We start from the raw sequence: 115,096 nt of genomic DNA, 5'->3' as shown, positions 1-115,096 counted from the left end.
CCTCCGGCAACTGTTCGGTCAACCGTGAGCGGTAGGACGCTGCGCAGGCTTCGTTGACCAGCTGCACCATCTGGTGAACACCGGAGCTGATGACGATGTCGGCGCCTGGAACGCCGTCGCGGCAGTCCCGGCGGGTCAGGCGGTAGAGCTCGTTCGATCCCCATTGCTCGTAGCGCACCTGTAGCCCAGGCCGGGTGCGCAGAAAGCTTTCGACCACCGGACCGAAGATGGAAATATCCGTCGTGGAGCGCACCACCAGCACACGGTTGGTGGTCTCTGGTCCGAAAATCTCCACCAGCTCCTGTGCCGACACGGCCCGGCCAGAGGCAAGCATCATCACGACTGCAGCCAGGCACTTCAACATATAGGCGAGTCGCTTCATGTCCGCCCCTCCGGTACGGCTGCAAACACAAGGGCAGCGCGAAAACGCGCCCCACCGGTCTTTTCCAGGCGCAATTCGCCATCGTAGGAAAGGGCGACGGAATGCGCGATCGCAAGACCGAGGCCGGAACTGCTTTGCCGCGACAGCGCGCCCTTGTTGAAACGGGACCCCAGTTCGGCAAGAACCCCATCCACCGGTCCACCGCCCGCATCTTCCACCCAGATACTGGCCCGCCTGCCTTGCAGCGAAGCCCCGATCCTTACCGGCGAGCGGCCGTATTTGAGTGCGTTGTTCAGGAGGTTCTTCAAGGCTTCCTTCAGCGATTGCACATCCGCCAGCACTTCGACAGGGTCTTCGCCGATATCCAGGATCACGTCGAATTCCGGATTGAGAACAGCGTGATCGCCTTCCTCGAAAACGTCGAGGGCAATATCGCGCAAGTCCACCTTTTCCCGTCTGGCGCTGTCGCCGCGGTGGATCACCAGTGCCTGGCTCAGAAGCTGGTCGAGCAGACGGCCGAGGCTTGCCGTTCGGGTCTGTATCCTCTCGACGATCTTTTCCTTGCGGGAAAGTTCCGGTTCGTCGGTGAAGAGATCCGCCTGGGCCCTGAGGGCCGCGACAGGCGTCCTGAGCTGATGCGCGGTGTCGGAGATCAGATGCCGCATGGAATTCATCTGCCGGTCGAGCCGGGCCATGAAGCCGTTGAGGGCATTGATCATCACCGCCGTTTCCCGCGGCACCGAGGTGTCGAGCGGTGTCAGGTCATGGGGGTCCCGCGCGGAGAGACCGCCGGCGATCCGTTCCAGCGGCTGCAGCACCGAGCGGACGACGACGACCGACAACAGCACCATTGCCAGGCCGGATGCTGCAAGCACGTAGAGCGCCTTGCGGGTGATGTCATAGGCCATGTCGTTACGCGCCCGCAGGGTCTGGCCGACAACCACCTTGATCGTGCCGTTGAGCGTACGCTCGGCAAATCGGCGCGAGACCACGGCAAAACGGGCCGGCTCTCCAAAGAACGAACCGTCGAAAAACCCTTCCCGGAAATCGCGCCGGCCTGTCGGCAGGGTGATTTCATCATAGCCGGTCAGCGTCGCGCCCTCCGGGCCGATAATGCGATAGCCGATCCTGTCGTCGGGGGCGAGCGCCAGCAACTCGAACGCCGAAACCGGCAACTCGATGACGGGCCTGTCGTCCTGAACGGTGATCGACGAAGCAATGCCTGTCGCCGCGCCCAGGAGCAACCGGTCGTAGGCGCTTCTGGCCGCTTCCCGGCCATAGGCGAATGCCGCGATGGAAACGATCACCCCGCCGAAAATCAGCAGAAAGGCAATCCCGAAGGCAACACGTGCGGTGAGCGAGGTCGACGCCAGCCTGCGGATGAGATCAGTCATCGACTTCCAGCTTGTAACCAAGCCCTCTCTGGGTCTCGATCCTGACAGATCCGCCCGAGAGTTTCTTGCGCAGCCGCGCAACATAAAGCTCCAGCGCGTTCATGCTGACGTCGGTGTCCTGGAAACTGAACACCCCTTCGAACAGACGTTCCTTGCTGACGGTCTTGCCGCGGTTACGGACCAGGATCTCCAGCAGCGAGAATTCGCGCCGGGTCAGATTGATCGGGCTGTCACCCTGACGCACGACCCGCGCGGAAGCATTGAACGTGAGGCTGCCGAGCGTCAGTTCCTCAGCCTTGTCGCCCTGTTCTCGTCGATAGAGTGCGCGGATGCGGGCTTCCAGTTCGCGGTGATCGAACGGCTTGACAAGGTAATCATCCGCCCCGGAATTGAGCGAGGATACCCTGTCGTCGACGGAAAATTCCGCCGTCAGCATCAGCACCGGCGTGCGCTCGCCCCGAGACCTGATCTCTTTCAGCAGCTCGGTGCCCAGGCCATCCGGCAAATTGATATCAAGAACGATCACGTCGTAATGCTGAACGTTGACGCAGGCCCTCGCCTCTTCCAGCGACTTTGCCAGATCGCAGGCAATGCCTGACCGGTCCAGCCGGATCATGATCGCCTCCGCCATGTCAAACGTGTCTTCAACGAGCAAAAGGCGCAAAGATTCGTTCCTCCCGCCTCCAGTCTTGCCCCGCAATTTCGCTGCTTGCAAGCAATGTGCCCCCTGGTGACAGGTTGATGACAGGGTTTGGCGCTAGGCTCTCCTCACGTCCGTTGGGAGGACCCGCTTTAACGCGGCACAACGGATACCAGGGGCTCACCAAAAGCCTTGCACATGTGGAGGAAACACAACATGGCATTCAAAACGACCCGCCTTCTGCTGGCGGCCGCATTCCTTGGCGCATCCGCTTTCGGCGCAACAGCTGCCGATTTCACGCCGGAAAACCCGGAGTGCATCGCACCGGCCAACCCGGGTGGTGGCTGGGACTTCACCTGCCGCCAGGTCGGCAAGACCCTTCAGGACCTGAAGCTTCTCGACAAGACCATGCAGGTTGTGAACCTGGCTGGCGGCGGCGGCGGTGTGGCCTATGCTGAAGTCGTCAACAAGCGCGGCGACGACAACGACCTGATCGTTGCAGCTTCCTCGGCAACCGCAACCCGCCTTGCCCAGGGTGCCTTCCCGGGCAACACCATGGACCAGGTTCGCTGGGTGGCTTCCGTTGGCGCTGACTACGGCGTGATCGCCGTTGCGGCCGACAGCCCGATCAACACCCTGCCGGAACTTCTCGACCAGATGAAATCCGACCCGACGTCCGTGTCCGTTGCCGGCGGTTCCGCTGTTGGTGGCTGGGATCACCTGAAGGTTCTGATCGCTGCAAACGCTTACGGCATCGAAGACGTCCGCACCGTGAAATACATCGCTTTCGACGGTGGTGGTGAAGCCGTGACCCAGCTTCTGGCCGGTTCCGTCCAGGCTTTCACCGGTGACATTTCCGAAGCCAAGGGCTTTGTCGACAGTGGCGACATCAAGGTGATCGCTGTTCTGGCACCTGAGCGTCTGTCCGGCGAATTCGCCGACTTCCCGACGGCAAAGGAACAGGGTGTCGACGCGATCGGCGCAAACTGGCGCGGTTTCTACGCACCGGGCAACATGTCCGACGACGCCTATAACGCATGGGTGTCCAAGATCTCCGATCTGTACGCAAGTGAAGAATGGAAAGGCATCATGGCTGCAAACGGTCTGGCTCCGCTCGACCTGCAGGGTGCCGACTTCCAGGAATTCGTTGCCAACTCGGTTCAGCAGATCCAGAACATCTCCAAAGAAATCGGCATCATCAAATAAGAATGCCGTCAGTCCGACTGGAGGGGGCGCAGTCCATGTGCCCCCTTCTTTTTCAGGACGCGTCCGAACGCGGGCAATATCCGGTTTACCGCACGCAGCATTAAGACTGACAGCGTAACGCCGGAAGTATGTCTGCCTGATCATTGTCCGCCCGATTGGGCAAAGTGGATTGTCGGCGGACACAGTGGCACACTTCGGGTGCCAACAAACAACAGAACACATAAGGGGCGGCCGCCGGACTTGGGGAGGAGCCGCTATTAGGAAGGTATCCATGAGCGACCGCATCTTTGGCGCGGTCGGGCTACTTCTCGCGCTGGGATATGCCTGGGCCGCTCTTGTCATCGAAGAAAGCTTTCTGTCCGACGCCGTCGGCCCGAAGGCGTTCCCCCTGATCATCGCATCCGTGTTGGGTCTGTCGTCGCTGGCGATTTTCCTGAAACCCGACGTCGCGCCGGAATGGCCGTCGCTGCCGCGTCTGCTTGAAGTCGCCATGGCAGTGCTGGCGATGATCCTCTACGCGATACTTCTGCCGGAAGCCGGCTTCATCATCGCGACAGCCGTTGCCGCTGCCTATCTGACCTGGCGCCTCGGCTCTTCACCGATCGGCTCGCTTATCACCGGCTGCCTGACTTCGCTCGGCATCTATGCGGTCTTCCACCTCGTTCTTGGCCTCTCCCTGGCCAAGGGCCCGTTCGGCTTTTAACGGAGCATCGCCATGGAAACTCTCTCTTCACTGGCCGACGGCTTCGTCATCGCGCTGACCTGGCAGAACCTGCTGCTGGCCCTGCTCGGCTGCTTTCTCGGCACCATCATGGGCGCCCTGCCGGGCCTCGGCCCGTCCAATGGCGTCGCTATCCTCATCCCGCTTGCCTTCACGCTCGGTCTTGGCGCTACGCCGTCATTGATCCTGCTGACGTCGGTCTATTACGGCGCCATGTACGGCGGGCGTATCTCGTCGATCCTCTTGAACATTCCCGGTGACGAACCGGCGATGATGACCTGTCTCGACGGTTACCCGATGGCCCAGCAGGGCCGCGCAGGCGAGGCTCTCTCGCTGTCGGGCGTTGCCTCCTTCGTCGGTGCCTTCCTGGCCACCTGGGGCCTGATCCTGCTGGCACCGCAGCTGGTCAAGATCGCGCTTCTGTTCGGTCCGGCGGAATATTTCGCCCTGTTCACCCTGGCCTTCGCCACCCTAGGCGGCGTTGCCTCGACCAACCAGGCCAAGACCGCCTTCGCAGCCGCGCTCGGCATTGGCCTTGCCACCGTCGGCGTCGACACCCAGACAGGTGTGCCGCGCTTCACCTTCGGCGAAGTGCACCTCTACGACGGGATCGACTTTTTGGTTGCCATCGTCGGCCTGTTTGCTCTGTCCGAGGTCTTCCTGTTCCTGGAACACCGCCACGGCAATGCGGACGCCAACTCCAGCAAGGTTACCGTCGGCCGGCTGATGCCCAGCTTCTCGCTGCTGAAGTCCTGCACCCCGACCATGCTGCGCACCAGTCTGCTCGGCTTCATTGCCGGCGTTCTGCCTGGTGCCGGCGCGTCACTCGGCTCGTTCATCTCCTATACGTTCGAGAAGAAACTGGTCGACAAGGAAGGCACCTTCGGCAAGGGCGACCCGCGCGGTGTCGCCGCGCCTGAAGCCGGCAACAACGCCGCCGCGGGCGGTGCGCTGGTGCCGATGCTCGCGCTCGGCGTTCCCGGCTCCGGGACCACGGCCGTGCTGCTGGCGGTTCTGCTGGCGCTCAACATCACGCCGGGCCCGCTGCTGTTCACCCAGCAGCCGGATGTGGTCTGGGGTCTGATCGCGGCCCTGTTCATTGCCAACTTCATGCTGCTGGCCATGAACATCCCGATGATCGGTCTCTTCACCCGCGTCCTGTTGATCCCGCCGCGCATCCTCATGCCCATCGTGGCCATGGTCAGCTTCGTCGGCATCTACGGCATCTCCGGCTCCTCCTTCGACCTTCTGGTCATGGTCGGCTTCGGTGTGCTGGGCTGGGTGCTGCGCAAGCTGGACGTGCCGCTGGTCCCGATCATCCTTGGCACGCTGCTCGGCAACGCCATGGAAAACAACCTGCGCCGCGCGATCACCATCAGCAACGGCGACTGGTTCACCCTGATCGACAGCCCGCTGTCGCTGACCCTGTGGAGCATGGCCATCATCGGCTTCGTCCTGCCGATCATCTTCGGCAAGGTCCTGAAAGCCCGCATGCGTCACATGAAGAAGGACGAAGAGGGCTCGGTCATCGACTGATCGCTGCCAACACCGCAAGAAACGAAAACGCCCTCTCCTTCCGGATGAGGGCGTTTTTATTTGCGGACGTCTCACCGCCGCCATTCCCGATGGTCCGAAGCGAAGCTGCCACCCAGCGGGAAACCAGGTGCAAGGTGCCAGTCAAAAATGCTTCAGATTTGAGAAGACGAACTCAGCTAAACCACCAGCGCTCCGTAGCGCGCAGACCGTCGAGCGGCCAGTTTGCGGCGACTTTTTCCGGATGACTGACCTTGTCGCTGAGTGCCATCACATAGCTTGCGAACATGGGGATGATGGTGCCGCCATCGGTCCTGACGATGTTCTGCATCTCGCGATACATATCCGCGCGCTTTGCTTCGTCGAGTTCGGAGCGCGCTTCGCTCAGAAGCCGGTTGAAGCGCTCGTTGTCCCAATAGGTGTCGTTCCACGGCGCCCCGGCAGCGTAGGCGAGCGTGAAGGTCGCGTCCTCGGTCGGTCGTCCGGTCCAGTAGACCGCGCAGAACGGCTTCTTCATCCAGACATCGGACCAGTAACCGTCATTGGGCTCGCGCACCGGCTGAATGTTGATACCGGCCGCCTCTGCCTTGCTTGAATAGAGCGCTGCTGCATCGACAGCGCCGCCAAAAGCAGCGTCGGAGGCGGAGAGTTGCAGATCCAGCGAGCTGAGGCCCGCCTGTTTCAGATAATATTTCGCCTTGTCCGGATCATAACTGGTCTGCTCAAGATCGGCTGCGTAAAAGCGGTTGGCCGGGCTGATCGGGTGGTCGTTGCCAACCGAGCCATAGCCAAAGAGGATCTTGTCGACGAGTTCCTGCCGGTCGATGGCGTATTTCAAGGCCATGCGGACATTGTTGTCGTTGAAGGGCGCTGCCCGTGTGTCCATGGCGAACGTATAGTGCTGACCGCCGGTCGCCGAGACGATCTGGACACCCGGAGCGCGCTGGAACAGATGCACCGTTTTCAGATCCACCTGGTCCACGACGTCGACATTTCCGGTCATCAGTGCAGCCTGCCGCGCTGCCGGATCAACAATGGCCATCAGGACAACCGCATCGAAATGGGCACGGTCCGATTTCCAGTAATTCGGATTGCGCGTGAGCTCGGCGATGTAGCCGGGTTTGAAGTTGGTGACTTTGTACGGACCGCACCCATCACCGCTGGTGGGATCGATCTTGCCATCCGATGACTTCAGGATCGGCATATGGTAGTCGCTCACCACATAAGGGAAATCGGCGTTGCCTGCATCCAGCGTGAAAACGACGGTATCGCCGTCGCTGGCAATGTCGGTAACCGGTGCAAGGAAGGGCTTGGCAGCCGAACTGCTGTCCGCGCCGCGGTGATAGTTGATCGAGGCAACGACATCATCGGGTGTCACGGTACCGCCGCTGTGGAACTCGACACCGCTGCGGATCTTGAACGTCCAGACCTTTGCATCGGGAGATGAAGTCCAGCTTTCAGCCACTTCCCCGACGAGAGATCCGTCCGAGGCGATCTCCACCAGGTAGCCGTTGCGGGCAAAGGCGAAGACCTGCGAATAGGTGTTGTCCCAAACTGCCGGATCGTACGTGTCGTTGGTATTGCCCGAGGCAATCCCGAAGCGGATCGTTCCGCCTTTTTTGGGCTGGGCAACGGCCGGCCCGATACCAAGAGACGATACGAGAGCCGTGGCGCCGAGCGCAGCAGTTCCCCCGAGAACGCTTCGCCGCGAGACTGCCAGTCGGTTTTGCGGCGTAAAGGCCTCTCCCATTCCATGGTTCTCCTTGATGAGCGTGATAGGTTTCAGTTCAACTTGTTTGCCGGTACGGACGGCCAGTCGCGAAAACCGGAAATTCGGCAAATTCCGCCCGCCCGGCCCGGCGGTGTCACCATCGGGCCTTGCATGATTTTGTTTCGAGTGTCCGCTGCCTTGCGTCCGCAGCCTGGGCCGTGCCGGTGCCTAGCTGGCGTAGTTCGAGCCTTCGTCGTCCAGAATGGCTTTCAATTCGGCGAAGTGGTCGTGCCCAAGGCCGGGATAATTTTCAATTTCCTGCGCGGTCTTCTCGGCAATCTCAGGGCTGAGAATGCGCAGTGGTTTTCCGGTCTGCAGTGCCCGGATGTAGGTCTCTGCAGCACGTTCGAAATGATAAAGGCGGTCAAAGGCTTCCGCGACAGTGCTGGCGACGACCAGAACGCCGTGATTGCCCATGATCAGCACCTTGATCTTCGGGTCGCGAAGCAACGTCGCGCAGCGTTCGCCTTCTTCCTCGAAAGCAAGCCCGCCATAGTTCTCGTCAATTGCGAAGCGGCCATAAAAAGTCGCGGTGTTCTGGTCGATCGGCGGCAGAGTGCTGTCGGCAAGGCAGGCCAGAACCGTGGCATGGACCGAATGCACATGCATGACGCAGCGCGCATGTGGGCATTGCCGGTGGATGGCGCCATGCAATCCCCAGGCAGTCGGGTCCGGAGCGTTTGGGTGTTCCAGCGTTTGCGGGTCATTTGCATCAAGCAAAATCAGGTCGGATGCCCTGATCCGGCTGAAATGCCGCTGGCGGGGGTTTACCAGAAAAGCCGTGCCTTCGTCATTGACGGCGAGGCTGAAATGATTTGCGACAGCTTCGTGCATTCCAAGACGCTCGGTCCAGCGGAATGCTGCCGCCAGGTCGATCCGCTCCGCCCAGTGAGTGATGTTCGAATGTTCTGCAACACGCAGCATGCACTGTCTCCCTCGCTTTCTCTTCGACGCTAGGGAGCGCTTCCAACATTGACAAACAATATATTCGATGGCGTTGCATTAATAAAATTAATACACATTATGTCAGTTGATGAATGAGTGAGGTGCACGCATGAAGACGGTTGGATTGCCTCCGCTGGCCTGGTTGCGGGCATTCGAGGCAACTGCGCGCCATCTCAGCTTCACCCGTGCCTCGCAGGAATTGAACCTGACCCAGTCCGCGGTCAGCCAGCATGTACGCAGCCTCGAGACCTTGCTCGGCTGCAGTCTTTTTGTGCGCAAGACGCGTGCCCTGGAACTGACGCTCGAAGGGGAAACCTATCTGCCGAGCCTGCGTGAAGCCTTCGACCTGATCACAAGGAGCACGCAGCTTGTCACCGGCAGTGACCTGGGGCGCAACCTGACGCTTCAGTGCAATCTGGCCTTTTCCGTCTATTGGCTGGCCCCGCGCCTTCGCCGGCTTTACGAAGAATTTCCCTGGCTGACGCTCAATATCGTGACATCGATCTGGGACACCGAAAAGCGCGCGGCCGATGCCTCTCTGGAAATCCGCTTCGCCCGTCCGGAGGACATGCCGACCGCCGCCATTCGGCTTGCCGAGGAAAAATGCTATCCGGTCTGCTCACCCGGCCTGCCTGAAGAAGAGCGCTCACTGGAGAGCGGCAGGCTGTTCGACTGCGCGGGCATCACCGGCTCCTGGTCCGGTTGGATGAACTCGCAAGGCAGGTCCTTTGCAAGGGAAGCCGAAGTCAATCTGGCGTCGACCTATGTGATCGCGATTTCGGCAGCCTTGAACGGTGCGGGCCTCGTCCTCGCACATGACACGCTCGTCGGTGACCTCCTCCAAAGCGGTGACCTTGTTCGTCCCTTTGAACATCAGGCGCCCCTGAGTGAAGCCTACTTCGTCCGGACCCCGCCACCTTACGCGGAAACACCTGCCTCCAAGGTGTTTTTGGACTGGATCCAGAAAGAGCGGGCTTCTACGCGCTGATCTGCAATCCTGCCTGCCAGAGCAAGCAATGACGCGTGCACAAGAGCGCAATAGTCTGAGTTTTTGAATACGGCAAAGCGCCCAAGGCAATAGGTTATCCAGGGCCCGGATCTTACCGCGCAGCCACGCCGTGACCCACCCGGAATACCGGTGGAGGGGGCATCATACCTTCCCCCTGAGCCCTCAAAAAATGGCCAAAACCTTACCCCAAAACTCAAAACCGCCGCCTTCAAGTCAAGTGACATGCCGCACAAGTGCGACCTGCAGGACGCGTGATATCCAGCCTCTCAACGAGAACTCAAGTGATACCGAAAAAGAGGTGTAAATCTGATGCACGTTCAAATCAGAAAACCAAAGAACCCCATCCCCAGGAACTACTTTCCCCACAACCGTGTGGAACAAAAGCGCGACGGTGTCTGGGTGAGGTGCGGGGTCGTTATGCCTGTCGGCGCCGGCGACAGCTGGGAGACGATCGGCAAGTTCTGCGACGGCATCCCTGCCGAAGAAGTGGCCTATGCCAACTTCGAGACCTATGACCCCGCCGAGATCAACTGGTACCTGAGAGAATACGTCGGCTGCCACAAGCCTGGTCCTCGCGGCTTCAACTTCATGTTCGATGGCGCAAAGCCTGGACTTATCCTGGCTCCGTTCCGGGATGCGCTGATCGGCGATGTGGTGGAACGCGCGCACAGGCAGGAGGAGCGCCGTCAGCGCCGCACCATCCTCGACCGACGATGGGACAACCGCAATATCGACATTCCGGAGGGTGAAAAACTCGTCGTCCAGGCACGCGAAATGATTTACCGCCGCGTCCAGAACCACGTCCCGAACTCGCAGGATTTCGATCTGCAAAAGGAATTGACGGGATTTCTCGTGGGCGAGGCGATTGACGGTGGCGGCGGGCTCCTCACGCCGCACAAGGCGCTCTTGAAGACCTTGCTCAAGCCCCTCAAGGAACTCCATCCGGAAAACGAGCGGGTTCGTAAGCTGCGCAAGAAGTATTATGAAGGGTTCGCAAACGGCGTAGCGGCGGCGCTCTTTCCAGGGCACGACTACGCGCTTCACGACAAGGTCCCGGGAGAGAGGTTCTTCTACAATGCCGGTCTCGAACATGGTCGCCAGATGAGCGGTCTGCAGCGTTACCAGTTCGTGATGGGCCTGATGGAACGCGCACGCCGTTATGGTCTGCGGGGAGGCAACCCGATCTATCAGCAGAAAGCCAACTTCTCGAAGGGTTTTGGCGGACGCGCCGTTGCATTCTATCTCGCACGGGAATTGTCTTCCAGCCGTTTGCTGGAACGCAATATCCACGAGACACCGCTCAAGGAAGACATTGTGGATGCAGTAAAGGACACCCTCACGGACAAAGCCAAGGAAGCTGTCGGTATCCCGTCCTTCTAAGACGGGCTACTGCTGGCCTTAGGCGACTGCTCAGGACGTGCAGAAGGCGGCACCGATCAAAAAGCGAACACAGAAATATTCATCTTGTGCGTGTTGAGGGGTGCGCAGAGCCCCTCCCTCACTTCCTACGGAGACCCTGTCGGTTACTTCTCGGCCGCCAGGCTTTCCCAAACCTGCCACGCCTCGTCGAACGCCGGTGTTCCGCCTTCCGACTGGATATAGGCGCGGACATAGGCCTGACGGTCTGCAATATGTTTGGGAATGGTGAGGGTATATTCCGGGCCGCCCATGCCGCCTTCGACTGTCGTCAAGGTGTGCGGGGCGGGATCGGCCCCTTCGGTGTCGACCCCGCCGGCGACCGGCTGCGGCGCGGTGGTCCAAATGGCGATTTCATCGACCTCGCGCAGAGCCTGTTCCGGCAAAAGCAGAATGTGATCGGCACCTGTTTCGACCTTGCGTCCTTCGGGTACGCCAAACTGCAGGCCGTCGACAACTTCAGTCTTCATCTCAATCACTCTTTGCTGCTCGGCATTGCAGGACGCCAAAATAAACGGAACCAGAAAGGGAAATATTTTCAGCCACTTCACCATGATATCTTGGCGCCTGACATGTCGGAATGAGCTTCACCGACAAAGCTTCCCCAACCGGTCACCCTGTCGTCCCACGGCCGTGAGGTGTATTCGGACCCAAGCGCCGCAACGTTGTCCGCAGGCCAGTTCCTGGCATGCTGCGCATAGGCGGCAAAATTGATGCCGGGAAACGCAGCGGCGGTTCTTGGCAAGTCCGTTTTTGTCTTTTTGCCGACGAGATTGGCAACATACCTGATGTATTTCGCAACAGCGAAGATATTGAACTCGTCGCACGTCAGAAGCGTCGCGATCTGCGCGCCGTCGAGACCTTGCCTCCGTTTGTGTTCAAGCAACCCGGAGAACAGATCCGTACGCGCGACAGTGTCGTCACGCACCTGACCAAGGCCTACAGAGGTTGTGCGCCTTGAGACCGAGTGCGTCGCCGCTGTGTAGTCGAGCATGTCTTCGTTTTGAGATTGATCACGCTGTTCCGCCAAGACGATCGCTCCTATGACTTCCGGCGTCAGATCATAGGTTTTTGCAGCAGCGTTCATCACGGCTCCCCGGGACGGGCGACCGTTCAGGTAAATCGGCTCAAACAATGTGGAGATCGGCAAACTCGTAATGCGCGCGGCTTGCCGAAGACGTTCACTGGCGGAACTGGGAACAGTCAGACCATTCCAGAGCGGATTGGAGTAGCTGCGCGACACGGGACCGGATGCGCCAGGATCACCTTGCGGATTTGTCTTCTGCTCATAGAGGATGCGTGCCTGGTCAAACGCAGAAACGCGGTGATTGAAGATGTCACGTCCCGTTGCACCGCTGCCTGAGAAAGACGCGGATGCACTTGAGGGAATAGTCGCACTGGTGATGGGTTTCTTGGTGCTGATCGAAAGCAAGCCGTACTTGCGCATGCTGTCGGCCAGATCGTTTGCAAGCCCGAACACCTTTGCCGGATTGCCAAATTGCGCGTTGAGGATTGCTGCATCCCGGTCGAAAAAAAAGAAACCAGCCAGGTTGTTTTCGATACTGGAAACTGAAACTGGCCCGGCTTTCGCTGCCATCAGCATTACGGCGTCGTAAAGCGAAGGAGCACTTTGCTGATTGAAGTACCTTGTAAAAAAATCTCTCAGAACTTTCCCGGTCTGAAATTGCGTGATTGTTGCATCGAACCTCGTGTCACGTTCAAGAAGTTCCAGAGCTTTTGCCCGCTCCCCGTCGGTAACCCATCGGAAGACATCTCCCAGTTCCAGGAGTTTGATGACCTCATCGCCTACAACGGTCATGATTTTCTTCAACCCCTCTATTGCTCGGGCTGGTCAGGACAGAAATTGTTTTCCAATCCGAAAATTAAAATAAATCAACTAGTTAACAAACTTTCAGAATCCAACCCTAATTGATTGCCGACCCAGTTACAACTCTAAGGGGCGCAATCGCAATGAGCGGGGCCATGCCCGGCCGGTATTTGAACAACCTTGCTGGAGAGGTCGGAAAACGCCCCTCCCCGTTCAGATCTCCGTCCGCATCCGGTAGCCCGGGGCGAAGATCAGGCGGACATGGGTGATCGGCAGGGGGCCGGTCCAGGTGATGCGTTCCATCGCAAAGAGGGCTGCGCCCGTGGAAGCGTCCAGTTTGCGCGACAGGGTCTTGTCGGCATTGACGGCGAAGAAGGAAATGTCGCCGTGGCTGTAGGGCGCGTTATGCACCAGCCACTCGTTGGCGCTGACGTCCTCGAACGTCATGTCACGCGCCGCAGGAGCGGCTTCCAGGTTGATGTAGCGTTCCTCGAAGGCATAGGGCCGGTCATCGGCAAAGTGCAGCGTCTTTAAAAACAGAACATCCGCGCCGAGCGTCACCTGGAACGCGCCGTGCAACATGGGCGGCAGGGGCCGGAGATCCTTTTCCAGAAGGCTGTGCCGGTAGGTGCGGCCAAGCGCTTCGACTTCTTCACGCAGGATCGGAATGGTGAGCGTGGCGCGCTGAGGCGGGTTGAGCGCAACACGCGTTCCCGCCCGGCGCTTGCGCACCACAAGCCCGCTTTCGGCCAAGTCCCGGAGAGCACGGTTGACGGTGGTGCGGGCGCAGCCGAACTCTTCCGCAAGATCGGCCTCATGGGGGATCTGCTCCCCCGGCTGCCAGATCCGGTCATGGATCCGCCGAAGGAGTTCTTCGCGAATGCCCGTCCAGGAATTTGTGTCCGCAAGCGCCAAGTCGTCTACCCGTTCAAGTCGTTCTTCAAAGTCTGGCGCGCAACGAGGCCATGGTGGCCCGGTATTTCGCGCGGATGGCGTTGCCTTTTACATGGTTTCCGCCGGAAACAACATGCCGGCCGGCGGACCAGACCTCAGCGACCATCCGGTCGTCACCGGCAAAGATCCAGGCATCAAGAATTTCGTCGCCTTCCCGGCCTTCCAGGTCGATGGCGGTGCCATCCAGTGCGACGAGATCGGCGAGCGATCCTTCCAATATCCTGCCCGCCGCACGCCCCGCCGCCTGCGCGCCACCGGCCACGACGCTGTCGAAGAGGACCCGACCGGTGGACTTTTCCTTCGTTGCAACAGAAGCCCGGCAGGTATCCCGCAGGCGCTGGGAATATTCCAGCGTGCGCAGCTCTTCGGAGAGCGCGATGCGGATGTTGGAATCCGAGCCGACGCCGAAGCGGCCGCCCGCGGCCAGGTAGTCGACGCCGTCGAAGATCCCGTCGCCGAGGCTGGATTCGGTGATCGGACAAAGCCCCGCGACGGCCCCGGTCGCAGCAAGACCGGCGGTCTCCTGCGAGGTCATCTGCGTGCAGTGGATCAGGCACCAGTTTTCTGAAACCGCGTGGTTGGCAAGCAGCCATTCCACGGGGCGCTGCCCCGTGGCCGCCAGAACCTCTTCCACTTCCGGGATCTGCTCGGCAAGATGCATGTGCAGCGGGTTGCCGCCGGCAAGGGCAACGGCCTTCTTCAGACTGTCGGCATCCACCGCCCTAAGTGAATGCGGGGCAACGCCGATAACCGCATCATCCGGCAGGGACTTGAGCGCCTCAGACGCAAGCTCGTGAAGTTTCTGGAAACGGTCGAAGTCGTTGCCAAAGCGGATCTGTCCGGCAGCCAATGGGCGTCCGTCGCAGCCGCCGAACTGGTAATGAACCGGCAGATGCGTAAGGCCGATGCCGGTATCTGAAGCGGCCGCCATGATGCGGTCCGACATTTCCGCCAGGTTGGCGTAGGGCGCACCGCCCGGCTGATGATGCAGATAGTGGAACTCGCCAACGGCGGCATAACCCGCCTCCAGCATTTCCATCTGCACGAAGGCGGCAATCGCCTCCACATCTTCCGGCGTCAGGGTGTCCAGAAAGCGGAACATGATCTGGCGCCAGGTCCAGAAACTGTCGCGGCTTTCGCTACCGCGCCGCTCGCTCATGCCCGCCATGGCCCGCTGGAAGGCGTGGCTGTGCAGGTTGACCGGGGCCGGCAGAAGAATGCCGACGCGTTCGCCGATTGGCTGCGTATCTCTTTCAACCGAGGCGATCCGGCCGTCCGGACCGATCGAGACAGCGACATTTTCCGCCCAGCCGTCGGCCAGAAGCGCCTTTTCCGCAAAAACCGTCGCGCCAGAAACTGTCGACATGTCGTCTTTTCCTCCGTTGACACGTTAATATGTGCATGCATATTATCTTATATCGCAATCTAATCAAGCCGGAGATGGACGTGCTGAAACGCCTCCTCACAAACGCCAAGCTGGCAACGCTCACCGCAAACGGAGAGCCGTACGGCCTGATTGAGGACGGTGCGCTGGTGATCGAAGGTGGCCGGATCGCCTGGATCGGCAAGGCCGCAGACCTGCCGTCTCATTATGCGTCGCTCAGCGCGGATGATATCGGCGGACGGCTGGTGACCCCGGGGCTGATCGACTGTCATACCCATGTTGTTTTCGGCGGCGACCGGGCGCGTGAATTCGAAATGCGCCTTCAAGGTGCAACGTACGAAGAAGTTGCCCGGGCCGGTGGCGGCATCGTTTCCACGGTCAAGGCAACGCGCGCAGCCAGCGAAAAGCAGCTGCTGGAAGCTGCCCTGCCGCGTGTCGATGCCCTGATCGCCGAGGGCGTCACCGCCATCGAGATCAAGTCCGGCTATGGCCTCGACCGGGAAACGGAGCTGCGCATGCTGCGCACCGCCCGCAAGATCGGCAAGCTGCGCCCGATCACCGTCAAGACCAGCTTCCTGGGCGCCCATGCCATTCCGGCCGAATACAAGGACAAGGCCGACCTCTATCTGGAAAAGGTCTGCCTGCCGACGCTGGAAGCGGCTCATGCCGAGGGACTGGTGGATGCCGTGGACGGTTTTTGCGAAGGCATCGCCTTTTCGCCGGAACAGATCGGCAAGGTGTTCGACAAGGCCAAGCACATCGGCCTGCCGGTGAAGCTGCATGCAGAGCAACTGTCCAACCTGAACGGCGCGGCCCTGGCCGCTTCCTATGGCGCCCTTTCCGCCGACCATCTGGAATACCTGGATGAAGCCGGCGTCAAGGCGATGGCCGAAAGCGGGTCTGTTGCCGTGCTTTTGCCGGGCGCTTTCTACACCTTGCGCGAAACGCAGTTCCCGCCGCTTGATCTTTTGCGCAAGCACAATGTGCCCGTCGCGCTGGCAACGGACTGCAATCCGGGTTCATCCCCCCTCGCCTCGTTGCTCCTGACCATGAACATGGGCTGCACCTTGTTCCGCATGACACCGGAAGAAGCGCTGGCCGGCGTCACCCGCGAAGCGGCGAAGGCGCTTGGTCTGGACGATCAGGGCACGCTGGCACCCGGCAAACGGGCGGACCTGGCTGTCTGGAACGTCAGCCACCCGGCGGAGCTTTCCTACCGGATCGGCTTCAATTCCCTCTTCAAACGCATTTTCGGAGGCTCTGAATGAGCGCCCTTACCCTGACACCGGGCTCCGTGACCCTGGCGGATCTGGAACGCATCTACCGGGAAGAGCTGCCAGTGCGCATCGACCGCGCGGCGGAAGCTGCGATCAACCTTGCGTCCGAACGAGTTGCCAAGGCGGCCCGGGGCAGCGAGGCCGTTTACGGCGTCAACACCGGCTTCGGCAAGCTGGCCAGCGTCAAGATCGCCCCGGAAGACACTGCAACCCTGCAGCGGAACCTGATCCTTTCCCATTGTTGCGGCGTCGGCGAACCGCTCGACAAGACCACCACACGCCTGATGATGGTGCTGAAGCTGCTCTCGCTTGGCCGCGGTGCCTCCGGTGTTCGCTTCGAAGTGATGAAACTGATCGAGGATTGCCTGGAAAGAAACGTCACGCCGATGGTTCCCTCGCAAGGGTCTGTCGGTGCATCCGGCGATCTTGCGCCGCTGGCCCATATGACGGCTGTCCTGATCGGTGAAGGCGAAGCTGATTTCGGCGGCACGCGCATGCCCGGTGGTGAAGCCCTTGCCAAGGCGGGCCTGACCCCGGTCGTGCTTGGCCCCAAGGAAGGCCTTGGGCTGATCAATGGCACGCAGTTTTCGACCGCCTGTGCGCTCACCGGCCTGTTCGACGCCTGGCGTCTGGCCGAAGCGACCCTGATGACCGCCAGCCTTTCCACCGACGCCATCATGGGCTCGACCGCACCGCTCCTACCGGAAATCCATGAACTGCGCGGCCATCGCGGCCAGATCGAAGTGGCAAGGGCCATGCGCGCAATCATGGACGGCTCGGAAATCCGCGAAAGCCACCGCGAGGGCGACACCCGCGTGCAGGACCCCTACTGCATCCGCTGCCAGCCCCAGGTTGCCGGCGCCTGTGTCGATCTGCTCCGCATGGCGGCCCGCACGCTCGAGATCGAAGCCAATGCGGCAACCGACAATCCGCTGGTACTGATCGATGCCGACCGGATCGTTTCCGGTGGCAATTTCCATGCCGAACCGGTTGCCTTTGCTGCCGACCAGATTGCGCTGGCCATTGCCGAACTCGGTGCGATTTCCCAGCGCCGTGTCGCGCTCATGGTCGACCCGACGCTTTCCTTCGACCTGCCGCCGTTCCTCGCCAAGGATCCGGGTCTGAACTCGGGCATGATGATCGCGGAAGTGACGACCGCCGCCCTGATGAGCGAGAACAAGCATCTCGCCAATCCGTGCTCGACAGATTCCACGCCGACCAGTGCCAACCAGGAAGACCATGTTTCCATGGCCGCCCACGGTGCTCGTCGTCTTGCCCGCATGAACGCCAACCTCAGTCAGATCCTGGGTGTGGAACTTCTGTGTGCCGCCGAAGGCATCGAGCACCGCGCCCCGCTGAAGACCAGCGCTTCGCTGCAAACGGTGATGGGCACTCTTCGCGGTGTCGTCCCCTCCCTGGAAAAGGACCGCTACATGGCACCGGACCTGGAAACGGCAGCCGGCCTGATCCGCAGCCGCAAGCTGGTCTCGGCGATTTCCGCCGGCCACATGATCACGCTGGGAGATGCCCATGCAGCCGGTTGACGTCTTCCGCGGTGATGGCCCGGTCGTTCTTGGCGTGCCTCATGCAGGCACATTCGTTCCGGACGACATCAAGGCAAGGTTCAACGACACCGGCCTGAAGCTGGCCGACACCGACTGGCATGTGGACCGGCTTTATTCCGATCTGCTGCCCGGTGCGACCATGGTGAAGGCGAACTTCCATCGTTACGTGATCGACGCCAATCGCGATCCGGAAGGCGTCAGCCTTTATCCGGGCCAGAACACCACGACGCTTTGCCCGACCACCGATTTCGATGGACGCCCCATCTACCAATCCGGCATGGAACCGCAGACCGGTGAAATCGAGGCCCGGCGTCTTGCCTGGCATGCTCCCTATCACGCTGCCCTTCAGGCGGAAATGGAACGGGTCCGCGCCAAACACGGCGTCGCCATTCTCTACGATTGCCACTCGATCCGCTCCGTAGTGCCGTTCCTGTTCGAAGGCACGCTGCCCGATTTCAACACGGGCACCAACAACGGCACGACCTGCGCCAGCGCCATCGAGGCTGCCGTGGTCGCCTGCACCCAGGCAGCGGAAGGTTACACGTCGATCCTAAACGGCCGCTTCAAGGGTGGCTGGACGACACGGCATTACGGCCGACCGGCCGAAGGCTTTCACGCCATCCAGATGGAGCTCGCCCAGAAGACCCATCTTGCCACCGAAGACACGCCCTTTGCCTATGACGAGGCCAAGGCTGACCGGCTTCGGACCCATCTGAAAGACATCCTGAGCGCGCTGGAAAACCTCGCGCCATCCTTATTCCAGAACAACACCCAGGGAGCGAACAATGACTGATCGCCGCCACAACGCCCGCGACGTATTCCCGCCCACCGGCACCGAGCTCAACACCAAGTCCTGGCTGACCGAAGCCCCGCTGCGCATGCTGATGAACAACCTTCATCCGGATGTGGCTGAAAACCCGCATGAGCTGGTCGTCTATGGCGGCATCGGCCGCGCGGCACGCACCTGGGACGATTTCGACCGCATCGTCGCAAGCCTCAAGACCCTTGAGGAAGACGAGACGCTGCTGGTGCAGTCCGGCAAGCCGGTCGGTGTCTTCAAGACCCACAAGGATGCTCCGCGCGTTCTGATCGCCAATTCCAACCTGGTGCCAAACTGGGCCAACTGGGACCACTTCCACGAGCTGGATAAGAAGGGCCTGGCCATGTATGGCCAGATGACCGCCGGTTCCTGGATCTACATCGGTACGCAGGGCATCGTGCAGGGCACCTATGAGACCTTCATGGAAGCCGGACGCCAGCACTACGAAGGCAACCTGAAGGGCCGCTGGATCCTGACCGGTGGTCTCGGCGGCATGGGCGGTGCCCAGCCGCTTGCAGCCGTCATGGCCGGGGCCTGCTGCCTTGCCGTCGAATGTGACGAGAAGAGCGCCGACTTCCGCCTGCGCACACGCTACGTCGACGAAAAGACCCACTCCCTCGACGAGGCGCTGGCACTGATCGACCGCTGGACCAAGGCAGGCGAAGCCAAGTCCGTGGCGCTGATCGGCAACGCCGCCGATGTCTTCTCCGAACTGGTGAAGCGCGGCGTGAAGCCGGACATCGTCACCGACCAGACCTCCGCCCATGACCCGGTCAACGGTTACCTGCCGCAGGGCTGGACCGTCGCCGAATGGCGCGCCAAGGCCGAGACCGACCCGAAGGCGGTGGAAAAAGCCGCTCGCGCGTCCATGAAGGTGCATGTCGCTGCCATGGTCGACTTCTGGAACATGGGTGTGCCGACACTCGATTACGGCAACAACATCCGCCAGGTTGCCATGGAAGAAGGCCTGGAAAACGCCTTTGCCTTCCCGGGTTTCGTGCCGGCCTATATCCGCCCGCTGTTCTGCCGTGGCATCGGCCCGTTCCGCTGGTGCGCGCTTTCGGGCGATCCGGAAGACATCTACAAGACCGACGCCAAGGTGAAGGAACTGATCCCGGACGACCAGCACCTGCACAACTGGCTGGACATGGCGCGCGAGCGCATTTCCTTCCAGGGCCTGCCGGCCCGCATCTGCTGGGTGGGCCTTGGGCAGCGCCACCGCCTCGGCCTTGCCTTCAACGAAATGGTCCGCAACGGCGAACTGAAAGCGCCGATCGTGATCGGCCGCGACCACCTCGACAGTGGTTCGGTCGCATCGCCCAACCGCGAGACCGAAGCCATGAAGGACGGCTCCGATGCCGTGTCCGACTGGCCGCTTCTGAATGCCCTGCTCAACACCGCTTCCGGCGCGACCTGGGTGTCGCTCCACCATGGCGGCGGCGTCGGCATGGGCTTTTCCCAGCACTCGGGTATGGTCATCTGCTGCGACGGCACGGAAGATGCCGATCGGCGAATCGGTCGGGTGCTCTGGAACGATCCGGCAACGGGCGTGATGCGTCACGCGGATGCCGGCTACGAGATCGCGCTGGACTGCGCGAAAGAACAGGGGCTTAACCTGCCGGCTATTCTGGGTCGTCCCGCGTCCTGATGGACGCAGAAAGATGACCCAGCAACTATAATGCAATCAACTTTCTGCTTTCATGGTCCAACATGAAAGCAGGTTGATATCGGGGAAACAATCAAGCACGGCGGGACACTCCGATCCATTCCTTTGACTGAGGGGTAATACCATGAAAAGACGTGATTTTCTGAAAGCCGGCGCCACCGGCACAGCCGCTGTTGCGGCCTCCACCCTGGCCGCACCTGCCATTGCGCAGGATGTGCACCAGTGGCGCATGGTCACCGCATGGCCGAAGAACCTGCCGGGACCGGGCGTCGCTGCCCAGATGCTGGCGGACCGCATCACCGCATTGTCCGGTGGCCGCATCGAGGTGAAGCTCTTTGCCGCCGGCGAAATCGTCCCGGGCAACGGTGTGTTCGATGCCGTCGGCCAGGGCACTGCCGAGCTGTACCATGCTGTACCCGCCTACTGGGGTTCCAAGTCCAAGGGCATCCTGCTGTTCGGTTCGCAGCCTTTCGGTCTGACAGCTCCCGAACAAGCCGGCTGGATGATCCACGGCGGCGGCCAGGCTCTCTATGACGAGATCTATGCCCGCTTCAACCTGAAGCCGTTCCTGTGCGGCAACTCCGGACCGCAGTGGGCTGGCTGGTTCCGCAACGAGATCAACAGCGCCGACGACCTGAAAGGCCTGAAGTTCCGGTCCACCGGTCTTGCCTCCGAAATGTGTTCCAAGCTCGGCATGGCGGTTCAGGCCATGAGCGGCCCGGCCATGTTCCAGGCGCTTCAGTCCGGCGCACTTGATGCGGGCGAGTTCATCGGTCCGTGGACCGACAGCGCGCTCGGCTACTACCAGATCGCCAAGAACTACTACTGGCCGGGTGTCGGCGAGCCGTCTTCCGCTGAAGAATGTGCCGTCAACCTGGAAGCCTACAACGCTCTGCCGGACGACCTGAAGGAAGCCGTGCAGCGTGCCTGCGCCAGCCTCTACAACGACGTTCTGACGGAATACAACACCAAGCACGCCCAGGCACTGACCCAGCTGGTCAACGATCACGGTGTGATGGTGAAGAAGCTTCCGGACGACGTCATCGTCGCAATGGGCAATGCCGCCGGTGAGGTGATCGCCGAACTGCGTGCGGACGAAGACGAGCTGGTGAAACGCATCACCGAGAGCTTCCTCGCCTACCGCAAGCTGATGCGCGAGTACATGCCCTATGCCGACAACGGCCAGATGAACGCGCGTATGCTCGACTACAACTACGACTGATCGGGTTGACGTCTCACATCGGGGAAATCTGTTTTCCCCGATGTGGTGGCGTTTTATCGCCCTGTCTGTCGTTGTCCCATTGCGAGCCCCCGGGATCCATTTCGGTTCCTCTTCGCGTCAGAATTCGCTTCGGGGAAACGGCATGCCCTGCAGGGTCAAGTCTTATAAGGATATTGAGGTTTGGGCATCTGTTTTAAGCCGCTTGGGAAGATGGACGGCAGGGGACAAGTGGCGCCTCTATAGAAATGGAACGGCAATGCCCTCCACTTGTCATCCCCGCGCAGGCGGGGATCCAGTAGTCACCGGCGCCCATGCTTTTTACAGGGGCTGCGGCGTACTGGATCCCGGATCTGCGCTCCGCTCCGTCCGGGATGACAAGCGTCGGGATGCCCGATCTCAAGTTCAGGCAGGCAGAAAGCCTTGAGGGGCAAAAGAACCGGGAAGCTACTTTGATGGAAAAACTGGCGGACGCGCTGGAGCGTGTCAATTCGGTAATAGGCAACACGCTGTGCTGGGCGGCGCTTCTGATGTTGCTGCTGCAATTCACGATCGTGTTGCTTCGCTATGTCTTTGGCTACAGCTTCATCTTTCTCGATGAAGGCGTGCTGTATTTCCACGGGGCGATCTTCATGCTCGGCGCCGGGTACACCTTCCTCGTCAATGCCCATGTCCGTGTCGACATCTTCTATGCCAGAAACAGCGAGCGCGCGCAGGCATGGATCGATATCTTCGGCCATCTGTTCCTGCTGACACCGGCTCTCGTCGTGCTGATCTGGTTCTCCTGGCCGTCCGTGCGCGGCAGCTGGGCCATTCTGGAAGGGCCGATTTCCGTTGGCGGCATCCCTGCCTCCTTCCTCCTTAAATCCCTCATTCCCGCCTATTGCGTGCTGCTGCTGATCCAGGGTGTGGCCGCCTTCATCCGCGATGTTCAGAAGCTGAAAGGCGTCAGCGCATGAGCCTGCCTCTCGATCTCATCATGTTCGGCGCGCTGATCGCCTTCATTCTGCTCGGCTATCCCGTTGCCTTCACCATCGCGGGCGTCGCCACGGGCTTTGCCCTGCTCGGCTGGATGATGGGCGACTTCAACATTCAGCTCATGGGTGCCATGGGCCAGCGTTTCTTCGGCGTGCTCACCAACCCGGTCCTGACCGCAATCCCTCTATTCGTCCTGATGGGCGTCATTCTGGAAAAGAGCCGCATCGCAGAGGATCTGCTGGAAACAATGGGCCGGCTCTTCGGCCGCATGAGAGGTGGTCTCGGTGTTTCGGTGATGCTGGTCGGTGCCCTGCTCGCCGCGTCCACAGGCATTGTCGGGGCAACGGTGGTTGCCATGGGCCTGATCGCCCTGCCCACAATGCTGCGCAATGGCTATGACCCCAAACTTGCCTCCGGCATGGTCTGTACCGCCGGAACGCTCGGCCAGATCATCCCGCCGTCGACGCTGCTGATCATCCTGGCCGACGTCATGTCCAATGCCTTCCAGCAGGCGCAATACGCGCAGGGCAAGTTCACCATCGAGACGATCTCGGTCGGCCAGACCTTTGCAGCCGCCATGATCCCGGGTCTGCTGCTCGTCGCCGTCTACTGCGCCTACATTGTCGGCCGGGCTTACCTGTTCCCGAATGATGCGCCAGCGATGTCGGAACATGTCGACCAGCCGTCAGGCCGGGAGATCGCTGCCGCCATCGTGCCGCCGATCCTGTTGATCGTTGCAGTGCTCGGTTCCATCCTCGGCGGCATCGCCTCGCCCAACGAGGCAGCTTCCGTCGGTGCCGTGGGCGCGATCCTGCTGGCAGGCCGCCGTCTCGGGGTGTCCTCAAAGCTCATCGTGCTGGCGACAGCTGCGCTCCTGACGCTTGCAATTGCCGCATCGATCCTGCCGATACGCCTGCAACGCTCCGATGTCACGGCCGGTGGCTACGTTATCGCCGCTGTCTATGCGGGGCTGGCGCTGTTTTCCCTGGGCGTCGTTCTGCACATCCTGAGGAAGGCTTTCGCGGACGGGCTCCTGAAAGCTTCCATGCTGTCCACGCTGACCGTCACCTCGATGATCTTCGCCACCATCCTGATGGCCAGCTTCTTCTCGCTGGTCTTCGTCGGTCTTGGGGGGGAAGACCGGGTCCATGACATCCTTCAGGAAATGCCGGGCGGTCCGACAGGCGCACTGATCTTCGCGATGCTGTTCGTCTTCGTGCTGGGCTTCTTCCTGGATTTCGTCGAGATCTCGGTGATCCTGCTGCCGGTTCTGATCCCGCCCCTGATCCTGATGGGCATCGACCCGATCTGGCTGACGGTCCTGATCGCGATCAACCTGCAGACCTCGTTCCTGACCCCTCCCTTTGGCTTCTCGCTGTTCTATCTGAGAGGCGCGGCACCGAAGGAAATCACAACGGGCCAGATCTACCGCGGCGTCGTTCCCTTTATCATCCTGCAGATAGTCGCCGTCGCCATCCTCTGGACCTTCCCGATGTTCGCCACCTGGCTGCCCCGCTGGCTGTATTGAGGAGTTTCTCGGCAAGCCGATAAAATTCACGATCTACCTAAAAAAGCCACAGCACCTTCCGCTGTGGCTTTTTTGTGCGTGTCCATGTCGTACATGAGTTTCATTCTTTGGCATTTTACGTTATTTTTTCCCATAGAGAGGGAGAAATGACAGGAATGGACAGTTTCTGGGGGGCATTTGCTGGAGCCCTTGGCCTGGTCGTCGCGCTGGATCCGGATCTGATGGAAATCATCGGCCTGTCCATGCGGGTCACGCTTACGGCTGTCGTTCTTGCCTGCGTCATCGGCCTGCCCCTCGGCGCAGCGGTCGGCACTTTCAATTTTCCCGGAAGAACGCTCGTCGCCGTCATCTTGAACGCGCTGATGGGCCTGCCGCCTGTCGTGGTCGGCCTGCTTGTCTATCTCGTCCTGTCGGCATCCGGTCCGCTCGGGCCGCTGCGCCTGCTCTACACACCGACTGCCATGATTATCGCGCAGATGGTGCTGGTGACGCCCATTGTCGCCGCGCTGACACGCCAGGTAATCGAAGACCTCAACAGGGAATATTCCGAGCAATTCGCATCGCTCGGCGTCGGCCGTTTTGATCGTCTGGCAGCCATGCTCTGGGATGCCCGCTACAGCCTGCTGACAGTCGCGCTGGCCGGTTTCGGCCGTGCGGTTGCCGAAGTCGGAGCGGTAATCATTGTCGGTGGCAACATCAACCATGTTACCCGCGTGATGACCACGACCATCGCCTTGGAAACATCCAAGGGCAACCTCCAGCTTGCCTTGGCGCTCGGCGTGATCCTTCTGATGATCGCCTTTGCCGTGAATGCCGGTGTCATGGCCCTTCGGGCCTCAGCTGCGAGGGCCGCCTATGCGTGACGCAGCTTTCGACACACCAGGCACTGCCTCCACGATGTCGCGCCGTAGCCCGGCAATGCACGACCCCCTGCTGGATGTCAGAAGTCTCGGCTTTTCGGCGGGCGGCGAAAAACTTCTGCACGACGTCGATGTTGCCATCCGGCGCGGTTCACGCACGCTCATCATGGGCCCGAACGGAGCCGGCAAGAGCCTCTTGCTGCGATTGATGCACGGTCTGCTTCAGCCGCAGGAAGGCGCTATCCTGTGGGAAGGCGGCCGGATGGACGCCACCGCCCGTCGCGCGCAGGCTATGGTCTTCCAGCGTCCCGTGTTGCTGCGCCGCTCGGTTATCGCCAATCTCAAGTTCGCACTGAGCGTTCGCGGCCTGCGGGGCAGCGAACGCGCCGACAAGGTCAAGGCCGCGCTGGAAACGGCGGGCCTCAGTCATCTGGCCCGGCGACCGGCGCGCGTCTTGTCCGGCGGCGAGCAGCAGCGCCTGTCCCTGGTGCGCGCTCTTGCCTGCGATCCCGAACTCCTGTTTCTCGACGAACCTACTGCCAATCTCGACCCGGCCTCCACTGCCGCGATCGAGTCCCTGGTACTGGAAGCCAACGCCCGCGGTGTCACCGTTGTTCTGGTGACCCATGATACAGGCCAGGCAAAACGCCTCGGTGAAGACCTCGTGTTTCTACAGAATGGCACCGTGGTCGAGACAGGCCCTGTCGAAAAAGTGCTGGCCAACCCCAGAAGCGAACCCGTTCGCGCCTGGCGGGACGGCAGGCTTTACCTTGGACCCAACACCCAATCCCTGAATGATTACCCCGGGAGGAAAAATTGATCAGAAGAGCATTTCTGGCGCTTGCTGCCGCCGTCCTGACGACCGTATTTGCCGGTCAGCCGAGTTTTGCGGAAGACAAGTTCATTGTCGTCCAGTCGACCACCTCAACCCAGAATTCGGGCCTGTTCGACTATCTCCTGCCCATCTTCCAGGAAAAGACCGGCATTGAGGTCCGCGTGGTTGCGGTTGGCACAGGTCAGGCCATCAAGAACGCCGCCAATGGCGATGGCGATGTCCTGTTCGTTCACTCCAAACCATCCGAAGAAAAGTTCGTTGCAGACGGTCTCGGCGTTTCCCGTTCCGACGTCATGTACAACGACTTTGTCATCGTTGGCCCGGCAAATGACCCTGCAGGCGTCGCCGGCTCGAAAGATGTCGTAGAGTCCCTGAAGAAAATCGCCGATGCGAAGGCCCCATTTGCCTCTCGCGGCGATGACAGCGGCACCCACAAGGCGGAGCTTCGCCTGTGGAAGGCCGCCGGCATCGACCCGAGCGAAGGCTCTGGCGACTGGTACCGTGAAACCGGCTCCGGCATGGGCGCTACCCTCAACACCGGCACCGGCATGGGCGCTTACGTCATGACCGACCGCGCCACCTGGATCTCCTTCGGCAACAAGGGCGACTACAAGGTTGCCGTTGAAGGCGACCCGATCCTGTTCAACCAGTACGGCATCATTCTGGTGAACCCGGAAGTTCATACCCATGTGAAGGCCGATCTTGGCCAGCAGTTCGTTGACTGGGTGCTGTCCAAGGAAGGCCAGCAGGCTATCGCCGACTACAAGGTCGACGGCCAGCAGCTGTTCTTCCCGAATTCGGACAAGGGCTCAAGCTGAGCCCGTCTGACCGTCTTCTCGCTTTCCGAGTGAGTGGAGCCAGATAGCAATCTGTGTCGCATGCTCCGCTCAAACCTTCCCCCTTCTCACGCGAGGAGGGGGATTTTTTTGACCTGATCAAGGCCAAATGGACTTGCGTGGAGTTTCAAGGTCACCCCGCGGCGAAAGGCCAGTGCGCCGCACACAGGTACCGCTCATGAGCTATCAAAAGCTCATGTGGAAAAGAATTAGCGGCAGGCGTCGCCTGTTTCCGTCGAATTGCGGGTAATCGTTATTCCCCCAAGCGCACGGACGGGCTGGACGTGAAGTCGGCGCTGGAAAACCGCAGGTGTTCCAGAACCTGGTTGGCGCCGATGGCAATCACGATAATGGCGGCAAACGCGATGAGCATTGTTTTCATTGTGTATCTCCTTCGGATGGCGCCGTCGCCGATTTCAGATAGTCGATCAGATCGTCACGGTCTTGCTGTTCCACAATCCGCTGCATCGGCATCTTCGACCCTGGAATATAGTGATCCGGGCCGTCCAGGAACAGTTGATCGATCGTCGTTTCCGACCAGACAATATCAGATCCTGACAGGGTCGCCGAATAGGGGTAGTCCGGAATAGTGCCCGCACGCCGGCCGAAGATGTTGTGAAGCGTCGGCCCGGCCTTGCGCGCGGTATCGCCGGTCAGGGCGTGGCAGATCGAGCATTTGCGCGCGAACTGCCGTTCGCCGTTGGACATTTCTTCCGGTTTCTTGAGGAATTGCGGTGTCTCGGTTGCCATCGGATCGAATGTTGCAAGATCCGCAAGGGGCCATGAATAGACGATGTTCTCGATGCCGCCCGCATGCAACACATCGCCGTCCTTCGAAAAGGCAAGCGCCCAGATCGGACCTTTCAGTGCAGCCCGGAAATCCGTTTCAAGCGCCCAGGACGTCGTGTCGAACACGGTGATATATCCATGACCGTCACCGGTCGCCAGACGTGAGCCATCCGGACTGACCGCCATGGCCAGTATGGGCCGGCGCTCGAAAGTGAAGTCATGCATCCGTTCGCCGGTTTCGATATCGACGATCCGCGTCACTCCGTCCTGGGAGCCGTAGGCAATCCAGCTCTCCCGGTCACCCTCACCGCCGATGGCAATGACATTGATGCCGAAACCATTGCGATCTACGACCCGCTTTTCACTTTGCGTTGCCAGATCCCAGAGCTTTATCGACCCGTCGACCGACGCTGAATAAAGCTGGCGCCCGTCCCTTGAAAACGCGACCGCATTCACCCCGGCTGCATGTCCGGCAAGATAAGCCGGCTCGCCGCCGGCAACCGGCCACAGTCCCACACGTGCATCCCAGCTTGCGCTGGCAATCGTCGTCTTGTCGGGAGAAACCGCAAGCCCCATGATCTTGGCCGTGTGCCCTTCCAGAACCCGGTTCGAGTTATCGCGGGTGTTCCAGAGAATAAGCTCGTTGTCGTCTCCGCCGGACACCAGATGGCTGCCGTCCAGAAACTGAACCACCTTGACCGCCGCCGCATGGCCCTCAAGCCATTGCGGCACCCGGTCTTTCCAGATGCCGACCGAATTGTCGAAGCTGGCAGTGGCCACCTGCCCGGTCTCAAGGGAAACGTCGATATCCATGACCGGGCCGCCGTGGCCCTTCAGGGTCTGGAAATCGGCGCTCCCGGCTGCGGAGACCAGCGTCAGAAGGAAGCCGGCAGCGGGCCCGAAGACCCGTGCAAGCAACCATACGGGATCCGGCTGAAACGGCATGTCACGCCGGGCCTATTCGGCGGGAACCGCGCTGTCGCCGCCTGAATGTTTGGCGGCTTCGCGCTTTTCAGCTTCTTCGACTTCCTTCACCCAGAGGCCGTGGTGCTCCTTCGCCCACTGCAGTTCGACCTCGCCGGAGCCCATGGCATCATAGGCGCCTTCCATGCCGATGGAACCGATGTAGATATGCGCCAGGATCAGCGCCATCATCACGAAGGCCACAATGGCGTGCCACAGCTGCGCAAACTGCATTTCCTCATGCGGTGCAAGCGCGGTAGGCAATGTACCGAGACCCACCAGCTGCGGCAGGCCGAGTGCGTTGAGCTTTTCGAAGGTGACCGCAAACATCGGCATTTCGAACGGGAACAGCAGCGACAGACCGGAAACGGAGATCGACGCGCCCAGGACGATCACCCCCCAGAACACCAGCTTCTGACCGAAGTTGAATTTCTTGGCCGGCGGGTGCACGCCCTTCTTGAAGAGCCCGCCACCGACGGCGATCCATTTCACGTCGGTCTTGTTCGGGATGTTGTGTGCGACCCACATCACGAACACCATGATCAGGCCAAGCATGAAGGCCCAGGCGACGTTGTTGTGGATCCACTTCGAGAAATGCGCGACGGGCGCGAAGGCGTCCTTGCCGATCATGGGGATGATCACAAAGCGCCCGAAAAGCGTCAGCAGGCCGGTAATGCCAAGCAGGACGAAGGATCCCGCAAGCAGCCAGTGCCCGAAGCGCTCGATCGCCTTGAAGCGGGTGATGGTGCGGCCGGTCTTCTCGCCGTCGATGCGAATACGGCCGCGAATGAGATAGAAAAGGGCCAGCAGCACGATAGTCCCGCCGAGCAGCCAGGCGCCGTAAGTGGCAAGCGGACCCTTGCGCCATTCGAGCCAGCGCATGCCGCCATCCTGCATCAGAACGGTTGCTGCAAATCCGCCCGAAGAGACTGTTACATCCGCGGAGCCATACCGCAGTGCCCGCCAGAGCTCCGGATCGGAGACACCGCCAAGTGTCCCGAGCTGTGAGGAAATCGACGCCGCGTCGTCCGGATCACCGGTATTGTTGCGGCGGAAGTCGTAGTCGACCTTCTCGCCACGCTGGCGTTTCATGATGTCTTCAAGCGTCTGCGCACCACCGGTCGCCGACCGGTCGGCGGACGTATCCTGTGCAAACCCTGTCCCCAGACCTGCACCAAGAAAGGCCAGAAGAACAAGCAAAGCCATAGTCACGCGTTTCATGACCGCAAACCTCATTGTCGATTACAACCGGAGACGAGCGGGGCGGCTGTAAAGCCGCCCCGCCTACGTTTCTTTCAGGCATCTACCCAAGCGTGACGGGCAGTCCGGCGTGCCGGTCTGCCCTCACCCCGCAAGGGATCAGCCGCCTTTCTGGCCGTAAGCGGTACCCCAGCCCCAGGCACCCGAGCCGAAGCCGCGGGCAACCACACGTTCGCGGTAGATGGCCGACACGACGTCGCCATCACCCGCGAGCAGGGCCTTGGTGGAGCACATTTCCGCGCAGAGCGGCAACTTGCCTTCCGCGATACGGTTGCGGCCGTATTTCGCGAACTCTGCAGTGGAGTTGTTTTCTTCCGGACCACCTGCACAGAAGGTGCATTTGTCCATCTTGCCGCGCGATCCGAAATTGCCCGCTTGCGGGAATTGCGGTGCGCCGAACGGACAGGCGTAGAAGCAGTAGCCGCAGCCAATGCACAGGTCCTTCGAGTGAAGCACCACGCCTTCTTCGGTCTGGTAGAAACAGTCCACCGGGCACACCGCCATGCAGGGTGCGTCCGAGCAGTGCATGCAGGCCACGGAGATCGACCGTTCGCCTGGTTTGCCATCATTGATGGTCACCACACGGCGGCGGTTGATGCCCCACGGCACTTCGTGCTCGTTCTTGCAGGCCGTGACGCAGGCATTGCACTCAATGCAGCGTTCGGCGTCGCAAAGGAACTTTGATCTTGCCATTTGTCGTCCTCCTTACGCTGCCGAGATCTTGCAGAGAGTAGCCTTGGTCTCTTGCATCTGGGTCACCGAGTCATACCCGTAGGTCTGAGCGGTGTTACAGCTTTCCCCAAGCACATAGGGGTCTGCACCCTTCGGATACTTCGACCTCAGGTCCTCGCCCTGGTAATGACCGCCGAAGTGGAACGGCATGAAGGCAACGCCTTCGCCGACACGTTCGGTAACCATCGCCATGACCTTGACCTTGCCGCCCTCCGGGCCTTCGACCCAGACCTGTGCGCCGTCACGTACCCCGAGATTGTTGGCATCCCGCGGATTGATTTCGACGAACATGTTCTGCTGGAGTTCCGCCAGCCAGGGGTTCGACCGGGTTTCGTCCCCGCCGCCCTCGTATTCGACCAGACGGCCGGATGTGAGGATGATCGGGAAGTCCTTGGAGAAGTCGTTCTTCTGGATCGACGCATAGAGTGTCGGAACGCGCCAGAACGACTTGTCGGCATAGGTCGGATAGTCCGCGACCAGATCCCGCCGGTTGGTGTAGAGCGGCTCGCGGTGCAGCGGCACCGGATCCGGGAAGGTCCACACAACAGCACGCGCCTTGGCGTTGCCGAACGGGGCACAGCCATGGGCGATCGCCACGCGCTGGATACCGCCCGAAAGGTCGGTTTTCCAGTTCACGGTGCCGATCTTGTCCGCAGCGCCGGCAACAGTCTCGATCGACTGACGCTCTTCGGCCGTCAGGTCACCATCCCAGCCGAGATCGATCAGCATCTGCATGGTGAACTCGGGATAGCCGTCCTGAATGTCCGCACCGGGGTTGGAGACGCCTTCCGCCAGAAGGTTCTGGCCATCACGCTCCACGCCGTAACGGGCACGGAAGCACAGACCGCCTTCAGCGACCGGCATGGACATGTCGTAGAGATTAGCCGTTCCCGGGTGTTTCATCTCTGCGGTGCCCCAGCACGGCCACGGCATGCCGTAGAACTCGCCGTCGTTCGGACCACCGACTGCACGCAGCGTGGTGCGGTCGAAGGTGTGCTGGTTCTCCATGTGCGACTTGATACGCTCAGGCGACTGGCCGGTGTAGCCCACCGTCCACATGCCGCGGTTGAACTCGCGTGTCAGGTCCTCGATGTTCGGCTCGTCCCCGTCCATGCCGATGTTGCGGAAGAGACGGTCGTCGAAACCGAACTTCTTGGCGAACATGGCGATGATCGTGTGGTCGGGCTTGGATTCAAACAGCGGTGCAATCACCTGTTCGCGCCACTGCAGCGACCGGTTGGAAGCGGTCACCGAACCACGGGTCTCGAACTGGGTCGAGGCCGGCAGCAGGTAACAGCCGTCGGTGCGGTCGTGCAGGATTGCCGAAACAGTCGGATAGGGATCAACCACGACCAGAAGGTCGAGCTTTTCCATAGCCTGTTTCATTTCCGGCAAACGGGTCTGGGAGTTCGGGGCATGGCCCCACAGCACCATCGCACGGGTGTTGTCCGGCTGTTCCAGGTTTTCCTTGGCTTCAAGGACACCATCGATCCAGCGGCTGACCGGGATACCGGTCAGGTTCATCATGGCCTTGTCCTTGCCGTCCGCACCCTTGATGGTGCCGAAGCGGCCTTTCAGCCAATCCAGATCTTCTTCCCACACACGAGCCCAGTGAGCCCAGGAGCCGGCGGTCAGGCCGTAATAGCCCGGCAGCGTGTCGGCGAGAACGCCGAGGTCGGTCGCTCCCTGCACGTTGTCGTGGCCACGGAAGATGTTGGTGCCGCCACCGGCGGTGCCCATGTTACCAAGCGCCAGCTGCAGGATGCAGTAGGCACGGGTGTTGTTGTTGCCGTTGGTGTGCTGGGTGCCGCCCATGCACCAGATCACGGTGCCCGGACGGTTGTTGGCAAGCGTCCGCGCCACGCGCTTCAGCTGGCTTTCTGGCGTACCGGTGACGCGCTCGACTTCATCGGGCGTCCATTTGGCGACTTCTTCGCGGATCTGGTCCATGCCCCACACGCGGGTGCGGATGAACTCCTTGTCTTCCCAACCGTTTTCGAAGATGTGCCACAGAATGCCCCAGATGAGGGCAACGTCCGAACCCGGACGGAAGCGCACATATTCGTCGGCATGGGCCGCGGTGCGGGTGAACCGCGGATCGCAGACGATCAGCGGTGCGTTGTTCTGTTCCTTGGCGCGCAGCACGTGCAGCAGGGAGACGGGGTGTGCCTCCGCCGGATTGCCGCCGATGATGAAGATCGCCTTGGAATTGTGGATGTCGTTGTAGCTGTTGGTCATGGCGCCGTAGCCCCATGTGTTCGCTACGCCGGCAACCGTCGTGGAGTGGCAGATGCGGGCCTGGTGGTCGACGTTGTTCGTTCCCCAGTAGCCTGCAAACTTGCGGAAGAGATAAGCCTGCTCGTTACTGTGCTTGGCCGAGCCGAGCCAGTAGACGCTGTCCGGACCGCTTTCTTCGCGGATCTGCAGCATCTTGTCGCCGATCTCGTTGATCGCCTCATCCCAGCTGATCCGCTTCCACTCTCCGCCTTCCTTTTTCATCGGATATTTCAGGCGGCGCTCGCCATGAGCGTGTTCGCGGACGGAAGCTCCCTTGGCGCAGTGGGCACCCAGGTTGAACGGGCTGTCCCAACCGGGCTCCTGCCCGATCCAGACTCCGCTGGAAACTTCGGCGATAACGGTACAGCCAACGGAACAGTGCGTGCAGATCGACTTGACGGTCTTCACGGCATCGCCGGTGGATTGTGCCTTGGCTTTGGTGACCGTTCCTCCGGTCACGGTAATGGCGGCCAGGCCGCCTGCGGCAAGACCGGATCCCTTAAGGAACGTACGGCGGTCTACCGACTTGTGTGCAGCGTCTTTCAGGATACTTGCACCTTGGGGGCGTCGCGCAACCCCATTGGTCTTTTTCCTAAGCATATTGCCCTACCTTGCTTGTATCAGAACCTGATACGGCTGGGTTATTTGTGAACCGGCGTCCGGGCGTCACGCAACCATGGCCGGGGAAGTCTCACAGGGTCCAGTTAGAACCGGGCGCTGTCGTAGTAGGCACGGGTATGAACCGTGTCCTGCATCTTGTCGGAAGCCAGGTCCGGTTCAGCCGCCTCAGCGGTGGTTCCGGCGGTTACCGTGGTCACGGCAACCGGGGCAGAAATCGCCGCCAGCTTCAGGAAGTCCCGGCGGCCTGTACCCTCTTCGGGGCTTGCCGTTTCGGGTCGTTTCATTGTCGCATTCCTCCTCTCGCAGATGGATGGCCAAGCCACCCCATTTCAGATGCAACCGTCAGTTCGAGATCATGTCGAAGCCCTGTGCCTCGATTTCCATGAACTGGCGCCCCAACGATCCGACAGCACCATAGAACACCGATGTTCCAGCCGCTTCCAGATCAGTGAAGAAATGTATCGCCCAGGGTTCCACATGGGCGTTGAAGAAACTCTTCTGTTCGCTGAGAGACGTCACCTTGCCGAAACGGCCGAGGATCATCCCCGCCATCATCTCCATCAGCGATGCGATGTTGTCTTCCGGCTCGTGCTTGTCTTCAGCGCGCTCGATCCCGCGCTCCGCCATGTCCTGGCGCAGCTTTGCGAGAGGCTTTTCGTTGAGGAACCCCGTCAGATAATAGCTGGCGTATGGCAGCAGTTCGCCGCGCCCGAGACCGACGAAAAGGGCATTGAATTCACGCTCGGCCGTCTCCGGCGTCGTCACTGCCGCAATTCTGGCAAGCACATTCAGAGCATTGCCCAGGGGCGTGTCACCACCCTGCAGGCCCGCAATCTGCTCGAGCAGTTCGGCTCCGGCCGGGCGCGCAAGCACCAGTGCCAGAAAGTCGTACAATTCGGACCGGGCCTGATCTTCCGGTTCGATAATGAATTCCCTCGCCACAACGGCCATTCGAGCCTTTTCCTCCCACACGCGCGGTGCTTTTCTGGCGCAAAACTTCTTAGACTTTAGTATTAATCAAAGTCGAAACGCATTCGGCGCCGTTTCGGCAGGCGCTCTTCTTCGGTTTCGACCAGTGCTGTTTCATCAGACACAATAGTTCCAATTTCACTAATTTGCACCTTCTCGTCTCTTTGCGTCAATCGAATAGATGTTTTTCCATTTTCGACATAATTATGCTGCGCTGCAGCAAGTTGTTCCGATTGCGTCGCAGCAGAATCACTTTGCCCGGAAAGTACTTCACCTTCTCCGGCCTGCGTAGCGTCCGAGTTTTCGTCCGGCTCCGTTTCAGAGATTTTTTTCAAGAATCCACGACCAACTTCATAGGCGGTCTTCACCACCTGACCGGCGGTCGATGCATCGGTAAAATCATCGTCATAATCGTTCAGGCCATCGAGATTGGCGAGAACGGGGTTGGACAGCCACAAACGGCGCAATGCCCTCCGGCGCAGACGCTCCGGCACGGTCTTGGCCAGGAACTTCGTGAAATCGTCGTCCTTCTGCAGGCTGTCGGGATCAGGCAATCCAAGTTCTTCCAGGATTTCCGCATCGGTCTTTTCTTCCAGCTCGACCCGTTTCGCGGTTTCAAGCTCAGCGTCCCGGCGCTCGACCTCCGCGGCTTCGGCCTCACGAACCGCAGCCTTGCGCCTTGACCAGAAATCCATTGGCTTGTCGTCGCCGGAGTTCACTGCAGTGTGTCCTTCTTGCGGGTGCCGGGCGCCCGGTAAACGTCGGCAAGCTGCCGGATGCGTGGATCACCGATGCCTTCTTCCTCCAGGTCGATCCGGTGCTTGTCACGCTGGCGCTTGTAGAAGATTTCCTCTTCGTGGTGCATGTCAATGAATTCCCGGACCCAGGCAATCAGCCCTGGCGGCATTGGCACCTTCTCGACAAAGACCTCGGCGGAATCCGCGTAATCCAGGCCTTCATGGGCAGATGCTGTCATGTGCAGCACCTCAATGGGGATCGCCGGAGCCAGCTCCGGGGCAGCCCGCATCACAACGTAGACGGAGGGAACCTTGTCGGACAGGGCAATCAGATAGGCTTCGGTCTGGGTGTGATGCAGCTCCAGGCTCAAGGTCGTCGCATGGTATTCGATCGCATCGCCTTCGGCCCGCAGCATTTTCCAGTCCGCAGGCGCGGCCCCCGGCAGCAGGGACACCGGCAACCAGGTCCACTTCTGCCAGCGCGTTACGCCAGGCAGCCTGCGCACCACAACCCCGACCGGCATGACGCGCGTTCTTTCCCTAGTCACGAACCACCTACCTCCCCGTCCGCCGGTTCAATCCGACTCTGTTTTGATGTTACGTAAAATGCTGTAGCAAGCGACATAAATTTCAAGCCCCGCAGAAGTCGAACTTGACGCGCGCCTTTCAGCGCCCTTGTTATGGGGTTCGGTATTGTCTGACAAATCACAAGAGAATCGGTTTCGGACGATCCGGGGGAGAGGACGCGCACACAATGACGCAACCAAGGCTTCTGCTTTGCGATTGCCTGAATACACAGGCTATTGACGCCGGGCTTATCGAACAGGCAACGGGACTGACCTGTTCGAAAATCCACACGCAACTTTGCCGCGGCGAAGCAGCGCAGGCTGCCGAAGCGCTTCAGGCGGGCAATGTCATCATTGCGTGTCAGCAGGAACGCCAGGCATTCGAGGATCTGGCCGCAGACCTTGAAGCGGACGAACCTCTTTTTGTCGATCTGCGCGACCGAGCCGGTTGGACCGCCGACACCCGCAGCACGTCTCCCAAGATGGCCGCGCTGCTCGCCGAATCGATCTTGCCGACACCCGGTGCAAAGGTCGTCGACGTTACCTCGGAGGGCACCTGCCTCATCCTTGGCGACAGCGAAGCTGCGCTTACCGCAGCAGACCATCTTTGCGAGCTCCTGAGCGTTACAGTCATTCTCGACCCTGCCGACGAATTGCCTCTAGCCGACGACCGGCGGTTCGACATCGTGCGCGGCCGGGTGACAACAGCAACCGGTGCGCTTGGCCACTTCAAGGTCGGTTTCGATGCCCTGCAGGAACGCATTCCCGGCGGACGGGGCGCGTTCAACTGGACAGACTCCAAGAGCGGCGGGCGCACGGAATGCGACATCGTGCTGGACCTCCGCCGGGGGCAGCCGCTCTTTCCCGCACCGGAAAAACGGGAAGGCTACCTGCGCGCAGACCCGGGCAATACGGGCGCGTTCACCAAGGTGCTTCTGGATGCCTCTCAACTTGTCGGCACCTTCGAAAAGCCGCTCTACGTTCGTCTGGACGAGCAGCTCTGCGCTCACTCCAGAGCCCGCAAAACAGGCTGCACGCGCTGTCTGGATCTTTGCCCAACCGGTGCCATCAGCCCCGGCGGCGACAGTGTTGCGGTCGATACGATGGTCTGCGCCGGCTGTGGAAGCTGTTCGGCAGTCTGTCCGTCCGGTGCCATCAGCTACGATGCTCCTCCCGTCAGCCACACCTTCCAGCGCCTGCAAACGCTGGCGGCAACCTGGCGCAAGCTCAGCTCCGACGCACCGCGCCTGCTCGTTCACGACAGCAGCCACGGCGCAGAACTGATCCGCCTGGGCGCGCGCTACGGCAAGGGCTTGCCGGCAGATGTCATTCCGCTGGAGATGGAAGCCATCGCCAGCTTCGGCCATACGGAAAGCCTGGCAGCACTTGCCTGCGGCTTCGCCGACGTGACCGTGTTGCTATCACCTGCCACCGAAAAGGAAGGCATGCCCTTCCAGGCCGAACTCTCCAATGCGATCGCAGGCGAAGACCGCGTCTGCCTCATCACCCCGTCCGATCCGGACGAGCTGGAAGAAATCCTCTACCGCGAACAGTCTCCGGTGACCGCGAAGCAGCCGATCCTGCCCCTTGGCTCCCGCCGGCAAATCACGCGCCTTGCCGCCAAAACGCTCAACGAGCCGGGCAAGGTCATCCCGCTTCCGGAAGGAGCCCCCTATGGCTCGGTTGTCCTTGACCAGGACGCCTGCACGCTGTGCCTGTCCTGCGTGTCGCTCTGCCCGTCCGGCGCCCTGAAGGAAAATCCCGATGCGCCGCAGCTGCGCTTTCAGGAGGATGCCTGCCTGCAGTGCGGCATCTGCACGACAATCTGCCCGGAAAAGGCCCTGACACTGGACCCGAGGCTGGATCTTTCGGACGACGCATTGCGCGCCAGGGTGCTGAAGGAAGAAGAACCGTTCAACTGTGTTGAATGCGGCAAGCCATTCGGTGTCCGGTCAACAGTGATGAGACTGACGGAAAAGCTCGCCGGCAAACACGCCATGTTCCAGGACAACAAGGCCATACAGCTCATACAGATGTGCGACGACTGCCGTGTGAACGCCGTCTACCATTCGGAAAACAACCCGTTCGCCTCCGCCGAGCGCCCACGTGTTCGCACGACGGACGACTACATCAGCAAGCGGCGCGATCATTGAACCGCATGAGACAAGATCACTGGTACTGTATGGGGGCTCCGAGGTCGGCTGGCGGAATGCGGGAAACGAACGCAAGGATCGCTTCGAGTTCTTCAAGCGTCATTTGCACCGGCACGATCGGCGATGGCCGGCTAATGTCGAAGGGTTCGGTAACGCCGTCGATCACCGTGAAAGCGGGATGCGGATTGAGGGCAAAAAACGCCTCGAACCGCATTTGCCAGTCGGAGAAACTGCGCATCACCGCGAAGGAAGGCGATGAACCGATGGTCGTAAGGCGCGTCGCCTCGTTGACCATGTGGCACCGTCCGCAATGGAGAACGGCCAGTTCCTCACCCCGGATCGCATCACCCGACAGGACGACCGGACCATCGTCCTCCACCTGTTCGAGCGCTGCGGTGAACACCTGCTTGCCGTCTTCCTCGAAAGCATCAACCGTGCGCCTGCCGATATCCCCGGTCAGCCAGTCCCGAAAGCGGATCGCGTGTTCGTTGGTTTCCTCATGGGTCATGAGGAACCAGGTCTTGCCAAGTCCGGAGAACACGGCAACTCCGGAAGTGCCTTCCGAAAGACTGAGTTCGGAGGATTCCGTGTCACCCACGATTTCGATGCGGATCCCGGTCTTGAGCGAAAAACGCGGCAGCAGATACTGGAGGAAGCCGGTTTCCGCAATCGCGTTCGGCACGCCCATCCGGAAAGACCGCGATTGCGCGATCCCCGGTTTATGGAACAGGATGCCGGCCGACAGGGCAACGGCAAGAAATATCAAGGCACGGCAGCCCACGCGCTCCTCCCTCACGTTGCTGGCCAGATCCGCTAGGGTAGGTTTCAATCGGGCGAGCCGTCAATGTGCGCCGCATTCAACAGGAGAATAAGATGAGCGAAGATTTCAACATGTCCATGCGCAAGTTCCTGAAGCAGGTCGGTGTGACCTCGCAGCAGGCGATCGAAAATGCGGTGCGCGAAGCAGGCCCGAATGCGGGAAAATCCTTCAAGGTGAAAGCTGTCGTGACGATCGAGGAACTCGGTCTCGAGCACGTGGTCACCGGCGAAATCGAGGGGCAGGACTAACGTGTCACTGACGCGCGAAACCGCCCTGTCGGTTCTGAAGACGATCAAGGATCCCGCCTCCGGCGAGGACATTGCCGCCTCGGGCATGATGCGGGCACTGCAGGTCAATGGCGGTACGGTCCGCTTCGTTCTGGAGATCGACCCGCGGCGCATGGCCGAGATGGAAGTTCTGAAACACGAAGCGGAAACAAAGCTCGAAGCGCTGGAAGGCTGCGAAAGCGTCAAGGTGATCCTGACGTCCCATGCGGACCAGCCGGCCGCGCAGGCCGCCAAACCCGCAGCGCCCAAACCGTCCGAACCGCAGCCGATCCGGGCGAAACCGCCAGCACCGGGCACAACCGGGCCGCAGAAGGTGCCTGGCATCGACCGGGTGATCGCGGTTGCCTCGGGCAAGGGCGGCGTCGGCAAGTCGACCGTGGCTGCCAACCTTGCCTGTGCGCTGGCCGCCGAAGGTCGCAAAGTGGGGCTTCTGGATGCCGATGTCTATGGTCCGTCGCAGCCCAAGATGCTTGGCATCTCCGGCCGGCCGACCTCGCCGGATGGCCAGATGATCCTGCCGCTGCGCAACCACGGCGTCACCATGATGTCCATCGGCCTGATGACATCTGGCGACGAGGCAGTTGCCTGGCGCGGGCCGATGCTGATGGGTGCTCTGCAGCAGATGATGACCCAGGTGCAATGGGGCGCGCTCGATGCGCTGATCGTCGATCTGCCGCCCGGCACCGGCGATGTCCAGATGACACTTTGCCAGAAGTTCGCCGTCGACGGCGCCATCATCGTTTCGACACCGCAGGACGTCGCCCTGATCGATGCCCGCAAGGGCATCAGCATGTTCAACCAGATGCAGGTTCCGCTTATCGGCATGATCGAGAACATGTCGACCCACATCTGCTCCAACTGCGGTCATGAGGAACATGTCTTTGGCCATGGCGGCGTTGCTGCGGAAGCGGAAAAGCTCGGGGTTCCCCTGTTGGCCGAGGTGCCGCTGCATCTCAACATCCGCCTTGCCGGCGATGGCGGCACGCCGATTTCGATCAAGACACCTGAAGCGCCGGAAGCTTCCGTGTTCCGTCAGCTCGCCCGAACTTTGATCGCGGAGGGCAACGCATGAGCGAAGTGCAGTTTCCGCCGCTTTTTCAGGGCGAGGCACTGACCGGACAGGCAGATCCCTTCGAACGTGCATTGGCGCTTGCCATCACCGGCACGGACCCTGGAACAGTCATCTATAACCTTGGCGGGGAACGTCTGCGGGCGGCTCTGATCTTTGCACCGGAAGTCCCGCTGGAGGAGGCCATGGCCATCCTGCCCGTGTGCGGCCTCGGCTTTCAGGCAGCGCTCGGCACGCTCGCCCCGCCGGAAGTGGCAGTCCACCTGGAATGGGATGGCCGGATTCGCGTCAACGGCGCGGTCTGCGGGCGCATGCGCGTCAAGGCGTCTACGCAGGATCCCGAGGCAACCCCGGACTGGCTGATCCTCGGCCTGGAACTCAGCATGACAAGCCGGAAATCAAACCCCGGCAAGGATCCTGACCGAACCTGGTTGTCCGAAGAAGGCTGCGGCGAGATTACCCCCGACCAGCTTCTGGAGTGCTGGGTGCGCCATAGCCTTTACTGGCTCAATCGCTGGCTGGACGACGGCCCGCGCCCCGTCCATTCCGACTGGCGCGGTCTTGTTCCGACGCTGGGTGAAACGGTGGAGGTTGACGGAACCTCCGGCACTTTCGTCGGTGTCGATGAAAATTTTGGTATGTTGCTGAGAACGGGCGAGGACACGACCTTGATCCCGCTTTCCAGCCGTCTTGAGGGATAACCGGATGAAACTCGCTCGTGCCATTCACCTGGATGACAGCGACCGCAACGTCTTCTTTTCCCCGGCTCGTACCGGCGAATGGTGCCTGTCCGGCGGCTTCGAGTTTTCCGACTGGACCGAAGCCGACCTGACCGGCAAGGCACGTCAGGCCTTTGCCAACGGCTGGCTGGGGCTGGAAACCTTCGGCAGAGCAACCTTCGTTGCCGTCACCCCGATCGAAGAAACCGAGCTTACCACCCTCGCCGAGCGGCTTGCTCAGCATTTTGTCGACATTTACGGCGCACCTTCCGTGGAGGCGGCGCTTGGTGTTGCCCGTCAGGAGCTGGCCTATATGGCAGAGCTTTGCGAGGAGCATCCGGAAAACACGCTGATCGCCGTTCAGCGCGACCTGACCGAAGACGGTGTGCGCGAAGCCTTCAGAACCATTGCCGCCCCGGAAGCGAAACTGGATATGGTCGCCGTCCACGGCGACCTCGAATAGCACCCGACCTGCCGGCCGGATGCCGTTCTGGAGCCGGCCACTTGCTTGTCTGCTCAAGACACGGTTGCTTAACCAAGAAGTTTCAACAAACCCGCATTACACGTCGTTAAGTTGATCTCTCAGGTGCGTTTCGCGCATCATGTATATGCTTGTTTTGATTTCAGTATCTCCCCAAGGAATTTGCATATGCCCCGGCACACACTCTCCCGCCGTCTGTTTCTCGGCACTGCGACCGCTGCACTGACTACACTGCCGCTGCGTGGGTTTGCGCAGGAGCTTTCTCCTGCCCAGACACCAGGTGTTGAAGCCTCGCCCGAGCAGATTGCAAAGGCCGTCGCGGAGCTTGACGCAATCGTGGCCGACGTGATGACGCGCAGCAAAATCCCGGGACTGGCCGTTGCCGCCGTTCATCGCGGCGAAACCGTCTATTCCAAGGGCTTCGGCGTGCGCCGACTTGGCGGACCGGAAACCATCACGCCGGACACCGTGTTTCAGCTTGCCTCCCTCTCCAAACCGGTGGGAGCGACCGTCGTTGCGAGCCAGGTCAGCAAGGGCGTCGTCGGCTGGGATAGCCGGATGCGCGAACTGCTGCCCTGGTTCGAATTGTCCGATCCCGACCGCACCGAAAAGCTGACCATAGGTGACCTCTACAGCCATCGCTCCGGTCTGCCGGACCACGCCGGCGACGATCTGGAAGACCTGGGTTACGACCGCAAGGAAATCCTGCAGAGGTTGAAGCTTCTGCCGCTGGCACCTTTCCGGATTTCCTATGCCTATACCAACTTCGGCCTGACTGCCGCCGCGGAGGCCGTTGCCGAGGCTGCCGGCACCGACTGGAGCAGCCTTTCGGAAGAAGCGCTTTACAGACCACTCGGCATGTCATCGACAAGCTCACGCTTTGCCGACTACATGGCAGCAAGCAACCGCGCCATACCACACAGCCGCGACGGCGACGGCTTTGCTCCGCTGTACCAGCGCAAACCCGATGCCCAGTCGCCGGCAGGTGGCGTCAGTTCGACCGCCAACGATCTGGCCATCTGGCTGAAGATGCTGCTTGCAGACGGCGCCCACGCGGGAACTCCGCTTATCGCATCCGAGGCGCTTCTGCCGGCCATCAGCCCGCAAAGTTTTTCGGATCGCCCCCACAGCCCCGATGCCAGGTCCGGCTTTTACGGTTACGGTTTCAATGTCGGCACTGATCCGTCCGGCCGTGTCCGGATCGGCCATTCCGGCGCGTTCCTGCTGGGCGCGGGCACCTGCTTTGCGATGATCCCCTCACTTGACCTGGGCATAGTCGTCCTCACCAATGCAGCCCCTGTCGGGGCAGCCGAAGCCATCACGGCCTCCTTCACCGACCTGGCGCAGCTTGGCCACATCACCCGTGACTGGTACGGCGGATATTCGAGCAGGTTCGAAGGCTTCTACACCAAACGTGGCAGCACTGTCGGTCAGGATCGCCCGGCAGATGCCGGCCCGACGCCTCCGCAAGACCTTCTCACCGGCACCTATTCCAACCCGTATTTCGGCAAGGTCGAGATCAAGGCAGACGGCGACAAGCTGGTGCTGATGGCAGGACCGAAACAGATCCCCTTCCCGCTGAAGCCCTGGAACGGGCCGGTAATGGTGTTCGATTTCGTCACCGAAAACGCGCCCGACGGATCCCGTTCGACAGTCGTCTTTGGCGATGTATCATCCGGTCCGGCCAAGTCGCTTGAGATCGAACTCTTTAGCGAGACGGGACCAGCGCTGTTCGAACGGGTCTGACGTCACACCGGCGCGGCGGATTTCACAGGTAAAACTCGCCCGTCAGCCGCAAGGCCGCATACCCACCGACAGAAACACCCGTGACTTCGCCGCCAGCCGTGTTCAGCACGGTTCTGACGATGCTTGGACGGCCCATCTCGAAGCCCTGCTCCGCGACCAGGACCGCCTGCCCGCCATTGCCAGGCAGAAGTTTTTGCGCCCGGAACAATTGGCAGGCCAGCGCACCATTGGTGGTACCGCTCGCCGCCTCTTCCGGATCGCCGACACCGTGGCAGAGATCCCGCAGACGAACCTTAGCCTTGCCCAGACCACGCCCTGTCCGGCACCAGATGCCCATCGTGTCGATCGACCGTGCCTGGCTGAAACGGCGCAGCCCGTCATCATCCGGACGAAGGGTTGCCAGAGCATCGGCATCTGCCACTTCGATGAAAACATGCCGAAGGGCTGTCGAGGACGCCGCAACGCTGAGAATACCAGCCGGTTCCATGCCGAGCAGCGGAGCTATCTCGTCCGCGGTTGCCTCGTTCAATCCGAACTTCGGCAAAGGCTGGTGCATGGTGATGGCACCGTCCGAGGCGACATCAACACCGATTTCCCCCGCGGGTGTTTCCTGAACATAGCTTCCAGGCCCAATCCGCCCGTCGGCCAGCAACGCTGCAAAAATCGCAACGGTAACATGGCCGCACATATCCATTTCCGCCCAGGTCGAGTGAAAGCGGACCTCGACCCTCTTGTCGGACTTCTGGCGGACAAAACCCGTCGTCGGGGCACCGATATCCGCAGCGATCCGCTGACGCGCGTCCGGCCACAGCGGCGTATCCTCAAAAACAACGCCGCCGATGTTGCCGCCTCGCTCATCGGCAGCAAAAGCGGCATAGAGGCGGACGGGCAACTTATCCATTTCGGCATTCTCACATTGTCGGCGTTGCAAAGAGGGCGCATCCGATCATGCAAGAGGAGGTGTAGCAACAGCGACGGCGCGTTATCCAAAGATTGGAAACAGCCGCTGCGAGGCGTCAATTTTTCATCACGAATTCGTCACGCAGGACCCTCGCCATTTTATTTCCATGTGATCGCATTCAGAGCCAAGTATCTGCCAGCAGAAGAGACAATCTCAGGAAAGTGATCCCGTCATGAATACGACTTCCAGCCAGGCCCAGACTGCCGGCACCCTGCCCGCCCTGAGTTTTCATACGCTCGGTCTGATGTTCATCTCAGGCTTCTTTGCAACCAACGCGTTCGACCTCTGGGGCCAGATCATCAGTCCGGCTTTGGGTTTCGCGACCCTTTCACCGCACGGCCTCGCAAAAAGCCTGCTTGGCAGCCTGGGTCTTCCGAACGGTGACTTCGGCGGATATTTCGTCCATTTCTACGCCGTCGGACTGATCGGCTACCCTGTCGGCTGGATGTTCATCTTCGCGCCGTTGTGGCAGCGCGTGGTCGGCAACACCCACTGGCTCCTGCCGTCGGCAATTTACGGTTTCGGTCTCTGGGTCTTCGCCATCGGCGGCATCACATCGGTCGCTGGCCTGCCCTTCTTCCTGAACTTCAGTGGCATCGTCTGGGTCGCCCTCGTTGGCCATGTTCTCTACGGCATCGTGCTTGTGGCAGTGCTGAAGCTGATCGAACGCAGCCAGGGCGCTTCATCCTGACACCTTGAGCCGACCGGCAGCCTCCCACCCCTGAAAGCACGGGAGGCTGCAGTCCACTTGAGCAAAAAGCTCGATCGTGTCCCCAGCCAGGCCGTCAGTTTGCCGCCTTCAAATCTTCCCGGAAAGCGTCAACGATCATCTTGGCCATCTGATCGTGCAGCTCGGCACGAGACCTGCCGCCACCATCGGTGCACAGGCTGTCCGTCTCACCGATGGATTTCATGAAGGCAATCGCGTCTTGCTTGCACACGGGCAGGAAGCTGAAATGAACGGCATCCTCGATGTGATCCAGATCGGCGTCTGGCGCAGCAGCGGCCAGATGCGCAGAACGCACACCGACATCGATCTGCCCTGCCACGCCAAGATTGAGGAAATGCAGCGGCATACCGACGCCCGCGAAGCTTTGCTCCTGAAAGGCAGCCGCCAGCGCCGGATCGACAGCAATAACAGACTTGACCCGGGCATCATGGCTCTTTTGTTCGAAAAGAACCTTGTCGACCGTCCGCAGATCAAGCGGCTCGACCTTGATTTCCTCCCTGTCGACAAAGGCTCTGCCGCCCATGAACCATTGGCAGTCCGGCATCTGCGGATTGGTGTCGCAATAGTCGACATAAGCCTCCAGGCTTGCCGTTGCACCCACGCTTTCCAGAACGGCAGCGCCGCCAAGGGAAAAACCGAGCGCCCCGATATTTCCTCGATCGATTGACACCGACCAGTCCGGATCGGCAAGCAACTCATCGATCACCGTGGCGAGATCGTCCGTGCGTTGCCAGAGCTTCGGCGTATCTTCCGGCGTGGAATCGCCGCTGGTGGTGCCGGGGTGATTTGCACCGGCAACAATAAAGCCTTCGCCGGCAAGTTCGCTCGCGATCCAGGCCATCTTTTCGACTGACGCTCCCGACCCGTGCGAGAGCACGATCAGCGGATACATCCCTTCCGCCCTTGCGGCATCGGTCAATGCTGGCGTGCCTTCGAAGATCCTGTCATCGCCGATCAGCACCGCCTCCCCGCCCGGCTTGGCCGGGTACCAGACCAGAACAGTGAGATCCTCGCCTCTGGCTTTCGAATTTACCGAGATCTCGCGAACACCCACCGGTTCCTGGGCCTTGGCTGGTGTGGTGACGGCCAGCGTGAGAACCAACGGCAAGAAAAGAGATTGTATTTTCATGAGGGGTCTTTCAGTCAGTGGAGCAATGACCGAATTCTTGCTAAGGCCGTGATGGAAAGCGTCCTCTTTCACGATTCAGTCATGCCGGATCGCGATAAAGGTCCCCGCCATCGCCCCATCGAGGTGCCTTGCCCGTGCTGTTTGTTCCCCTGCCCTTCGTCAACGCGTTGCTTCTGGCGCTTGTCTTTGTGTTCCTGAAGAAAAGCAACGGAGCAACAGCCACACGCGCCTTCCTGATGCTGATTGCCCTGTGCTGCCTGCAATCCATCGTCCTGGGCCTGCGCTGGGGATATAACGTCGACGCTTTGCGCTTCGTGCAGCCGCTGCTGGCCGCTCTGCTTCCCCCTCTTGCCTATGAGAGCTTTCGCGGTCTCGTCGATCAGGCCGCGCCCGGACGGTTTCGCCTGGCAGCGGCGCCACTGGCCGCACTCGTCATTCTGGGTCTGATGCTTGCGGCGCCTATCTTGCTGGATAGTGCCCTGGTGCTGCTGTTCCTGGCCTATGCCGTAGCCCTGGCACGGATCGCCTGGCGCGGACCGGACGGCCTCGGACTTGCCCGTCTTGACGAAGCTGCCGCTGCCCACCGCGCCTTGTGGCTGGCCGCCTTCTGCCTGTGCCTGTCCGCCCTGTTCGATCTGGTGATCCTTTTCGATTTCGAACGCTCGGGCGGCAGCCATGCAGCCATTCTGGTCAGTAACGCAAATATAGTCAGCCTGCTGCTGATCGGTCTTGCCGCCCGCACGGCAGGCCATGCCCAGACGGAGACAAACACCGAGCCGGAACCCGCGGCCCAGACCGCCACCTCCGAAGACGCGGAAATCGTCGCGCGAGTCGACGCCCTGATGATGGCACAGCACCTTCATCGCGACGACACGCTCAACCTCTCAAGGCTGGCTCGCCGTGCCGGTCTGCCCGCCCGTCAGCTCTCGCAGGCGATCAACCGGGTGCGCGACATGAATGTCTCACGCTATGTGAACGATTTCAGGATCAAGGATGTCTGCACGCTGCTGCGCCAGGACGGCATCACGGTGACCGAGGCCATGTACCGGGCAGGGTTTTCGACCAAGTCGAATTTCAACCGCGAATTCCTGCGGGTGACCGGCATGACGCCGGATCAGTGGCGGAAGGCGGAGAGCCGCGATCTCGAACAGAAAGACCGAATGGCGCGCTGAGCGCCAGCAATGCACACACCACCAACCTCATCCTGGGATCGATCAGAGCGACCTGAAGTGCAAAGGCTCTGAGTACGTCATCCGCGACGCAGCTAAGAGAAGACCCGGGATCGGAGAGCGTCAAAGCTGTCCGCGAACAGTTCTGGTCCATCTGCTGGCCCCGCGGCACACCGGCCCGGCTTGGCTACGCTTGGCCGTGATTGCGAAAGATGGCCTGAAAAACAAAAAAAGGCGCACCGGTATCCGGTGCGCCTTCGAGGTCAAGGGGTCTTGCTTCAGACGGTACCCTGCTGAGCCTTTTCGAAGATTTCCAATGCGCCTTCCTTGGTCAGCGGAACCGGGTTGCCGCCTGCGGTCGGGTCGACAATCGCCATTTCGGCAATCAGGTCGCGCTTGCTGTCATCGACATTGAGACCGGCAAGCGTGTGCGGTACGCCGAGGTCTTCACGCAGTTTCAGGATTGCATCGAGTACACCCTGATAACCGCCGGCGATGCCAAGGAAACCGGCAAGCCGCTCGAATTTCTGTTCGATGGCCGGTTTGTTGAACTGCAGCACGTAAGGCATGAAGACCGCGTTGGTCATGCCGTGGTGAGTGTCATAAAGCGCGCCGACCGGATGAGACAGCGAGTGGATCGCTCCGAGGCCCTTCTGGAAGGCAACAGCACCCATGGCGGCCGCGCTCATCAGGTGACCACGTGCTTCAAGATCGGACGCATCCGCGGCAACTTTCGGCAGGTTTTCAAACACCAGCCGCATGCCTTCAAGCGCGATGCCTTCGGACATCGGGTGATACATCGGTGCGGAATAGGCTTCCAGGCAATGTGCCAGAGCGTCCATACCGGTGCCGACGGTGATGAAGCGCGGCATGCCGACGGTCAGTTCCGGATCGCAGATCACAATGGCCGGCAGCATTTTCGGGTGGAAGATAACCTTCTTGGTGTGCGTCGCTTCGTTGGTGACAACACCCGCGCGGCCAACTTCCGAGCCGGTTCCGGCAGTGGTCGGCACCGCGACGATCGGCGCAATACCGGCCGGATCTGCGCGGGTCCACCAGTCGCCGATATCTTCGAAGTCCCAGATCGGCCGGGTCTGGCCGGACATGAAGGCGATCAGCTTGCCTGCATCGAGGCCCGAACCGCCACCAAAAGCGATGACACCATCATGGCCACCGGCCTTGTAGGCGGCGACACCGGCAGCAATGTTGCTGTCGACCGGGTTCGGCTTGACGTCGGAAAAGACCGCAGCCTTAAGGCCGGCAGCTTCCAGGCTTGCAATCGCCTCTGCGACCATCGGCAGGCCGGCAAGGCCCGGGTCGGTGACCAGCAGCGGATTGGCCATTCCAGTGGCCTTGACAGCATCGGGAAGTTCCTTGATGCGGCCGGCACCGAAGCGAACGGAGGTCGGATAGGACCAATTGACGGAAGGAAGTGAGCTCATGGGTGTCTCGTTGTCTTGAAACTCAGGGTTCTGGTCGCTGCCACACCGACAAGGGAGGCAGTTACAAGTCTCGGCATTGCCTCTTGCACCCCTCTCCCTCCTTGCGGGGGAGATGTCAGCCAAGCTGACGGAGGGGGGTGACTGGGCTCTGCGTATATTCCGGTGCCTAGTTTGCCGAGGGGCTGGCACCCCCCTCTGTCTCCTTGCGGAGACATCTCCCCCTCAAGGGGGAGAGGGGAGCAAGCTCAATCACCCTGCCCGATTTGGGACCAGGAAACTGGGCTTGCTCGGTCGTTTGTCAAACCGGCCTCAATGTTCCAGACGGAAGTGGAACGACTTCGGCCGGGTGAGATTGTGGAAGCCGATTTCGGAAAGGGCAGCGCCCTTGCCGGTGTCCTTGACGCCAGTCCAGACAAGCGCCGGGTCGAGATAGTCGCAACGGTTCATGAACACGGTGCCGGTCTCGATCTTGTCGCCGATCTCTGCAGCGGCCTGAACGTCTTCGGTCCAGATCGATGCGGTGAGGCCATAGGGGCTGTCGTTCATGAACTGCAGCGCTTCCTCGTCGTCCTTCACCTTCATGATGCCGACGACCGGGCCGAAGCTTTCTTCGCGCATCACGGACATCTGGTGATTGACGTCCGTCAGCACCTGCGGAGCCAGGTAGGGCGTGCCTTCCTTGTCGGCTTCGAACTTGGAAGTATCGATGTGCGCCTTCGCGCCCTTGCGCAGAGCTTCTTGCGTCTGCTCGCGGATCCAGGCGGCAAAACGCGCCTGGGCCATCGGGCCGAGAGTGGTCGCTTCATCCAGCGGATTGCCCAGCTTGTACTGGCTGGTCAGATCGACAAAGCCTTCGACGAAGCGGTCGTAGAGGCTTTCATGCACATAGACGCGTTCGATGCCGCAGCAGCACTGGCCGGCGTTGTAGAATGCACCATCGACCAGATTCTCAACCGCATAGTTCAGGTCTGCATCAGCCCGCACATATGCCGGGTCCTTGCCGCCCAGTTCCAGGCCAAGCGTCGCGAAGGTACCGGCCAGCGCCTTTTCGATGGCACGTCCGCCGCCGACGGAACCTGTGAAGTTAACATGGTCGATCAGACCGGAACCGAGCAGCTTTTCCGTGCCCTGGTGGGTCAGGACGATGTTCTGGAAAACGCCCTTCGGCAGACCGGCAATCTCGAAGGCCTTGGCGAGGCGCTCACCGACCAGAAGGGTCTGCGCGGCATGCTTCAGCACGACCACGTTGCCTGCCATCAGCGCCGGCATGATGGTATTGATCGCCGTCATGAACGGATAGTTCCACGGCGCGATCACCATGACGATGCCGAGCGGCACGCGGCGCAGGTAGCGCTTGAAGCCCGCCTTGTCGGTGCGCTCCACATCGGCCAGCGCTTCAGCAGCGATCTTCGCGCAATATTCGGTACGCTCGATGGTGCCGCCGAGTTCGCCACCGAAACGTATCGGCCGGCCCATCTGCCAGGCCAGTTCGGGCACGACTTCTTCGTTCATCGCCTTCAGCGCTTCCAGCGCCTTGAGGCAATAGGCAACGCGTTCGGCAACCGGCACGGCAGCCCAGCTTGCCTGTGCGGTCCGTGCGGTGGAAACCACCCGGTCGACCGCGGCGTCGTCCAGCGCCGTGCGTTCGGCATAGACCGAACCGTCGATGGGGGAAATCAGCTTGATGACATCTGACATTTTGAACCTCTCAGAACCGCCTCTACGGACGGTTTGTTGAAAGTGGTTGGCTCCGATTTCTTGTTTTTCAGCACCCGCCTCCCTCATCCTGAGGAAGCGCGCGAGCGCTGTCTCGAAGGATGGCCGCTTGTCCGGTGTGCCGCCCATCCTTCGAGACGGACCTGGCGGTCCTCCTCAGGATGAGGGGTAACCAAGCAGCTTGCCTTCTAGTGCTTCATCGCCTCTTACGCCCGCTCGAAGCCGCGGGCAATCTCGTAATCGGTGACCACACGGTCGAACTCCTCCAGCTCCCATTCGGCGGCGCGGGAATAGTGGTCGATCACCTGGTCGGAGAACGCTTCACGCAGGAATTTCGACTTGCGCAGGGTCTCGCGGGCCTCGCGCAAAGTGTGCGGAATTTCCCTCGCCTTCTTGGCGTCGTAGACGTCGCCGGTGGTCGGAGCGTCGAGTTCCAGCTTCTCTTCCATGCCCTTGATGCCGGCAGCGATCTGAACCGCCAGTGCCAGATAGGGATTGAGGTCGGAACCGCCGATGCGGCACTCGACGCGAAGGCCCTTGGTGCCTTCGCCGCAGAGCCGGAAGCCGGCGGTGCGGTTGTCGACCGACCACACGGTCTTGGTCGGCGCGAAGGTGCCCTTCTGGAACCGCTTGTAGCTGTTGATGTAGGGCGCCAGGAAATAGGTATAGTCCGGTGCATACTTTATGAGCCCGGCCATGTAGTGGCGCATGGTCTCGGACATGCCGTATTCGCCCTTGGCATCCACGAAGACGTTGTTGCCGTCCTTGTCGAACAGCGACTGGTGCACATGGGACGAAGACCCGACGCGGGAATGATGCCACTTGGCAAGGAACGACGCGGAACGCCCTTTTGCCCAGGCAATTTCCTTCACCGCATGCTTGGCGATGGTATGATATTCGGCCGTGTCGAGTGCCGGTGCATATTTGATATTGAGCTCTTCCTGCCCGGCTTCGGCTTCACCCTTGGTGTTCTCGACCGGGATACCGGCGGCATAGAGGTGATTGCGCACCGGGCGCATCACATCCTCTTCCTTGGTGGTCTGCAGGATATGGTAATCTTCGTTGTAACCGGAAATCGGCTCCAGATCGCGGTAGCCGCCCTTGCGCATGTCCTCAAAGCTTTTCTCGAACAGGAAAAACTCCAGCTCGGTCGCCATGATCGGCGTCAGCCCAAGTTCCTCCAGACGCGCGACTTGCGATTTCAGCATCGCACGCGGGGAATGCGGCACTTCCTTGTGGGTGTGGTGATCGAGGACATCGCACATCACCATGGCCGTGCCTTCCAGCCACGGCACCCGCCGCAGGGAGGAAAGATCCGGTTTCATGACATAGTCGCCGTACCCGCCGGACCAGCTCGTCGCCGCATAGCCTTCGACCGTGTACATCTCCAGGTCGGTTGCCAGCAGATAGTTGCAGCAATGGGTCTCGTGATAGGCACTGTCGACGAAATGCTGGGCGTGGAAACGCTTGCCCATCAGCCGTCCCTGCATGTCGACGATACAGGTCAGCACCGTGTCGATCTCGCCGGATGAGACGAGAGACTTCAGTGCATCAAAGGTCAGGTTGCCAGGCATTTTACGGTTGTTCCAGGTTGAGCGGTCGAGAATTTAATTCCGGAAATTCCCGGTCCGGAGGTGTCGCTCCGGACCGGCAGATCCGACCGTGCCTGCCGATGGCCGGCACGGTCCGGGTTTCTATCAGGAATAGCGGTAAGGCCGGCCGGCCTTCTTCATGTCCTGATTGTACTTCTTGAAGATCTCCACGACCTTTGCCTTGGTCGGGGATTCAGCTGCGATCTCGTCCCAGAAGGCCATGGCAGCTTCTTCAACCGTTGCCCATTCGGCGTCCGGAATGGAGGTCAGCTCCATCTTGGTGCCGTTGACGCGCAGGTTGGCTTCACCGCCCCAGTACCACCACTGGCGATAGTAGTGCGACGCATCCATGGCAAGCTGCAGCATGGTCTTCAGGTGATCGGGAAGCTCGTTCCAGCGCTCCTGGTTGGCGAAGAACGAACCAGCCCACGCACCCGAGATGTTGTTGGTCAGGAAGTAGTTGGTCACATCCGCCCAGCCGACGGTGTAATCCTCGGTGATGCCCGACCAGGCAATGCCGTCGAGTTCGCCGGTCTGAACGGCGACCTCGATGTCTTCCCACGGCAGGGTGACCGGCACGACGCCGAACTGGCTCATGAAACGGCCGGCTGTCGGGAAGGTGAAGACGCGCTTGCCTTCAAGATCCTTCAGAGAACGGATCGGGTCCTTGGTGGCAAAGTGGCACGGATCCCAGGAACCTGCGGAAATGTGCTTCACGCCAACCTTGGCATATTCCTCTTCCCAGATTTCCTTCAGGCCGTACTGGTTGAACAGCACCGGCACGTCGAGGGAATAACGGGAAGCGAACGGGAAGTAGCCGCCGAAGACGGTGACTTCGGTCGGGGACGCCATGCTGTCGTCGTCCGACTGAACGGCATCGATCGTGCCCTGCTGCATGGCGCGGAACAGTTCGCCCGTCGGCACCAACTGGTCGGCGGTGTAGAGCTCGATCACCATCTCGCCGTTGGCGGCCTTGTTGAAGGCATCGATATGCGGCTTGATCACGTGTTCGGCAAGCGCCGGACCGGCATAGGTCTGGAGGCGCCATTTGATCTGCGACTGGCCATGCACGGCCGGAGCCGCAAGGGTGGTCGCTCCGGCGGCGGCGGCAGTGCCGATACCGGCTTTTTTCAGAAACTCACGTCTGTTGGTCATCTCAAGTTCCCCTAAGTTTCACATTCAGCTAAAGCGGTGCGGCCGTTTTCCGGCTCTCGTAAGTCCGCGGTCCAACTCCGTTTTTCCTCCGGACGTTGTCTTCTTGTCCCGTTCCTTGCTACCTGCCGTAAACCAGATCCGGCAACCACAGGGCAATTTGCGGGAAAACCATGACGAGGACGAGCGCCAGGACCATCACCGCGACAAACGGCGTAATCGAGCCGTAGATGTCGCGCATGCTGATTTCCTTGGGCGCCATCGCCCGCATCAAGAATAGATTGTAGCCAAAGGGCGGTGTCATGTAGGCGATCTGCGTGGTGATCGTGTAGAGCACCCCGTACCAGATCAGAACTTCGCCCGCCGGCATGCCCAGATCAAGGCTTGCGACCAGAGGCACGTAAAGCGGTGCCACGATGACCAGCATCGCCGTATCATCCAGGAAGGTGCCCATCACCAGGAAGGACAGCTGCATCAGGATCAGGATCATCCACGGCGACAGGCCGAGCTGTTCGGTGAAGAGGCTCTCGATGGCCTTGACCGCGCCCAGACCGTCAAACACCGCGCCGAACCCGAGGGCGGCAAGGATGATCCACATGAACATGCACGAAATGCCGAGCGTGTTCTTCAGGCAAAGCTTCAGGATATCCCAGGTCATCCGGCGACGGATGATGGCAGCCACCAGGGCGGCCAGAGCACCAATGGCCGAGCTTTCCACCAGGCTGGTGTAGCCCTTGACGAACGGTACCATCATCACCGCAAAGATGATGATCGGCAGGATGCCTGCCAGAAGCAGATGGTATTTCTCGTCCTTGGAGGCGTCGCGCTCTTCTTTCGTCAGCGCAGGGCCAAGTTCAGGTTGGATCTTGCAGCGGATCGCGATGTAGACGACGAACATGGCTGCCATCATCAGACCAGGAACGACCCCCGCCAGCCAGAGCTGGCCGACAGGAGCGCGCGCGATCATCGCATAAAGCACCAGCACCACGGACGGCGGCACCAGAATGCCAAGCGACGACCCGGCCTGGATTACCCCCGTGACCATCCGTTTGTCGTATTTTCGTTTGAGGAGTTCCGGCAAGGCGATGGTCGCACCGATGGCCATGCCGGCAACCGACAGACCGTTCATGGCGGAAATCAGGACCATCAGCAGGATCGTGCCAATAGCCAGACCGCCATTGAGCGGGCCCATCCACACGTGGAACATCTTGTAGAGGTCGTCGGCGATCTTGGTTTCCGACAGCACATAGCCCATGAAGATGAACATCGGCAGCGTCAGCAGCGGATACCACTTCATCAGCTTCATGGCCGCGGAGAAAGGAATGTCGCCACCGCCAGTGCCCCAAAGGGCCAGAGCGGCGATTGCGGCAATGCCACCGATGGCGCCGAAAACGCGCTGCCCCGTCAGGAGCATCAGCATCATCGACGAGAACATCAGGAGAGCGATCATCTCGTATGACATCAGAGCGTCTCTCCCTTGATCAGGGCGATATCCTTGATGAATTCCGAGATGGCCTGCAGCAGCATCAAAACAAATCCAATGATCATTATGAGTTTGACCGGCCAGAGATAGGGCCGCCAGGCCGTCGGGCTGCGCTCGATATAGCCGAGCTTTTCAGCTGCCGCGTCAGGACCACCGGTGATGAAGGAAACGAACAGGTCCCACCAGAAGCTGAGCGAGTCCTTGCCGAAATAGCCAAGCGAGTACGCCGTGGAATTCAACGCGCCATAGAGCAGCACGCCGAGATAGAACATCAGCAGCAGCACCGTGAAGGCATCGAACCAGGCCTTCTTCTTGGTGCTCCACTCGGCATAGAACAGATCCATGCGCACATTGGAGCCGAGCTGTATGGAATAGGGCCCGCCCAGAATGTAATAGGCAACCATCGCGAACTGGGCGACTTCCAGTGTCCAGAGCGATGGATTGAAGAAGGTCTTGGAGATCGACGACCACAGAAGGATCGCCGCCATGACGAAGACCCCCCACATGATTATTTTGCCGAGACCCCGATTGAAGCCGTCGACGATGCAGATATAGATGCGGGCAGCCTTAAGCATGGGCTTCTCCCTGCGTCTGCCCGCCAACGGCTTGCGCGGCGTGCTCCAGCAGGGGCGCCAGAAGATCGCTCCACTGCGCTTCTTCTGCCGAGGTCTTCACTTCGTCGTTGCGGATTTCAATCATCAGGCAAGGCAGCTTGCGATCCTCGCCGTGCCGACGGATTGTATAATAGACACCATCGGACGGAGCGTACGGCTCGTTGTCTCCAACGGTCAGGCCACACTTGGCCTTCAAGCCCTCCAGGACCGGATCGGCAAGACGCCGGTCCCTGTCGTAGATGAGGCCGATTTCCCAGGGACGGGACTGTCCCTTGTAGACCGGTGTGAACGAATGGATAGAGACCACCGCTGTCGGCAGCCCGCGCTCGAGACGCTGGCTGATCACATTGTCGATGGCGTCGTGAAACGGCCGGTGCGCAAGGTCCAGACGGAAGGTCTTCTCATCGGCCGACAGGTCCTGGTTGCCCGCAATCTTGGTGGTTTCGCTAAGGCACGGGATCAGGTCAGGCCGGTTTTCCTCGCGATTGCAGTCGATGATCAGGCGCGAGACAGTGGTATGGACCAGCGGCGCATCAAGGCTCTTGGCCAGCCCCCTGGCAACGCCGAGCGCTCCCGGGTCCCAAGCGATATGCGCAATCTTGTCCGCATCGGTAATCCCGAGCGATGTATCGTAGGGGGGCGGAAAGAAGTTGGAAGCGTGATCGCAGACAAAAACGAAAGGCCCCGCTCCCTCCGCATTTTCAACGGCGACAGCCCGAGTCATTCCTCCGGTCTGGGGATTCGAACCCATTCCCTACTCCCTGAAAGATCGGCCCTGCATTTTGTAATGTTTATTACAGGATTGCCGACTTAACTAACTTCTGTAATATTTGATACGCAGATTGCAGCGGCTGTCAAATGAAATTCAGTGCCGCGGACCGTCATAAAGGCCGACGCCCATGGAACGTCCTCTTCTGGAAGATATTCGCGACCGTCTGGACGAATTCACCGCCACGGAAAAGAAGGCGGCGCATGCGTTGTTGGCCAATTACCCGATGCAGGGACTGGGCACCGTCGCCCAGTTTGCAGAAGCCGCGGGGGTCAGTTCCCCCACCATCCTGCGCTTCGTCGGCCGCCTGGGCTTTCCCGGCTTCGCCGAGTTTCAGCGCAAGCTCCGCGGCGAACTGGAAAGCCAGCTGAATTCGCCACTCGCCCGCAGTGCCAACATGGAAGACGACCCGGTCGGCGACCCCCATGTCAGCCAGCTTCTGGAAAATGTGCGCGAGACCTTTGCCCATCTGCCGAAAGGTGAACTGACCGGCCTCGTCAAGCTGCTGTCAGACGAACGCAAGCATGTGCACCTGATCGGGGGCCGCTTTACCGACGGCCTTGCCCGTTACATGGCGGCGCATCTGCGGATCGTGCGAGCCAACGTCAATCACGTTGCCGGCCAGCAGGGCAACTGGCTGGACCAGCTCATCGGCATCGGTCCGAAGGACGTCGTCGTCGTTTTCGATATCCGGCGCTACCAGGCTGAAATCATCCAGTTTGCCGAAGCTGCCGCCCGACAGGGCGCGACCGTGGCCCTTGTCACCGATAGCTGGATGTCACCGGTCGGCCGCATCGCCACCTTCGTTCTGCCTGCCCGCGTCGCGGTCCCTTCCCCATGGGACTCCTCGCTGGCGCTCATGGCGATTGCCGAAGTGCTCATCACCGGCGTCACCCGTGAGAACCAGAAGCGGGCCCAGGAGCGCATGCGCGCACTGGAGAAATTGCGCAACGACATCGACCCCTCGACAGAAGGTCGCGCCATGGGGCCGGATATCTGAGCGGCCTGGAACCACTTGAAACCGTGAACAGTCGAAGATCGGTTCGCTCGCGGTGAGCGACTCACCTATACTCGCCCCATCACGGCCCTGCTGAAAGCCGAAGCGGGCCCCTGACAGAAGCTGCGCCAGCCGGTCTGGCAGGTCCCGAACCGGCAGGCCTGAACAGGGAGCGAGATCCATCGCAAGTGACGCGCCCCTAAAAGGTGCCGTGTTTCGGCCCGTCATCCGCTCAACACCAAGAGCCTTTATCCGCCGGGGTGACCGGCTGCTGGTGCAAGACAAGCGACACCCCGTCAAAGGCCGGTACTTCACTCTGCCCGGCGGCAAGCAGGACCCGGGCGAAACGCTTGAAGCCTGCCTGAAGCGCGAATGCGTGGAAGAAATCGGTGCCGCAATCACCGTGTCGCACCTGATGCATGTGGCGGAAGTTCATCGGCGCAAACAGGCCGCAAGAGAATATCAGCACCAGCTCGATTTCATTTTCGCCTGCAGCGTTGCCGAAGACTACCAACCGGTATTGGGACCACGCCCGGACCCGCATCAGGTCGGGACACGCTGGATAGGTTTCGACGAAGCTCAACAGCTACGTCCGCTTTATGTCACAAAACTGTTTTCACTTGGCTGTACGCGGGAGCCCGAAGTCTATCTCGGACCCCATAATGATTAATGCCCCAAAGACCATTCGGGAAAATCTCCGTTTTCTGTGCGCGGAAATCGATGGTCAGCTCATACAGCTTGAAGCCTTCTTCAAGGAACCGACGGCAGCGACGGCACGCCGGATCATGGACCGTGCCGGATACGCCCATAACCTGAAGAGCCGGATTCTTGCGGCCTGTGTCCAGCAGATGGCCGGAGCCAGAAAGAACGATCGCAAACATCTTACCCTGCGCAGCCTTGAGTTTGTCGCCACCGATCTTCAGCGCATCGCCAACCTGGTGCGCCAATCCTTGCGCCATGCAGAGCGCATCGAAACCTTTGTAACGCTCGAACCTGAACGTTATCCCGCGATCGTCAGTCGTGTCCGGCAAGGCGTTGCCCGCATCGAGGACGCCCTTCTCAGCAGGGACAGTGAAAAGGCCATAGAGATCGGCCAGCTCCAGAACAAGATCGAGGCTGACTACCGCAAGCTCTTCAAGGCCTACACACGCGACATGCGCAACCCGGACCGGTTGCCGGCCGACATCGCCAACAGCCTGCTGGTCGCCAGCGAATTCCAGCGCATGGGCGAATCCCTGCGGGCCATAAGCGAAGCGCTGATTTCCGCCAACATCGGACAGGCAGTCAATTTCGAACGCTATTTCGCCCTGCAAAGCCTGATGTCGGACCTGGACACGGCCAGCGACGATGTCACCATTGAAACGATTGCCGAAACCAGGTCGGGAAGTTCCATCTCCGCCATCAAGGACAAGAAGACCGAAACGGTTACGGCGGTCTTCAAGGATGGCGACAAGAGCAAGGTCAAGGAAGAGCGCCAGGGGGTGAAAAGCTGGCATTCCATCTATCCAGGCCTTGCCCCGAAAATCCTGTCCTACCGCAAACGCGACCAGTCGGCAGCGCTCCTGATCGAACATTTGCCCGGCCTGACCTTCGAGCACATCGTCCTGAACGAAGGCGACGCCCTGCGCAACCAGGCACTTGCCAGTCTTTCCCGCACGCTGAAAGACGTCTGGAAGCAGACGCGGACTGCAGAACCGGCGGATCTCGGCAGCATGCAGCAACTTGGCAAACGCCTTGGTGACGTCCGCAGGGTTCACCCGGAATTCAAGGAAACCGGCATCCATTTCGCGGGAGAAACCCTTCCCTCGCTCGACGCCCTGATCATCGAGGCAGCCGACCGCGAGGCAAGGGTAACAGCTCCCTTTTCCGTCTATATCCATGGTGACTTCAACGTCGACAACATCATCTACGACCCCGGCGAGAACCGGATCCACTTCGTCGACCTGCATCGCTCCCGCTACATGGACTACGTCCAGGACGTTTCCGTGTTCATGGTCTCGAATTACCGGCTTCAGGTGCTCGACAGGGAAACACGCCGGCGGATCAGCGATGTCTCTCTCGCATTCTACAAATCCGTAAGAACCTTCGCCCGCAAGCAGGGTGACGACACGTTCGAATATCGGCTTGCCCTTGGCCTTGCCCGGTCCTTTGCCACGTCGACGCGGTTCATTCTGGACAAGTCCCATGCCCGGCGCATGTGGCTGCGTGCCCGCTACCTGATCGAACAGGCTCTTGCCTGCCCGCCTGGCGCCGAGGCCCGGTTCCGCCTGCAAATGAAGGAGATCTTCGTTGACTGACCTCAGGATCGGCGTTGTCGGCATCCCCGGCAAATGGTCGACGGAAGTTCTGGCGGACGCCCTGGAAGCACAAACAGGTTTTCGCTGCGTGGTCGACATGGCCGACGTCGTTCTGGATCTGGAAGCCAGGGCGCTGATGGCTGGGCAGATCGATCTTTGCAGCCTCGACGGCATCGTGGTCAAGAAGATCAGCCAGACCTACAGCCCCGCAACGCTGGACCGGCTGGAGATGTTGCGCCTTGCCGAGGCCAGCGGCACCAGGGTCCTTTCCAGCACAAGGTCCATTCTCGGCCTGGTCAACCGGCTGAGCTGCACCGTGACCCTGGCCAATGCAGGCATTCCCATGCCAGCCACCTGTGTGAGCGAAAGCGAAGACGAAGCCCTGGCCGCCGTCCTGCGGTTCGGCAGTGCGGTGTTCAAGCCCCTGTTTTCGACCAAGGCCCGCGGCATGACGCTGATGGATGCCGCCGAAGGCGAAACAGCCCTCCGGCACAAGATTGCCGCGTTCAAGGCCGACAATCCGGTGATGTACCTGCAGAAGAAGGTCAATCTTTCCGGCAGGGACCTCGGCATAGTTTTCCTCGGCGGGTCCTATCTCGGCACCTATGCCCGCGTCGCCCAGACAAACAGCTGGAACACGACCATCCTTCACGGCGGTAAATACGAACCGTTCGAACCTGATGCCGACCTGATCGAACTGGCGCGCCGCGCGCAGGAACCGTTCGATCTCGACTTCACCACCGTGGATGTTGGCCTGACGGACAGCGGACCGGTCGTGTTTGAGGTCTCGGCCTTCGGTGGTTTCAAGGGAGCTCTGGAAGGCGCCGGCATCGACGCTGCCAAGCTTTACGCCAACCATGTAATTGAAAAGGTGCGCGGATGACCGGCATAACCGTCCAGGACGTTGTCGACGCTCTTTCCCCGGCTCGGGAAACGCGAAACTGCGATCCGGTGTGCCTCACGGTCGGCGGCCATGTGGTCGAGGTAAGATGCACCTCTTCGGCGCTTCTGGCCGAATTGTTGCGCTATTTCCAGCATGTGATTTCCGCGCCGAGCGAACCGGACAGGATCGTCCATGTGCTCGGATCCATGGAACTGCCCTTCGACCCGGAGTACACCGACTGGGAGCGGGAAACGGGAAAGTCCGGCCGCAAGGATGCGGTCTGCGACCTTGAAAACGGGCGCCTGATCCTGAAGGTCCGCACGGGTCTGCAGTTCCTGCAATCCCCCGACTGGGCGATCGCCTTTGGCCCTACGGACGATCACCCCAACCAGGTGATCAACTTCATCAACACCCAGTTTCTCAATCACTTCCAGCGGCAGGGGTGGGTCGCCTGTCATGCAGCGGCTGTCCGCACCCCCAACAGGGGGCTTGCGATATCGGGCCTTTCCGGCGGCGGCAAGTCCACCTCGATGTTGCGCCTGATGGAACTCACCGGCACGCAGTATGTCACCAACGACCGCCTTCTCGTGCGCAATGCCGGCAACAGTACCGATGCGCTCGGCATTCCGAAACTGCCGCGCATCAACCCGGGCACCATCGTCACCAATGCACGGCTGACCGGTCTTATCGACGAGGAGCGCGAAGAGGAACTGCGCAACCTGGAACCGGACGAACTCTGGCACCTGGAAGAAAAATACGACCTCTTCATCGATGACATCTATGGCCCCGGGCGCATTTCCCACGATGCGCGCCTGACAGATTTCTGGGTGTTGAACTGGTCCCGCGACAGCGCCGACGCGACCGAAGTAAGCAAGACGGATCTGAAGGACCGGCCGGATCTTCTGTCCGCGATCATGAAGAACCCCGGCCCGTTCTACCAGACGCCGCAAGGCCCGTTCTGGCCGATGAAAACACCGCTCGACACAGAGGCCTACCTGGGGGCGCTCGAAGGTGTTCAGGTGTGGGAAGTGAAGGGACTGATCGATTTCGACGCCCTGTTTGAAGCCGGTGCGGAGCTGCTGGGACAAACGCCATGACAGACCGCTTCGCCATCCTGGTGCGTCATGGCGCTTACAATCAAAAACCGGACACGCCGAGTGCCCTGCAGCCCTATGGCCTGACCGATGTAGGCAAGGTGCAGGCACAAGAACTTGGCGCCGAGATTGCAGACATCGCGCGGCAGGAAGGCATCCGGCTGGCACCGGAGATCTTGTGTTCACGCCAGCTCAGAGCCTGGCAGACGGCAGCGATTCTCGGCCAGTCGCTTGGTGAAGTCCTCGGATCGGACTTCACGATCACCGAGGACGAAGCTCTTGCCGAACGCAGTGTCGGTGCCCTTGCCAACCTGACCTTGCGGGAAATCGAGCAGGTGATAGCAGACGATCCACGCACCGCACCGCTGCCGGGAGACTGGAAGTCGAATAGCCACCACAGACTGCCGGTTCAGGGCGCTGAGAGCCTGATGGAAGCCGGACAGCGGGTGGCTGCGTTCCTGAATCAGAAGATGAAAGATCTGGATGACGAGGCTGGACCCGGTGCCCGGATCTTCGTCGGCCACGGTGCTTCCATACGACATGCCGCCCATTGCCTGGGTGTGCTGACGTTTGATCAGATCCGCCAGCTCAGCATGCACCACGCGCGCGCCGTCGTCCTGAAACTGGAGAGCGACGGCACCTGGGTGCACCACCGGGGTGACTGGAAACTGCGACAGCCACTTGAAACCGCAACGGATTGAACCGGATTGCTGCCATGATGACCCATCTGCCACTGACCCCGCTTCTGCCGCCGATGGACCAGGCGGAAGCCATTGATCTCGGCCTGCCCGAAAGCTGTGTCCCCTGGCCACTAGCGCCCATCGGGAATCTGCCCCTCGGCCAGTTCACCACCGAAAGCACCCTTCCCGGTGTTGTCGGCAGCCTTGCCCGGGCAAATGCTCTTGGCCCCTGGGACTGGCCGGAAAAGCCGGTGATCTTCATTTCCGACCTGCATGCGGATGCGGAAAGTCTGTTGAGATCCCTGACGGCGGCACGGACAATCCAGCGCAATGGAAATGGTCTGAGCGACTTTCACCTGACGCCCTTCGGCCGAAGCTGCCAGTTCATCATCGGTGGCGATTGCCTGGACAAGGGCCCCAGCAATCTGGACCTTCTCGACAGCCTCAGCGCCCTGCTGAAAACCGGCGCCGATGTCGTCATCCTCGCCGGCAACCACGACCTGCGGCTTTACCTCGGTCTCGAAGCCCTCACGGTCAAGCGCAGCTCGCTCAACGCCCATATGTTCGTTCGCATGGGAAAGAAGGTGATGCCGCTCTTGAAGGAAGTGCACGAGCGGTATGTCGGCAGCTCGGCCAACCTCGCCATGCTGCCCGACGAGGAAACCTGCCTGTCGCTGATGGTTCCGGGAAAGAAGTGGACCAGACAATTTCCGAAGGCAGCCTCACGCTATCTGAGTGACGCGGCCATCCGCAAGGAAATGCAGCGGCTTAAGAAGAAGGCGGACAAGTTCGCGGAACACGCCGCCGAAGTCGGCCTTACCATTCGTCAGCTGTATGCTGCCGCGCTCAAATGCCGGGAACTCTTCGTTGAACCCGGCGGACGCTACGCCTGGTTCTTTCAAAGCCTCAAGGCCGTGCATCAGAGCGGCTCGCTGCTGTTCGTGCATGCCGGTATCGATGATCACATGGCTGCACAGATCTCGGCAAAAGGTGTGGCCCACGTCAATCGCCGCTTTCGGAAGGAAAGCCGGAAGGATCCCTTCGTGTTCTACTCCGGCACCATCGCCAATCTGATGCGCACGAAATACCGGGATGTGGACCATCCCCTGACCGAAACCGGCGTAGACGATCTCCATCTTGCCGGCATCAGGATGCTGGTACAGGGGCACGTCAACAGGCACAGCGGACAGGAGCTGACGGCCAAGCACGGCCTCTTGCATCTGGAAGCGGACATCACGCTCGACCGGCATTCCAGAAGCTCCGAAGGTCTTGAAGGCATTGGCACCGGCGCCACGATCATCTGCCCGGATGGCAACATCGTCGGCATCAGCCGGGATTATCCCCACGCCAAGCTGTTCAATCCGGCGCACATTCTCCAGCAACACGGATTGTCGTCATGATGGAACGCAAGGGCCGTTTCCGGCACCAGTCCCTGCAGGACAGGAAATCGATCCAGAAACTGCTCGACGCCGTCAAGCGTGGCATCGCCAAGGGCGAGCTGCAATTCGGTGACGACACTGGCGAGATTACCCTGCACCCGAAAGGTCTGATGGCCATCAGGGTGACAGCCACCACGGAAGACGACCAGTCCCGCCTGGACCTGCGCATCACATGGGCCAACGACGGCCAGGACAAGAAGGACAATGGCAAGCTGAAGGTAAAGGGCGGATAGGCCAAGCCCCGAGAACCGCTTGCCCCTTCACCGTCATTCCGGACAAGGAAGGCGCAGCCGCCCGCAGATCCGGAACCCGGTCATGAGCCGCGCTGCGAACGCGTCCTCTCAAGTCCCTGGCTGAGATAACAAAGCAGCCTCTCCTGGAGGAACACAAAGGCCGGTGTGTACCGGATCTCGTCCTGGCTGCGCCAAACCGGGATGCCAAGCATCGGATTGGGAAAGAGCCTTGGGGCCAATGCGGCCCTCAGCAGATGCGCGGCAGCTGCTCACCCGAGAGCCAGTCGACAACACGGGAGCCGCCGAAGCCGGTCTTCATGACCACCATGCAATCGGCGTCCTCCACGATTTCGCCGATCTTCGCAGCATTCTGCCCCAGCGGGTGTGCCTTCATGATCGCCAACAACCGGTCTGCATCAGACGCCTCGCAAATGCAGATCAGCTTGCCTTCATTGGCAACGTAAAGCGGGTCGAGACCGAGCAGCTCGCAGGCCCCTTCCACGTCCGGGCGAACGGGGATCTCACCCTCGTCGAGCATCACGCCAACCTTCGAAGCATGAGCGATTTCGTTCAGCGCAGTTGCCAGTCCACCCCTGGTCGGATCCCGCAGAACCGAAATGCCCGGCACCGCGTCGACCATCGAACCGACGAGGCCATGTAGTGCTGCACTGTCGGACTGGATTTCGGTTTCGAAGGTCAGGTTTTCCCGTTTCGACAGGATGGCCACACCATGATCGCCAATGGTACCGGACAGAAGAACCGCCTGACCTGGCTTGGCCGCAGCGGGAGAAATCGAGACGCCTTCCGGCAGAACTCCAACACCGGTCGTTGTGATGAAGACCCCGTCGCCCTTCCCCTTTTCAACCACCTTGGTATCGCCGGAAACCACCGGCACTCCGGCTTCACGGGCTGCGCGCGCCATGGATATGACAATCCGTTCCAGATCAGCCAGCGGGAACCCTTCTTCCAGTATGAAGCTCGCGGTGAGCGACACCGGCCTCGCACCGGCCATGGCCACGTCGTTCAAGGTGCCATGGACCGACAGCGATCCGATATCGCCACCTGGAAAGAACAGCGGCGAGATCACATGGGCATCGGTCGACATGACGAGCCGTCCTGGCGGCACTTCGAGCACCGCCGCATCATGGCCCTGGTCCAGGATTGTATTTTTCAGATGCCGGTGAAACAGGTCCTCGATCAGGACGGCCATGGCCCGGCCGCCGCCGCCATGGGTCATATCGACAGCGCCGGTACGGAATTTTGCCTGCGGATCGATGCTGGTCACGCCGCAGCTCCCTTGGCGGCGGCAATCGCCTCGCGCTTGCGGCCATAGGTCCAGTATGCGGCGCAGGCACCTTCAGAGGAAACCATGCAGGCCCCCATCGGATTGTCCGGCGTGCAGACCGTGCCGAACAGCTTGCATTCCGTGGGCTTCTTCACCCCGCGCAGGATCGCCGGACATTCGCAGGATTTGACTTCGCGCGACTCCTTCGGGCTGAGCGCAAAGCGCACTTCGGCATCGAAGTCGACATAGGCTTCTCGGATTTTCAGGGCACTGTCAGGAACATAGCCGAGCCCGCGCCATTCAAAGGTCCGGCGCAACTCCAAAACGTCGTCAACCAGCCTTTGGGCCTTGCGATTGCCTTCCTTCGTGACGACCCGGGTGTACTGGTTTTCCACTTCATGCCGGCCTTCGTTGATCTGGCGGATCAGCATCAGGGTCGACTGCATCACGTCGAGCGGCTCAAAGCCGGCAATGACGACTGGTCTCCTGAAGTCCCGCGCCGCCGGTTGGTACGGCGCCCAGCCGATGACCGAGCTGACGTGAGAAGGCCCGAGGAAACCGTCGATTTTCACAGGCTGCTCCCCCGGCTCCGCCGGAGCGTTGACGATATGGGCGATGGCAGGCGGTGTCAGAACGTGATTGCAGAAGACGGAGAAATTCTTCAGGCCTTCCGCCTTTGCCTGCAGGATCGCGACCGCCGTTGGCGGCGTCGTCGTCTCAAAGCCGATGGCGAAAAAGACCACCTGCCGTTGCGGGTTCTCCCGCGCAATCCGCAGGGCATCCTGGGTCGAATAGACCATCCGGATATCGGCGCCTTCGGCCTTGGCCCGGATCAGGCTCTTCTGCTTGGTGCCCGGCACCCGCATCATGTCGCCATAGGTGGTCAGGATCACATTCGACTTCAGTGCCAGCTCGATCGCATCATCGAGACGCCGTACCGGCAAGACACAGACCGGGCATCCCGGCCCATGCACATACTCGACATTTTGCGGAACCAGATCCTGCACTCCGTAACGGAAAATGGCGTGAGTATGCCCACCGCAAAATTCCATCAGATGGTAGCGTCGGTCCGGATCAGCTTCCTGCCCGATTGCAAGGGCAAGCTTTTGCGCCAGTTTTCCGTCCCGAAATTCCTTGATGTATTTCATGCGCCCGTCCCCACCACCGGCTCGCCCGCCATCTCCTCCAGCTCCTCGGCAAGAACACCGGCTTCCGCCATAAGCTGAAGGGTCCGTTCGGCTTCCTCCTCGCTGAGCTTGTGCAGGGCATAGCCGACATGGACGAGCACATAGTCGCCAACGGCAACCTCCTCCAGGAGAGCCGTCGAGACCGGTTTCCGGATCCCTTCCAGAGCGACGGTTGCCATGTCGTCGCTATCGACGGAAACCACCCTTGCGGGAATGGCGAGACACATGACGGAGAACTCCTATTCCGCAGCAAGGCTGCGTGCGTGCGCTGCCTGCATCTTCAGGGCACCGTCCAGCCAGGCTAGCCAGCTGTCCAGGCCACCGCCAGTGCGCGCGGACACTTGCAGAACCTGGATCTTGTGATTGACCCGCCGTGCATTCCTGATCGCCGCGCCGACGCAGAAATCCACATGCGGCAGAAGGTCGGCCTTGTTGAGGATCATCAGGTCGGCGTTGGCGAAGATATCGGGGTATTTCAGCGGCTTGTCCTCGCCTTCCGTCACCGAAAGGATCACCACCTTGCTGGCTTCGCCGAGATCGAACGCCGCCGGACAAACCAGATTGCCGACATTCTCGATGAAAAGCACACTGCCCTTTTCCAGAGGCAGTCTTTCCAGCGCGTGGCCGACCATATGCGCATCCAGATGGCAGCCCTTGCCGGTGTTGATCTGAATGGCGGGCACACCTGTTTCGCGGATCCGGTCGGCGTCATTAGACGTCTGCTGATCGCCCTCGATGACTGCAGCCGGGGTCCTGCCCGCCATCCGCTTCAAGGTCTCGACAAGCAGCGTCGTCTTGCCGGAGCCGGGGCTTGAGACAAGATTGAGTGCCAGAACGCCTTTTGCGACCAGCAAGGCACGATTGTTGTCCGCATAGGAATTGTTCTTGCCCAGAATGTCGGTTTCGATCTGGATCAGCCGCGCCTGGCTCATGCCTGGAACGGAAACGCCGGCATCCCCTTCCCCGAAATGGACATGACCTGCGCCATGTGAATGGGCGTGTCCATGGTAGTGCTCATGGTCATGTTCGTGAGAGCCGCTGCAACCGCATACCGTACACATCACACCACCTCCAGTTCCCGAATCTTCAGCTCTTCCCCGCTGACAACCTGCAGGGCTTCCGAACCACATTCCGGGCAGCAATCGAACCGTGCGTTCACCTGCACGGTCTTGAAACAGGAAAGACACAGCGCCTCGGCTGAAGGCCTAGAAATTTCCAGTATGGCACCTTCGGCGAGTGAACCCCGCATGACGACGTCGAATCCAAATTTCAGCGCCTCTGGTTCGACGCAAGACAACGGTCCGATGTCGACCGCGACCCGCTTCACCCGGGTAAAGCTATCCTTCGCCGCCTGATCCTTCAAAATGTCGAGTATGCTCTCGCAAAGTGACATTTCATGCATGGGCTGCCTCCCTCTGCTGATCTGCCTTTTGCAGCCACTCCAGCAAGAAAGCCTCGGCTGCAGCCAGATTGGCAGCTGCCTTGTCGGACAGCCCTTCCTTTACCTCACCAAATTCATAGCCGGAGATACCAAGCACGAAGGCTTTCGGTCGGGCGCCATAAAGGATATCGCAAAGCGCCAGAACAGTCTGCGGAACCAGGCTGTGGCTGCCGAGCACTTCCGGTGCACCCGGCGCGATTTCCCGAAACGAATAGGCTCCCTCGGCACCGATCTCCGCGTCAACGAAGATCACCACATCTTGCTCCGAGACCGCCAGCGCATGTTCGGCGACAAGCTGATAATCGGTATCGACCTCCAATCCCGGCAATCCGCGCGCGGCGATTGCCTCGGACAAGGCCGGCCCAAGCCCGTCATCGCCCCGCCCGGGATTGCCATATCCGATCAGAAGCATGAAGACGTCCCCTTTTCAGAGTTCCTACAAAAACCCTTTCCAGCGTCATCCCGGCCAAGCGCAGCGCGAGCCGGGATCGGGGAGGCACAGATTTCTCGGCAATTCATTTCCCGAAAGAGAGTATCGAACTCGCCGATCCCGGATCTCCGCTTTGCTGCGTTCGGGATGACCATCTGAGAGGTATTCATTCCGCTGAACCTCCCCACGCTCACACACACTGCGTCCGGCTGTCGACCAACCCGCCATCCGCATTGAACAGCTCTACCTGCAGCGGCATCTGGCCAAGAGCGTGGGTGGCACACGAAAGGCATGGATCATAGGCGCGGATCGCGACTTCGACATGGTTGAGCATGCCCTCGGTGATCTGCTCCTTGCCGGAAAGATGCTTGACCGCGACGTCCTTAACCGCGCGGTTCATGCCCTCGTTGTTATGGGTCGTGGAGACGATCAGGTTGCAATAGGTCACCTGATCATGCTCATCGACCTTGTAATGGTGGATGAGATTGCCGCGCGGTGCCTCGATCACGCCGATGCCTTCCTCGCGCCGGTCGCCCTTCACGATCAGATCCGTTCCCTGCAGGTCGGGATCGTTCAGAAGCTCCCTGATCTTTTCGACGCAGTGCAGAACCTCGATCATCCGCGCCCAGTGATTGGCCAGCGTGGAATTGTTCGGCGTGCCGCAGGTCACGGCCTTCAGGTCCTTCAGGGCGGCGTTGGCCAGAGGCGTATCGATGAAGGCTGCCGTGTTCATGCGTGCCAATGGCCCGACCCGATACCAGCCGGCGTCAGGCCCAAGCGTCTTGATGAAGGGGAATTTCATGTACGACCAGGAGCGCACGTCCTCGACAATCAGCTCGTGATATTTCGTGTAAGGCACCTGATCGAAGATCATGTCTCCGGTGGAGCTGAGAGCCCGCAGATTGCCGTGATAGAGATCGAGAGCTCCGTCGCTCTCGCGCACCAGTGACATGTAGTTGGAGGGGAACGACCCGAACTCGGCAACCAGGTCTTCATGCTCCAGCGTGTAGTTCCTGGCGAGTTTCACCGCATCCAGGGACCATTCGATCATCTGGTCCACCGAGGCGAGAAAATGATCCCGCCGTTCGATGGGCAGGTTGCGATTGATACCACCGGGAATGGCGCCGGTGCCGTGCACTTTCTTGCCTGCCGTCGCCTCGATGATCTCCTGCCCGTATTTGCGCATCAGGACGGCGCGCTTGCCGAGTTCCGGATTTTCCTTGATCACCTCGAAGATGTTGCGCTTTTCCGCAGGCGCACCGAAGCCGAACAGGAGATCGGGCGCTGCCAGGTGGAAGAAGTGCAGCACGTGGGACTGCATCACCTGGCCGTAATGCATCAGCCGGCGCATCTTTTCCGCCGTCGGCGTCAACTGATCGACACCGGCGATCATGTCCATGGCTTTTGCTGCCGCCAGATGGTGGCTGACAGGGCAGATGCCGCAAAGCCGCTGCACGATCACCGGCACTTCCCACATCAGCCGGCCGCGGATGAACCGCTCGAAGCCGCGGAATTCGACAATGTGCAGCCGGGCTTCATCCACCTCGTTTTCCGCGTTCAGGTGGATCGTCACCTTGCCATGGCCTTCCACGCGGGTGACAGGAGAGATTTCAATCAGTCTGGGCTCAGTCATCGCCATCACCCTCAGTCGAACTTGATCATTTCACGCTCGAAGCCCCGGAACTTGCCGGTCAGCAGCTTGGAAAGCGTGTCGAAGATGATGTCACCACTGGGTGCACAGCCGGGGATCTGGTAGTCGATCTCCACCACCTGGGAACACGGATAAACCTCGTCCAGAAGCAGCGGCAGAGCCGGATCATTGGGCACGTTGTGGGTCGTGTTGCGGATGTATTTGCCGGTGATATAGGCCTCGTCCAGACACTCGCGCAGCGGCGCGTCGGAATGCATGATCGCGTTGCGCATGGCCGGCAGCCCACCCATGATCGCGCATTGGCCGAGCGCGATCAGCACATCGCAGTTGCGCCGGAAGTCATGCAGCACATGCACGTTTTCCTCGTTGCAGCAGCCGCCTTCGATGATGCCGATGTCGCACCGCTGGGTGAAGCGCTTCTTGTCGGTAAGCGGCGAACGGTCGACGTCGACAAGCTGCATCAGCTCGATCAGGCGCTCGTCGATATCCAGGATCGCCATGTGACAACCGAAACAGCCGGCAAGAGAAGCGGTCGCGATCCGGGCCTTGGGCAGCTCGCTCATTTGCGCTTCTCCTCGATATCGTGACCGATCAGGCCATGATCGAATTCCCGCTCGCCGATGGGAACGGCGAAGCCGACGCGCTTGCGGATGATGCAGCCAACCGGGCAGACCTCCGCCGAAATCGCGTGATCGGTCACCTCGGCATCGGTATCGGCAAGGTTCTCGCCGTTGACTGCCACACGGCGATGAATGCCGCGGCCGACATAACCGAAGATGCCCTTGCCATCGACGTCCTGGGAGGCGCGGATGCAGCGCCCGCAGGAAATGCAGCGGTTGGTGTCCAGCGCGATGTCGGGATGGGAGGCATCCAGCGCCCGGCATGGTTCCAGATAGGGAAACCTGGTGGCTTCCGTCATGTCGAGCCGATAGGCCATGGCCTGAAGCTCGCAATTGCCGCTGGCCTCGCAGATCGGGCACAGGTGATTGCCCTCGTGAAACAGCATTTCCACCAGATCGCGGCGCATCTTGGTTAGATGCGGCGTCTCGTTCTCCACCGCCTGGCCGGGGGCTGCCGGCTGGGTGCAGGCGGCAACGCTGCGCCCGCCCGCCTTCACCGTGCAGACCCGGCAACTGCCCTGGTGGCGCAGGCCTTCGTGGTCGCACAAGCGCGGGATATAGACCCCGGCCTCGTCGGCCGCTTCCATGATGGTCTGGCCCGCATAGGCGGTGATCTCCACCCCGTCGATGGTGAAGGTGAAGCCGGTCTCTCTCTTCGTGCCGCTCATTGGGTGAAATCCTTGTCGAAGATATAGGAGCGGCGCTTGGCGATCTTGCGCGCACCGTCGATGGCCGACTGGATGTCGAACGTGTCGCGAATGCCGTCCTTGCTTGGCTTGATCACCGCCGAATAGACCAGCGGAAAGTTCTTCAAGGTGGTGAGAACCGGGTTGGGAGACGTCATGCCGAGACCGCAGCGGCTGGTCTCGATGATCGTTCCGGAGAGGTCCTTGAGGTAGTCGATGTCCTCCGGGTTCGCGAGGCCCTTTCGGAACTTCTGGATCGCCTTCTGAAGGAAGACGTTGCCGACCCGGCAGGGCGTGCAATAGCCGCAGCTCTCATGCACGAAGAAGGACATGTAGTATTCGACGATCTCCAGAACGTTGCGCTCGCCATTGAAGACGATGATCGCCCCGCCGGTCGCAAGGTCGTCGAACGTCAGTTTGCGGTGAAAGCTGTCGCGGGCAATCATCGTGCCGCTCGGTCCGCCAACCTGAACCGCGGCGGCATCCTCGCCGCCGACCATCGCCAGCAATTCCCGGACCGTGTGTCCGTAAGGCAGTTCGTAGATGCCCGGGTTCAGGCAATCGCCACAGACGGAGAAGAGCTTGGTGCCATGTGAGCCCTCCATGCCCATGGCATTGAACCATGCTGCCCCCTTGTCGAGAATGCGCGCGGCATGACAGAAGGTCTCAACGTTGTTGACCACCGTCGGATACCCGAGATAGCCGCGATTGACCGGGAACGGCGGCCGTGTCTTGGGTTCGCCCGGCAGGCCCTCGCAGGAGCTGATAAGCGCACCTTCCTCGCCGCAGATATAAGCGCCGGCGCCAAGCTGCAGGCGGATATCGAAATCAAAGCCCTTAACGCCCAGAATATCCTTGCCGAGAAGACCGCGCCGGCGTCGTTCTTCCAGCACCTGAAGAAGAAGCTCGCGCAGATAGACATATTCGCCGCGCAGATAAAGTATGCCCTCGCGCGCACCGACAGCCCTTGCCGCAATAGTCATGCCTTCGATCAGGAGATGCGGCCGTTCGGTCAGGAGAACGCGGTCCTTGAAGGTGCCCGGTTCACCTTCATCGGCATTGCAGATGACGAAGTGTTTCTCGGCACGTTCACTGGCCGCGAACCGCCACTTGCGGCCGGTGGTAAAGCCTGCGCCGCCACAGCCGCGCAACCCGCTTTCCTCGATCGCGGAGATGATCTGCGTCGGCGTTATCGTGGCCGCCTTGGCAAGGCCGGCATCTTCTGGAACAGGCCCCAGCAGCACTTCACCCGCATGGCGGATGTTGTTGTCGACCATATGCAAGGCGCGTTCGGCAGGTGTCAGCGCCTCGAACCTTTCGCTGATCAATTGTTCCGGGCTGCGGCCCGCCTTCAGCGCCTGCGCGGCGCTGCGCGCGGTCTCCGGCGTCAGTTTCGTCAGGACGATGTCGTTGATCATCGCGGCTGGCGCCTGATCGCACATGCCGATGCAGGGAGTGTACTCCAGCGAAAACGCACCGTCGTTGCTGGTTTCGCCGATTTTGAGCCCAAGCTCCTCTTCAAGAACACAGGCAACCTCGGACACCCCGGAGAACCGGTCGACGATATCGTCACACAGCCGAATGGTGACCCTGCCTTTCGGCGCCAGGGAGAGGAAGGAATAAAAGCTGGCAACGCCCTCCACCTCGATCCGGGTGAGACCGGTAGCGGCGGCAACATGGTCCATGGTGGCCGGGGCAATGCAGCGGTAGCGGTCCTGCACCTCGCGCAGGATGTCGAGCATTCGGTGCTTGTCGTTGCCAAATTGCGCGCAGATCGCTTCGATCTCTTCGGCAGGAACAGGCGCGGTTCCGCAGATGGCCGTGGAGACCCCGTTCCCGGTCTTGTGCCCGTTGTCCATGGCCCCTCCCTCCTGATACCCAAAGCAGATTGCACCCGCGTAGGCAATGACCGTTCCGTCCGGCGCGATTGGCTGGTGTTGCGCCCTGCCGCTAAATCGATTTGAGATCAAACCGGACTGCAGCACATGATGGCAACGACCCGCAATACACTTGTGAAATTTCCGAGTGGCTCCACGCTTCCAGACTTGCAGGAAAACGTCTTTGAGGAAGATCAACCTGCTTAAAATCGGGGCAGATGGTACCCGATGGCCTATCAGTCGACCCTGCTGAATAAGGCGCGTTCAAGGACCTTCAGTCAGGGCAAAAAATCAGTCATCGAAGGTTCAGGGCGCTTGCAAATTTGCCGCGATTACCGCCTGACCGAGCGCAAGGCCGCCATCGTTGGCGGGCACACTTTTGTGGTTGAGAACAGTGTAGCCATCGGTTTCCAGCTTCTCGGTCAGGCCGTCGCGCAGGAAGGCGTTCTGGAAAACGCCGCCGGAAAGGACGACTTTACCGGATGGTCTTGCGCCTGCAGCCGACAGGCCGCACGCAAGGCCGTCGATCAGGCCTTGGTGAAAGCGCGCGGAGATAGTCTCATGCGCCACCCCCGATTTGAGATCGCCAAGAAGCGCAGGCCAGACCTTGTCGAACGACAGCGATACGGTCTCCGACGTCGTCACCTCCACCGGATATCCTTCCTTGCCAGCCACGGAGGCTCGCGCCAGCACCTCCAGCTGCATTGCAGCCTCACCTTCGAAGCCTTGCTTGTCCGGACAAATATCAAGCGCGGCAGCCACCGCATCAAACAGTCGTCCAGCAGAGGACGTCATCGGTGCGTTGACACCTTTCTGCATCATCTGATCAAGCAGCTTTGCCTGATGACCGGCAAACCTGGTTTCCAGACCGGTTTCCACCAAGTTGGCGCGGTAGTTCACTCCAAAGACAGTAAACAGTTGCGCAGCCAGATTGCGCCACGGCTTCCGAATTGCGGCCTCTCCTCCCGGCAACGGCACTTGCCGCAAATGGCCGCGCCGCACGAAGCCGCCATAGCTTCCCTGCAGGATTTCACCGCCCCAGACCGTCCCGTCCGCACCCCAGCCCAGCCCGTCCAGAACAACGGCATGAACGGTCCCGGGCATCGCCTGGTCTTGCCCCTGATCAGCCAGACAGGCCGCGAGATGCGCATGGTGATGCTGCACCCGAACCAACGGCAGGCCACGCTCCCGGGCAAAGTCTTCGCCGGTCCGCGTCGACAGATATTGCGGATGTGCATCGACGGCGACAATATCAGGTTCGAACTGGTAGAGGTCCAGATAGAGCCTCAGCATCTTCTTGTAGTCCGCAAGGGTCGGCGCGTTTTCAAGATCGCCGATATGCTGCGACAGAACTACATTGCGGCCGTCGAGAAGGCAGAAGGTCGCTTTCAACTCTCCCCCAAGAGCAAGAACCTTCGGCGCCCCCTCGAAAGAAGTGGGCAGACGGATCGGCGACGGAGCGTATCCGCGCGCGCGGCGCAGGATGGAAACGCCGGATCGATCCTGACGAACGACGCTGTCATCCAGCCGGTTGACCACGTCGCGGTTGTGCATCAGGAACCCGTCGACAATGCCTGCAAGGTTGTGCCGGGCACATTCGTTTTGTGTTTCCTGCGGGTTCTCGGAAAGATTTCCGGAGGTCAGCACGATCGGCCCCTTCAGCTCGGCCATCAGCAGATGGTGCAAGGGGGTGTTCGGCAGCATGACACCCAGGCGGTCGAACGGACCGGCGATACCGGGCGCCAGTGGTGCGCCCGCTTTCTTAAGCAGAACGATCGGTGCCGCCGGGCTTTCCAGCAGCGCCACTTCTTTTGCATCAGCCAAGGCGAAGTCCCGAATCTGGTCCAGATCCCGCGCCATAAGGGCGAGTGGCTTCACCGGACGGTGCTTGCACAACCTCAGCTTTTCAATGGCGCTCTGATTGCCTGCATCGACTGCTATCTGAAACCCGCCAATACCCTTGATCGCCAGAATGGCACCGCGCCCGAGCCGCTCGGCGGCAAGGACGACAGGATCGCCATCAACGGCACATCCGTCTTTGTCTTCAAACCAGAGTTTCGGCCCACACTGCGGACAGGCAATCGGTTGGGCATGGAAGCGTCGGTCAGCCGGGTTTTCATATTCGATGCGGCACACCCGGCACATTTCGAAGGCCGCCATGGCTGTCGAGGCCCGGTCATAAGGAATGTGCCGCAGGATGGACAGACGCGGTCCGCAATGGGTGCAATTGGCAAAGGCATAGCGGTAGCGCCTGTCGGCCGGGTTTCGGATGTCGCCCAGGCAGGCCGGACACGTTGCGGCGTCCGGCACCACGCCAGTGGCGACCTTGCCTTCTTCACTCGGCAGAATTCTGAAATCTCCGGCATCCGGCGCACCTACCAGATCGGACACGGCAATCTGGTCGATACGTGCCAGCAGTGGCGCGTCCGATTGCAGACGGCTCAGAAAAAGGTCAAGCGAGCGCTCGTCACCACTTGCTTCGATCAGCACACCTTCGCCGTCGTTCAGCACATGACCGGCAAGACCCAGGCCCCTTGCAAGCTGCCAGACAAACGGCCGAAAGCCGACGCCCTGGACAAGACCCCTGATCCGTATGGATTTGGCTGACCTCAATGGACCTGTTTCTTGCACGCGCTCAAGATCTCTGGATTGCCCGACGCCGCCGCCGACGGTGCCCTTCATTTCTCGCCAGCCACGAGGCACCGCCCCTGTGCAGGCACGGTTCAGTAATCCCCTGAATGGCGAATGATTTCCAGATGGATATTTTTGAATGACCCGCAATCGAGGCACGCACAGCGCGAACGGGAGCTCATGGTCGCTCGCCGGAGCAAGACCAAACGTTTTGTAGAACAGAGGGGATATGCTCCTGCTCCGGACAACTTTCCGCCCGGAGCAGTGTTGGATCACTCAGCGCAGCGGGCGCTGCGCAAAGGTATTATAGGCCTGTTGCCCGTTCGAACCGTTTCTGGTTTCCAGGCGCTCCAGATTGATGATGGCCGACAGCATCAGCCGGTCCTGGCTCCAGTCCGCCGGTTTCTGGATCGACAGTGCCGACAGGAAAACCACCGCCACCATGGGCAACACGGCCAGGCAGGTAACACCCCAATGAGGACGAACCCGATTGGTTTCCAGCAAAGCCTCCACGCGGCGGCGCAGTTTCGCGGCCGGGGAACGGCGAAGCAGCTTGTCCTGCACCTCCAAAAGGGCAACGGCTGCGATCCCGACCGAACGTTTGCGCGCTTCCTTGTCCTGGCGCTTGCGGATCCCCGCCTGGGCGGCGCGGAGCAGACACATGCAATACGACCTCAGGTCCACATGGGCGTTTTCGGCGACCTTCTGATCGCAGGCCAGTTCACGCAGACGCTCGACTTCCGACTTCCACATGTAGAAGAACGGGTTCCAGAAGAACAGCGGGCGCAGCAGTTCAAGCCCGATTTCCCAGGTGACATCGCCCTGGCGCAGATGCTGGAACTCGTGCTTGAGAACCAGCTTCAGGTCTTCCGGCTCGGCCAGCAGGTCGGACGGAATGACCACGTAGTGGCGCCTCAGCCCACGTGCGGAAAACGGCACCATTGCACGATCCGACAGCAGCAACAGCACACGGCCATTGCTCCGCCATTCATGGCAGGTTGCCAGCACCCGGTACAATCGGACGAAGCTGACGACAAGCTTCAGCGCGAAATAGCTGAACCCGGCCACGAAAGCCAAAGCGATCCCGGCACCCAGACCGGTAGACAGGGTCAGGATCGTTTCGCTGATCTGTGTGCGCAGTCCAAGCAGCGACTGAAAGTCTTCCGCCGAAATGGCGATGCCGCCACGCAGGTACTGCGACACGGCGTAATCGGCCAGGTTGACGGACATGGTCCGGGGGACCACCTCCGCCGACAGCATGTGCTGGTAGCCCATGACGGCGAAGGGTGTTAGCAGGATCAGGGCGAACAAGCCGTTCAGCAGCCCAAGCTGTACGGAAAAGTCGACCTTCTTGCCGGAACGGGCCAGCAGAAGTTTGGCGCTCAGCCACACAATTGCGGTAATGGCCAGTGTGATGTTCAGGTCGATATAGATATCGAAAATCTGGTTAAGTAGCGTCATCTGTCCTCCTCCTGTCCAGCAACGCTCTGATTTCCTCCAGATCGTCTCCCGATAGTTCGTATTCATCGACAAGTCGGGCCACGAGTGACGCCGGCGTGCCGTCGAACAGTTTTTCTGAAAGGTTTCGGAGAGATCGGGACTGGTAGGTATCCCTGGTCAGCCGAGGGGAATAGATGAATGTCTTGCCTTCTTTGCGGCTGTCCACGAAGCCTTTTTCATCCAGGATCCGCATGATGGTGGCGCAGGACGTATAGGCGAGTTTTCTCTCCGGCGGCAGACATGCAAGGATGTCCCGCACGGAACCTTCGCCGAGTTTCCAGAGTTCGGTCATGAACTCCAGTTCGACTTCGGTCAAAAACTCGTTGCTCTTACGCTTTCTCATTACAGTCCTGCACCGATTGCGGAATGGATGTGGCTTACGCATCTATTCATGCACCAGAATATCGGAAATTACTATGTCTTTAGTCGACGAAGGTGTTCGGGTTTCTCCCATGATAGAGACCACCTGATGGACGAAACGCGCGGGAAACCCGCGCGCCTTTATTCACGTCAGACTTTCCAGAAGCAGAAGACGCCCCAACCGATGCTCAGGGCGAGCGGCCACCAGAGCGGGTTGCCCACCAGGCCCAGCCAGGCCAGAAAGATATAGGCCGTTCCGAGCAAGGTGATGAAGAGGCGGTCGCCGCGGGTCGTTTCCAGTCCCAGGACACCGCGCCGGGCAGCTCCACCGGGAAATTTCACTTCCAGGGCGGTCAGCACCCCGATTGCGGAGAATATACCGACGAACAGCAGAGCCGTCGGCAGGGTCCAGGCCATCCAACCGAGCATCATACCCTCCCCAGGGCGAAGCCCTTGGCAATGTAGTTACGGACAAAATAGATGACGATGGCGCCGGGAATGATGGTCAGGGTCCCGGCGGCCGCCAGCAGACCCAGTTCGTAACCGGCGGAGGAAGCGGTTCGGGTCATCACGGCGGCAATGGGTTTCGCCTCGACGGCGGTAAGTGTCTTGGACAGCAGCATTTCCACCCAGGAGAACATGAAGCAGAAGAAGGCGGCCACCCCGACGCCGGACTTGATGGCCGGCAGGAAGATCGTCATGAAGAAGCGCGGGAAGGAATAGCCGTCCACATAGGCGGTTTCGTCCAGTTCCTTCGGCACCCCGCTCATGAAACCCTCCAGAATCCAGACCGCCAGCGGCACGTTGAACAGGCAGTGTGCCAGTGCAACGGCAAGATGGGTGTCGAACAGGCCGACGGCGGAATAGAGCTGGAAGAAGGGCAGCGCGAAGACAGCAGCCGGAGCCATCCGGTTTGTCAGCAGCCAGAAGAACAGGTGCTTGTCGCCGACGAAGGAATAGCGGGAGAAAGCATAGGCTGCCGGCAGCGCGACGGTGATCGAAATGACCGTGTTGATGGTCACGTAGATGATCGAGTTGATGTAGCCCCAGTACCAGGTCGGATCGGTGAAGATCTCGATGTAGTTGGCGAAGGTCCAGGTCTGCGGGAACAGGGTGAACCCGGACAGGATCTCGTTGGTGGTCTTGAAGCTCATCGCGACGAGCCAGTAGATCGGCAACATCAGGAAGAGAATGTACAGGATGGGAACCAGGCTTTTCAGGCGCATGACGGTTCTCCTCAGGACTTGTTATCGTTCATCGTCATCAGCGTGTAGAACAGCCAGGAGGCGAACAACGTGATGGCGAAGTAGATGAGGGACATGGCGGCTGCCGGTCCAAGGTCGAACTGACCCAGCGCGATCTTCACAAGATCGATCGAGAGCAGCGTCGTGGAGTTGCCCGGACCACCGCCCGTCAGCACGAAAGGCTCCGTATAGATGTTGAAGCTGTCCATGAAGCGCAGCAGCACGGCAATGGTCAGCACCGTTTTCATCTTCGGCAACTGGATGAAGCGGAACACCGCCCACCGGGAGGCTCCATCGATTTCCGCCGCCTGATAATAGGCGTTCGGGATCGAAACCAGACCGGCATAGGCCAGGAGCACCACCAGCGATGTCCAGTGCCAGACATCCATGACGATGATCGTCACCCAGGCAGCGATCGGGTTCTGGGTCATGTCATAGGAGATGCCCAGGGTGTGGTTCAGGAAGTAACCGAGCAGACCGATGTCCGGCAGGGTGAAGATGTTCCACATCGCGCCGACCACGTTCCACGGGATCAGCATCGGCAAGGCCATGGTGACGAGGCAGAACGGCACCCAGACCCCCTTCTTGGGCATGGACAGCGCAATCGCGACACCAAGCGGCACCTCGATAATCAGGATCAGGAAGGTGAACAGGAACTGCCGTCCGAGCGCATTGTGAAAACGCTCCGAGCGAAGCACCTGCTCGAACCAGTCCAGACCCTGCCAGAAGAACAGGTTGTCGCCGAAGGTTTCCTGAACGGAGTAGTTCACCACGGTCATCATCGGGATGAGCGCGTTGAAGGCGACAAGAATGAGCACCGGGGTTACGAAGAACCAGGCGCGTTGATTTTGCGTTTTCATCGGGCCCCTCCCTCAGGCTGGCTCGCCAGCCAGCCGTCCTTGTAGAGACGCGTCTGGGATTGTTTGAAGTCGAGCATCACGTCGTCTCCGGCATTGGGCGCTTCGCCCTCCAGAATGGCGTTGATACGCATGTCATGAGCGATCGCCTCAACCACCTTGTGGCGGCCGATATCGGCAACCTTGCGGACCTTCGCCGCAATGCCTGCACCGTCGGCAGACACCTTGACGAATTCCGGACGGACCCCGATCTCCGCCGAGCCGTCGCCGGCGGCAGTCACCGGGCCTTCCAGCGCGACCTTTTCACCGCGGAAGAACGCGGCGCCGTTCTGGACGTCGCAGGGCAGGACGTTCATTCCCGGAGAGCCGATGAAGTGACCGACGAAAGTGTGGGCCGGACGTTCGAACAACTCCACTGGCGTCCCGATCTGCACGACTTCACCGTCCTGCATCACCACCACCTGGTCGGCAAAGGTCAGCGCTTCGGTCTGGTCGTGCGTCACGTAGATCATGGTCGCCTTGACCCGCTGATGAAGCTCTTTCAGCTTGGATCGCAGCTTCCATTTCAGATGTGGGTCGATCACCGTCAGCGGCTCGTCGAACATGACGACGTTGACGTCCTCGCGGATGAGGCCACGGCCCATGGAGATCTTCTGCTTGTTGTCCGGCGAAAGATTTGCCGCCCGAACCTTCAGCATGTCGCTGACTTCCAGCATTTCGGCGATCGCGGCGACCCGGCGCTTGACCGTGTCCTCGTCCCGCCCGCGGTTTCTGAGCGGAAAGGCCAGATTGTCGTAGACGGTCATCGTGTCGTAGATGACCGGAAACTGGAACACCTGCGCAATATTGCGCTTTGCCGGCGGCAGCGAGGTAACGTCCTGATTGTTGAACAGGATCTTGCCTTCAGAAGGCACCAGCAGGCCGGAAATGATGTTCAACAGCGTGGACTTGCCGCAGCCCGACGGGCCAAGCAGGGCATAGGCGCCGCCGTCATCCCACGTCAGGTCGATCTTCTTCAGGGCGTAATCCGCATCGCTCACCGGATTGGGCTGGTAGCTGTGACGCAGATTGGAGAGTTTGATTTGTGCCATGATGTCCTCTCCTCAGGCGACCAGCTGGCCGTCAGGCGCAAAGAAGAAACAATGGCTCGGATCCAGGTAGAAAGTGTGGACCTCGCCGACGGAATAGGGATGAACACCGGGTGACAGAGAGACCCAGGCGTTGCCGTCCATGTCGAAATGGGCACTGCTTTCCGAACCGCTGAGCTCCGTCACCAGTACGTGTCCGTCAAGCTTCACGGTATGATGCGCACTTGCCACCGGCATCACGTGATTGGGCCGGATCGCAAGGGTGTAGGCGCCATCTTGAAGTCCCGACGCAGCACCTGTGGCCTGCCAGCTCGTGACCTCGTTCAGGATCACCAGGTCTCCGCGCTTGGTAACCGGGGCGACATTGATCGGCGGGTTGGAGAACACCTTGGCGGCATCCAGATCCTTCGGCTTGCGATAGATGTCGGCGGTCGGGCCGAACTGCACCACGTTGCCGTCGGTCATGAGGGCCGTATGCCCTCCCAGAAGAAGGGCTTCTTCAGGCTCGGACGTTGCGTAGACGACGACCGCGCCGCGGCCTGCAAAAAGTTCCGGAAGCTGGTCGCGCAGTTCCTCGCGCAGCTTGTAGTCGAGGTTGGCGAGCGGTTCGTCGAGGAAGACCGCATCGCTTTCCTTGACGATGGCGCGCGCCAGCGCGGTGCGCTGCTGCTGGCCGCCCGACAGTTCATGCGGCTTGCGGTTGAGATACGGGTTCAGCTTCATCAGCTTGGCCGCTTCTTCCACCCGGCCTTCGATCTCCGACCTGGCAACTCCTGCAACCTTCAGCGGCGAGGCGATGTTGTCGAAGACAGACATATGCGGGTAGTTGACGAAAAACTGGTGCACCAGGCTGATGTTGCGCTTTTGCGCGGACAGGCGGGACACGTCCTTGCCATTGAGCACGATCTGCCCTGTCGCCAGGCTGTCGAGACCAGCCATCAGCTTGATCAGCGAGGTCTTGCCCGAGCCGGTTTCCCCAAGCAGAACATTGAAGTGACCGGGATGCAGCGTCAGGCTCGTTTCCTTGACATGGGTGATGCCTGCAACGCGCTTGCTGACGTTCTTAAGTTCTAGAGACATTTATTTTTCGCCCGCGTCCGGACAGGTGCAAGTGGCGAAACATCGATTTCGCGCCCTGTCGCTTCGGATCGGTGGTGGACCGGGGAAACGCCCCGGTCCGGTTTGTTGGGTGATGGGTGCCCGGGCATCATGTTCTGCATGGCAGACACGATGCCCTTGCACGTCGCGCTCAGGTTTACTTTTCAGCCCAGCGTGCGACCAGCTCGTCGTAGTTCACGGTCTGGCCCTGCGGCTTCTCGTTTTCGAGCTTTGCCTTCGGTGCGCCCGGCTTGTTCAGCCATTCTTGCGGATCCGACTCTTCGTTCAGACGCGGACCGCAGCCACCGTAGACGTTGGCGCGCTCGTCAGCCTGCTGCATGCGGGCCATGACGATGTCCATTTCCTGTGCCAGACGATCCATGGCTTCCTGCGGCGTGAACGCGCCGGAGTTCACGTCACCGATCTGCTGCCACCAGATCTGGGCCAGCTTCGGATAGTCCGGAACGTTGATGCCGGTCGGGGACCAGGCAACACGGTCCGGCGAGCGATAGAACTCGACCAGGCCGCCGAGCTTCGGAGAACGCTCGGTGAAGGACTCGTGACGCACGGTACTGTCGCGAATGAAGGTGAGACCGACATGGCTCTTCTTCACGTCAACCGTCTTGGAAACCACGAACTGGGCATAGAGCCAGGCTGCTTTCGCACGATCCACCGGAGTGGAGTTCAGGATGGTCCAGGAACCCACGTCCTGGTAGCCGACCTTCTGGCCTTCTTCCCAGTAAGGACCATGGGGGCTCGGAGCCATGCGCCACAGCGGCGTGCCTTCGTCGTCAACCGTGTTGTTGCCTTCGGACTTCGGCTTCACCATGTCCGCGGTGAACGCGGTGTACCAGAAGATCTGCTGGGCAACGTTGCCCTGGCTGAGAGCCGGCAGGGACTGATAGAAGTCGAAGCTGGCAGCACCCGGAGGCGCGTAGTTCCGCAGCCATTCGTCCCACTTGCGGATCGCATAGACGGCCGCCGGGCCATTTGCAGCACCACCGCGGGAAACCGAAGCGCCAACCGGGTTACAGGTGCCGGCTTCCATGCGGATGCCCCACTCGTCAACCGGTACGCCGTTCGGCTCGCCCTTGTCGCCCGCACCCGCCATGGACAGCCAGGCATCGGTCATGCGCCAGCCGAGATCCGGTGCGCGCTTGCCGTAGTCCATGTGACCATAGATCTGGACGCCGTCGACTTCCTTGACGTCCTTGGTGAAGAATTCGGCAATGTCCTCATATGCGGACCAGTTGACCGGCACGCCGAGTTCATAACCGTATTTTTCCTTGAAGGCTGCCTTCAGGTCTTCACGGTCGAACCAGTCCTTGCGGAACCAGTAGAGGTTCGCGAACTGCTGGTCAGGCAACTGATAGAGGTCACCGTCCGGACCGGTCGTGAACTGGGTGCCCATGAAGTCTTCCAGGTCGAGACCCGGGTTGGTGACATCCTTGGCGTCGCCGTTCATCCAGTCGGTCAGGTTGTAGGCGAGCTGCAGACGGGAATGGGTGCCGATCAGGTCGGAATCATTGACATAGGCGTCATAGAGGTTCCGGCCGGTCTGCATCTGGGTCTGCACGGCCTGCACCACTTCCCCTTCGCCGAGGATCTGGTGATTGACCTTGATACCGGTGATTTCTTCGAAGGCCTTGGTCAGAACTTCCGACTCATAGGAGTGCGTCGGAATGCCTTCGGACAAGACGTTGATTTCCATGCCCTTGAACGGTTCAGCCGCATTGATGAACCACTGCATTTCTGCAAGCTGCTCATCTTTTGACAGAACGGATGGCTGGAATTCCTGGTCGATCCACTTTTGCGCCGCTGCTTCATCGGCAAAAGCGGACCCTGCCCCCGCAAGCACAGCACCAGCTGCGACTGCGGTGAGTAGATACTTACGCATCTGCATCTCCTCCCGTGAGATATTAAACGCCGTCATTAACCGGCTACGAATAGATGGTCACAGCATCGCCATGTTGTCAAACTAAATTTTTAGTAGATAATCAAGCCTACTCAAAAGAGTGGTAAAATATTGATTTCAAAGGCGTTTCAAGAACAGGAGCGACCTCTGCACTCGACCCGAAAACCCGGTCACCTGTCGACCAGCACCGTCAGTGTGGCACAATTTTGACATCAGATGTAGCACGAAATCGGGTTTCGAGTCTTTCATATTTTTCTACATCATACTTCTATTAAGGTTCGTTTTGCATCGCAAAACGAAATCCGAATACTGACTTTGCACTGCAGCGTGGCCTGCTCGCCCATGTCCCGAGCCTGTCCGCACCCCGGATACGATGCCCGCCAGGCAGGTCATCACGATCGTCTGTCGCCCATTGGCTGCTGGTCGGGCATCTATGGCCAAAACAATTCCTGTGTTGACGCACACCATCCAGCGGCTATCTCACTGCTTGGACAAGCTGCCGAGGCAAGAGCGGCCTTCAAAGGAAGGATGACCAGATCCGATGACCTCTTTTTCCACCGATGCACCGGTCCTGGTAACGGGTGCCACGGGCTATGTTGCCGGCTGGCTGGTGAAGGAATTGCTTGATGCCGGAATTACGGTGCACGCTGCTGTCCGTGACCCGGACCGCAATGACAAGGTCGCACACCTTCAGGAGATTGCGGCCGGATCTCCGGGCACCTTGCGTTTTTTCAGGGCCGACCTGCTGGAGGAAGGTTCCTACGCCGAGGCGATGGCAGGCTGTGCCATCGTCTTCCACACAGCCTCCCCTTTCACCACATTGGTCAAGGACCCGCAGAGGGAACTGATCGAGCCAGCGGTGAAAGGCACCCGGAGCGTTTTGGAAACCGCCGCGCGGACTGCAAGTGTCAAACGCGTGGTCGTCACCAGCTCCTGCGCGGCCATCTACACGGATGCAGTCGACTGCTTAAAAGCCCCGGGTGGCAAACTGACGGAGGAGGTCTGGAACACCACCGCCTCTCTCGAATACCAGCCCTACAGCTATTCCAAGACGCTTGCGGAACAGGAAGCCTGGAAGATCGCCAGGGCTCAGGATCGCTTCAAGCTGGTCACCGTAAATCCGTCGCTGGTGATCGGTCCGGCCCTTAACGCCTGGCCGACATCCGAAAGTTTCAACATCGTCCGCCAGATGGGCGACGGCACCATGAAACGGGGCGCTCCGAAACTTGGCCTTGGCGTCGTGGATGTGCGTGACCTTGCCAGGGCGCACATGGAGGCCGGCTTCCGGGAAGAGGCCGAGGGACGGCATATCATCTCCGGCCACGACACCAACATTCTGGAACTCGGCAAGGCCTTGATCGGGAAATACGGCGATCGTTATCCGGTGCCTCGCCAGTCGCTACCCAAATGGATCGTCTGGCTGGTCGGGCCGATCGTCGGCGGTATTTCACGGAAATTCGTCACCAACAACGTCGACGTGAAATGGCGCGCCGACAATTCCAAAAGCAAACGCGCCCTCGGCGTAACCTACAGACCGATGAAAACCTCCATGGAAGAGATGTTCCAGCAGATGATCGATACAGGTGTGTTCGGGAAGTAGCTCGCTTCAGACCACACCCTCTCCGTTCGCTGAGATCACGGCATGGATTGCAGGGTCAAGCCCTGCAATGACGGACGCCGGGCAAAGTATCGCCGTATACGTGCCCTCTATTCTCCCACTCCCTCCCCGTCATCCCATGGCTCGACCATGGGATCCATGCCGTTGCCCTTGGGCCAAACCGCAGCCCCGGCTGGCATGGTCAAGGTGCGGATTACAGGGGCAAGCCCTGGAAAGACCGAAGTCAGGTGAGGTGTAATTTCGCCAGCAAAGGTAATTGAACCCAGCCCCATACTTCCTGCGAGCCGGGCCCCGGGAGCCCCACGATTTCAAAAAGAAAAAGGCGCAGCCCGGAGACTGCGCCTTTCGCATTGTGTAGAGAAACCCGCCGGGTCTTACATCTTGCACTCGGCTGAATAGGCGTCACCGTGATCGGTCAGGGCCGTTCCGACGATCTTGTTGGTGTAGACATCACCTTCCTTGATCACCTCGCGAACATAGATGTCCTGGATCGGATGATGGTTCGGGCCGAAGCTGAACTTGCCGCGCACGGACGGGAAGTCAGCTGCTTCAAGCGCTGCGCGGAAACCGTCAGCGTCCGTCACATCCGCTTTCGCCATAGCCGACAGCAGCAGATTGGCCGTGTCGAAACCCTGGGCCGCATAAAGCGACGGCAGGCGACCGTATTCGGCCTGGAAGCTTTCAACGAAGGCCTTGTTGGCATCGTTGTCGATATCCTTGCTCCACTGGCTCGTGTTCTTCACGCCCAGCGCAGCATCGCCGACTGCCTGCAGGATACCCTGATCAAAGGAAAAGGCCGGACCAACGACCGGAAGGCCGACGCCGCTGTCGGCATATTGCTTCAGGAAGGAAATACCCATGCCGCCAGGCAGGAAGAAGAACACGCTATCGGCGCCCGATGCGCGGATCTGGGCAATCTCGGCCGCATAGTCGGTCTGGCCCAGCTTGGTGTAGATCTCACCCGCAAGTTCACCGTCGTAGTAGCGCTTGTATCCGGTCAGCGAATCCTTGCCGGCCGGATAGTTCGGCGCGAGGATGAAACTCTTCTTGAAACCGGCTTCCTTGGCGTAGGCGCCTGCGGCCTCGTGCAGGTTGTCGTTCTGATAGGCAACACTGAAATAGTTCGGATGGCAGCCCTTGCCGGCCAGAGCGGACGGACCGGCGTTCGGTGACAGATAGAACTTGCCCTGGGCCGTGACAGACGGCACGACGGCCATGGCCAGGTTCGACCAGATAATGCCGGTCAAGACGTCGACCTTGTCTGACTGGATCATCTTGTCGGCAAGCTGAACCGCGACGTCCGGCTTGCGCTGGTCGTCTTCGATGATCACTTCTAGGTCCTTGTTGCCGGCCTGTTTGACCGCCAGCATGAAGCCGTCACGTGCATCGATGCCAAGACCTGCACCACCGCCGGACAGGGTTGTGATCATGCCGACCTTGACGGGTTCGGCCTGTGCCGCTCCCGCCAGAATGGCCACCAGGCTGGCGGCCGCAGCAAATTGTTTCAACATAGGAAATCCCCTCTTCAGTCCCTTGAGCCCGCTTGCGGGGCTCTTGAAACGACACTCTATCGGCACAAACGCCGATGGCAAACATGCAATTCGTCCAAGAATGACGAGACGCAGACTGTTTCAGAGCGCAGTGCGCACATGCCAGAGCTCGGGGAAGAGTTCGACTTCCAGCATGCGCTTCAGGTAACTGACGCCGCCGGTTCCGCCGGTTCCACGTTTGAAGCCGATCACCCGTTCCACGGTGGTGACATGATTGAAGCGCCACCGGCGGAAGTAGTCTTCCAGATCAACCAGTTTCTCACCGACCTCGTAAAGGGCCCAATGGGCGGACGGATCCCGGTAAACCTTCTGCCAGAGCGTCATGATCTCGGGAACTTCGAGATGTGGAGCAGAAGCAGGTACCGCAATGGCGTCATCCGGCACATCGAGACCCTGGCGGCGGGCGAAGGCCAGCACGACCTGGTAAAGGCTGGGGCGGGCCAGCTCCGCATTCAGCAAAGCAACGCTTTGCGCATCGTGCTCGTGCGGTCGGATCATTGCCGTGTTCCGGTTGCCCAGCGCATATTCGATCAGCCGGTACTGCAGCGACTGGAAGCCCGAGGACATGCCGAGGGCATCCCGGAACTGGGTATAGTCGCTCGGCGTCATTGTTCGCAGCACATCCCAGGCAGAATTCAATTGCTCCATGATCCGGCTGACCCGGGCAAGAAGCTTCATCGCCTGCGGCATGTGATCATCGGCAATCGCATCGCGAGCGGCGTTCAGCTCATGCAGCATGAGCTTCATCCACAATTCCGACGTCTGGTGCTGAATGATGAAAAGCAGCTCGTCGGAGGCGTCCGACAAGGGTGCCTGTGCATTCAGAATCTGCGTCAGCCCTAGATAGTCGCCATAGGACATCTTGTCCGCAAAGCGCATCTCGGCGCCTTCCGTTTCCGGATTATAGGCTTTGCCCGGTTCGGCTTCGTCGCTCATGGCTCTCTCCCGCTGGGCTCTTCAAATGGCCCTTCCAAGGCATCTATACCGTCCGGACAGCAGACTTGGATAGGTGAGAATTCAAAGTGTTACGAGAAAAGAAACAACAGCCGTCCACTTCCAGCCGGCACGCCGGTCAACTGCCGGCAGCTTCCAGAATGGCGTCAGCTGAAAAATCGTAGTGGCTATGATTGGAAGACGATTTGCAGAAACGGGCAAAGTCGATCTTGTCCCAATTCCCGTCACCAAGCCTGCTGAGATATAGCTCGACGTTCTGGGCGGTGATCGGCGACATCTTGAACACGACATCGACGAAAACTTCCCCCTGAACGCTTCTGAAGAAATGATCCCTCAGCATCACGATCGCCCAGGCACCTGCAAAGAAATGCCCGCCATGAGTCATGGTCAGTTCGTTGGACCGTACCGCGTTCATGCCGCGGTTCGACCAGTTCAACCCGGCGAACAATATATCCTTGCCGATGTTCAGCCCGGCATCGGTTGCTGCACGCTGTGCACCGAAAGCAATGTCATCGTTCGCACCCCAGACGACGTCAATTCGCGTACGGTTCAAAACGCTTTTCGTCCGCGCGAAAGCAAGTTCCTCGCTCCAGTCGACCGGAATGGCATGGACCAGTTTGACGTCGCTGTTGTCTGCGACAGCCCGCAACATGCCGAGTTCCCGCTGCAATCCGGCAGGCGTGGTTGAATCGCCTGTCAGGGACAGCAACCGGATTTCCCCTGCCTCCGGGTTGAGCCGCCGCGCTTCGGCAAACAACGACTGTGCCATCTCGTAACCGGCCGTTTCATTGTCCGGAACGACCGAGGCGATAATACCATGAAGATCGATGTTCCTGCGTTCCAGGTCGACCCGTTGCTTCGGCGTCAGCTTGTTGAGCAGGAACAGAACCTTGCTCTTCCGGCCCTCCATAAGCTGCATCAGACGGGCAGCCGCCTGGTTCTCATTCACCAGAATGAAATAGTCCGGCAGCTCCCCCTGTTCCAGTCGGAGGCTGAGAAGCTCTTCCATGCCGTAGGGACGCCGATCGGCGTGCAGGATTTCCAGGTCGACGTTCAGATCGGCAGCAGCCGCCATCATGGTCCTGGACACGTCACCCCAGAAACCGGTCTCACCACCCGGATTGATGAAGGTCACGCGGAAGTCCGCCGCCTGGACCACGCCGGCTGCCACCCAGAACCACACCATGCACAGCAGTCTGACGATCATCATTATCCTTCGCTCTTCATCCTTGCCCGTCCCGTCTTGCAGCTCTTCACGCAAGAACGGCCCCGCTTCAGATCACGGACATTCACCGCAGCACCGCGTGAATGTTCGAAAGCCAAACGGAACCTTGACATGGGGCCGGCCGATCGCACCGAAACAGTGCCTGGTCATACCCCCGGCGTCATATTAGCCACCACAAATATGTTCTGCAGAAGTGGCAACCACTTACGCACATTTTATTGGCGCATATCCAAAGATTGCCAGAAACCGGTTCCAGAGGCATTCCTGCCTGAAACCCGGTCGCAACAGAGCTGCTGCCTGCTGGCCGTTCGCTGGCAGCCGGCACCTTGATCCGATTGTGTTAATCAATCCGAAATTAGCACAGGAAAAGCGCTCGTCAGAGCCGGCTTCGACTGAAGGATTGCATCGTGTTTAACGAACCCTGACCGGCGACACGCGATTTCACCTGGTTTCCGGTCTTCTCCTTTCACAAGATGCTTGCAGCCCATTCGTGAGGCGAAACTGCCTACAGAAAGACGTGGTTATGCGTTTGATTTTGTGAAAACCTGACACTCGCGCTTTGAAACGGACAAATACCGGGGCCCTGTAAATGTCAATTCGTGCAAGCATTTATCACCTGACCCATTACCGATACGACCGTCCGGTCACCTTAAGCCCGCAGATTATCCGCTTGCGGCCGGCCCCTCACAGCCGCACCCGGGTCCTGTCTCACTCGTTGAAGGTTTCGCCCGAAGGACACTTCGTCAATCACCAGCAGGACCCCTACGGCAACTGGCTGTCCCGCTTCGTGTTTCCCGAGCCTGTACGCGAATTCAAGATCGAAGTGGATCTGGTCGCCGACATGGCCGTCTACAATCCCTTCGATTTCTTCATCGAGGAGAGCGCGGAGGAATGGCCCTTCGACTATCCGCCGGAACTTCGCGAAGATCTTCAGATTTACCGTCGCCTCGACCCTACCGGCCCGCACATGACCGCTTTCCTGGAAACGGTCCCGAAGGATCGCCAGAGAACCGTCGACTTCATCGTCGGGCTGAACGCCAAGGTCTCCCAGACCGTCAACTATGTCATTCGCATGGAGCCTGGCGTACAGACACCGGAAGAAACCTTCGAGAAAGGAACCGGGTCCTGTCGCGATTCCACCTGGCTGCTGGTGCAGGCCCTGCGCCATCTCGGTTTTGCCGCAAGGTTTGTCTCCGGATATCTCATCCAGTTGAAGCCGGATCTGGAAGCACTGGACGGCCCCTCCGGCACCGATCACGATTTCACCGATCTTCATGCCTGGGCCGAGGTCTTCCTGCCGGGTGCAGGCTGGATAGGGCTCGATCCGACCTCCGGCCTTCTGGCAGGCGAAAGCCACATTCCGCTGGCTGCGACGCCGCATTACGTCAACGCCGCCCCGATTGTCGGCATGGCAAGCAAGGCGGAGGTCGACTTTGCCTTCGACATGAAGGTGGCCCGCGTCGCCGAACATCCGCGCATCACCAAGCCGTTTTCCGACGATGCCTGGTCGGCACTCAATCAGCTCGGCACCAAGGTCGACCGGATCCTGTCGCAGGAGGACGTCCGCCTCACCATGGGCGGTGAACCCACCTTCGTCTCGATCGATGATTTCGAAGCCGCTGAATGGAACACCGACGCGGTCGGCCCGACCAAACGCCAGAAGGCGGACATTCTGATCCGCCGGCTGCGTGAACGCTTTGCCCCTGGAGGGTTCCTGCATTACGGCCAGGGGAAATGGTACCCGGGTGAAACCCTGCCCCGCTGGACTTTCTCGCTTTACTGGCGCCGCGACGAAAAACCGATCTGGCATGATCCGGATTTGATCGCGGAAGAAGGCGACGATACCAAGGCCAGCGCAGATCAGGCCGCAGCGCTGCTGCAGGAGATCGCAACGAAGCTGGAAATCGACCCGGACCACGTCGTGGCCGCCTATGAAGACCCGACGGTGTGGCTGGTGAAGGAAGCCAACCTTCCGGAAAATGTCACCCCGAAAAATTCCAAGCTGGAGGACGCCGAGGCCCGGCATCGTATTGCCCGTGTCTTCGACCGGGGGCTGACCGAACCTGCCGGACATGTGCTGCCGATCCAGCGCTGGCAATCGAAGGCCGGCGGACACCGCTGGCGATCCGAACGCTGGAAGCTGCGCCGTGACGCGCTGTTCCTCGTTCCCGGAGACAGCCCTGTCGGCTACCGCCTGCCGCTGGAATCCCTGCCCCATGTCCCACCGGCCCAATATCCCTACACCAATATCGCCGATCCGACCGTCCCGCGCGATCCGTTGCCGGAGTTTCCTGCGGGCCCGCGCGCTGACCGGAGGCAGGATGTTGCCCATTTCACCGCCAGCGAAGGCCAGCAGGACCGGCGGGAACAAACCCTGACGGACGACGAATTTGGCGGGGCATCGGTCAGAACAGCGCTGTCGGTGGAAGCTCGCGATGGACGTCTTTGCGTTTTCATGCCGCCGGTGGAACGGATCGAGGACTATCTGGAACTCATCTCGGTGGCGGAATCTGCCGCGGCTGACTTGAACCTGCCGGTTCATATCGAAGGATATCCGCCCCCGCCCGACCCGCGCATGAATGTCATCCGCGTCGCACCGGATCCGGGCGTCATCGAGGTCAACATCCATCCGGCATCCAGCTGGCAGGAATGTGTCGCGATCACCGAAGGCGTCTACGAGGAAGCCCGGCAGTCGCGGCTCGGTGCCGACAAGTTCATGATTGACGGCAAGCACACGGGCACCGGCGGCGGCAACCACGTGGTAGTTGGCGGCGCGACGCCGCTCGACAGTCCGTTCCTGCGCCGGCCTGATCTCCTGCGCAGCCTGATCCTGCACTGGCAGCGCCATCCAAGCCTGTCCTACCTGTTCTCCGGCCTCTTCATCGGCCCGACCTCGCAGGCTCCGCGCGTCGATGAGGCCCGTCATGACGGCCTTTACGAGTTGGAAGTCGCGCTGTCACAGATCCACCGCCCACATGAAGGAGCAACGCCGTTCCCCTGGCTGGTTGACCGGTTGCTGCGCAACCTTCTGGTGGATGTCACCGGCAACACCCACCGGGCGGAAATCTGCATCGACAAGCTCTATTCCCCCGACGGCCCGACAGGACGGCTGGGCCTCGTCGAGTTTCGCGGCTTCGAAATGCCGCCGGACCCACGCATGAGCCTTGCCCAGCAGCTGTTGCTCAGGGCGCTCATTGCGCGCCTGTGGCAGCAGCCACTGTCCGGCAACCTGACCCGTTGGGGCACGGCCCTGCACGACCGGTTCATGCTGCCGCATTATGTCTGGACCGATTTTCTCGACGTCCTGGGCGATCTGGAGCATCACGGTTTTCAGATGCGTCCGGACTGGTTCGAAGCCCAGGCCGAATTCCGCTTCCCCTTCTGCGGAGAACTCGAGGTCGATGGTGTTCACCTTGAACTTCGACAGGCACTGGAACCCTGGCACGTACTGGGCGAGACCGGCGCCATCGGCGGCACCGTGCGCTATACGGACAGCTCCACCGAACGTCTGCAAGTCAAGCTCACAACCAGCGATCCGGACCGCTACGCCGTCACCTGTAACCGGCGGACCTTGCCGCTCAGGAAAACCGAAACCAACGGCGTTTCGGTTGCCGGTGTCCGTTACAAGGCCTGGCAACCGGCCATGGCGCTGCACCCCGTGCATCCGGTCGACGCCCCGCTGACCTTCGATATCTTCGATCGCTGGAGCGGCCGGGCCCTTGGTGGCTGCGTCTATCATGTTGCTCATCCGGGCGGACGGAACTATGACACGTTTCCTGTGAACGGGAACGAGGCAGAAGCCCGCCGCCTTGCAAGGTTCGAGCCGCACGGCCATACGCCGGGGCTCTATCTTCCGGGGCTTGAACGGCCGCATCCGGAGTTTCCGTTGACGTTGGACCTGCGCAGACCGCAGAATGTCTGACGAACCGGCAGCCCCGCCGACTGGAAACGATGCATGAGTTTGGACGAAAACGCAGAACCCGGAGCGCTTCGCTACGGCCTCTTGAAGGCCTATCGTCCCTTTCCGGATGTTTCGGACGAGCTGCTCTTCCCTGATGGCCGGGTAAGACCGGTCTGGCGGCCGTTTCTGGAGCATCTGAGCGCTCTGACGCCGGAGGAAATCACCGAACGTTTCGCGCGCGGCAATCAGTATCTGAACGATGCCGGGGTCTATTTCCGTCAATACGGGCAGGACGGGGCGAATGAGCGGGAATGGCCGTTGAGCCATATTCCGGTGATCATCAGCCAGGACGACTGGCAGGTGATTGCAGACGGTCTGACCCAGCGCGCCGAACTTCTGGAACAGGTTGTCGCCGATCTTTATGGCGACAACAGGCTGGTGACCAACGGCTATCTTCCGGCAAGCCTGATTGCGCAAAGCCCGGAGTGGCAGCGTCCGCTGGTGGGCATCAAGCCGAAATCCGGACATTTTCTGCATTTCCTCTCGTTTGAGATCGGCCGCGGGCCGGACGGAACCTGGTGGGTTCTGTCCGACAGGGCACAGGCGCCTTCCGGTGCCGGCTTCGCACTGGAAAACCGGGTCGCAACCGGACGCGTCTTCAACGAGTTCTTCGCCCGCGCCAATGTCCATCGGCTGGCCGGGTTTTTCCGGCGGTTCCGCGACCACCTGGTCGAGCTGCGTGGAGAAAGCGAAAGCCGCGTTTCGATCCTGACACCAGGCCCGCTGAACGACACCTATTTCGAGCATGCCTACATCGCCCGCTATCTCGGTTTCATGCTGCTGGAAGGTGAGGACCTGACAGTTGAAAACGGCAAGCTGATGGTACGCACGGTCGCCGGGCTGAGACCCGTCAGCGTTCTCTGGCGGCGCCTTGATGCCGCCTGGGCCGATCCGGTGGAATTGAACGAAACCTCTCACATCGGTACGCCGGGTCTTGTTCAGGCGGTCCGCAGCGGCGCAGTCACCATGATCAATGCGCTCGGCACCGGCATTCTGGAAACGCGTGCGCTCCTTGCCTTTCTGCCGCGCATCAGCGAACACCTGCTCGGCGAGCCGCTGAAACTGCCGAACGTCGCGACCTGGTGGTGCGGTGAAGAGGGAACGAAAGCCTACGTGAAAGAAAATGCGGAAGGCATGATGTTCAGCCCCGCGCTGTCGACCGCCCTGCCTTTCACGTCCTCCCATACCGATTTTATCGGCAAGGATTTCGACAAGTTCCACAAGGGCATTCTGGAAACCTGGATCGACAGCAAGAGCGACAAGCTGGTCGGGCAGGAAGCCGTGACCCTGTCGACGACACCTGCCTATGACAACGGGCTTCTGGTCCCCCGGCCCATGAGCCTGCGCGTCTTCCTGGCCCGAACGACCAACGGCTGGGAGGTCATGGCTGGCGGCTTTGCCCGGATCGGACAAACGGAAGATGCAAGTGCGATCGCCATGCAGGCGGGCGGATCGGCGGCCGATGTATGGATCGTCGGCGGTCAGAAGCCGCACAAGGAAACCTTGCTCCACCAGACGGAATCGCCGTTCTTCAAATCACAGACCGGTTCCCTGCCATCGCGCGCAGCCGACAACCTGTTCTGGCTCGGCCGCTACGTGGAGCGTGCGGAAGGCGCGGTGCGGCTGCTGCGTGCCTATCATGCCCGGTTGATGGAAACGGCAGACCCGGAAGCCCCGCTTGTGGCATTGACGGCGGAATATCTGGACAAGATCGGCATGACGCCCGTCGAGCCTGTTCCCGATGGCCTGTGCGACATGCTGCAATCGGCCGTCGCCAGCGCTGCAAAGGTACGCGACCGGTTTTCCGTCGATGGCTGGCTGGCGCTGAACGACCTTGCCCAGGCCGCGAACGGCGCCAAGCGCACGATGCGCGACAATGCCGACGTTACCAGAGCCATGGGCCTGCTGCTGCGCAAGATCACCGGCTTTTCGGGTCTTGTGCATGAAAACATGTACAGGTTTATCGGCTGGCGTTTCCTGTCCATCGGCCGTGCACTGGAACGCGCCCACCGGATGGCTGACCTCCTGTCGGTCTTTACCGACGAAGACGCACCGGAAGGCTCTCTTGAACTGCTGCTTGAGGTTGGCGACAGCGCCATGTCGATGAGCCGGCGTTATGCGGTCTCTCTCAGCCATGCCACCGTGCTGGACCTTTTGGCGATGGACACCAAGAACCCGCGCGCGGTGCTCTACCAGCTGACCGACATGAAAGACCATATCGGCGTGCTGCCCAACGCGACGGAAAACGGACATCTGTCGGAGCTGGCCCGCTCCGTCCTGCAGGTTCACACACTTCTGGCAATCGCCACCCCGGAGACACTGACACCGGCTTCTCTTGCCGATCTTCGCGATCAGATTTCCTATCTCTCCGTGGAGCTGACCGATGCCTATATCCGGTAACGGACGGTCGCTTTCACCCGACACGCCCGACGCGAGGCGCCCGTGCATTACGATGTAACGCTTGAAATCACCTACGACTATGCCAGCCCGGCCAACTACGGACATCATGCACTCCGGCTGATGCCGGCGACCATTCCCGGCGAGCAAAGGCTGATGGCAGGGCAGATCCATATCGTGCCTGGCCCTTCCGAGCGTCACGACCGGACGGACTTCTTCGGCAATGCTGTCACCGACGTTGCCTACCGGCGCAGCCACAGCGAACTCAGTTTCAAGCTGAAGGCCCGTATCGACAGAACCGCGGTGCCGGAAGAACTCGACATTTCACCGCCGTTGCACGCGCTGGCAAGGGAGCTCTCCGGCGTTCAGTCGCTTGCCCCCAGGGCGCCGGTCCATTTTCTTTCCGCCTCGCCGCGTCTTCCCCTCGACCCCGCGTTTGCAGTCTATGCGCAGGACCATGTCGTCCCGGGCATGAGCACGATTTCCGCCGTCGAAGCCATCGGCAAGGCCTTGAACACGGACATGCGTTTCGATGCCGAGGCCACAACGGTCGATACTCCGGCCATCGAGGCGTTCGAGCGACGTCATGGCGTCTGCCAGGATTTTTCGCACATCATGATCGCATGCCTCAGAAGCATCGGCATTCCGGCAGGCTACGTCAGCGGCTTTCTCCGGACCATTCCGCCGGAAGGCCAGGAACGGCTGGAAGGTGCGGATGCCATGCACGCCTGGGTCAGGGCCTGGTGCGGCATCGAGATCGGCTGGATCGAATATGACCCCACCAATGCTCTCAGGGTCGGACAGGATCACATCGTTGTCGCGCATGGCCGCGACTACGGAGACGCGGCACCGGTGAAAGGCGTGTTGCGCACGTCAGGGTCCCAAACCACCGATCACAAGGTCGATGTTGTTCCGCTTTGAAACATGGTTTTTCAGGCTGCTCCATCTGAACACCGCCTCCGGAGTTTTATCGCGAGATATCCCCGACTGAGCAGGGTGAGCCTGTTTCCATCATCGCCGTTTTGCTAAAATGTGGGACGCGACCAAGGGGAGCTGGTTATGCGTTCGTTTCTTCATGCCATCGTGTTTTTGCTGGTATCAGCCGGCACCGTGCAGGCAGGTTACGATCAGTCCAAGGACTGGTTCCATGCCAGGGACTGGCGAGAACGGGTCCGGATCCAGTTCCTGCTGGTCTTTACGGGAGACTACGCCTCACAGGTGGACGGAACCTTCGGCAGGCTCACCTATAACGCGCTTACAACTTTCCAGAAGCACCGGGACTTCACCCCGAACGGTGTGCTCGACGATGAGCAGATGCAGATCCTCCAGCGCGATGGCCTCGACCTTGTCGAACGGGTCGGTTTTGAAACCTACAAGGACGCCGTTTCCGGATTGCAGCTCGGCGTTCCGGGCAAGCTCTTCGAACCGCCCTCCCAGACGCCGCGCGGACACCTCTGGCGGGCCTATGACAACAGCATCGAACTGGAAACCCTGCAGGTTTCGGCGGAAGAAACCGACTACGCGGCCCTCTACAAGCGTCTGACCGATACCAGCGATGGGCGGACCGTGGAGCACAAGCAATTCCGGAATGACTACTTCGTCGTCTCCGGTCGGCAGGATGGACGCGATTTCTACCTCCGCATGATGAAGACCTCTTCGGACAGCCGTGGCTTTTCGCTTGCCTGGCAGGCACGCCATGCCGTCTTCATGGACCGCGTGGCAGTTGCTATGTCGAACAGCATGACGTTTTACGACGGAACGGATGAGGAGAAACTGGACGCGGTTACATCAGCTCCGGGCCTGCAGGTTCTGGAAGAGGACAGCAGCAGCGATCCGCTTCCCAAGGGAGCACGCAAGGATATTATCGGCCGCAAGACCTCCTCCTCCGGCAGCGGCTATTTCCTGACGAGCGAAGGCCACATCGGCACCAATGCGCATGTGGTCGGCAACTGCCGCTCGCTGGATATTCCAGGCCACGGAACTGCGAGGCTGGTGAAGGCGGACACGGAAAACGACCTCGCGATCCTGCAGCTCGACAGCGGCAAGTCGGATGATGTTGCGCAGTTCCGCTCAAAACAGCCGATCGTTCGCGGAGAGGAGATTTTCGTGATCGGCTATCCCTTTGCCCAGATCCTGGACAACAACCTGAACTTCACTCCCGGCATGATCTCGTCGCTGGCAGGGGTCAAGGGCGACAGCCGTCATTTCATGCTGACAGCACCGGTACAGCCAGGCAATTCAGGTGGCCCGGTTCTGGACAGGACGGGAGCCGTCGTCGGCACCGTTGTGTCTCGTCTGGACAAGTTCAAGACGCTCAAGCTGGCCGGTGACCTGCCGGAAAACGTGAATTTCGCGGTCAGGGGCAAGCTGATGGCGGAGTTCATGGAAGATCTCGGCCTGGCGCCTTCCTACAACACCATCACCAACATCAAGAGCCCGACCCGGATCGACGAGGAGGCTTCTCGATACACCGTGCTGGTGCTCTGCCGGAACTGAACCCGCCGAAAAGGCCGGGTTCATTCCGACAGACTGTCTTAGCGGATAGCCTTGTCTTCACCGTCGAAGAAATGCAGGCGGCTCTCGTCGAAAGTCAGACCAACACGAGTACCCTCCTCCACGTCTTCGGCACCGCTGATGCGCACCAGGATCGTTTCAAGCCCGTCGAGCGCCACGTAAAGGAAGGTGTCTGCACCCAGATATTCGGCCACTTCCACCGTTCCGGTGCAATGCCCTTCGCCCGGTGTTGCAAGGCTGATGTGCTCCGGACGGATGCCGAGTTTCACCGGTGTTTGTCCGCTGCCGGCATACGGATAAGGACCGCCCCCATGCCCGCGCAGCGAAAACCGTCCTTCTTCGAGTGAACAGGGCAACACGTTCATCTTCGGCGAACCGATGAACTGGGCCACGAACAGATTGTCCGGCCGTTCATAAAGTTCGCGCGGTGATCCGACCTGTTCGATCCTGCCGGCCTGCAACACCACGATCTTGTCGGCCAGCGTCATGGCTTCCACCTGATCGTGTGTCACGTAGATCATGGTGGTGCCGAGGCTCTTGTGGAGCCGGGCGACCTCGAAACGCATTTCAACGCGAAGCGCTGCGTCCAGGTTCGACAACGGTTCATCGAACAGGAAGGCACTTGGCTCGCGAACAATGGCGCGGCCGATGGCCACCCGCTGGCGCTGTCCCCCCGAAAGCGCCTTGGGGCGCCGGTCGAGATATTCGTCCAGCTTCAGCACTTCAGCAGCCGCATTCACCTTGCGGTCGATCTCCGCCTTGGGAAAGCCTGCCGTCTTCAGACCGAAACCGACGTTCTCGCGCACCGACATATGCGGGTAAAGCGCATAGGACTGGAAGACCATCGACAGTCCCCGCCCTGATGGCGGCAGTGCAGTGACGTCCTTGCCATCGATTTCGATAGCACCACGGCTGGTTTCCTCAAGCCCTGAGATCAGACGCAACAGTGTCGACTTCCCGCAGCCGGACGGTCCGACAAAGATGACGAATTCGCCATCCTTGATGTCGAGGTCGATGCCCTTGATGACCTGCAGGTTGCCGAACCACTTTTCAACCTTGTTGAGCTGGATCGCTCCCATCGCGTCCCCCTTAAGCTGCCTGCTCGGCGTGTGAAGGCGAAGCCCAGGTCAGCCAGATGGCCGACGTCCAGGAGAACGATCCGCCACCTGCTCCTGCGCCCGTTTCGGGGCTGAAATATTCCGCAAAGCCCCCGGTTTCGATCAGCCGTGCGGTGTCGGCGCGCAGTCGTTCGGCCCGGACGGCATCGCCTGCTTCGGCAAAGCCTTTCGCGATCATGTAATTGATCATCGCCCACACCGGTCCGCGCCAGTACCGCAAAGGCTCGTAACTGCGGTGATCGGGATCATAGGACGGCATCAGGTATTCGACCCGCTCCGCGATCCTGTCAAAATGCGCCTGAAGCGCACCAAGGGTCTGCGGATCATGGAGCCCGGCATAGAGCGCCAGGAAGGAAGCACTGGAGATGCCATCTGTCTGCTTGCCGCGACGCTCGTCAAAAGCGACATGTGCTTTGACCTCATCATTCCAAAGCGTCCGGCTGCCTTTTTCCATCGCCGCGATCCACCCTCGGATCTCGTCGGCTTCCGCACTCATGCCGAGTTTTTCGGCCAGCGCGAGAAGATCCCGGTTGGCGCGCAGGAAGATGAAGGTAACGCCCGGGTCGGCAACGAAGAACGGGCAGGTTTCGGCGACTTTTTCCGGATCCCAGCCTACCTTGCGGCAAGCAGCGACAATGCTGAGATAACGGTCGTAGTCCTCCTTGTGCGGCCGCATGGCCGGATCGACATGAGAGGTGTCCTTCCGCTCATAGGGACCAATGTCCTTGACCTCGACCGCCCGCAGCGCCTCGTCCCAGTCCGGCAGGTTGTCCCGCCCGGACTCCCAGGGGTGAATAACGGCAATGACGCCAAGGTTTTTCGGGTCGCGATAGGCAAGATACCAGCGATGCCAGGCCATCAGTTTCGGCAACAAGGCCTTCGCCCGCTCCAGTGCCTTGCCGGTCCGGTCAGCCTCCACCAGGCTATGGACGACGGACGCGGCCACCGGCGGCTGGGAATGACCGGAACTCGGGATCGGACCGCCGTCGGTTCCCCACACGCCCGGTCCGGGAAAATAGCTCGGATCGTCCTTGCGAAACAGGATGTGCGGCACCATTCCGTCGCGCCACTGGCCCTGGAACAGCATCTCGATTTCCTGCCAGGCCCGGTCCTGGTCGAATTCCGCAAACCCCAGGGCGACAAAGACGGAATCCCAGTTCCACTGGTACGGATAAAGACCCTTCGTCGGGATCGTGTACCCGCCCTGGTCGTTTTCGGTCAGGATGGCCTTTGCCGCCTGGTCTAGATCTGCGTGTGCCACAGCATACTCCCTCGGGCTCTTCAGAGCCCCTACTCTTGATCGTTCAACCCTTGACGCTGCCGGCCGTCAGGCCCTGGACAAGGAAACGTTCGAACCACAGGAAAATGAAAAGGACGGGCACGGTCGCAATTACCGCGCCCGCCATGAGATGCTGACGTGGCACCTCGGAGGAATTGAGGGACACCACTCCGCGCGACAGCGTGAAGATGTCCGGATCGTCCAGGAACATGAACGCGAACAGGAACTCGTTCCAGGCGATCATGAAGACGTAAAGCGAAACGGAAGCCAGCGCCGGAAGGGACAGCGGCAGGGTGATCTTGAGGATCACGCCGATGCGCGACAGCCCGTCCATCAGCCCGGCTTCTTCCAGTTCGGACGGCAGACCGCGAAAGTACCCCTGCAACATGTAGAGCGCGACCGGGATGGTGGTTGCCGGATAGACGATCAGCAGGCCGGTGAGTGTGTTGCGCAGACCAAGCTGCGAGAACACCGCATAGAGCGGGATCACCAGCACGATCGCCGGCACCATGTAGATGAGCAGCACGGAGCGGGCCAGGAATGCCTGCCCCGGAAACCGCAGCCGCGACACGGCATAGGCGCCCGGCACCGAGAACAGCAATGTCAGCACGACGGTTGCCACCGACACGAAGGCGGACACCATCAGGTAACGGCCGAAGTTGAACTGGGTGAAAAGCTCGACATAGGACCGGAACAGCCCGCTGATGCCCTGACTGACGTCGATCGACAGGTCCAGCGGATTGGCCAGCAGCGCCTGTTGGCTTTTGAGCGAGGTCATGATCATGACGTAGAACGGCAAGGCGACAATGATCGAGAAGACGACGAAGCCGACGCCCTTCGCGATGCGAATATAGACAACCTCACGCTCGTAGCGCGACATGGCACCAAGCCGGGCCCCACCGAGGCAGATCGCATTGGCACCGGTAACGCCGGCGACAAACATCACCAGACCAAGTCCCTGCCACAAGGAGTGCTGACCAAGCGACAGACCGAAGGGCGCCGCGAAGGAAGCCACCATCAGGACGACGAACAGGACGGCAGCACAAAGCCCCCTGTCCGCCATGGCTCCAGCGCCCCCGGTCGACTGCCTCCAGACCAGAACCAGAGCACTGACAAGCCCCGCAAGACCTGCTGCCGTTGCCTGCGGCTGCGCCACATCGCCGGTCACCAGTGTCAGCGTGACACCGATGACCACCATGGCAGTGACGCCCCAGATCAGGCCGGTCAGCGCCGCGAGAACGATACTGCCGGGTCTCATAGCCCTTCCTCCTTCGGCGAAAAGCGGATGAACAAAGTGGCGAAGGTGACAAGGACGACAAAGACGACCACGGCAACGGCTGCACCGGCGCCAAGATTGGACAGGGCAAATCCCTGCTCATAGACATCGACGGTCAGCGTACGTGTGCCCGCGTTGCCGCCGGTCAGAAGGAAGATGTCGTCGAACTTGTTGAAGGTCCAGATGAAGCGCAGCAGGAACAGGACCGAGAGGATCCCCATCAGTTGCGGCAGCGACAGGTACCAGAACTGTTGCAGCGGCGTTGCCCCGTCCATTTCGGCAGCTTCATACATGTCGGTGTTGATCGACTGCATGCGCGCCAGGATGAACAGGAAAGACAGCGGGAAGTAACGCCAGGCCTCGAAGGCTATCACCGTCGTCAGCGCCAGCGGAAACTCCATCGGAATGCCGAGAACGGAAAACTCGATCGCCCTCTGGCCGAAGAAATTGATCGGATCGGCGACAACGCCCATTTTGGTCAGCAGCGCGTTGAGCGTGCCGGAAAACGGGTCGAACAGAACGACCCAGGTGAAGGCAACCGCGATCACAGGCGAGACGTAGGGAAACAGAAACAGGCCCCGCAGGACACCGCGACCGGGGAAGGTCGTGTTCAGGAGCTGCGCCGCAAAGAGACCCAGCACCAACGCGCCACCCGTCCCGAAGATGGTGTAGTAGAACGTAATGCGCAGCACTGACCAGAACTCGTCCGCGCTGAAGATCCGGCTGAAGTTCTCGAACGTGAATTCGAAGTTGGTCAGCACATTGTTGGCTTCGCCCGAAATAACCGGCTCGCTCGCACGTTCGGGACGGTTTGCATCCAGAAACCCCTGCGACACAGTTCCAACCAGTTCGACGTCTCCGCGCCAGCCAGGCGCTACGGTTCCAAGATCGCACGTCAGCGCGGCGCCATTGAGCGAACAGTTTTCGGAATGCGAAGTCACCGTGAAGCCATCGGGCACCACATCGCTCAGCGTCACGTTGCGGACTTCCTCGTCCTGGGAGGAATTGCGCAGCCGGTATTCCAGCCGGGCCTCGTCGCCTGGTGCTTTTGGCCGGCCACGAACCCGTTCGTTGACGAGCACGGTCGGCGGCCGCAGGTCGGCAAGCTGAACCGGCTTCACACTGATCCAGAAATTGGCAAGCAGCGGTCCGGCAACAATCATCAGGATGATGGCAAATGTCGGCGCCAGCATCAGATACGCCAGCCACATTTCACGCCGCTGCATCGGACCGATGCCTTTCGGCGGCCCTGAGGAAGCGTCAGCTTCGGTTTTGGTGTTCATGTTTCCGCCCGGGGTCTAGATCCCGTTCTGCCGTTGGCGACCGACAAGTCCCAACCGGCAACTGTCTGGAGCCCATCTCGGCTGCCGGCAATGCAGCGGCAGGAGATTGGGAAGGACCGGGCATCCGATGGACGCCCGGTCCGGGCCGTTATGTGCGGGCTTTCCCACCCCCTCGTGGGGTCTTGAGGGGTGGAAAGGCGTTACTGGATCTTGGCCAGTTCCTCGTTGAGCTTGGCAACGGTTGCCGCAGCATCGCGTTCATCGTCGATGTATTCACGCACCAGTCGGTTCATCACCTGGCTGTTGATCATCTTGGAGGCAAGCGAGAGCTGGCCTTCCTTGACGCCCCAGCGGCTGGCGGTGTCGAGACCGGAGACGATGGTCTTGATGGTCTCGGCATCGTAGAGATCGGTCAGCGGCGCCTTGCGGTCGACACCTACCGGGAGCTTTGCCCAGCCATCGACGAATTCGGTCGCGTTGTCGGCTGAACCACGACGGATCGGGAACTTGCCTTCCGGCGCGATCGACAGGGTCGACAGGTAGCCGTCATCCATGGAGAACTCGACGAACTGCATCGCCGCTTCCGTGTCCGCGTCGTTGGTGATGCCGAAGTAACGGATGTCGGCCCAGGCTGCCCCATCTGGATTGGACGGGCCGCTCAAGGTGGTGACAACACCAGTCTTGGAAGCAAGTTCCGTGGAAGTCGGATCGTCGGTGATGGTGGGCGGAGCGCTGTCACGCAGGCCAGCAAGCTCATCCAGGATGAACGGTGACCAGATGATCATGGCTGCTTTGCCGGCAAAATAAAGCTCGCGCGACTGCTTCCAGAAGAGGTCTCCGGGAGGCGATACCTTGGCGATGGCCTTGTAGAACTCCAGCGCTTCGACGGTCTTCTTCTCGTCCAGCGGCTTGAAACCGTCATCACCGACAGGGCTGACACCATTGGCCAGAAGCACGTGCTCCAGCACCTGGCTCATGAAGTTCTCGTCAACCTTGGTCGCGGCGACGAAACCGAACATCTCGGGCGGGTTATGAAGCTTTTCGACGGCCGCCAGAATGTCTTCATAGCTGTCCGGAGCGGCAAGGCCGTTTTCCTCAAAGAGGTCCTTGCGGTAGATCACCATCTGGGTCCAGCCGTCCACAGGCACGGAGGCGACACCGTCTTCAACGGCAGCCATGGCAACCGCGCCCGGCGCGAATGTGCCGGCACCCAGTTTTTCAAACACCTCGGTTGCAGCTTCCGTATCCAGGATGCCTGCTTCGGCCCAGGGCAGCGCGTATTGCAGCGTGTGATAGATGACATCCGGCAGATCGCCGGCGGCAAAGGCTGCCGTGGCACGCGTGCCGAGATCGGATTCCGTCACCGGAATGACGTCCACCTCGATGCCTGTCTTTTCCTTGAACGCGGCGGCCATTTCTTCCTGCTTGGCCAGGCGCTCCGGTTGTTCTTCAGTCGTCCAGAACCGCAACGTCTCGGCCTGTGCGGCCGTCAGACCGAGCGTCAGAACGCCCGCGATGGTCGAGGCCAGGAATGTTGTCCTCCCAAACATATTACTCTCCCTTCCTGCCGGAATGTGGCTGTTGGTTCAGCCGGTCGCGGAGCGCGCTTGCAAGCGCCTCCGATGAATTTGCCGGAGCGCCATCCGAGGCGCGCCGGATCAGGTTTGCCTTGGCAAGGGCCTGCAGATCCGTGGGGTTCTTGCCGTCCAGAACATCGATAAGCATGCGGGCAACCCTGCCGCCTGCTTCCTGGGCGCTTTGCGAAAAGGTCGTCAGCGGCGGGTCCAGATATTCGCCCACCGGCAGGCCGTCATAGCCGACGACGGTAACGTCGGAGCCGACCTTCAGACCGAACTTGCGGCAGTACTGCACCGCTCCGATGGCAAGGGCGTCGGTCACGCACAAAAGTGCGGTTGGCGGCGCCTCCAGCGACAACAACGCCTCGGCGCCTGCAAAGCCGCCTTTTTCGCTGAGCGGCTGAAGATTTTCCAATGCCGGATCATGTACAAGGCCCAGGGCCTCCAGGCCCTGCCTGTACCCATTGCGGCGCTGAAGCGCGAAGTTGAGTTCCATCGGACCGCCGATGAACCCGATCCGCTCGTGTCCGAGGCTGTAGAGGTGGCGAACGCCGTCAGCAAAGGCCGCCTCGTTATCGATATCGAACCAGGCATAGCCTGCCGGATCGCGCGTGCGGCCGTGGGCGACGAATGGAAAATTCTGTTCCCGCAGATAGGCGATGCGCGGATCGTCCACTTCCGTTCGGGTGACGATGAAACCGTCCACCTTGCGCCGGGCGATCAGCCGCTTCACGGTCTCGATCATGTGTTCGCGTGAATGGGCAGTGGTCACCAGAAGGTCCAGCCCCAGTTCGTCGAGAGCTCTTGCGATGCCGTCGATGAATTCGGACAGGAACGGATCCGCTCCACTGCCGTGACCCACGGGGATGACGATGCCGAGCGTGTCCTGACGTCCGCGTTTCAGATTGCGCGCGGTGGCCGACGGCTGATAGCCCAGATCCTGAACAGCCTTGAGGATACGTTTTCGGGTGGCTTCGGAAATATCGGTGTAATTGTTGAGGACCCGCGACACGGTTCCTTTCGCAACGCCCACATGGCGCGCCACGTCATCAATGGTGACGGAATCGCGAAGTCGCGACATCGATCCTCCCTGCGAGCCCGAAGGGCTCAATTCCCGGCCTGCAGCCCCAAAAGGCAACAGATTGTTTTATTGAGGAAAATTTTTACAAAACCGATTTTGTAAGTCAACAAAATCGGTTTTGGAGATCAAATTTTTATTTTTTGCAGAGCGGGAAGCGACTGACGTTGCAACGAAACATGCCGTCGCAACGTTTCGGAAAACAAAAATGGGAGGAGCACTTCCGCTCCTCCCTCGCATCGGTCAGTTCTCATCAATGGCTGTCGAGACAGGCCTTGCAGACACCGTCTGCGGCGATTGTCAGAACGGTACGCCGGAGACGAGAATCAGATTTGCATAAGGCGTGCATTCACCGGTGCGAATGACCGCACGTGCCTTCGAACAACGCTCCTTGAAGTCCTCGTGAGACATGCGGACATGCTCGATCGGCTTGCCGGTATCAGCCGCCCAATGGGCCAACCGGACCTCGATCTGCGTGACGAGATCTTCCGATGCCTCGTCCGCAAAGACCGCCTGCTCGACGATCATTTCATCGGCCAGAGCTTCCAGAACATCGAAGAAGGCCGGAATACCGGGGCTGACTGCCAGGTCGATCACACCAACATTGGCAGGAACCGGAAGGCCTGCATCGGCAAGGACGATCTCGTCCGTATGGCCGAGCGAGGCTACCAGTTTACTGAGATGCCGGTTTAGAAGCTTCGTACGTTTCATGGCCTTGTCCTGAATGTTTGGTGGTGCTTACGTCAGCGAGACCAGAGTTTCGCAAAGCGGCACAGGGGCATAATAGGGGGCTGACGCCTTGCTGACGAGATCGAGCCGAAGCACGGAAAGCCCAAGCGCCTGCAGCCCTTCCGTTTCCTTCTCCGGAACCGCTTGGTCGACGATCACGAAGTTGAGCAGACGGTCGACCGGGCAATCGCCGCCCGCGTCCCGCCGCAAGTAGGCAAGCAGGGTCTGCACCTTGTCGGCAACACTCATCCTGCCGGTTTCCGGATCCTGCCCCGTTCCGGGCACATAGACCTTCGGAACGGTGCGTGCGGCAATGGCTTTTCCGACGCCTTTCGGCAGAAGATTTGCGATCAGGCTGGTATAGAAACTGCCCGGCGCATAACAGATGAGGTCAGCGGACTGGATGAGGCTCCGGTTGCGGTCCGGAAACGCTGCTTCCGCAGGGTCCTTGCCGGTCAGCCCCCGATTGAGGAACAGGTTCCTGATCGGCGAGACCAGTGGCGGATGCTCCTTGCCGGTCAGAAGATGCTGGCCGATGACAACCTCGCCATCCTCAAGGTCTGCCCCCAGGTGCAGGTTGTCGTCGGCAACGGCCCGGACGGTGCCCTGAACACCCACCAGCTTGGCCACCAGAAAGATGATCGGTTCAAGTTGCTGGTTCTGGTTGAGGTAACCACCGGCCAGGATCAGGTTGCCGATGCTCGCGCCGCGCAGGTCGAAATCTATCGGGCGTGCCGCGTGAAACATCCCCAGCTGATTCTGGATGAGCGTGCGCATCGGCTGCTCTATCGCCTCCACCAGCGGATGCGTTCCGGCGATCATGCTTTCCAGCTCGGCAGCCAGATCCACTTGCGAGGCTGTTTTCGAAAACCGATGTGTGAACAGGCGAAAAACGTCCGGATGGCCGAGCACCGTTTCGTCGGCGAGTGCCATCAACCGGCTTCTGAGATCACCAATGGCCGGCATGTTGAAGGCAATCCTGAGCCCTTGCGAGCTGCCGCCGGAATCGAACGGTGTCACCAGGTGGATGGAATTATGCGTGTAGCGCTTCAGGCACTGGGCGACACCGTTGAGTGCCGATCCTCCGCTGAAGAACAACGTCCTCGGGCCAAGCTTCGGATTGGACAGAAACCGTTCGATCCGAAACGGATCCGGCAGGCGCGCCACACGGGTGATGGTGATTTCAGTCAAGTCCGGTCCCTTGGGAATTCCGGCGCCATTTGCCGGGTAAAGGATTTGCGGGCGTTCGTCCCGGCCAATGCGCTATCCAATCCATATGGCACGGAAATCATTGACATTCGTCAGTGTCGGCCCGGTGACAACCTGATCTCCGATCGTGTCGAAAAAGCGGTGAGCGTCATTGGTAAGAAGTGCCTCTTCCACATCTGCACCCGCCTTGTCCGCACTCGCCAGCGTATCCGGGCCAATGACAGCACCCGCTACCTCTGCTGCCCCGTCGACACCGTCCGTGTCGCAAGCGATCGCGTGGATACCTGGAGCCCCGCGCAAGGCAAAGGCAAGAGCCAGGGCGTATTCGGCGTTCGGTCCGCCAACGCCCTCGCCGCGTCGGGTCACCGTCAGCTCACCGCCGGACAGCAGCAGCAAGGGCCGGCTGCCTTCGGGGCGCTCGCTCTGGCGGCTGAGGGCAAGCTCTGCATGGGCACGCGCAACTTCCCGCGCTTCGCCTTCCAGGGCATCCCCCAGGATCTCGACATCACAGCCTTCTGCTTCAGCAAGGTTCCGGGCAGCTTCCAGCGACTGGGAGGGAGCTGCGAAGATGACATTCGACACTCGGCTAAGCTTTTCGTCATCGGGCTTCAACACACCGCTTCCGGCGGCGAGAGCCTGTTGCACCGAAGCCGGCACTTTGATCTTCCACTGCTCCAGGATCGCCTTGGCATCGGCCGTCGTGCTGGTATCACCAACCGTCGGACCGGACCCGATTTCAGCAGGATTGTCACCGGGAACATCGGAGATGAGCAGAGCCAGCATCTTTGCAGGATAGGCAGCGGCTGCCAATTGCCCGCCCTTCACCCGGCTCAGATGTTTCCGCACGACGTTCATCTGGCCGATCGGCGCACCGGAGGCCAGAAGTGCCTGGTTGACCGCCTGCTTTTCGGCCAGCGAGATTTCTCCGGCAGGCGCAATCAGCAAGGCCGAGGCACCACCGGACATGAGCACCAGCACGTAGTCGTTCTCACCCAGGCCTGAAACAAGCTCGATCATGCGTTTGGTCGCGACAAACCCCATTTCGTCCGGAACCGGATGCGCGGCCTCCACGATCTCGATCCCTTCGCACGGCCTCGCGTAGCCATAGCGCGTGATCACCAGGCCTTCGCACGGCCCCCAGACCTTTTCGACCGCTTCCGCCATTCGGGCGGAGGCCTTGCCTGCGCCGATCACCACGACGCGGCCCGCTGGTTTCTCCGGCAGAAACGCACCAAGGCTCTGCATCGGGTCCGCCACTTCGACGGCCCGCAGGAACAGCCGTTTCAAAAAATCCTGAACGCTTTCGGCCATGGCACCACTTCTTCCTAAATTCATGTTCTCCTGTTTGAGCGCAGAACTGCAGGAATTATCAAGGCCGAAACGATGACCTTCAACCTGCGAACGCCCAAAACCCAGCGAAACCGTGTGCCCTGCAGCATAGAATTGTTTTGCGTTTCATCGTCACCATCCACACATGAGGGCCAATTCCACGGAGGACCTCATGACTGCGCAGACAATGCCCGCCTTCGATACGGCGATCCGCAACCCGGAAAACCCCGACCACCTGATGGTGATTAAGGACGTGCCCCGGCGAATTCGCATCTACCAGGGCGCGGCCCTGCTGGCGGACAGCATCAATGCGGTTCGCGTTCTTGAAATCGGCAAGTCTTTTTATGACCCCGTGATCTACGTGCCGGAAGCCGATCTCAAGACCCGGTTCGGGTATGTCGACAAGTCTACCCATTGCCCCATCAAGGGCGACGCCAGCTACATTTCCCATGATGGCGAGGAGATCGGCTGGGTCTACAGATCGCCGGTGCCGATGGCGGAGAAACTTGCCGGGCACTACGCCTTCTGGCCATCCAAGGTCCGGATCATCGAGGGCGAGTAGAAGGCCCTCGAATGCGCAACCGGTCAGCCTAACGCCGCTCGGCAGCCAAAAAACTGTAACAACGGCTCAGTCCTTGCCAACATCCTCGACATAGACCAGCGCCCGGCCCTGACAGATGCGGGTGCCGTCCTCGGCTTCACAGAGCGTTTCCAGATCGACCAGGTGTTTTTCCGGCCGCAGGCGCGTGATGGTCACCGAGGCCGTCAGCGTCTCCCCAACCGGGGCAGGCGCCAGAAACTCCAGGTTCTGCTTCAGGTAGTTGGTTCCTCTCCCCGGCAGCTCGACGCCCAGCAGATAGGAAAAGAGCCCGCCGATCAGTGGCCCCGGAACAGACACCGGTACTTCCGCACCGTTTCCGGCAAGCTGCGCGAAACCACGCATGTCGTCTTCTGTGTAGTTGCGTTTGACTTCCGCGCGCGCTCCGACTTCCAGGCTCATGTCCGCACCCCCAGTTTGCAGGAACCGGACAAGGTCACGGCCCCGTCCGCCGCACGGGCGACCTCGATCAGGATCAGGTCTGCATCGTCCTCGCTCGGCGTGAACGAAAACGACAGTTCCTCATTCGCATAGGCCGGATTGGGAAACATCAAAGTCTGCACGGCATGGCTTCGCCCCGGATGGAGGGCCTCCAGATGCGCAAAGACCCGCGTATAAAGCAGCATTCCGTGGGAGACCGTCCGACCGAACCGTGTGCGAGCCGAAAATTCGGGATCGACGTGGATCGGGTTGTCATCACCGGACAGATCGGCAAAGGCATCGAAATCCTCCTGACGGGGGATCCAGCTAAACGTTGCGCTGTGCTGCGCGTCAGCGGTCAGGCTCATCGGTTATGCTTTCTCCAGGGAATTGTCGGCAAGGAAGTCGTCTTTCAGAATGTTCTTGCGCACCTTGCCCGCCGCGGTGCGCGGCAGGTCGTCAACGACGGTAAAGCTTTTCGGCACCTTGTAGGGCGCCAGCTGCTTGCGGCACCAGTCGGCCAACGTCGTCGTGTCGAGGTCTTCGCCGGGACGCACAATCAGGAAGGCCGCACCGACCTCGCCCCACTTAGCATCAGGCACACCAATCACCACAGCCTCCAGAACAGCCGGATGACCAACAAGAACCTTCTCGACTTCGGCCGGATAGACGTTCTCGCCTCCCGAGATGTACATGTCCTTGATCCGGTCGACGATGTAGTAGTAGCCGTCCTCGTCGCGGCGCCCGATGTCACCGGATTTCAGCCAGCCGTCGACAGTGAAGGTGGCAACCGTCGCTTCCTTGTTGTCCATGTAGCCCGGCGTGATGTTCGGCCCGCGAAACTGGACTTCCCCCTCACCCGGCCCTTCGACAATACCGCCATCGCCGTCGACCAGGCGAACATCCGTCAGGATCTGCGGTTTTCCGACTGAACCGATCTTGGCGGGCGCATGGCCCTTGTCCATCAGGAATACGGTTGGCCCGGTCTCGGTCATGCCCATGCCATTGCAGATGGTGACACCCCGCTCCTGAAACTCCGACAACAGGTGTTTCGGCACCGGCGCACCACCGCACCCCAGGGACCGGACCCTTGAAAAGTTCGTCTTGCCGATCCTGGGTGACAGGGCCAGCGCCTGATAGATCGCCGGAACACCGAAGAAGCAGGTGACGTTTCCGGCGGAAACGAGATCAAGCACGGTCTCCGGGTCGAACTTGCGCAAGACTGTCGACATGCCGCCGTTCAGGAAGATCGGCAGCGTCGGCAGGTTGATCCCCGCCGTATGGAAGAGCGGCAGGAAATTGACGCCTTTTTCGCCGATCGAAAGACCCGTTGCCTGGCAGTAGTTGATCATGTTGGCATAGGCCATGCCCGCCGTCTGGATGACCGCCTTGGGCAGGCCCGTCGTTCCGGAGGTGTAAAGCAGATACCAGGGGGCCGAGGCCTTGACCTTGCCGCAGCCGATCGCTGCAGGACTTGCCCCCGTCAGAAGACGATCAAGAGCACTGCCACCCCGGCCCTCGGCGCCCAGAGGCAGAAGCGACAGGCCGGTTGTGGCGGCAAGTTCTTCGGCAATCTCGACAAACGCAAGATCATGAAACAGCAGCTTCGCACCGGAGGCCGCCAATATGGGCTGCAGCTCGGCAACCGGCTGTCGCCAGTTGAGCGGCACAAGCAGGATGCCGGTTTTCTGAGCCGCAAACAGCAGCACGAAGAAATCCGGGTGGTTATGGCAAAGCACCGCCATGCGGTCGCCCTTGGCAAGACCGCGACCGAGCAGAAGGTTGCCCAATCGGGTGGCGCGTTCGTTGATCTCGCAGAAACTGAAAGATCTGCCGCTTTCATGATCGACAAAGGCTGTCGCCCCGGGCGTGAGCTCCGCCCGTTTTGCGGCCATGTCGGTTAAATATTCCATGCGTCCTCCCAACACCTGGCGGGGCCTCGAGCCAGCGCCCTGCAAGGCGAGGTGTCCGTCTTGCAGTCGCCGTCCCGGTCCTTCGGACGGGCTTCTCCTCAGGCCCGTTTCCTGGTGAATTCCTTCATGCCGTCGAGCGTGCTTTGACGGCTCACCAGGTCCAGGAACCTGGCTTTTTCCTGGTCGAGACGGTCTCGCACCATCGCGCATCTGCGTGCATCCCAAACACTCTGCCGTGTCGTGCGATGGGTCTGGGCGAAGCCTTTGCCGAGATCCACGACCCAGCCGTCAACAGTTGCAACAAGCTCAGCCCCCGGCACCTGACAGACGGCAAGCCCCAGTTCCACGGCCTCCGAAGCACTGATGCGCGTGTTGCGATACTGGATCGCAAGTGCCTTCGAAGTGCCGATGCGGTCCGGCAGCAAGGCTGTCCAGCCGCCATCCGGACCGAACCCCACCTGATTGTAGTAGGGCTGGACAAAGGCTGTCCCGGACATGGCGACCATGTCTGCCGCCAGCATCAAGCCAGCAGAACCACCCGTCACCGGCCCATTGACCGCCGCCAGCACCGGCGCCGGAAAGGACAGCAGGCCGAGGATCGTCTCGTGCAGGCTGCCGACAAGCTCGTCCGAGTAGGCCACGAGTTTACCCTGCGATCCGGCATGGTCCAAAAACCCGCCAATATCGCCACCAGTCGAAAAGCTGGATCCGCGGCCTGACAGGACCAGCGCCACCGGTTCGGCCATCGCCGCTTCGGCAATGGCGCTCCGCAGTTCGCAAACCAGGGCCGGAACCAGAGCATTGTGCCGGTCCGGACGATTCAACCATATCCAGATAGCGCCGCCGCGTGTTTCTGTCTCAACGAGGCCCATGACATGCGCCTCAGGGTTTGATGCCGTTGGCAATCAGGTCGTAGGCACTGGCAACCAGTTCGGAAATGGGTTTTTCCGACTTGAACACGACCAGCTGCTCTCCAAGAGCCCGGGCGATGCCCATGAGGGCCCAGGCACGGGTTTCCGTGTCCCCCTTGGAGATCTGGCCGGCGGCCTCGGCGGCAACCAGTCCAGACCGGTAACCGGCGGCGAATGTCTTGTAATATTCCTCATAGGCGGCAGGATCGACGAACAGTGCTTCCTGTACGATCCGGTAGAGGTCCGGATGGGCCTGGACGAATTCCAGGAAGGCCCGCAGGCCGGCCTCTTCCGCTTCCAGTCGGTTGCCGATGCCCTGCGTTGCCTCGGCGATCGTGTGTCGGACCAGCCGCCCCATTTCCAGGACGAGCTCCGAGAACACCTGCTCCTTGGTGGTGAAGTAGATATAGAAAGTGCCTTGGGCGACGCCTGCCTCACTGGTAATGTGGCCGATGGAGGCGTCGTTGTAGCCTTTCTCGCCGATCACCCTTTCGGCAGCTGTCAGGATCGCCTTTCGGGTGGCTTCACCGCGCGCCGTTTTCGGCTGGTTGCCTGCAGCCTTTTGCGGCGCGTCTGCTTCTGCGGCTGATTTGCGCACCTGCTGTTTCCTCCCAATTCATGAAACATGAATCAGTATTCATGTTTGAGGGTTGAAAGCAAGAAACTTCTTCAAACCGGGCCGAAGAATGCGGCAATTTGGCCCCATGCACTTTCCGATGCCGTACCCATGTTTGCCGTAACAGCGAAAACTTTCCGGCAATCACCTTGGGATATTCTTCGGTTTCACCGGGAATTGCGCTCTTTTTTCCGACAAGGGAACAAGGCCGGTTTTCCTTGGCAAACCACGGCAACGGACACTATGGCGATTGGACGCAGCCGGGGTTTTTGACCTTGATCAAGGCCAAAACTTTGATAAGCAGTTTTGAATGGCTATAAGTTAGCTGCTAGTCTGGAATCGGACGGAAAGGTTCCAGGCAGCAAATTGGCCGCGCGGGACGCGAGTTGCGCGGGCAGGAGAGAGGCGCTGGCAAAGGTGCCCGCGATGAGAGGATCCTGAGAATGGACGTGAACGCGTATCTGGAAGAACGCCTGGGCAAACTGCATGACAACGGCAATTACCGTGTGTTTGCAGATCTGGAACGCCAGGCAGGTGCTTTTCCGCGCGCAACCCGTTACCGCGAAGATGGTTCCGTTCAGGACGTGACCGTCTGGTGCTCCAACGATTATCTCGGCATGGGCCAGAACGAAAAGGTCGTGTCCGCGATGCAGGACGTGATCTCCAAATGCGGCGCAGGCGCAGGCGGAACGCGCAACATTTCCGGCACCAACCACTACCATGTTCTTCTGGAGAACGAGCTGGCCGACCTTCACGGCAAGGAAGCTGCTCTGATCTTCACCTCCGGTTATGTTTCCAACTGGGCAGCGCTGGGTACGCTCGCCTCCCAGGTTCCGGGCATGATCGTCTATTCGGACTCGCTCAATCACGCCTCCATGATTGAAGGCATCCGCCACGCCCGCTGCGAAAAGCGCATCTTCAAGCACAACGACTATGAAGACCTGGAACGCCAGATGGCGGCGGACGATCCGGACGCGCCGAAACTGGTCGCATTCGAAAGCGTCTATTCCATGGATGGCGACATCGCGCCGATCAAGGAGATCTGCGACGTTGCCGACAAGTTCGGTGCACTGACCTACCTCGACGAAGTGCATGCCGTGGGCATGTACGGCCCGCGCGGTGGCGGCGTTGCCGAACGCGAAGGCCTGATGGATCGTCTGACCATTATCGAAGGCACGCTCGGCAAGGCCTTCGGCGTGATGGGCGGTTACATCACCGGTTCGAAGACGGTTGTCGACTTTATCCGCTCCTTCGCCTCCGGCTTCATCTTCACCACCGCCCTGCCGCCGGCGCTGGCAGCAGGCGCAGCCGTCTCCATCCGTCACCTGAAGGACAGCCCGTTCGAGCGCAAGGCGCACAAGGACCGGGTCGCCCAGGTCCGCGCCGCTCTCGACAAGCGCGGCATCCCGCACATGGAAAACCCGAGCCACATCGTTCCGGTGATGGTGGGTGATGCCAAGAAGTGCAAATGGATCTCTGACATCCTTCTGGACACCTATGGCATCTACGTTCAGCCGATCAACTATCCGACGGTTCCGGTCGGCACGGAGCGCCTGCGCTTCACCCCGACCCCGCTGCACACGGCCGAGGACATCGAACACCTCGCCAACGCGATCAACGACCTGTGGTCGCAATGCGCACTGGCCCGCGCTGTCGCGTAAGGTCAGAATTAAAACAGATCAGACAAAACCCGCTTTCCGATGGAAGGCGGGTTTTTTGTTTGTTCATTTCGAAGCGTCGTCATCCCATGGCATGACCATGGGATCCAAGCCGTTGCACCTCCGTACAAAGAGCGTGAACGAGGAAACGCATTGGCATGGATTGCGGGATTAAGCACATCCGAACCTCCATGATTTGTCGTCCCGGTTTGTTGCGTCAGCAGCAAGACCGGGACCCAGTACGCCGTGTCGTATGAGACGAAAACCGCAAAGTCTGTGAGTTACTGGATCCCTGCCTGCGCAGGGATGACAAGTTGCCGGTGCTTGAGTGCAAATATTCTGTGGCGAGAGCTTCCCCGGATACGAGTGGGGCAAGCCGTATTATGACATGTGCGAACAACGACAAACTTCGCGACACGACCATCATCCACCCTGCCATTTTCCCGACCCCGCCCTAGCTACTCTCAAATGCCTTTGCCATGGGGAGACGGTTGCGATGCGGATAATCCTTGCTGTTGTTGTCTGGTGCCTTTTTCTGATCCCCCCAGCCTTTTCCGAAGAACTCGATCTGGAACTAGTGCTCCTGGCCGATGCAACCGGGTCCATCGATGACGAAGAAATTCGGTTTCAACGCAAGGGCTATGCCGACGCGATCACGGATCCGTCAGTGCTGAATG

The 115,096-nt window shown here is 60.4% G+C and carries 103 protein-coding genes (2 of these 103 only partly in view); 39 read left to right on the top strand and 64 right to left on the bottom strand.

Annotation, left to right across the window (positions count from 1 at the left end):
• The 3 genes in view from HEP89_RS13340 to HEP89_RS13330 are tightly spaced (each overlapping or abutting the next) and all read right to left on the bottom strand, a layout consistent with a single transcriptional unit that may run on beyond the window.
• Nucleotides 1-382, bottom strand: the start of a protein-coding gene (locus tag HEP89_RS13340) for an extracellular solute-binding protein (RefSeq protein WP_228148023.1). It extends 692 nt beyond the left edge of the window; 382 of the gene's 1,074 nt are visible here — the first part of the coding sequence; its start codon is at nt 380-382; the stop codon falls past the left edge of the window.
• Nucleotides 379-1,776, bottom strand: coding sequence for a sensor histidine kinase (locus HEP89_RS13335; protein WP_077291910.1), 1,398 nt, complete (start codon nt 1,774-1,776; stop codon nt 379-381). The genes HEP89_RS13340 and HEP89_RS13335 overlap by 4 nt, the downstream gene beginning before the upstream one ends.
• A complete protein-coding gene (locus HEP89_RS13330) occupies nt 1,769-2,440 on the bottom strand; it encodes a response regulator transcription factor (RefSeq protein ID WP_023003141.1) in 672 nt (223 codons plus the stop codon). The genes HEP89_RS13335 and HEP89_RS13330 overlap by 8 nt, the downstream gene beginning before the upstream one ends.
• 192 nt (nt 2,441-2,632) lie before the next feature.
• Here HEP89_RS13330 and HEP89_RS13325 point away from each other — a divergent pair, with 192 nt between their 5' ends.
• The 3 genes from HEP89_RS13325 to HEP89_RS13315 all read left to right on the top strand — a co-directional run bounded on the left by HEP89_RS13325 (nt 2,633) and on the right by HEP89_RS13315 (nt 5,879).
• Nucleotides 2,633-3,622 carry a tripartite tricarboxylate transporter substrate-binding protein gene (locus HEP89_RS13325; RefSeq protein ID WP_168692233.1) on the top strand — a complete coding sequence of 330 codons (990 nt, stop codon included), beginning with the start codon at nt 2,633-2,635 and terminating at the stop codon, nt 3,620-3,622.
• A 271-nt stretch (nt 3,623-3,893) separates the two neighbouring features.
• Entirely contained in the window at nt 3,894-4,325 is a 432-nt protein-coding gene (locus HEP89_RS13320; protein WP_055656205.1) for a tripartite tricarboxylate transporter TctB family protein, read from the top strand.
• Nucleotides 4,326-4,337: 12 nt separating this feature from the next.
• Nucleotides 4,338-5,879 (top strand): tripartite tricarboxylate transporter permease, encoded by a 1,542-nt coding sequence (locus tag HEP89_RS13315; RefSeq protein WP_077291909.1) that lies wholly within the window; start codon nt 4,338-4,340, stop codon nt 5,877-5,879.
• 172 nt (nt 5,880-6,051) lie between these two features.
• On the opposite strand, the gene HEP89_RS13310 is transcribed toward HEP89_RS13315, so the two are convergent.
• Together HEP89_RS13310 and HEP89_RS13305 are read right to left on the bottom strand one after the other, a co-directional pair.
• Nucleotides 6,052-7,626: an ABC transporter substrate-binding protein gene (locus HEP89_RS13310; protein ID WP_168692232.1), complete on the bottom strand. Its 1,575-nt coding sequence runs from the start codon at nt 7,624-7,626 to the stop codon at nt 6,052-6,054.
• A gap of 189 nt (nt 7,627-7,815) precedes the next feature.
• Nucleotides 7,816-8,571: a class II aldolase and adducin N-terminal domain-containing protein gene (locus HEP89_RS13305; protein ID WP_077291907.1), complete on the bottom strand. Its 756-nt coding sequence runs from the start codon at nt 8,569-8,571 to the stop codon at nt 7,816-7,818.
• A 130-nt stretch (nt 8,572-8,701) separates the two neighbouring features.
• On the opposite strand from HEP89_RS13305, the gene HEP89_RS13300 reads away from it, so the two are divergent.
• Nucleotides 8,702-9,580 carry a LysR family transcriptional regulator gene (locus HEP89_RS13300; protein ID WP_077291906.1) on the top strand — a complete coding sequence of 293 codons (879 nt, stop codon included), beginning with the start codon at nt 8,702-8,704 and terminating at the stop codon, nt 9,578-9,580.
• Between the two features lie 438 nt (nt 9,581-10,018).
• On the top strand, nt 10,019-10,981 hold the full coding sequence (locus tag HEP89_RS13295) for a hypothetical protein (RefSeq protein WP_055656214.1): 963 nt from the start codon (nt 10,019-10,021) through the stop codon (nt 10,979-10,981).
• A 143-nt stretch (nt 10,982-11,124) separates the two neighbouring features.
• Here the strand turns inward: HEP89_RS13295 and HEP89_RS13290 are convergent, their stop codons facing one another.
• The 4 genes from HEP89_RS13290 to HEP89_RS13275 form a co-directional block, all read right to left on the bottom strand.
• Entirely contained in the window at nt 11,125-11,487 is a 363-nt protein-coding gene (locus HEP89_RS13290) for a Tsi3 family protein (RefSeq protein WP_156912425.1), read from the bottom strand.
• Between the two features lie 77 nt (nt 11,488-11,564).
• Nucleotides 11,565-12,836: a hypothetical protein gene (locus tag HEP89_RS13285; protein ID WP_168692231.1), complete on the bottom strand. Its 1,272-nt coding sequence runs from the start codon at nt 12,834-12,836 to the stop codon at nt 11,565-11,567.
• Nucleotides 12,837-13,058: 222 nt separating this feature from the next.
• Nucleotides 13,059-13,760: a UTRA domain-containing protein gene (locus HEP89_RS13280; protein ID WP_023003131.1), complete on the bottom strand. Its 702-nt coding sequence runs from the start codon at nt 13,758-13,760 to the stop codon at nt 13,059-13,061.
• 25 nt (nt 13,761-13,785) lie between these two features.
• Nucleotides 13,786-15,165 (bottom strand): formimidoylglutamate deiminase, encoded by a 1,380-nt coding sequence (locus HEP89_RS13275; protein ID WP_168692230.1) that lies wholly within the window; start codon nt 15,163-15,165, stop codon nt 13,786-13,788.
• 74 nt (nt 15,166-15,239) lie between these two features.
• Between HEP89_RS13275 and hutI the strand changes: the two genes are divergently transcribed.
• From hutI to HEP89_RS13225, 10 genes are all read left to right on the top strand, one after another.
• Nucleotides 15,240-16,451, top strand: a complete 1,212-nt coding sequence (gene hutI, locus HEP89_RS13270; protein WP_077291902.1) for an imidazolonepropionase — start codon at nt 15,240-15,242, stop codon at nt 16,449-16,451.
• Nucleotides 16,448-18,004 (top strand): histidine ammonia-lyase, encoded by a 1,557-nt coding sequence (hutH, locus tag HEP89_RS13265; RefSeq protein WP_152505636.1) that lies wholly within the window; start codon nt 16,448-16,450, stop codon nt 18,002-18,004. Before hutI ends, hutH begins: the two co-directional genes overlap by 4 nt.
• Nucleotides 17,991-18,818 (top strand): N-formylglutamate deformylase, encoded by an 828-nt coding sequence (hutG, locus tag HEP89_RS13260; protein ID WP_055656223.1) that lies wholly within the window; start codon nt 17,991-17,993, stop codon nt 18,816-18,818. The genes hutH and hutG overlap by 14 nt, the downstream gene beginning before the upstream one ends.
• Nucleotides 18,811-20,493: a urocanate hydratase gene (hutU, locus tag HEP89_RS13255; RefSeq protein WP_055656225.1), complete on the top strand. Its 1,683-nt coding sequence runs from the start codon at nt 18,811-18,813 to the stop codon at nt 20,491-20,493. The genes hutG and hutU overlap by 8 nt, the downstream gene beginning before the upstream one ends.
• 142 nt (nt 20,494-20,635) lie before the next feature.
• On the top strand, nt 20,636-21,733 hold the full coding sequence (locus HEP89_RS13250; RefSeq protein ID WP_023003125.1) for a TRAP transporter substrate-binding protein: 1,098 nt from the start codon (nt 20,636-20,638) through the stop codon (nt 21,731-21,733).
• 452 nt (nt 21,734-22,185) lie between these two features.
• A complete protein-coding gene (locus tag HEP89_RS13245) occupies nt 22,186-22,689 on the top strand; it encodes a TRAP transporter small permease subunit (protein ID WP_168692266.1) in 504 nt (167 codons plus the stop codon).
• A complete protein-coding gene (locus HEP89_RS13240; protein ID WP_062487310.1) occupies nt 22,686-24,236 on the top strand; it encodes a TRAP transporter large permease subunit in 1,551 nt (516 codons plus the stop codon). The genes HEP89_RS13245 and HEP89_RS13240 overlap by 4 nt, the downstream gene beginning before the upstream one ends.
• Before the next feature lie 155 nt (nt 24,237-24,391).
• Nucleotides 24,392-25,099, top strand: a complete 708-nt coding sequence (locus tag HEP89_RS13235; RefSeq protein ID WP_168692264.1) for an ABC transporter permease — start codon at nt 24,392-24,394, stop codon at nt 25,097-25,099.
• Complete coding sequence (locus tag HEP89_RS13230) at nt 25,092-25,916, top strand: ATP-binding cassette domain-containing protein (protein ID WP_209014688.1); 825 nt, start codon at nt 25,092-25,094, stop codon at nt 25,914-25,916. Before HEP89_RS13235 ends, HEP89_RS13230 begins: the two co-directional genes overlap by 8 nt.
• Nucleotides 25,913-26,749 (top strand): substrate-binding domain-containing protein, encoded by an 837-nt coding sequence (locus HEP89_RS13225; RefSeq protein WP_168692229.1) that lies wholly within the window; start codon nt 25,913-25,915, stop codon nt 26,747-26,749. Before HEP89_RS13230 ends, HEP89_RS13225 begins: the two co-directional genes overlap by 4 nt.
• Before the next feature lie 271 nt (nt 26,750-27,020).
• On the opposite strand, the gene HEP89_RS29845 is transcribed toward HEP89_RS13225, so the two are convergent.
• From HEP89_RS29845 to HEP89_RS13185, 9 genes are all read right to left on the bottom strand, one after another.
• Nucleotides 27,021-27,149 (bottom strand): hypothetical protein, encoded by a 129-nt coding sequence (locus tag HEP89_RS29845; RefSeq protein WP_023003119.1) that lies wholly within the window; start codon nt 27,147-27,149, stop codon nt 27,021-27,023.
• On the bottom strand, nt 27,146-28,501 hold the full coding sequence (locus HEP89_RS13220; RefSeq protein ID WP_023003118.1) for a c-type cytochrome: 1,356 nt from the start codon (nt 28,499-28,501) through the stop codon (nt 27,146-27,148). Before HEP89_RS13220 ends, HEP89_RS29845 begins: the two co-directional genes overlap by 4 nt.
• Nucleotides 28,502-28,513: 12 nt before the next feature.
• Nucleotides 28,514-29,740, bottom strand: a complete 1,227-nt coding sequence (locus HEP89_RS13215) for a formate dehydrogenase subunit gamma (protein ID WP_055656237.1) — start codon at nt 29,738-29,740, stop codon at nt 28,514-28,516.
• A 138-nt stretch (nt 29,741-29,878) separates the two neighbouring features.
• Nucleotides 29,879-30,472, bottom strand: coding sequence for a formate dehydrogenase FDH3 subunit beta (gene fdh3B / locus HEP89_RS13210; RefSeq protein ID WP_006937368.1), 594 nt, complete (start codon nt 30,470-30,472; stop codon nt 29,879-29,881).
• A gap of 12 nt (nt 30,473-30,484) precedes the next feature.
• Nucleotides 30,485-33,388: a formate dehydrogenase subunit alpha gene (locus HEP89_RS13205; RefSeq protein ID WP_023003116.1), complete on the bottom strand. Its 2,904-nt coding sequence runs from the start codon at nt 33,386-33,388 to the stop codon at nt 30,485-30,487.
• A 104-nt stretch (nt 33,389-33,492) separates the two neighbouring features.
• Entirely contained in the window at nt 33,493-33,693 is a 201-nt protein-coding gene (locus tag HEP89_RS13200) for a hypothetical protein (RefSeq protein WP_023003115.1), read from the bottom strand.
• A 58-nt stretch (nt 33,694-33,751) separates the two neighbouring features.
• Nucleotides 33,752-34,360 carry a molecular chaperone TorD family protein gene (locus tag HEP89_RS13195; RefSeq protein ID WP_055656785.1) on the bottom strand — a complete coding sequence of 203 codons (609 nt, stop codon included), beginning with the start codon at nt 34,358-34,360 and terminating at the stop codon, nt 33,752-33,754.
• A gap of 62 nt (nt 34,361-34,422) precedes the next feature.
• Entirely contained in the window at nt 34,423-35,097 is a 675-nt protein-coding gene (locus tag HEP89_RS13190) for a DUF3306 domain-containing protein (RefSeq protein WP_209014686.1), read from the bottom strand.
• Nucleotides 35,094-35,663: a DUF3305 domain-containing protein gene (locus HEP89_RS13185; RefSeq protein ID WP_208984238.1), complete on the bottom strand. Its 570-nt coding sequence runs from the start codon at nt 35,661-35,663 to the stop codon at nt 35,094-35,096. The genes HEP89_RS13190 and HEP89_RS13185 overlap by 4 nt, the downstream gene beginning before the upstream one ends.
• 206 nt (nt 35,664-35,869) lie before the next feature.
• On the opposite strand from HEP89_RS13185, the gene HEP89_RS13180 reads away from it, so the two are divergent.
• Nucleotides 35,870-37,834 (top strand): 4Fe-4S binding protein, encoded by a 1,965-nt coding sequence (locus HEP89_RS13180; RefSeq protein WP_168692228.1) that lies wholly within the window; start codon nt 35,870-35,872, stop codon nt 37,832-37,834.
• Nucleotides 37,835-37,850: 16 nt separating this feature from the next.
• On the opposite strand, the gene HEP89_RS13175 is transcribed toward HEP89_RS13180, so the two are convergent.
• Nucleotides 37,851-38,663 carry a hypothetical protein gene (locus tag HEP89_RS13175; RefSeq protein ID WP_209014684.1) on the bottom strand — a complete coding sequence of 271 codons (813 nt, stop codon included), beginning with the start codon at nt 38,661-38,663 and terminating at the stop codon, nt 37,851-37,853.
• Nucleotides 38,664-38,707: 44 nt separating this feature from the next.
• Between HEP89_RS13175 and HEP89_RS13170 the strand changes: the two genes are divergently transcribed.
• From HEP89_RS13170 to HEP89_RS13150, 5 genes are all read left to right on the top strand, one after another.
• Nucleotides 38,708-38,902 carry a DUF6494 family protein gene (locus HEP89_RS13170; protein ID WP_023003109.1) on the top strand — a complete coding sequence of 65 codons (195 nt, stop codon included), beginning with the start codon at nt 38,708-38,710 and terminating at the stop codon, nt 38,900-38,902.
• A gap of 1 nt (nt 38,903) precedes the next feature.
• Nucleotides 38,904-40,013: an Mrp/NBP35 family ATP-binding protein gene (locus tag HEP89_RS13165; protein ID WP_168692227.1), complete on the top strand. Its 1,110-nt coding sequence runs from the start codon at nt 38,904-38,906 to the stop codon at nt 40,011-40,013.
• Entirely contained in the window at nt 40,010-40,711 is a 702-nt protein-coding gene (locus HEP89_RS13160) for a biotin/lipoate--protein ligase family protein (RefSeq protein WP_055656245.1), read from the top strand. Before HEP89_RS13165 ends, HEP89_RS13160 begins: the two co-directional genes overlap by 4 nt.
• Before the next feature lie 4 nt (nt 40,712-40,715).
• A complete protein-coding gene (locus HEP89_RS13155; RefSeq protein ID WP_077291893.1) occupies nt 40,716-41,192 on the top strand; it encodes a DUF6505 family protein in 477 nt (158 codons plus the stop codon).
• 186 nt (nt 41,193-41,378) lie between these two features.
• Nucleotides 41,379-42,956, top strand: coding sequence for a serine hydrolase (locus HEP89_RS13150; protein WP_168692226.1), 1,578 nt, complete (start codon nt 41,379-41,381; stop codon nt 42,954-42,956).
• A gap of 22 nt (nt 42,957-42,978) precedes the next feature.
• On the opposite strand, the gene HEP89_RS13145 is transcribed toward HEP89_RS13150, so the two are convergent.
• Nucleotides 42,979-43,857 carry a PhzF family phenazine biosynthesis protein gene (locus HEP89_RS13145; protein WP_168692225.1) on the bottom strand — a complete coding sequence of 293 codons (879 nt, stop codon included), beginning with the start codon at nt 43,855-43,857 and terminating at the stop codon, nt 42,979-42,981.
• Between the two features lie 232 nt (nt 43,858-44,089).
• On the opposite strand from HEP89_RS13145, the gene HEP89_RS13140 reads away from it, so the two are divergent.
• The gene (locus tag HEP89_RS13140) at nt 44,090-44,608 is read left to right on the top strand and encodes a hypothetical protein (protein ID WP_023003103.1); all 519 of its coding nucleotides are present in this window, start codon (nt 44,090-44,092) and stop codon (nt 44,606-44,608) included.
• A gap of 94 nt (nt 44,609-44,702) precedes the next feature.
• Here the strand turns inward: HEP89_RS13140 and HEP89_RS13135 are convergent, their stop codons facing one another.
• On the bottom strand, nt 44,703-45,776 hold the full coding sequence (locus tag HEP89_RS13135; RefSeq protein WP_168692224.1) for an alpha/beta fold hydrolase: 1,074 nt from the start codon (nt 45,774-45,776) through the stop codon (nt 44,703-44,705).
• 134 nt (nt 45,777-45,910) lie between these two features.
• On the opposite strand from HEP89_RS13135, the gene HEP89_RS13130 reads away from it, so the two are divergent.
• Nucleotides 45,911-46,948: an AraC family transcriptional regulator gene (locus HEP89_RS13130; RefSeq protein ID WP_209014682.1), complete on the top strand. Its 1,038-nt coding sequence runs from the start codon at nt 45,911-45,913 to the stop codon at nt 46,946-46,948.
• 275 nt (nt 46,949-47,223) lie between these two features.
• On the opposite strand, the gene HEP89_RS13125 is transcribed toward HEP89_RS13130, so the two are convergent.
• From HEP89_RS13125 to HEP89_RS13095, 7 genes are all read right to left on the bottom strand, one after another.
• The gene (locus HEP89_RS13125; protein ID WP_168692222.1) at nt 47,224-48,387 is read right to left on the bottom strand and encodes an iron-containing alcohol dehydrogenase; all 1,164 of its coding nucleotides are present in this window, start codon (nt 48,385-48,387) and stop codon (nt 47,224-47,226) included.
• Between the two features lie 309 nt (nt 48,388-48,696).
• Entirely contained in the window at nt 48,697-50,085 is a 1,389-nt protein-coding gene (locus HEP89_RS13120; RefSeq protein ID WP_075281939.1) for an aldehyde dehydrogenase family protein, read from the bottom strand.
• A gap of 224 nt (nt 50,086-50,309) precedes the next feature.
• Nucleotides 50,310-51,677: a glutamine synthetase family protein gene (locus tag HEP89_RS13115; protein ID WP_075281940.1), complete on the bottom strand. Its 1,368-nt coding sequence runs from the start codon at nt 51,675-51,677 to the stop codon at nt 50,310-50,312.
• 123 nt (nt 51,678-51,800) lie between these two features.
• Entirely contained in the window at nt 51,801-52,850 is a 1,050-nt protein-coding gene (locus HEP89_RS13110; RefSeq protein ID WP_023003097.1) for a TRAP transporter substrate-binding protein, read from the bottom strand.
• Between the two features lie 118 nt (nt 52,851-52,968).
• On the bottom strand, nt 52,969-54,309 hold the full coding sequence (locus HEP89_RS13105; protein WP_023003096.1) for a TRAP transporter large permease subunit: 1,341 nt from the start codon (nt 54,307-54,309) through the stop codon (nt 52,969-52,971).
• The gene (locus HEP89_RS13100) at nt 54,309-54,905 is read right to left on the bottom strand and encodes a TRAP transporter small permease subunit (RefSeq protein WP_168692221.1); all 597 of its coding nucleotides are present in this window, start codon (nt 54,903-54,905) and stop codon (nt 54,309-54,311) included. Before HEP89_RS13100 ends, HEP89_RS13105 begins: the two co-directional genes overlap by 1 nt.
• A complete protein-coding gene (locus tag HEP89_RS13095; protein WP_168692220.1) occupies nt 54,898-55,668 on the bottom strand; it encodes an N-formylglutamate amidohydrolase in 771 nt (256 codons plus the stop codon). Before HEP89_RS13095 ends, HEP89_RS13100 begins: the two co-directional genes overlap by 8 nt.
• Nucleotides 55,669-55,843: 175 nt before the next feature.
• Between HEP89_RS13095 and HEP89_RS13090 the strand changes: the two genes are divergently transcribed.
• The 8 genes from HEP89_RS13090 (at nt 55,844) to HEP89_RS13055 (ending at nt 63,336) form a co-directional block, all read left to right on the top strand.
• Nucleotides 55,844-56,713, top strand: a complete 870-nt coding sequence (locus HEP89_RS13090) for a MurR/RpiR family transcriptional regulator (protein ID WP_023003093.1) — start codon at nt 55,844-55,846, stop codon at nt 56,711-56,713.
• 208 nt (nt 56,714-56,921) lie between these two features.
• Complete coding sequence (locus HEP89_RS13085; protein WP_075281942.1) at nt 56,922-57,380, top strand: NUDIX domain-containing protein; 459 nt, start codon at nt 56,922-56,924, stop codon at nt 57,378-57,380.
• Complete coding sequence (locus tag HEP89_RS13080; RefSeq protein ID WP_168692219.1) at nt 57,373-59,007, top strand: phosphotransferase; 1,635 nt, start codon at nt 57,373-57,375, stop codon at nt 59,005-59,007. The genes HEP89_RS13085 and HEP89_RS13080 overlap by 8 nt, the downstream gene beginning before the upstream one ends.
• Nucleotides 59,000-59,890 (top strand): GAK system ATP-grasp enzyme, encoded by an 891-nt coding sequence (locus HEP89_RS13075; RefSeq protein WP_168692218.1) that lies wholly within the window; start codon nt 59,000-59,002, stop codon nt 59,888-59,890. The genes HEP89_RS13080 and HEP89_RS13075 overlap by 8 nt, the downstream gene beginning before the upstream one ends.
• The gene (locus HEP89_RS13070) at nt 59,887-60,987 is read left to right on the top strand and encodes an HprK-related kinase B (protein WP_055656270.1); all 1,101 of its coding nucleotides are present in this window, start codon (nt 59,887-59,889) and stop codon (nt 60,985-60,987) included. The genes HEP89_RS13075 and HEP89_RS13070 overlap by 4 nt, the downstream gene beginning before the upstream one ends.
• Entirely contained in the window at nt 60,984-61,685 is a 702-nt protein-coding gene (locus HEP89_RS13065; RefSeq protein WP_168692217.1) for a histidine phosphatase family protein, read from the top strand. Before HEP89_RS13070 ends, HEP89_RS13065 begins: the two co-directional genes overlap by 4 nt.
• A gap of 14 nt (nt 61,686-61,699) precedes the next feature.
• The gene (locus tag HEP89_RS13060) at nt 61,700-63,064 is read left to right on the top strand and encodes a metallophosphoesterase (RefSeq protein ID WP_209014678.1); all 1,365 of its coding nucleotides are present in this window, start codon (nt 61,700-61,702) and stop codon (nt 63,062-63,064) included.
• Nucleotides 63,061-63,336: an amphi-Trp domain-containing protein gene (locus HEP89_RS13055; RefSeq protein ID WP_023003086.1), complete on the top strand. Its 276-nt coding sequence runs from the start codon at nt 63,061-63,063 to the stop codon at nt 63,334-63,336. Before HEP89_RS13060 ends, HEP89_RS13055 begins: the two co-directional genes overlap by 4 nt.
• Before the next feature lie 247 nt (nt 63,337-63,583).
• Here HEP89_RS13055 and hypE read toward each other — a convergent pair whose 3' ends face one another.
• The 19 genes from hypE to HEP89_RS12960 all read right to left on the bottom strand — a co-directional run bounded on the left by hypE (nt 63,584) and on the right by HEP89_RS12960 (nt 83,188).
• Nucleotides 63,584-64,573 carry a hydrogenase expression/formation protein HypE gene (gene hypE, locus HEP89_RS13050; protein WP_168692262.1) on the bottom strand — a complete coding sequence of 330 codons (990 nt, stop codon included), beginning with the start codon at nt 64,571-64,573 and terminating at the stop codon, nt 63,584-63,586.
• Between the two features lie 44 nt (nt 64,574-64,617).
• Nucleotides 64,618-65,769, bottom strand: a complete 1,152-nt coding sequence (hypD, locus tag HEP89_RS13045) for a hydrogenase formation protein HypD (protein ID WP_168692215.1) — start codon at nt 65,767-65,769, stop codon at nt 64,618-64,620.
• Complete coding sequence (locus HEP89_RS13040) at nt 65,766-66,035, bottom strand: HypC/HybG/HupF family hydrogenase formation chaperone (protein WP_168692214.1); 270 nt, start codon at nt 66,033-66,035, stop codon at nt 65,766-65,768. Before HEP89_RS13040 ends, hypD begins: the two co-directional genes overlap by 4 nt.
• Nucleotides 66,036-66,047: 12 nt before the next feature.
• Complete coding sequence (gene hypB, locus HEP89_RS13035) at nt 66,048-66,869, bottom strand: hydrogenase nickel incorporation protein HypB (RefSeq protein WP_167579552.1); 822 nt, start codon at nt 66,867-66,869, stop codon at nt 66,048-66,050.
• A complete protein-coding gene (gene hypA / locus HEP89_RS13030) occupies nt 66,869-67,210 on the bottom strand; it encodes a hydrogenase maturation nickel metallochaperone HypA (RefSeq protein WP_055656282.1) in 342 nt (113 codons plus the stop codon). The genes hypB and hypA overlap by 1 nt, the downstream gene beginning before the upstream one ends.
• A complete protein-coding gene (locus tag HEP89_RS13025; RefSeq protein WP_168692213.1) occupies nt 67,203-67,661 on the bottom strand; it encodes a hydrogenase maturation protease in 459 nt (152 codons plus the stop codon). Before HEP89_RS13025 ends, hypA begins: the two co-directional genes overlap by 8 nt.
• A gap of 208 nt (nt 67,662-67,869) precedes the next feature.
• Nucleotides 67,870-69,312: a Ni/Fe hydrogenase subunit alpha gene (locus tag HEP89_RS13020; RefSeq protein ID WP_168692212.1), complete on the bottom strand. Its 1,443-nt coding sequence runs from the start codon at nt 69,310-69,312 to the stop codon at nt 67,870-67,872.
• An 11-nt stretch (nt 69,313-69,323) separates the two neighbouring features.
• A complete protein-coding gene (locus HEP89_RS13015) occupies nt 69,324-69,893 on the bottom strand; it encodes an NADP oxidoreductase (RefSeq protein WP_055656289.1) in 570 nt (189 codons plus the stop codon).
• Entirely contained in the window at nt 69,890-70,618 is a 729-nt protein-coding gene (locus HEP89_RS13010) for a 2Fe-2S iron-sulfur cluster-binding protein (RefSeq protein WP_023003076.1), read from the bottom strand. The genes HEP89_RS13015 and HEP89_RS13010 overlap by 4 nt, the downstream gene beginning before the upstream one ends.
• Entirely contained in the window at nt 70,615-72,495 is a 1,881-nt protein-coding gene (locus HEP89_RS13005; protein ID WP_168692211.1) for an NAD(P)H-dependent oxidoreductase subunit E, read from the bottom strand. The genes HEP89_RS13010 and HEP89_RS13005 overlap by 4 nt, the downstream gene beginning before the upstream one ends.
• 324 nt (nt 72,496-72,819) lie before the next feature.
• Nucleotides 72,820-75,195 (bottom strand): carbamoyltransferase HypF, encoded by a 2,376-nt coding sequence (hypF, locus tag HEP89_RS13000; RefSeq protein WP_168692210.1) that lies wholly within the window; start codon nt 75,193-75,195, stop codon nt 72,820-72,822.
• Nucleotides 75,196-75,420: 225 nt separating this feature from the next.
• Nucleotides 75,421-76,605 carry a M56 family metallopeptidase gene (locus HEP89_RS12995; protein ID WP_168692209.1) on the bottom strand — a complete coding sequence of 395 codons (1,185 nt, stop codon included), beginning with the start codon at nt 76,603-76,605 and terminating at the stop codon, nt 75,421-75,423.
• The gene (locus tag HEP89_RS12990; RefSeq protein WP_023003071.1) at nt 76,592-76,987 is read right to left on the bottom strand and encodes a BlaI/MecI/CopY family transcriptional regulator; all 396 of its coding nucleotides are present in this window, start codon (nt 76,985-76,987) and stop codon (nt 76,592-76,594) included. Before HEP89_RS12990 ends, HEP89_RS12995 begins: the two co-directional genes overlap by 14 nt.
• A gap of 167 nt (nt 76,988-77,154) precedes the next feature.
• Nucleotides 77,155-77,436 (bottom strand): DUF2160 domain-containing protein, encoded by a 282-nt coding sequence (locus tag HEP89_RS12985; protein ID WP_023003070.1) that lies wholly within the window; start codon nt 77,434-77,436, stop codon nt 77,155-77,157.
• The gene (locus HEP89_RS12980; RefSeq protein WP_023003069.1) at nt 77,433-78,230 is read right to left on the bottom strand and encodes a carbohydrate ABC transporter permease; all 798 of its coding nucleotides are present in this window, start codon (nt 78,228-78,230) and stop codon (nt 77,433-77,435) included. The genes HEP89_RS12985 and HEP89_RS12980 overlap by 4 nt, the downstream gene beginning before the upstream one ends.
• An 11-nt stretch (nt 78,231-78,241) precedes the next feature.
• Nucleotides 78,242-79,108: a sugar ABC transporter permease gene (locus HEP89_RS12975; protein ID WP_168692208.1), complete on the bottom strand. Its 867-nt coding sequence runs from the start codon at nt 79,106-79,108 to the stop codon at nt 78,242-78,244.
• Nucleotides 79,105-80,196: an ABC transporter ATP-binding protein gene (locus HEP89_RS12970; RefSeq protein WP_077291875.1), complete on the bottom strand. Its 1,092-nt coding sequence runs from the start codon at nt 80,194-80,196 to the stop codon at nt 79,105-79,107. The genes HEP89_RS12975 and HEP89_RS12970 overlap by 4 nt, the downstream gene beginning before the upstream one ends.
• 12 nt (nt 80,197-80,208) lie before the next feature.
• Complete coding sequence (locus tag HEP89_RS12965; RefSeq protein ID WP_152509662.1) at nt 80,209-81,273, bottom strand: ABC transporter ATP-binding protein; 1,065 nt, start codon at nt 81,271-81,273, stop codon at nt 80,209-80,211.
• 175 nt (nt 81,274-81,448) lie between these two features.
• The gene (locus HEP89_RS12960; protein ID WP_031270305.1) at nt 81,449-83,188 is read right to left on the bottom strand and encodes an ABC transporter substrate-binding protein; all 1,740 of its coding nucleotides are present in this window, start codon (nt 83,186-83,188) and stop codon (nt 81,449-81,451) included.
• Between the two features lie 559 nt (nt 83,189-83,747).
• Here HEP89_RS12960 and HEP89_RS12955 point away from each other — a divergent pair.
• Nucleotides 83,748-84,806 (top strand): NAD-dependent epimerase/dehydratase family protein, encoded by a 1,059-nt coding sequence (locus tag HEP89_RS12955; protein ID WP_168692207.1) that lies wholly within the window; start codon nt 83,748-83,750, stop codon nt 84,804-84,806.
• 392 nt (nt 84,807-85,198) lie between these two features.
• Here HEP89_RS12955 and HEP89_RS12950 read toward each other — a convergent pair whose 3' ends face one another.
• The 3 genes from HEP89_RS12950 to HEP89_RS12940 form a co-directional block, all read right to left on the bottom strand.
• Nucleotides 85,199-86,335: an ABC transporter substrate-binding protein gene (locus HEP89_RS12950; protein ID WP_055656303.1), complete on the bottom strand. Its 1,137-nt coding sequence runs from the start codon at nt 86,333-86,335 to the stop codon at nt 85,199-85,201.
• Nucleotides 86,336-86,455: 120 nt separating this feature from the next.
• Nucleotides 86,456-87,310: a tryptophan 2,3-dioxygenase gene (kynA, locus tag HEP89_RS12945; protein WP_055656305.1), complete on the bottom strand. Its 855-nt coding sequence runs from the start codon at nt 87,308-87,310 to the stop codon at nt 86,456-86,458.
• Nucleotides 87,311-87,446: 136 nt separating this feature from the next.
• Entirely contained in the window at nt 87,447-88,538 is a 1,092-nt protein-coding gene (locus tag HEP89_RS12940) for an ABC transporter substrate-binding protein (RefSeq protein WP_168692206.1), read from the bottom strand.
• Between the two features lie 604 nt (nt 88,539-89,142).
• On the opposite strand from HEP89_RS12940, the gene HEP89_RS12935 reads away from it, so the two are divergent.
• From HEP89_RS12935 to HEP89_RS12920, 4 genes are all read left to right on the top strand, one after another.
• A complete protein-coding gene (locus HEP89_RS12935; protein WP_168692205.1) occupies nt 89,143-92,475 on the top strand; it encodes a transglutaminase family protein in 3,333 nt (1,110 codons plus the stop codon).
• A 33-nt stretch (nt 92,476-92,508) separates the two neighbouring features.
• Nucleotides 92,509-94,914 carry a circularly permuted type 2 ATP-grasp protein gene (locus HEP89_RS12930; protein ID WP_168692204.1) on the top strand — a complete coding sequence of 802 codons (2,406 nt, stop codon included), beginning with the start codon at nt 92,509-92,511 and terminating at the stop codon, nt 94,912-94,914.
• A gap of 42 nt (nt 94,915-94,956) precedes the next feature.
• A complete protein-coding gene (locus HEP89_RS12925) occupies nt 94,957-95,832 on the top strand; it encodes a transglutaminase family protein (protein WP_168692203.1) in 876 nt (291 codons plus the stop codon).
• A gap of 138 nt (nt 95,833-95,970) precedes the next feature.
• Complete coding sequence (locus tag HEP89_RS12920; RefSeq protein WP_168692202.1) at nt 95,971-97,407, top strand: serine protease; 1,437 nt, start codon at nt 95,971-95,973, stop codon at nt 97,405-97,407.
• Between the two features lie 38 nt (nt 97,408-97,445).
• Here HEP89_RS12920 and HEP89_RS12915 read toward each other — a convergent pair whose 3' ends face one another.
• From HEP89_RS12915 to HEP89_RS12875, 9 genes are all read right to left on the bottom strand, one after another.
• Nucleotides 97,446-98,504, bottom strand: coding sequence for an ABC transporter ATP-binding protein (locus tag HEP89_RS12915; protein WP_023003055.1), 1,059 nt, complete (start codon nt 98,502-98,504; stop codon nt 97,446-97,448).
• A 10-nt stretch (nt 98,505-98,514) separates the two neighbouring features.
• Nucleotides 98,515-99,804: a trehalase family glycosidase gene (locus HEP89_RS12910; protein ID WP_168685170.1), complete on the bottom strand. Its 1,290-nt coding sequence runs from the start codon at nt 99,802-99,804 to the stop codon at nt 98,515-98,517.
• Between the two features lie 43 nt (nt 99,805-99,847).
• A complete protein-coding gene (locus HEP89_RS12905) occupies nt 99,848-101,080 on the bottom strand; it encodes a carbohydrate ABC transporter permease (RefSeq protein WP_077291865.1) in 1,233 nt (410 codons plus the stop codon).
• Nucleotides 101,077-102,381, bottom strand: a complete 1,305-nt coding sequence (locus tag HEP89_RS12900; RefSeq protein WP_023003052.1) for a sugar ABC transporter permease — start codon at nt 102,379-102,381, stop codon at nt 101,077-101,079. The genes HEP89_RS12905 and HEP89_RS12900 overlap by 4 nt, the downstream gene beginning before the upstream one ends.
• A 200-nt stretch (nt 102,382-102,581) precedes the next feature.
• Complete coding sequence (locus tag HEP89_RS12895) at nt 102,582-103,931, bottom strand: extracellular solute-binding protein (RefSeq protein ID WP_168692201.1); 1,350 nt, start codon at nt 103,929-103,931, stop codon at nt 102,582-102,584.
• A 1-nt stretch (nt 103,932) separates the two neighbouring features.
• Nucleotides 103,933-105,039, bottom strand: coding sequence for a substrate-binding domain-containing protein (locus HEP89_RS12890; protein ID WP_062487234.1), 1,107 nt, complete (start codon nt 105,037-105,039; stop codon nt 103,933-103,935).
• Between the two features lie 297 nt (nt 105,040-105,336).
• Nucleotides 105,337-105,747: a D-ribose pyranase gene (gene rbsD, locus HEP89_RS12885; protein WP_023003049.1), complete on the bottom strand. Its 411-nt coding sequence runs from the start codon at nt 105,745-105,747 to the stop codon at nt 105,337-105,339.
• 27 nt (nt 105,748-105,774) lie between these two features.
• The gene (locus HEP89_RS12880) at nt 105,775-106,956 is read right to left on the bottom strand and encodes a GAK system CofD-like protein (protein WP_168692200.1); all 1,182 of its coding nucleotides are present in this window, start codon (nt 106,954-106,956) and stop codon (nt 105,775-105,777) included.
• A gap of 72 nt (nt 106,957-107,028) precedes the next feature.
• Nucleotides 107,029-108,285 carry a glycerate kinase gene (locus HEP89_RS12875; RefSeq protein WP_168692261.1) on the bottom strand — a complete coding sequence of 419 codons (1,257 nt, stop codon included), beginning with the start codon at nt 108,283-108,285 and terminating at the stop codon, nt 107,029-107,031.
• A gap of 190 nt (nt 108,286-108,475) precedes the next feature.
• On the opposite strand from HEP89_RS12875, the gene HEP89_RS12870 reads away from it, so the two are divergent.
• Complete coding sequence (locus HEP89_RS12870; protein WP_208984244.1) at nt 108,476-108,865, top strand: DUF427 domain-containing protein; 390 nt, start codon at nt 108,476-108,478, stop codon at nt 108,863-108,865.
• A gap of 66 nt (nt 108,866-108,931) precedes the next feature.
• Here HEP89_RS12870 and HEP89_RS12865 read toward each other — a convergent pair whose 3' ends face one another.
• From HEP89_RS12865 to HEP89_RS12845, 5 genes are all read right to left on the bottom strand, one after another.
• Nucleotides 108,932-109,303 carry a phosphate acetyltransferase gene (locus HEP89_RS12865; protein WP_168692199.1) on the bottom strand — a complete coding sequence of 124 codons (372 nt, stop codon included), beginning with the start codon at nt 109,301-109,303 and terminating at the stop codon, nt 108,932-108,934.
• Nucleotides 109,300-109,689, bottom strand: a complete 390-nt coding sequence (locus HEP89_RS12860) for a MaoC family dehydratase (protein WP_168692198.1) — start codon at nt 109,687-109,689, stop codon at nt 109,300-109,302. The genes HEP89_RS12865 and HEP89_RS12860 overlap by 4 nt, the downstream gene beginning before the upstream one ends.
• A 3-nt stretch (nt 109,690-109,692) precedes the next feature.
• Complete coding sequence (locus HEP89_RS12855; RefSeq protein WP_168692197.1) at nt 109,693-111,234, bottom strand: AMP-binding protein; 1,542 nt, start codon at nt 111,232-111,234, stop codon at nt 109,693-109,695.
• A 98-nt stretch (nt 111,235-111,332) separates the two neighbouring features.
• Nucleotides 111,333-112,106 (bottom strand): enoyl-CoA hydratase/isomerase family protein, encoded by a 774-nt coding sequence (locus HEP89_RS12850; protein WP_077291856.1) that lies wholly within the window; start codon nt 112,104-112,106, stop codon nt 111,333-111,335.
• Nucleotides 112,107-112,116: 10 nt separating this feature from the next.
• On the bottom strand, nt 112,117-112,743 hold the full coding sequence (locus tag HEP89_RS12845; RefSeq protein ID WP_168692196.1) for a TetR/AcrR family transcriptional regulator: 627 nt from the start codon (nt 112,741-112,743) through the stop codon (nt 112,117-112,119).
• 461 nt (nt 112,744-113,204) lie between these two features.
• Here HEP89_RS12845 and hemA point away from each other — a divergent pair, with 461 nt between their 5' ends.
• Both hemA and HEP89_RS12835 read left to right on the top strand, forming a co-directional pair.
• Nucleotides 113,205-114,422 (top strand): 5-aminolevulinate synthase, encoded by a 1,218-nt coding sequence (gene hemA / locus HEP89_RS12840; protein ID WP_031270302.1) that lies wholly within the window; start codon nt 113,205-113,207, stop codon nt 114,420-114,422.
• Between the two features lie 493 nt (nt 114,423-114,915).
• Nucleotides 114,916-115,096 carry the beginning of a DUF1194 domain-containing protein gene (locus HEP89_RS12835; protein ID WP_168692195.1) on the top strand. It continues 554 nt past the right edge of the window, so the window shows 181 of its 735 coding nt (coding positions 1-181); its start codon is at nt 114,916-114,918; the stop codon falls past the right edge of the window.

Source organism: Labrenzia sp. 5N, from assembly GCF_012395805.1.
In the GTDB taxonomy this organism is placed as follows: domain Bacteria; phylum Pseudomonadota; class Alphaproteobacteria; order Rhizobiales; family Stappiaceae; genus Roseibium; species Roseibium algicola.
Note: the sequence above shows the minus strand (reverse complement) of the source record. Positions and strands in the feature narration are given on the sequence as shown.

Coding starts and splice junctions, on each gene's coding strand:
- HEP89_RS13115 (WP_075281940.1), bottom strand. CDS start 51,677: ATGCCTGGCAACCTGACCTTTGATGCACTGAAGTCTCTCGTCTCATCC.
- HEP89_RS13310 (WP_168692232.1), bottom strand. CDS start 7,626: ATGGGAGAGGCCTTTACGCCGCAAAACCGACTGGCAGTCTCGCGGCGA.
- HEP89_RS13235 (WP_168692264.1), top strand. CDS start 24,392: ATGGACAGTTTCTGGGGGGCATTTGCTGGAGCCCTTGGCCTGGTCGTC.
- HEP89_RS12905 (WP_077291865.1), bottom strand. CDS start 101,080: ATGAGACCCGGCAGTATCGTTCTCGCGGCGCTGACCGGCCTGATCTGG.
- HEP89_RS13195 (WP_055656785.1), bottom strand. CDS start 34,360: ATGGCCGTTGTGGCGAGGGAATTCATTATCGAACCGGAAGATCAGGCC.
- HEP89_RS12850 (WP_077291856.1), bottom strand. CDS start 112,106: ATGGGCCTCGTTGAGACAGAAACACGCGGCGGCGCTATCTGGATATGG.
- HEP89_RS12870 (WP_208984244.1), top strand. CDS start 108,476: ATGACTGCGCAGACAATGCCCGCCTTCGATACGGCGATCCGCAACCCG.
- HEP89_RS13010 (WP_023003076.1), bottom strand. CDS start 70,618: ATGAGCGGCACGAAGAGAGAGACCGGCTTCACCTTCACCATCGACGGG.
- HEP89_RS13250 (WP_023003125.1), top strand. CDS start 20,636: ATGAAAAGACGTGATTTTCTGAAAGCCGGCGCCACCGGCACAGCCGCT.
- HEP89_RS13245 (WP_168692266.1), top strand. CDS start 22,186: ATGGAAAAACTGGCGGACGCGCTGGAGCGTGTCAATTCGGTAATAGGC.
- HEP89_RS13040 (WP_168692214.1), bottom strand. CDS start 66,035: ATGTGTCTCGCCATTCCCGCAAGGGTGGTTTCCGTCGATAGCGACGAC.
- HEP89_RS13080 (WP_168692219.1), top strand. CDS start 57,373: ATGATTAATGCCCCAAAGACCATTCGGGAAAATCTCCGTTTTCTGTGC.
- HEP89_RS13070 (WP_055656270.1), top strand. CDS start 59,887: ATGACCGGCATAACCGTCCAGGACGTTGTCGACGCTCTTTCCCCGGCT.
- hutI (WP_077291902.1), top strand. CDS start 15,240: ATGGACGTGCTGAAACGCCTCCTCACAAACGCCAAGCTGGCAACGCTC.
- HEP89_RS13160 (WP_055656245.1), top strand. CDS start 40,010: ATGAGCGAAGTGCAGTTTCCGCCGCTTTTTCAGGGCGAGGCACTGACC.
- HEP89_RS12940 (WP_168692206.1), bottom strand. CDS start 88,538: ATGATGATCGTCAGACTGCTGTGCATGGTGTGGTTCTGGGTGGCAGCC.
- HEP89_RS13180 (WP_168692228.1), top strand. CDS start 35,870: ATGACGCAACCAAGGCTTCTGCTTTGCGATTGCCTGAATACACAGGCT.
- HEP89_RS13220 (WP_023003118.1), bottom strand. CDS start 28,501: ATGCCGTTTCAGCCGGATCCCGTATGGTTGCTTGCACGGGTCTTCGGG.
- HEP89_RS12965 (WP_152509662.1), bottom strand. CDS start 81,273: ATGTCTCTAGAACTTAAGAACGTCAGCAAGCGCGTTGCAGGCATCACC.
- HEP89_RS12975 (WP_168692208.1), bottom strand. CDS start 79,108: ATGAAAACGCAAAATCAACGCGCCTGGTTCTTCGTAACCCCGGTGCTC.
- HEP89_RS13065 (WP_168692217.1), top strand. CDS start 60,984: ATGACAGACCGCTTCGCCATCCTGGTGCGTCATGGCGCTTACAATCAA.
- HEP89_RS13300 (WP_077291906.1), top strand. CDS start 8,702: ATGAAGACGGTTGGATTGCCTCCGCTGGCCTGGTTGCGGGCATTCGAG.
- hypE (WP_168692262.1), bottom strand. CDS start 64,573: ATGACCCATGGCGGCGGCGGCCGGGCCATGGCCGTCCTGATCGAGGAC.
- HEP89_RS12935 (WP_168692205.1), top strand. CDS start 89,143: ATGTCAATTCGTGCAAGCATTTATCACCTGACCCATTACCGATACGAC.
- HEP89_RS13205 (WP_023003116.1), bottom strand. CDS start 33,388: ATGCTTAGGAAAAAGACCAATGGGGTTGCGCGACGCCCCCAAGGTGCA.
- HEP89_RS13150 (WP_168692226.1), top strand. CDS start 41,379: ATGCCCCGGCACACACTCTCCCGCCGTCTGTTTCTCGGCACTGCGACC.
- HEP89_RS13285 (WP_168692231.1), bottom strand. CDS start 12,836: ATGACCGTTGTAGGCGATGAGGTCATCAAACTCCTGGAACTGGGAGAT.
- HEP89_RS13100 (WP_168692221.1), bottom strand. CDS start 54,905: ATGCTTAAGGCTGCCCGCATCTATATCTGCATCGTCGACGGCTTCAAT.
- HEP89_RS12865 (WP_168692199.1), bottom strand. CDS start 109,303: ATGAGCCTGGAAGTCGGAGCGCGCGCGGAAGTCAAACGCAACTACACA.
- HEP89_RS12875 (WP_168692261.1), bottom strand. CDS start 108,285: ATGGCCGAAAGCGTTCAGGATTTTTTGAAACGGCTGTTCCTGCGGGCC.
- HEP89_RS13170 (WP_023003109.1), top strand. CDS start 38,708: ATGAGCGAAGATTTCAACATGTCCATGCGCAAGTTCCTGAAGCAGGTC.
- HEP89_RS13155 (WP_077291893.1), top strand. CDS start 40,716: ATGAAACTCGCTCGTGCCATTCACCTGGATGACAGCGACCGCAACGTC.
- hutG (WP_055656223.1), top strand. CDS start 17,991: ATGCAGCCGGTTGACGTCTTCCGCGGTGATGGCCCGGTCGTTCTTGGC.
- HEP89_RS13295 (WP_055656214.1), top strand. CDS start 10,019: ATGCCTGTCGGCGCCGGCGACAGCTGGGAGACGATCGGCAAGTTCTGC.
- hutU (WP_055656225.1), top strand. CDS start 18,811: ATGACTGATCGCCGCCACAACGCCCGCGACGTATTCCCGCCCACCGGC.
- hemA (WP_031270302.1), top strand. CDS start 113,205: ATGGACGTGAACGCGTATCTGGAAGAACGCCTGGGCAAACTGCATGAC.
- HEP89_RS12960 (WP_031270305.1), bottom strand. CDS start 83,188: ATGCGTAAGTATCTACTCACCGCAGTCGCAGCTGGTGCTGTGCTTGCG.
- HEP89_RS13005 (WP_168692211.1), bottom strand. CDS start 72,495: ATGGACAACGGGCACAAGACCGGGAACGGGGTCTCCACGGCCATCTGC.
- kynA (WP_055656305.1), bottom strand. CDS start 87,310: ATGAGCGACGAAGCCGAACCGGGCAAAGCCTATAATCCGGAAACGGAA.
- HEP89_RS13120 (WP_075281939.1), bottom strand. CDS start 50,085: ATGTCAGATGTCATCAAGCTGATTTCCCCCATCGACGGTTCGGTCTAT.
- HEP89_RS13140 (WP_023003103.1), top strand. CDS start 44,090: ATGAATACGACTTCCAGCCAGGCCCAGACTGCCGGCACCCTGCCCGCC.
- HEP89_RS29845 (WP_023003119.1), bottom strand. CDS start 27,149: ATGAAAACAATGCTCATCGCGTTTGCCGCCATTATCGTGATTGCCATC.
- HEP89_RS13060 (WP_209014678.1), top strand. CDS start 61,700: ATGATGACCCATCTGCCACTGACCCCGCTTCTGCCGCCGATGGACCAG.
- HEP89_RS13200 (WP_023003115.1), bottom strand. CDS start 33,693: ATGAAACGACCCGAAACGGCAAGCCCCGAAGAGGGTACAGGCCGCCGG.
- rbsD (WP_023003049.1), bottom strand. CDS start 105,747: ATGAAACGTACGAAGCTTCTAAACCGGCATCTCAGTAAACTGGTAGCC.
- HEP89_RS12890 (WP_062487234.1), bottom strand. CDS start 105,039: ATGTCGCGACTTCGCGATTCCGTCACCATTGATGACGTGGCGCGCCAT.
- hypF (WP_168692210.1), bottom strand. CDS start 75,195: ATGAAGGGCACCGTCGGCGGCGGCGTCGGGCAATCCAGAGATCTTGAG.
- hypB (WP_167579552.1), bottom strand. CDS start 66,869: ATGTGTACGGTATGCGGTTGCAGCGGCTCTCACGAACATGACCATGAG.
- HEP89_RS13105 (WP_023003096.1), bottom strand. CDS start 54,309: ATGTCATACGAGATGATCGCTCTCCTGATGTTCTCGTCGATGATGCTG.
- HEP89_RS13135 (WP_168692224.1), bottom strand. CDS start 45,776: ATGAAAATACAATCTCTTTTCTTGCCGTTGGTTCTCACGCTGGCCGTC.
- HEP89_RS13015 (WP_055656289.1), bottom strand. CDS start 69,893: ATGAGCGAGCTGCCCAAGGCCCGGATCGCGACCGCTTCTCTTGCCGGC.
- HEP89_RS12995 (WP_168692209.1), bottom strand. CDS start 76,605: ATGACGCTACTTAACCAGATTTTCGATATCTATATCGACCTGAACATC.
- HEP89_RS12970 (WP_077291875.1), bottom strand. CDS start 80,196: ATGGCACAAATCAAACTCTCCAATCTGCGTCACAGCTACCAGCCCAAT.
- HEP89_RS12860 (WP_168692198.1), bottom strand. CDS start 109,689: ATGAGCCTGACCGCTGACGCGCAGCACAGCGCAACGTTTAGCTGGATC.
- HEP89_RS12920 (WP_168692202.1), top strand. CDS start 95,971: ATGCGTTCGTTTCTTCATGCCATCGTGTTTTTGCTGGTATCAGCCGGC.
- HEP89_RS13095 (WP_168692220.1), bottom strand. CDS start 55,668: ATGACTCGGGCTGTCGCCGTTGAAAATGCGGAGGGAGCGGGGCCTTTC.
- HEP89_RS12930 (WP_168692204.1), top strand. CDS start 92,509: ATGAGTTTGGACGAAAACGCAGAACCCGGAGCGCTTCGCTACGGCCTC.
- HEP89_RS12955 (WP_168692207.1), top strand. CDS start 83,748: ATGACCTCTTTTTCCACCGATGCACCGGTCCTGGTAACGGGTGCCACG.
- HEP89_RS12980 (WP_023003069.1), bottom strand. CDS start 78,230: ATGCGCCTGAAAAGCCTGGTTCCCATCCTGTACATTCTCTTCCTGATG.
- HEP89_RS12990 (WP_023003071.1), bottom strand. CDS start 76,987: ATGAGAAAGCGTAAGAGCAACGAGTTTTTGACCGAAGTCGAACTGGAG.
- HEP89_RS13215 (WP_055656237.1), bottom strand. CDS start 29,740: ATGAAACGCGTGACTATGGCTTTGCTTGTTCTTCTGGCCTTTCTTGGT.
- HEP89_RS13320 (WP_055656205.1), top strand. CDS start 3,894: ATGAGCGACCGCATCTTTGGCGCGGTCGGGCTACTTCTCGCGCTGGGA.
- HEP89_RS13325 (WP_168692233.1), top strand. CDS start 2,633: ATGGCATTCAAAACGACCCGCCTTCTGCTGGCGGCCGCATTCCTTGGC.
- HEP89_RS12915 (WP_023003055.1), bottom strand. CDS start 98,504: ATGGGAGCGATCCAGCTCAACAAGGTTGAAAAGTGGTTCGGCAACCTG.
- hypD (WP_168692215.1), bottom strand. CDS start 65,769: ATGAAATACATCAAGGAATTTCGGGACGGAAAACTGGCGCAAAAGCTT.
- HEP89_RS13055 (WP_023003086.1), top strand. CDS start 63,061: ATGATGGAACGCAAGGGCCGTTTCCGGCACCAGTCCCTGCAGGACAGG.
- hutH (WP_152505636.1), top strand. CDS start 16,448: ATGAGCGCCCTTACCCTGACACCGGGCTCCGTGACCCTGGCGGATCTG.
- HEP89_RS12950 (WP_055656303.1), bottom strand. CDS start 86,335: ATGTTGAAACAATTTGCTGCGGCCGCCAGCCTGGTGGCCATTCTGGCG.
- HEP89_RS12985 (WP_023003070.1), bottom strand. CDS start 77,436: ATGATGCTCGGTTGGATGGCCTGGACCCTGCCGACGGCTCTGCTGTTC.
- HEP89_RS13090 (WP_023003093.1), top strand. CDS start 55,844: ATGGAACGTCCTCTTCTGGAAGATATTCGCGACCGTCTGGACGAATTC.
- HEP89_RS12855 (WP_168692197.1), bottom strand. CDS start 111,234: ATGGAATATTTAACCGACATGGCCGCAAAACGGGCGGAGCTCACGCCC.
- HEP89_RS13020 (WP_168692212.1), bottom strand. CDS start 69,312: ATGACTGAGCCCAGACTGATTGAAATCTCTCCTGTCACCCGCGTGGAA.
- HEP89_RS13305 (WP_077291907.1), bottom strand. CDS start 8,571: ATGCTGCGTGTTGCAGAACATTCGAACATCACTCACTGGGCGGAGCGG.
- fdh3B (WP_006937368.1), bottom strand. CDS start 30,472: ATGGCAAGATCAAAGTTCCTTTGCGACGCCGAACGCTGCATTGAGTGC.
- HEP89_RS13315 (WP_077291909.1), top strand. CDS start 4,338: ATGGAAACTCTCTCTTCACTGGCCGACGGCTTCGTCATCGCGCTGACC.
- HEP89_RS13125 (WP_168692222.1), bottom strand. CDS start 48,387: ATGAGCTCACTTCCTTCCGTCAATTGGTCCTATCCGACCTCCGTTCGC.
- HEP89_RS13110 (WP_023003097.1), bottom strand. CDS start 52,850: ATGACCAACAGACGTGAGTTTCTGAAAAAAGCCGGTATCGGCACTGCC.
- HEP89_RS13275 (WP_168692230.1), bottom strand. CDS start 15,165: ATGTCGACAGTTTCTGGCGCGACGGTTTTTGCGGAAAAGGCGCTTCTG.
- HEP89_RS12895 (WP_168692201.1), bottom strand. CDS start 103,931: ATGTTTGGGAGGACAACATTCCTGGCCTCGACCATCGCGGGCGTTCTG.
- HEP89_RS13335 (WP_077291910.1), bottom strand. CDS start 1,776: ATGACTGATCTCATCCGCAGGCTGGCGTCGACCTCGCTCACCGCACGT.
- hypA (WP_055656282.1), bottom strand. CDS start 67,210: ATGCATGAAATGTCACTTTGCGAGAGCATACTCGACATTTTGAAGGAT.
- HEP89_RS13240 (WP_062487310.1), top strand. CDS start 22,686: ATGAGCCTGCCTCTCGATCTCATCATGTTCGGCGCGCTGATCGCCTTC.
- HEP89_RS13025 (WP_168692213.1), bottom strand. CDS start 67,661: ATGCTTCTGATCGGATATGGCAATCCCGGGCGGGGCGATGACGGGCTT.
- HEP89_RS13290 (WP_156912425.1), bottom strand. CDS start 11,487: ATGAAGACTGAAGTTGTCGACGGCCTGCAGTTTGGCGTACCCGAAGGA.
- HEP89_RS12900 (WP_023003052.1), bottom strand. CDS start 102,381: ATGAACACCAAAACCGAAGCTGACGCTTCCTCAGGGCCGCCGAAAGGC.
- HEP89_RS13230 (WP_209014688.1), top strand. CDS start 25,092: ATGCGTGACGCAGCTTTCGACACACCAGGCACTGCCTCCACGATGTCG.
- HEP89_RS13145 (WP_168692225.1), bottom strand. CDS start 43,857: ATGGATAAGTTGCCCGTCCGCCTCTATGCCGCTTTTGCTGCCGATGAG.